This is a genomic window from Segatella bryantii (assembly GCF_022024215.1).
Taxonomy (GTDB): domain Bacteria; phylum Bacteroidota; class Bacteroidia; order Bacteroidales; family Bacteroidaceae; genus Prevotella; species Prevotella bryantii.
Genome location: NZ_CP091798.1, coordinates 1 through 115,343, shown reverse-complemented (window position 1 = coordinate 115,343; position 115,343 = coordinate 1). Strand labels below are relative to the sequence as shown.

96 protein-coding genes, 4 tRNA genes and 2 pseudogenes (1 of these 102 running past the window's edge) are annotated in these 115,343 nt (G+C 37.9%); 46 read left to right on the top strand and 56 right to left on the bottom strand.

The annotated features are described in order from the left end of the window. The 17 genes and pseudogenes from prmC to L6471_RS04665 form a co-directional block, all read left to right on the top strand. A protein-coding gene (gene prmC / locus L6471_RS04745) for a peptide chain release factor N(5)-glutamine methyltransferase (RefSeq protein WP_027453146.1) crosses the window boundary here: on the top strand, positions 1-427 show its 3' portion. The gene continues 401 nt to the left of window position 1, outside the view; only the last 427 of its 828 coding nucleotides appear in the window; the start codon falls outside the window, past its left edge; the stop codon is at positions 425-427. After that, positions 424-906: a regulatory protein RecX gene (locus L6471_RS04740; RefSeq protein ID WP_027453147.1), complete on the top strand. Its 483-nt coding sequence runs from the start codon at positions 424-426 to the stop codon at positions 904-906. Before prmC ends, L6471_RS04740 begins: the two co-directional genes overlap by 4 nt. Before the next feature lie 9 nt (positions 907-915). Next, complete coding sequence (locus L6471_RS04735) at positions 916-1,611, top strand: ComF family protein (RefSeq protein WP_006282690.1); 696 nt, start codon at positions 916-918, stop codon at positions 1,609-1,611. Positions 1,612-1,727: 116 nt separating this feature from the next. Further along, positions 1,728-2,360, top strand: a complete 633-nt coding sequence (gene pyrE / locus L6471_RS04730; protein WP_006282691.1) for an orotate phosphoribosyltransferase — start codon at positions 1,728-1,730, stop codon at positions 2,358-2,360. Between the two features lie 19 nt (positions 2,361-2,379). Continuing rightward, the gene (locus tag L6471_RS04725; protein WP_006282692.1) at positions 2,380-2,799 is read left to right on the top strand and encodes a hypothetical protein; all 420 of its coding nucleotides are present in this window, start codon (positions 2,380-2,382) and stop codon (positions 2,797-2,799) included. A 51-nt stretch (positions 2,800-2,850) separates the two neighbouring features. After that, on the top strand, positions 2,851-4,188 hold the full coding sequence (gene argH, locus L6471_RS04720; protein WP_006282693.1) for an argininosuccinate lyase: 1,338 nt from the start codon (positions 2,851-2,853) through the stop codon (positions 4,186-4,188). Positions 4,189-4,195: 7 nt separating this feature from the next. Next, positions 4,196-4,750 (top strand): hypothetical protein, encoded by a 555-nt coding sequence (locus L6471_RS04715; protein ID WP_074548103.1) that lies wholly within the window; start codon positions 4,196-4,198, stop codon positions 4,748-4,750. A 66-nt stretch (positions 4,751-4,816) separates the two neighbouring features. Beyond that, positions 4,817-4,889 (top strand) — tRNA-Gly (locus L6471_RS04710). Positions 4,890-4,909: 20 nt separating this feature from the next. After that, positions 4,910-4,995, top strand: a tRNA-Leu gene (locus L6471_RS04705). Between the two features lie 30 nt (positions 4,996-5,025). After that, positions 5,026-6,033, top strand: coding sequence for a DUF4369 domain-containing protein (locus L6471_RS04700; RefSeq protein WP_006282695.1), 1,008 nt, complete (start codon positions 5,026-5,028; stop codon positions 6,031-6,033). A gap of 66 nt (positions 6,034-6,099) precedes the next feature. Further along, complete coding sequence (locus L6471_RS04695) at positions 6,100-7,647, top strand: YifB family Mg chelatase-like AAA ATPase (protein WP_006282696.1); 1,548 nt, start codon at positions 6,100-6,102, stop codon at positions 7,645-7,647. 9 nt (positions 7,648-7,656) lie between these two features. Beyond that, the gene (locus L6471_RS04690; RefSeq protein ID WP_094448304.1) at positions 7,657-8,745 is read left to right on the top strand and encodes an acyltransferase; all 1,089 of its coding nucleotides are present in this window, start codon (positions 7,657-7,659) and stop codon (positions 8,743-8,745) included. Then, positions 8,745-9,485, top strand: a pseudogene (locus tag L6471_RS04685) (YifB family Mg chelatase-like AAA ATPase). Before L6471_RS04690 ends, L6471_RS04685 begins: the two are co-directional and overlap by 1 nt. Before the next feature lie 1,099 nt (positions 9,486-10,584). Beyond that, entirely contained in the window at positions 10,585-11,136 is a 552-nt protein-coding gene (locus L6471_RS04680) for a hypothetical protein (RefSeq protein WP_237797487.1), read from the top strand. Between the two features lie 96 nt (positions 11,137-11,232). Continuing rightward, positions 11,233-13,308: a methionine--tRNA ligase gene (gene metG / locus L6471_RS04675; RefSeq protein ID WP_237797486.1), complete on the top strand. Its 2,076-nt coding sequence runs from the start codon at positions 11,233-11,235 to the stop codon at positions 13,306-13,308. 72 nt (positions 13,309-13,380) lie between these two features. Further along, positions 13,381-14,337 carry an endonuclease/exonuclease/phosphatase family protein gene (locus tag L6471_RS04670; protein ID WP_027453273.1) on the top strand — a complete coding sequence of 319 codons (957 nt, stop codon included), beginning with the start codon at positions 13,381-13,383 and terminating at the stop codon, positions 14,335-14,337. Positions 14,338-14,428: 91 nt separating this feature from the next. After that, positions 14,429-14,500: transfer RNA gene (locus L6471_RS04665), tRNA-Arg, on the top strand. Between the two features lie 89 nt (positions 14,501-14,589). Here the strand turns inward: L6471_RS04665 and secDF are convergent. The 3 genes from secDF to L6471_RS04650 all read right to left on the bottom strand — a co-directional run bounded on the left by secDF (position 14,590) and on the right by L6471_RS04650 (position 19,805). Beyond that, positions 14,590-17,634 carry a protein translocase subunit SecDF gene (gene secDF, locus L6471_RS04660; RefSeq protein WP_074548099.1) on the bottom strand — a complete coding sequence of 1,015 codons (3,045 nt, stop codon included), beginning with the start codon at positions 17,632-17,634 and terminating at the stop codon, positions 14,590-14,592. A 116-nt stretch (positions 17,635-17,750) separates the two neighbouring features. Further along, complete coding sequence (locus tag L6471_RS04655; RefSeq protein WP_039869340.1) at positions 17,751-18,842, bottom strand: endonuclease/exonuclease/phosphatase family protein; 1,092 nt, start codon at positions 18,840-18,842, stop codon at positions 17,751-17,753. A gap of 15 nt (positions 18,843-18,857) precedes the next feature. Then, positions 18,858-19,805: a rhomboid family intramembrane serine protease gene (locus L6471_RS04650; protein ID WP_027453270.1), complete on the bottom strand. Its 948-nt coding sequence runs from the start codon at positions 19,803-19,805 to the stop codon at positions 18,858-18,860. 197 nt (positions 19,806-20,002) lie between these two features. Here L6471_RS04650 and L6471_RS04645 point away from each other — a divergent pair, with 197 nt between their 5' ends. Further along, on the top strand, positions 20,003-20,278 hold the full coding sequence (locus L6471_RS04645; RefSeq protein ID WP_237797485.1) for an HU family DNA-binding protein: 276 nt from the start codon (positions 20,003-20,005) through the stop codon (positions 20,276-20,278). A 71-nt stretch (positions 20,279-20,349) separates the two neighbouring features. On the opposite strand, the gene L6471_RS04640 is transcribed toward L6471_RS04645, so the two are convergent. From L6471_RS04640 to xerA, 10 genes are all read right to left on the bottom strand, one after another. Further along, entirely contained in the window at positions 20,350-21,156 is an 807-nt protein-coding gene (locus tag L6471_RS04640) for a gluconate 5-dehydrogenase (protein ID WP_006281181.1), read from the bottom strand. 30 nt (positions 21,157-21,186) lie between these two features. Continuing rightward, positions 21,187-22,032: a 5-dehydro-4-deoxy-D-glucuronate isomerase gene (kduI, locus tag L6471_RS04635; RefSeq protein WP_237797484.1), complete on the bottom strand. Its 846-nt coding sequence runs from the start codon at positions 22,030-22,032 to the stop codon at positions 21,187-21,189. A 111-nt stretch (positions 22,033-22,143) separates the two neighbouring features. Beyond that, positions 22,144-22,214: transfer RNA gene (locus L6471_RS04630), tRNA-Gln, on the bottom strand. A gap of 68 nt (positions 22,215-22,282) precedes the next feature. After that, positions 22,283-23,581 (bottom strand): tyrosine--tRNA ligase, encoded by a 1,299-nt coding sequence (gene tyrS / locus L6471_RS04625; protein WP_006281183.1) that lies wholly within the window; start codon positions 23,579-23,581, stop codon positions 22,283-22,285. Between the two features lie 70 nt (positions 23,582-23,651). Then, the gene (gene yidD / locus L6471_RS04620) at positions 23,652-23,903 is read right to left on the bottom strand and encodes a membrane protein insertion efficiency factor YidD (RefSeq protein ID WP_074548095.1); all 252 of its coding nucleotides are present in this window, start codon (positions 23,901-23,903) and stop codon (positions 23,652-23,654) included. Next, positions 23,900-24,301 carry a ribonuclease P protein component gene (locus L6471_RS04615; RefSeq protein WP_027453265.1) on the bottom strand — a complete coding sequence of 134 codons (402 nt, stop codon included), beginning with the start codon at positions 24,299-24,301 and terminating at the stop codon, positions 23,900-23,902. Before L6471_RS04615 ends, yidD begins: the two co-directional genes overlap by 4 nt. A 2-nt stretch (positions 24,302-24,303) precedes the next feature. Further along, complete coding sequence (locus tag L6471_RS04610) at positions 24,304-25,053, bottom strand: uroporphyrinogen-III synthase (protein WP_006281185.1); 750 nt, start codon at positions 25,051-25,053, stop codon at positions 24,304-24,306. Positions 25,054-25,062: 9 nt separating this feature from the next. Beyond that, positions 25,063-26,085 (bottom strand): DUF4271 domain-containing protein, encoded by a 1,023-nt coding sequence (locus L6471_RS04605; protein WP_006281186.1) that lies wholly within the window; start codon positions 26,083-26,085, stop codon positions 25,063-25,065. A 1-nt stretch (position 26,086) separates the two neighbouring features. Further along, entirely contained in the window at positions 26,087-27,343 is a 1,257-nt protein-coding gene (metK, locus tag L6471_RS04600) for a methionine adenosyltransferase (RefSeq protein ID WP_006281187.1), read from the bottom strand. A 92-nt stretch (positions 27,344-27,435) separates the two neighbouring features. Next, the gene (gene xerA / locus L6471_RS04595; RefSeq protein WP_006281188.1) at positions 27,436-28,350 is read right to left on the bottom strand and encodes a site-specific tyrosine recombinase/integron integrase; all 915 of its coding nucleotides are present in this window, start codon (positions 28,348-28,350) and stop codon (positions 27,436-27,438) included. A 52-nt stretch (positions 28,351-28,402) separates the two neighbouring features. Here xerA and aroQ point away from each other — a divergent pair, with 52 nt between their 5' ends. Together aroQ and L6471_RS04585 are read left to right on the top strand one after the other, a co-directional pair. Next, the gene (gene aroQ, locus L6471_RS04590; RefSeq protein ID WP_006281189.1) at positions 28,403-28,831 is read left to right on the top strand and encodes a type II 3-dehydroquinate dehydratase; all 429 of its coding nucleotides are present in this window, start codon (positions 28,403-28,405) and stop codon (positions 28,829-28,831) included. A gap of 1 nt (position 28,832) precedes the next feature. Further along, positions 28,833-29,471: an O-methyltransferase gene (locus L6471_RS04585; RefSeq protein WP_006281190.1), complete on the top strand. Its 639-nt coding sequence runs from the start codon at positions 28,833-28,835 to the stop codon at positions 29,469-29,471. Positions 29,472-29,782: 311 nt separating this feature from the next. Here the strand turns inward: L6471_RS04585 and L6471_RS04580 are convergent, their stop codons facing one another. The 11 genes from L6471_RS04580 to pckA form a co-directional block, all read right to left on the bottom strand. Next, positions 29,783-31,012: an FtsX-like permease family protein gene (locus L6471_RS04580; protein ID WP_237797483.1), complete on the bottom strand. Its 1,230-nt coding sequence runs from the start codon at positions 31,010-31,012 to the stop codon at positions 29,783-29,785. After that, positions 31,012-31,347, bottom strand: coding sequence for a 30S ribosome-binding factor RbfA (gene rbfA / locus L6471_RS04575; protein WP_006281192.1), 336 nt, complete (start codon positions 31,345-31,347; stop codon positions 31,012-31,014). Before rbfA ends, L6471_RS04580 begins: the two co-directional genes overlap by 1 nt. A gap of 8 nt (positions 31,348-31,355) precedes the next feature. Then, complete coding sequence (gene murI, locus L6471_RS04570) at positions 31,356-32,198, bottom strand: glutamate racemase (protein WP_237797482.1); 843 nt, start codon at positions 32,196-32,198, stop codon at positions 31,356-31,358. 30 nt (positions 32,199-32,228) lie between these two features. Further along, positions 32,229-32,732 (bottom strand): OmpH family outer membrane protein, encoded by a 504-nt coding sequence (locus L6471_RS04565; RefSeq protein ID WP_006281194.1) that lies wholly within the window; start codon positions 32,730-32,732, stop codon positions 32,229-32,231. Further along, positions 32,732-33,235, bottom strand: a complete 504-nt coding sequence (locus tag L6471_RS04560; protein ID WP_237797481.1) for an OmpH family outer membrane protein — start codon at positions 33,233-33,235, stop codon at positions 32,732-32,734. The genes L6471_RS04565 and L6471_RS04560 overlap by 1 nt, the downstream gene beginning before the upstream one ends. 58 nt (positions 33,236-33,293) lie before the next feature. Then, a complete protein-coding gene (locus tag L6471_RS04555) occupies positions 33,294-33,809 on the bottom strand; it encodes an OmpH family outer membrane protein (protein ID WP_006281196.1) in 516 nt (171 codons plus the stop codon). Between the two features lie 80 nt (positions 33,810-33,889). After that, positions 33,890-36,445, bottom strand: coding sequence for a BamA/OMP85 family outer membrane protein (locus L6471_RS04550; protein ID WP_371262722.1), 2,556 nt, complete (start codon positions 36,443-36,445; stop codon positions 33,890-33,892). A gap of 82 nt (positions 36,446-36,527) precedes the next feature. Beyond that, positions 36,528-37,298, bottom strand: coding sequence for an isoprenyl transferase (locus L6471_RS04545; RefSeq protein ID WP_006283516.1), 771 nt, complete (start codon positions 37,296-37,298; stop codon positions 36,528-36,530). 3 nt (positions 37,299-37,301) lie between these two features. Continuing rightward, on the bottom strand, positions 37,302-38,021 hold the full coding sequence (gene porG, locus L6471_RS04540) for a type IX secretion system protein PorG (protein WP_039871177.1): 720 nt from the start codon (positions 38,019-38,021) through the stop codon (positions 37,302-37,304). A 20-nt stretch (positions 38,022-38,041) separates the two neighbouring features. Next, positions 38,042-39,406: a DUF6242 domain-containing protein gene (locus tag L6471_RS04535; protein WP_027453259.1), complete on the bottom strand. Its 1,365-nt coding sequence runs from the start codon at positions 39,404-39,406 to the stop codon at positions 38,042-38,044. 495 nt (positions 39,407-39,901) lie between these two features. After that, positions 39,902-41,512: a phosphoenolpyruvate carboxykinase (ATP) gene (gene pckA / locus L6471_RS04530; protein WP_006283519.1), complete on the bottom strand. Its 1,611-nt coding sequence runs from the start codon at positions 41,510-41,512 to the stop codon at positions 39,902-39,904. Between the two features lie 239 nt (positions 41,513-41,751). On the opposite strand from pckA, the gene upp reads away from it, so the two are divergent. Then, positions 41,752-42,411 carry a uracil phosphoribosyltransferase gene (upp, locus tag L6471_RS04525; RefSeq protein ID WP_027453257.1) on the top strand — a complete coding sequence of 220 codons (660 nt, stop codon included), beginning with the start codon at positions 41,752-41,754 and terminating at the stop codon, positions 42,409-42,411. A 96-nt stretch (positions 42,412-42,507) separates the two neighbouring features. Here the strand turns inward: upp and L6471_RS04520 are convergent, their stop codons facing one another. Beyond that, complete coding sequence (locus L6471_RS04520; RefSeq protein WP_006283521.1) at positions 42,508-44,178, bottom strand: nucleoside kinase; 1,671 nt, start codon at positions 44,176-44,178, stop codon at positions 42,508-42,510. A gap of 84 nt (positions 44,179-44,262) precedes the next feature. Between L6471_RS04520 and L6471_RS04515 the strand changes: the two genes are divergently transcribed. Next, the gene (locus L6471_RS04515; protein WP_074548228.1) at positions 44,263-45,948 is read left to right on the top strand and encodes a Na/Pi cotransporter family protein; all 1,686 of its coding nucleotides are present in this window, start codon (positions 44,263-44,265) and stop codon (positions 45,946-45,948) included. A 260-nt stretch (positions 45,949-46,208) separates the two neighbouring features. After that, positions 46,209-47,060: pseudogene (locus L6471_RS04510) on the top strand (IS30 family transposase). An 84-nt stretch (positions 47,061-47,144) separates the two neighbouring features. On the opposite strand, the gene L6471_RS04505 reads toward L6471_RS04510, so the two are convergent. Both L6471_RS04505 and L6471_RS04500 read right to left on the bottom strand, forming a co-directional pair. Next, a complete protein-coding gene (locus L6471_RS04505; RefSeq protein ID WP_237797480.1) occupies positions 47,145-47,858 on the bottom strand; it encodes an outer membrane beta-barrel protein in 714 nt (237 codons plus the stop codon). Positions 47,859-47,949: 91 nt separating this feature from the next. Beyond that, complete coding sequence (locus L6471_RS04500; RefSeq protein WP_006283526.1) at positions 47,950-48,648, bottom strand: SIR2 family NAD-dependent protein deacylase; 699 nt, start codon at positions 48,646-48,648, stop codon at positions 47,950-47,952. 132 nt (positions 48,649-48,780) lie between these two features. Here L6471_RS04500 and L6471_RS04495 point away from each other — a divergent pair, with 132 nt between their 5' ends. The 6 genes from L6471_RS04495 (at position 48,781) to L6471_RS04470 (ending at position 54,815) form a co-directional block, all read left to right on the top strand. Continuing rightward, entirely contained in the window at positions 48,781-49,386 is a 606-nt protein-coding gene (locus L6471_RS04495) for an FKBP-type peptidyl-prolyl cis-trans isomerase (protein ID WP_094448295.1), read from the top strand. Between the two features lie 25 nt (positions 49,387-49,411). Beyond that, positions 49,412-50,290 (top strand): FKBP-type peptidyl-prolyl cis-trans isomerase, encoded by an 879-nt coding sequence (locus tag L6471_RS04490; RefSeq protein WP_006283528.1) that lies wholly within the window; start codon positions 49,412-49,414, stop codon positions 50,288-50,290. Between the two features lie 78 nt (positions 50,291-50,368). Next, positions 50,369-51,325: an FKBP-type peptidyl-prolyl cis-trans isomerase gene (locus L6471_RS04485; protein ID WP_027453252.1), complete on the top strand. Its 957-nt coding sequence runs from the start codon at positions 50,369-50,371 to the stop codon at positions 51,323-51,325. A gap of 150 nt (positions 51,326-51,475) precedes the next feature. Further along, positions 51,476-51,952, top strand: a complete 477-nt coding sequence (locus tag L6471_RS04480; protein WP_006283530.1) for an Lrp/AsnC family transcriptional regulator — start codon at positions 51,476-51,478, stop codon at positions 51,950-51,952. Continuing rightward, positions 51,949-53,760, top strand: a complete 1,812-nt coding sequence (locus L6471_RS04475) for a fused gamma-glutamyl-gamma-aminobutyrate hydrolase/peptidase (RefSeq protein WP_006283531.1) — start codon at positions 51,949-51,951, stop codon at positions 53,758-53,760. Before L6471_RS04480 ends, L6471_RS04475 begins: the two co-directional genes overlap by 4 nt. Next, the gene (locus L6471_RS04470; protein WP_006283532.1) at positions 53,760-54,815 is read left to right on the top strand and encodes a M28 family peptidase; all 1,056 of its coding nucleotides are present in this window, start codon (positions 53,760-53,762) and stop codon (positions 54,813-54,815) included. The genes L6471_RS04475 and L6471_RS04470 overlap by 1 nt, the downstream gene beginning before the upstream one ends. A 98-nt stretch (positions 54,816-54,913) precedes the next feature. Here L6471_RS04470 and L6471_RS04465 read toward each other — a convergent pair whose 3' ends face one another. Next, entirely contained in the window at positions 54,914-55,525 is a 612-nt protein-coding gene (locus tag L6471_RS04465) for a DUF4294 domain-containing protein (RefSeq protein ID WP_223918709.1), read from the bottom strand. Positions 55,526-55,711: 186 nt separating this feature from the next. Here L6471_RS04465 and L6471_RS04460 point away from each other — a divergent pair, with 186 nt between their 5' ends. Beyond that, positions 55,712-57,667: a helix-hairpin-helix domain-containing protein gene (locus tag L6471_RS04460; protein ID WP_231390724.1), complete on the top strand. Its 1,956-nt coding sequence runs from the start codon at positions 55,712-55,714 to the stop codon at positions 57,665-57,667. 6 nt (positions 57,668-57,673) lie between these two features. Here L6471_RS04460 and L6471_RS04455 read toward each other — a convergent pair whose 3' ends face one another. Then, positions 57,674-58,603 (bottom strand): glycosyltransferase, encoded by a 930-nt coding sequence (locus tag L6471_RS04455; RefSeq protein ID WP_006283535.1) that lies wholly within the window; start codon positions 58,601-58,603, stop codon positions 57,674-57,676. Between the two features lie 283 nt (positions 58,604-58,886). On the opposite strand from L6471_RS04455, the gene L6471_RS04450 reads away from it, so the two are divergent. Together L6471_RS04450 and L6471_RS04445 are read left to right on the top strand one after the other, a co-directional pair. After that, on the top strand, positions 58,887-60,728 hold the full coding sequence (locus L6471_RS04450) for an LTA synthase family protein (protein WP_177181300.1): 1,842 nt from the start codon (positions 58,887-58,889) through the stop codon (positions 60,726-60,728). A 100-nt stretch (positions 60,729-60,828) separates the two neighbouring features. Beyond that, positions 60,829-61,659, top strand: a complete 831-nt coding sequence (locus L6471_RS04445; protein ID WP_006283537.1) for a LicD family protein — start codon at positions 60,829-60,831, stop codon at positions 61,657-61,659. 12 nt (positions 61,660-61,671) lie between these two features. Here the strand turns inward: L6471_RS04445 and L6471_RS04440 are convergent, their stop codons facing one another. From L6471_RS04440 to L6471_RS04400, 9 genes are read right to left on the bottom strand one after another with little or no spacing between them, the layout of a single operon-like run. Next, entirely contained in the window at positions 61,672-62,394 is a 723-nt protein-coding gene (locus L6471_RS04440) for a glycosyltransferase family 25 protein (protein WP_173651932.1), read from the bottom strand. Continuing rightward, positions 62,391-63,530 (bottom strand): glycosyltransferase family 4 protein, encoded by a 1,140-nt coding sequence (locus L6471_RS04435; RefSeq protein WP_173651933.1) that lies wholly within the window; start codon positions 63,528-63,530, stop codon positions 62,391-62,393. Before L6471_RS04435 ends, L6471_RS04440 begins: the two co-directional genes overlap by 4 nt. Then, the gene (locus L6471_RS04430) at positions 63,531-64,475 is read right to left on the bottom strand and encodes a lysophospholipid acyltransferase family protein (protein WP_006283540.1); all 945 of its coding nucleotides are present in this window, start codon (positions 64,473-64,475) and stop codon (positions 63,531-63,533) included. Beyond that, the gene (locus L6471_RS04425; protein WP_094448292.1) at positions 64,472-65,464 is read right to left on the bottom strand and encodes a glycosyl transferase family 90; all 993 of its coding nucleotides are present in this window, start codon (positions 65,462-65,464) and stop codon (positions 64,472-64,474) included. The genes L6471_RS04430 and L6471_RS04425 overlap by 4 nt, the downstream gene beginning before the upstream one ends. A 6-nt stretch (positions 65,465-65,470) precedes the next feature. Next, the gene (locus L6471_RS04420) at positions 65,471-67,465 is read right to left on the bottom strand and encodes an LTA synthase family protein (RefSeq protein WP_006283542.1); all 1,995 of its coding nucleotides are present in this window, start codon (positions 67,463-67,465) and stop codon (positions 65,471-65,473) included. Positions 67,466-67,477: 12 nt separating this feature from the next. After that, positions 67,478-69,319 (bottom strand): ABC transporter ATP-binding protein, encoded by a 1,842-nt coding sequence (locus L6471_RS04415; protein WP_027453243.1) that lies wholly within the window; start codon positions 69,317-69,319, stop codon positions 67,478-67,480. Positions 69,320-69,371: 52 nt separating this feature from the next. Beyond that, the gene (gene miaB, locus L6471_RS04410) at positions 69,372-70,706 is read right to left on the bottom strand and encodes a tRNA (N6-isopentenyl adenosine(37)-C2)-methylthiotransferase MiaB (RefSeq protein WP_027453242.1); all 1,335 of its coding nucleotides are present in this window, start codon (positions 70,704-70,706) and stop codon (positions 69,372-69,374) included. A gap of 40 nt (positions 70,707-70,746) precedes the next feature. Continuing rightward, positions 70,747-71,706 (bottom strand): phosphatase PAP2 family protein, encoded by a 960-nt coding sequence (locus L6471_RS04405; RefSeq protein ID WP_006283409.1) that lies wholly within the window; start codon positions 71,704-71,706, stop codon positions 70,747-70,749. A 21-nt stretch (positions 71,707-71,727) separates the two neighbouring features. Further along, complete coding sequence (locus tag L6471_RS04400; RefSeq protein ID WP_237797479.1) at positions 71,728-72,723, bottom strand: NAD-dependent epimerase/dehydratase family protein; 996 nt, start codon at positions 72,721-72,723, stop codon at positions 71,728-71,730. A gap of 82 nt (positions 72,724-72,805) precedes the next feature. Here L6471_RS04400 and rnr point away from each other — a divergent pair, with 82 nt between their 5' ends. The 3 genes from rnr to trhA all read left to right on the top strand — a co-directional run bounded on the left by rnr (position 72,806) and on the right by trhA (position 78,792). Next, on the top strand, positions 72,806-75,022 hold the full coding sequence (rnr, locus tag L6471_RS04395; RefSeq protein ID WP_027453240.1) for a ribonuclease R: 2,217 nt from the start codon (positions 72,806-72,808) through the stop codon (positions 75,020-75,022). Positions 75,023-75,624: 602 nt separating this feature from the next. After that, the gene (locus L6471_RS04390) at positions 75,625-78,084 is read left to right on the top strand and encodes a glycoside hydrolase family 2 TIM barrel-domain containing protein (RefSeq protein WP_036858001.1); all 2,460 of its coding nucleotides are present in this window, start codon (positions 75,625-75,627) and stop codon (positions 78,082-78,084) included. A gap of 51 nt (positions 78,085-78,135) precedes the next feature. After that, positions 78,136-78,792 (top strand): PAQR family membrane homeostasis protein TrhA, encoded by a 657-nt coding sequence (trhA, locus tag L6471_RS04385; RefSeq protein WP_027453238.1) that lies wholly within the window; start codon positions 78,136-78,138, stop codon positions 78,790-78,792. 192 nt (positions 78,793-78,984) lie between these two features. Here the strand turns inward: trhA and cysS are convergent, their stop codons facing one another. Then, on the bottom strand, positions 78,985-80,475 hold the full coding sequence (gene cysS, locus L6471_RS04380) for a cysteine--tRNA ligase (protein ID WP_006282927.1): 1,491 nt from the start codon (positions 80,473-80,475) through the stop codon (positions 78,985-78,987). A 467-nt stretch (positions 80,476-80,942) separates the two neighbouring features. On the opposite strand from cysS, the gene L6471_RS04375 reads away from it, so the two are divergent. Then, positions 80,943-82,448: an acetyl-CoA hydrolase/transferase C-terminal domain-containing protein gene (locus L6471_RS04375; protein ID WP_074548072.1), complete on the top strand. Its 1,506-nt coding sequence runs from the start codon at positions 80,943-80,945 to the stop codon at positions 82,446-82,448. On the opposite strand, the gene L6471_RS04370 is transcribed toward L6471_RS04375, so the two are convergent. From L6471_RS04370 to L6471_RS04350, 5 genes are all read right to left on the bottom strand, one after another. Next, complete coding sequence (locus tag L6471_RS04370; RefSeq protein ID WP_094448290.1) at positions 82,436-83,614, bottom strand: MalY/PatB family protein; 1,179 nt, start codon at positions 83,612-83,614, stop codon at positions 82,436-82,438. The two genes, L6471_RS04375 and L6471_RS04370, sit on opposite strands and share 13 nt — an antisense overlap. A 34-nt stretch (positions 83,615-83,648) precedes the next feature. Then, entirely contained in the window at positions 83,649-84,881 is a 1,233-nt protein-coding gene (locus L6471_RS04365) for a trans-sulfuration enzyme family protein (protein WP_006282924.1), read from the bottom strand. Between the two features lie 163 nt (positions 84,882-85,044). Continuing rightward, entirely contained in the window at positions 85,045-85,596 is a 552-nt protein-coding gene (locus L6471_RS04360; protein WP_027453234.1) for an RNA methyltransferase, read from the bottom strand. Between the two features lie 8 nt (positions 85,597-85,604). After that, positions 85,605-86,027, bottom strand: a complete 423-nt coding sequence (locus tag L6471_RS04355; protein ID WP_006282922.1) for a SufE family protein — start codon at positions 86,025-86,027, stop codon at positions 85,605-85,607. Positions 86,028-86,029: 2 nt separating this feature from the next. Then, positions 86,030-87,295 (bottom strand): peptidase U32 family protein, encoded by a 1,266-nt coding sequence (locus L6471_RS04350; RefSeq protein WP_074802967.1) that lies wholly within the window; start codon positions 87,293-87,295, stop codon positions 86,030-86,032. Positions 87,296-87,368: 73 nt separating this feature from the next. On the opposite strand from L6471_RS04350, the gene L6471_RS04345 reads away from it, so the two are divergent. The 7 genes from L6471_RS04345 to L6471_RS04315 all read left to right on the top strand — a co-directional run bounded on the left by L6471_RS04345 (position 87,369) and on the right by L6471_RS04315 (position 95,125). Then, complete coding sequence (locus L6471_RS04345) at positions 87,369-88,391, top strand: C1 family peptidase (protein ID WP_027453232.1); 1,023 nt, start codon at positions 87,369-87,371, stop codon at positions 88,389-88,391. A gap of 534 nt (positions 88,392-88,925) precedes the next feature. Further along, positions 88,926-89,576, top strand: coding sequence for a hypothetical protein (locus L6471_RS04340; protein WP_027453231.1), 651 nt, complete (start codon positions 88,926-88,928; stop codon positions 89,574-89,576). A gap of 12 nt (positions 89,577-89,588) precedes the next feature. Then, positions 89,589-91,097 carry an RNA polymerase factor sigma-54 gene (gene rpoN, locus L6471_RS04335; protein WP_006282711.1) on the top strand — a complete coding sequence of 503 codons (1,509 nt, stop codon included), beginning with the start codon at positions 89,589-89,591 and terminating at the stop codon, positions 91,095-91,097. A gap of 3 nt (positions 91,098-91,100) precedes the next feature. Continuing rightward, complete coding sequence (locus L6471_RS04330) at positions 91,101-91,709, top strand: phosphatase PAP2 family protein (RefSeq protein ID WP_006282710.1); 609 nt, start codon at positions 91,101-91,103, stop codon at positions 91,707-91,709. 12 nt (positions 91,710-91,721) lie between these two features. Then, complete coding sequence (gene purE / locus L6471_RS04325; protein WP_006282709.1) at positions 91,722-92,231, top strand: 5-(carboxyamino)imidazole ribonucleotide mutase; 510 nt, start codon at positions 91,722-91,724, stop codon at positions 92,229-92,231. 20 nt (positions 92,232-92,251) lie between these two features. Further along, positions 92,252-94,129 carry a 4-hydroxy-3-methylbut-2-en-1-yl diphosphate synthase gene (locus L6471_RS04320; protein ID WP_006282708.1) on the top strand — a complete coding sequence of 626 codons (1,878 nt, stop codon included), beginning with the start codon at positions 92,252-92,254 and terminating at the stop codon, positions 94,127-94,129. 12 nt (positions 94,130-94,141) lie between these two features. Beyond that, positions 94,142-95,125 carry an aldo/keto reductase gene (locus L6471_RS04315; protein WP_006282707.1) on the top strand — a complete coding sequence of 328 codons (984 nt, stop codon included), beginning with the start codon at positions 94,142-94,144 and terminating at the stop codon, positions 95,123-95,125. 93 nt (positions 95,126-95,218) lie between these two features. Here the strand turns inward: L6471_RS04315 and L6471_RS04310 are convergent, their stop codons facing one another. From L6471_RS04310 to L6471_RS04285, 6 genes are all read right to left on the bottom strand, one after another. Continuing rightward, positions 95,219-96,034, bottom strand: a complete 816-nt coding sequence (locus tag L6471_RS04310; protein WP_237797478.1) for a DUF3108 domain-containing protein — start codon at positions 96,032-96,034, stop codon at positions 95,219-95,221. 5 nt (positions 96,035-96,039) lie between these two features. Next, the gene (locus L6471_RS04305; protein ID WP_074548064.1) at positions 96,040-97,971 is read right to left on the bottom strand and encodes an Ig-like domain-containing protein; all 1,932 of its coding nucleotides are present in this window, start codon (positions 97,969-97,971) and stop codon (positions 96,040-96,042) included. Positions 97,972-97,991: 20 nt separating this feature from the next. Beyond that, the gene (locus tag L6471_RS04300; RefSeq protein WP_094448288.1) at positions 97,992-99,503 is read right to left on the bottom strand and encodes a GH3 auxin-responsive promoter family protein; all 1,512 of its coding nucleotides are present in this window, start codon (positions 99,501-99,503) and stop codon (positions 97,992-97,994) included. Positions 99,504-99,681: 178 nt separating this feature from the next. Beyond that, complete coding sequence (rnc, locus tag L6471_RS04295) at positions 99,682-100,764, bottom strand: ribonuclease III (RefSeq protein ID WP_237797477.1); 1,083 nt, start codon at positions 100,762-100,764, stop codon at positions 99,682-99,684. Beyond that, positions 100,754-102,016, bottom strand: a complete 1,263-nt coding sequence (gene fabF, locus L6471_RS04290) for a beta-ketoacyl-ACP synthase II (protein WP_006282796.1) — start codon at positions 102,014-102,016, stop codon at positions 100,754-100,756. The genes rnc and fabF overlap by 11 nt, the downstream gene beginning before the upstream one ends. Before the next feature lie 20 nt (positions 102,017-102,036). Next, entirely contained in the window at positions 102,037-102,273 is a 237-nt protein-coding gene (locus L6471_RS04285) for an acyl carrier protein (protein ID WP_006282795.1), read from the bottom strand. A gap of 218 nt (positions 102,274-102,491) precedes the next feature. Here L6471_RS04285 and L6471_RS04280 point away from each other — a divergent pair, with 218 nt between their 5' ends. From L6471_RS04280 to nadA, 3 genes are all read left to right on the top strand, one after another. After that, entirely contained in the window at positions 102,492-103,097 is a 606-nt protein-coding gene (locus L6471_RS04280; protein WP_006282794.1) for a DUF4254 domain-containing protein, read from the top strand. A 14-nt stretch (positions 103,098-103,111) separates the two neighbouring features. After that, positions 103,112-104,167, top strand: coding sequence for a glycosyltransferase family 9 protein (locus tag L6471_RS04275; RefSeq protein WP_027453227.1), 1,056 nt, complete (start codon positions 103,112-103,114; stop codon positions 104,165-104,167). A gap of 572 nt (positions 104,168-104,739) precedes the next feature. After that, positions 104,740-105,729, top strand: a complete 990-nt coding sequence (gene nadA, locus L6471_RS04270; RefSeq protein ID WP_173651938.1) for a quinolinate synthase NadA — start codon at positions 104,740-104,742, stop codon at positions 105,727-105,729. 469 nt (positions 105,730-106,198) lie between these two features. Here nadA and L6471_RS04265 read toward each other — a convergent pair whose 3' ends face one another. The 6 genes from L6471_RS04265 to leuS form a co-directional block, all read right to left on the bottom strand. After that, positions 106,199-107,191, bottom strand: coding sequence for an acyltransferase family protein (locus L6471_RS04265; RefSeq protein WP_006282791.1), 993 nt, complete (start codon positions 107,189-107,191; stop codon positions 106,199-106,201). Positions 107,192-107,225: 34 nt separating this feature from the next. Then, on the bottom strand, positions 107,226-108,605 hold the full coding sequence (locus L6471_RS04260) for a CotH kinase family protein (protein ID WP_094448286.1): 1,380 nt from the start codon (positions 108,603-108,605) through the stop codon (positions 107,226-107,228). A gap of 14 nt (positions 108,606-108,619) precedes the next feature. Next, a complete protein-coding gene (gene porZ, locus L6471_RS04255; protein WP_006282789.1) occupies positions 108,620-110,638 on the bottom strand; it encodes a type IX secretion system anionic LPS delivery protein PorZ in 2,019 nt (672 codons plus the stop codon). Positions 110,639-110,733: 95 nt separating this feature from the next. Next, positions 110,734-111,333, bottom strand: a complete 600-nt coding sequence (locus L6471_RS04250) for a non-canonical purine NTP diphosphatase (RefSeq protein WP_094448285.1) — start codon at positions 111,331-111,333, stop codon at positions 110,734-110,736. 68 nt (positions 111,334-111,401) lie between these two features. Then, a complete protein-coding gene (locus tag L6471_RS04245) occupies positions 111,402-112,361 on the bottom strand; it encodes a YitT family protein (protein ID WP_027453223.1) in 960 nt (319 codons plus the stop codon). Between the two features lie 29 nt (positions 112,362-112,390). Next, on the bottom strand, positions 112,391-115,249 hold the full coding sequence (gene leuS / locus L6471_RS04240; protein ID WP_094448284.1) for a leucine--tRNA ligase: 2,859 nt from the start codon (positions 115,247-115,249) through the stop codon (positions 112,391-112,393). Between the last annotated feature and the right edge of the window lie 94 nt (positions 115,250-115,343).

Sequence of the window (115,343 nt, the reverse complement as noted above, 5' to 3'; positions counted from 1 at the left end):
AGCCTGGGATATATCCCCAAAAGCATTGCAAATCGCAAAAGACAATGCCCAACGCTTGAATGCCACCGTAGATTTTCATTTGCAAGATGCTCTCAATGCACCTGACCATCAATCCTGTTGGGATGTCATTCTGAGCAATCCACCATACATAATGGACAAAGAGCGACAAAATATGGAAAAGAATGTTCTGGATTACGAACCAGAATTAGCCCTATTTGTACCAGATCAAGATCCTCTGAAATTTTATACAGCCATAGCACGATACTCTGTACGTGCATTGAAGCCGAAAGGCATATTACTCTTTGAAATAAATCCCCTCTGCGCAGACGCCATGCTTCGTATGCTCCAGCAAGAAGGATTACAACAAAACGAATTGATTCAAGACCAATTTGGCAAATATCGTTTTACCAAGTCAATAAAAGAATGAAACCAATATCAGAACAACAAGCTCTATTCAAACTGACAAAACTTTGCTCACAATCAGAACACTGTTCTCAGGAAATGCTGGAAAAAATGAAGAAATGGGAGCTAGAAGAAGATGCTATCGCTAGAAATATGGAATATCTTATTCGGGAGAAATATGTAGATGATAGTCGCTTTGCTCGGTTTTTTATCAATGATAAAATAAAATATAACAAATGGGGACGAAAAAAGGTAGAACAAGCATTATACCTAAAACATATTTCCAAAGATATATCCGACCCCATCTTTGAAGAAATCGACAACAAGTTATATCTCGATGTTTTACGCCCTATACTACAGAGTAAACGTAAGTCTATCAAAGCCAAAAATGACTATGAATTAAATATGAAGCTCATCAAATTTGCTATGGGAAGAGGTTTTTCCATGGATCTTATCAAAAAATGCCTAAATCATATCGATGATATACCAGACAACGATTTTTAAAATTACAATATGGCAAGTATCTTAGAATGCATATTCGATCTTATCGCCCCACGCACTTGCTATATCTGTGGTCGAAGGCTACATACCAGTGAGCATGTCATCTGCACCAGCTGCAATATTCACCTTCCTCGGACCTATTATTGGCAAGACCCATATGAAAACGAAATGGCGAAACTATTTTGGGCAAAAATACCAATAGAACGTGCAGCAGCCTTATTCTACTACCAAGGACATGCACCTGCTAGTCAAATCATATACAATCTTAAATATGATAATCACCCCACTATCGGATATCATATGGGAATTATGACAGCACTCGAATTTAGCAAAAATCACTTCTTTGATGATATTGACTGTATTATACCTGTACCCTTATCCTGGAGCCGCAAACTGAAACGAGGATATAATCAGAGTAACGAAATAGCTAAAGGCATACAGGAAGTAACAGGCATTAGAGTGGAAGAACATATCGTAAAACGTACCAAATTTAAGAGTAGCCAGACACATAAAGGCAGATGGGGACGTGAAGAAAATGTACGAGGTCTGTTCAAACTGACGCATCCTGAAAAAGTACGAGGCAAACACATACTTCTTATCGATGACATCTGCACAACCGGAGCAACCATGGTATCATGTGGAAAAGAAATTGCCAAAGCAGGAAATGTAAAAATCAGTATACTTACCCTTGGATATTCCAAAGGCTAGGACCTTTTTATTAAAATGTTAATTACTTTTAACAATACAGCTACGATTAAGAAACAAAATCATTGTAACTTTGCACTAATAATAACATATTATCATATAAAAGGCCAATAAATATTATGGATAAGCTAAAAAAAGTTTTTGCATCTAAGTTATTAAAGATTAAAGCTATTAAGTTGCAGCCAAACAACCCTTTTACATGGGCCTCTGGCTGGAAATCTCCTTTCTACTGTGATAACCGTAAGACTTTGTCTTATCCTGATCTACGCAGCTATGTCAAGTTAGAACTTACTCACGCTGTTTTGGAGCACTTCCCAGAAGCTGATGCTGTAGCTGGTGTTGCAACAGGTGCTATCGCTCAAGGTCAGTTGGTTGCAGACGAGCTCTGCTTGCCTTTCGTTTATGTAAGAAGTAAACCAAAAGATCACGGATTGGAAAATCTGATTGAAGGCGAACTGAAACCTGGTAGCAAGGTTGTTGTCATTGAAGACTTAATCTCTACAGGTGGCTCTTCTTTGAAGGCTGTTGACGCTATCCGCAAGAATGGTTGTGAAGTTATAGGTATGGTAGCTTCATACACATACGGTTTCCCTGTAGCCAAAAAGGCTTTCGAGGATGCAAACGTTAAGCTCGTCACTTTGACAGACTATGAACATGTAGTAGAAGAAGCTGTAGAAACAGGCTATATCTCTAACGAAGATGTAGAAGTTCTTCACGAATGGCGCAAAGATCCAGCTAATTGGAGAAAATAATATACGCAAAAAGACAAACATGAGCAGTACATTTGAAAGTTCTATTAAACAGATTCCTCACAAACAGGAATCTGTTTATCGTACACTTAGCGATATGAATAATATCGGTAAAATAAAAGACAAGATCCCTGCAGATAAGATAGAAGATTTGACTTTTGACACAGACTCTATCTCGATCAAAGCTCCAATGGTGGGCGATATCAAACTGCGAATCATCAATCGTGAGGAACCAAAGATGGTTAAGTTTGAAACAGAAAACAGTCCTGTTCCTTTTAATTTCTGGATTCAGATTTTACCGGTAACAGAAACTTCATGCAAGCTGAAGTTGACCATCAAGGCCGACTTAAACCCATTCATTAAGGGTATGGTACAAAAGCCTTTACAAGAAAGCATCGAAAAGATAGCAGACGTTATGGCTATAATACCTTATGAAGATTAACAATACGGATTCAACGATAACTAGACGAGAAGACTCTAAATTTACAAAATTATGGCAAACAAACTTTGGGAGAAAAATTTTGAAGTCAACAAAGAGATCGAACGATTCACTGTCGGTCGAGATCGTGAAATGGACCTTTATTTAGCAAAATATGATGTCATGGGCTCTATGGCACATATTACCATGCTTGAAACCATAGGATTACTCAAAAAAGAGGAACTCAACGTCCTGTTAAAAGAGTTGAAAAATATTTATGCTATTTGCGAACGAGGCGAATTTGTAATCGAAGACGGTATTGAGGATGTACACTCACAAGTAGAGGTTATGCTTACTAATAAACTGGGTGATATCGGCAAAAAGATACACAGCGGAAGATCTCGCAACGATCAAGTACTTGTTGATCTGAAACTCTTTACTCGACAAGAATTGAAAGACATCGTTGAAGCTGTCAAAATTCTGTTTGACGAACTTATTCAGAAGAGCAATCAGTACAAAGATATACTGATGCCTGGTTATACCCATTTACAGATTGCAATGCCTAGCAGCTTTGGTCTTTGGTTCGGTGCTTATGCAGAAAGTCTAGCAGACGATGTAACCTTCCTTCAAGCAGCTTACAAGATTACTAACCGTAATCCTTTGGGAAGTGCAGCAGGTTATGGTAGCAGTTTTCCATTGAACCGTACACTTACCACCAAACTATTGGGCTTTGACTCTATGGACTACAACGTGGTATATGCGCAGATGGGCCGCGGTAAGATGGAACGTAATGTTGCATTTGCTTTAGCATCAGTAGCAGGAACATTAGCCAAAATGGCTTTTGACGCATGCATGTTCAACAGCCAAAATTTCAGTTTTGTTAAGCTGCCAAAAGAATGCACCACCGGTTCGAGCATCATGCCTCACAAAAAGAATCCTGATGTATTCGAACTAATCCGTGCCAAGAGCAATAAAATTCAGAGTTTACCACAACAGGTAATGCTTATCATGAATAATTTACCCGTTGGCTATTTTCGTGATCTTCAGATTATTAAAGAAGTATTCCTGCCAGCATTCGAAGAACTAAAAGATTGTCTTCAGATGGCCGCCTACATTATCAATAAGATAGAAGTAAATGAGCATATTCTTGACAATCCGATGTATGATCCTATGTTCTCAGTAGAGGAAGTGAATAACCTTGCTGCATCAGGAGTTCCATTTCGTGACGCTTACAAGAAAGTAGGCCTAGAAATAGAAGCAGGAACATTTAAGGCTAACAAAAACATTCATCATACTCACGAAGGCTCAATTGGCAACCTTTGCAATGAGCAGATACAAGCACTGATGGATGAAAACATTGCAGGTTTCCACTTTGACAAAGTAGAGAAAGCCGAAAAAGAACTGATTAAATAATCACGGAATGCACTTTTTACATGTCCATAAGATTTGCAAACTATTAATTGGAATAGGGGTTGTACTGTTGTCTGCCAGTTGTGCAGACAACCAGTATGACAACTCTTGTTATTTGATATTCGATAACAGTACAAACAATAATTCCAAAGTTGCAGCGGCTATGACTATCAGTTCAAATGTTTTTGTTACTTTCAGCAAGAAGAGCATTAATGGTAAACCTTACTTTCATATCGAAAGTAATCAAGGCGGTACAGATGATGTAGCTTTTACGTATCAAGATCAACAGAGAGGCTATATTTTTGGCAAAAACAATGGAGTCATTGTTGGTTTTGGTATTTTGGACAATCAATTTAAAGCCTATGACCTTCTTTGCCCTAACTGCTATAACGAGAGTAAATACAAAAATCTTACCGTAAATAGCAACGGACAAACCTATTGCAGCAACTGCAAACGCTATTACGATCTTAGCACGGGACTCGTCGCCAGTGGCGAAGGAGGCAAAGCTATGATACAATATAGAGCTAGCACATCAGGACCAAATGGTACACTTGTTATCAACTAAATATTAAAATTTGTAAATTCATTTGGTAGATTGAATAAATAATCATACCTTTGCAATCGCAAATTTGCGGAAATAGCTCAGTTGGTAGAGCACAACCTTGCCAAGGTTGGGGTCGCGAGTTCGAGTCTCGTTTTCCGCTCAAATTCCTTAAAAGATGGAGCCGCAATGGTGGAATTGGTAGACACGAGGGACTTAAAATCCCTTGGCCAGTAATGGCTGTGCGGGTTCGAGTCCCGCTCGCGGCACAATCTTTTTCCTAAAGAATATTTTATTTTATGAAAAAGATTACCTTTTTATTACTTACCTTTTTTTCTCTATTTCTTTGTTCTTGCGGGATAAAAAGTGACCGTTTTAAAATTAGTGGAAAATTTCTTCACATGAATCAGGCTGAATTTTATATTTACAGCCCAGATGGTGTTATTTCAGGCATTGATACCATTCAGATTTCTGGTGGAGAGATTGATTATGAAATACCTTGCCATAACGAAGGAACATTGGTTATCATATTCCCAAATTTCTCCCAACAACCTATTTTTGCAGAACCTGGTACAAGTGTAACTATCAAAGCTGATGCTTCACATTTAAAAGAATTAAAGGTTGAAGGTTCAGAAGCTAATGAACTAATGAACCACTTCAGAGAGATGATTCTCAATGTATCACCTCCTGAAATGATAAAAAAAGCAGAAATATTTATCAAGGATCATCCAGAATCAATTGTCAGCACTTATCTTGTGCGAACATACTTCCTTGACAAATCATATCCTGATTATACCAAGGCTGCCGAATTGCTTAAACAGATGGAAGCTGCTCAACCTAAAAATGGATATATAAAGAGAATGACCATAAGTCTTCAACAATTAAAGAATGCCAAGGAGCAAGCTAACCTTCCCCACTTTACAGCCTACGACACTGAGGGAAAAATGTTTGCTAGTAGTACCTTGAGCTCTGCACCTTATGCAGTCATCAATGTTTGGACATCTTCTGATTTCGAAAGTCAAAATCTTCAACGCTTCTTAAAGAGTATACAGCAAAAATCACAGGGAAAACTAAAATTAATGAGCATATGCGTGGATGCCAGCAAAAAAGATTGCCAGCAAACCATGAAAAGAGACTCTATTAATTGGCCTAATATTTGTGACCAAGATATGTTTGATGGCAAAACCATCAAAACATTAGGACTAACATCTTTACCAGGAAACCTCCTACTCAAAGATGGTAAAATCATAGCTCGTGATTTAAAGTCTCAAGACCTTAGAGATAGACTAAATAAGATTTTTCCATAATTTCTTACTACACTTAATAATCCACCCCTATACCATTATATTTACTTAAACAGAAAATTACCAAAAGTGTTAGTTAAAACATATTGTGCTGCAGTAAATGGTTTAAACGTTACTACAGTAACTGTAGAAGTTAGCCTCAACAGAGGTGTAATGTACCACCTAACCGGACTAGGCGATACTGCTGTAAGAGAAAGCAAAGATAGAATATCAGCAGCTATGCAATATAGTGGCTACCATTTCCCAATAGCTGATATAACCGTAAACATGGCACCAGCCGACCTCAAAAAAGAAGGTAGTGGATTTGATTTGCCATTAGCTATTGGAATATTGGCTGCAAATGAAAATATCCCTAGCAATCATCTTCATGAATTTATGCTTGTTGGTGAACTTAGTCTTGATGGTACCTTACAACCCGTTAAGGGTGCATTACCTATAGCCATAAGAGCTAGAGCAGAACATTTCAAGGGCCTAATTGTTCCTGAAGACAATGTAAGAGAAGCTGCAGTCGTTAACAAGTTGGAAGTATACGGCATGAAAAATCTGTTTGACGTAATACAGTTTTTGAGCGATAAACAGGATTTTAAGCCTACTATTGTAGATACTCGAAAAGAATTTTACAAAAATCAATCTAATTATGATTTCGACTACGCTGATGTTCGAGGACAAGAAAATGTAAAAAGAGCACTAGAAGTAGCTGCTGCAGGCGGACATAATCTTATCATGATTGGTCCTCCTGGAAGCGGAAAATCTATGATGGCGAAACGTCTACCATCTATCCTCCCTCCACTAACATTAGCAGAAAGCCTAGAAACCACGCAAATACACTCTATTGCCGGAAAATTAAACAAGGGAACGTCACTCATCGCGCAACGACCATTTCGCTCTCCACATCATACAATATCTGAAGTAGCATTAGTTGGAGGTGGTTCTAATCCAATGCCTGGAGAAATCAGCCTTGCACACAATGGAGTCCTCTTCTGCGATGAACTTCCAGAATTTAATAAACATACACTAGAGGTTCTTCGACAGCCATTAGAAGACCGCATCATCAATATCAGTCGTTCTAAATACTCAATAGAGTATCCATGTTCTTTTATGTTTATAGCCAGCATGAATCCATGTCCATGTGGTTACTACGGAGATCCTACACATCACTGTGTCTGTACACCTGGGCAGATACAGAAGTATATGAATAAGATTAGTGGTCCTCTACTTGACCGTATCGATATACAGTGTGAAATTCAGGCTATACCATTTAAAGACCTATCAAAAGCCGAGCCAGGAGAATCAAGTGCACAAATACGAGAACGCGTCATGAAAGCAAGGGCCATTCAGACTGAACGTTTCAAAGATTCTAAACTGATACACTGCAATGCACAGATGACAGACCGAATGATTCACCAGTACTGTGAGCTCGATGCTGAAACCTTGAATATCCTACAGACTGCTATGGAACGGCTTAATCTTTCTGCACGTGCCTATAGTCGCATTCTGAAAGTGGCCCGCACCATCGCCGACCTTGCCGGCTCGGAGAAAGTACAGTCCATGCACATCGCCGAGGCCATCGGATATCGTAATCTTGACCGAGGCGATTGGGCTGAGAGAGGATTATAATAGAAAAACATGAAGAACGAATCAATTTCACTCGAAAAGACTACAAAAGAAGAAAAACGCTTGGTGCAGTATGAACTGCTTCGTGTGATAGCCATGTTTGGCGTATTGATGAACCATGTGTTCAACTATGGTTTACATATCTACGATGATTTTACCCTGGATGTATCATCTGTAGATGGCTTTACATTGTGGAGTATTCTAGAGTTGATGAAACTCGCTGCCCTGCCTAGTGTTAATTGCTACATTCTCATAACTGGTTATTTCCTTGTAAATAGTACGCATTGGCGACTGAAAGGAATCTTGAAAGTTTGGAGCATAACATGGTTTTATTCTGTTTCCATTTATCTGCTGGCTGTCGCCATAGGCCTATGTCACTTCCAATGGGAAGAAATGTTCAGGCATGCCACACCTCTTTATTCTAATTCCTATTGGTTTGTCACCTCCTACATCGCCCTGATGTTTCTTGCACCTTTGTTGTCATGGGGACTCCAACGGCTTTCTCAACGCCAATACCTACTGGTGTTGATATTGGGATTTTTCATCTGTTTTCAATTCTTTCTTGGCAAATATGTCATGGACAATCAGCAAATCGTGCTTTTTGTCTATCTGTTTATGATAGGAGGATACATTCAGCGGTTTCATGCTGATTCAAGACGTCGCCCAGCGTTCTATGCTATCCTTTCTGTGCTCATTCTCATGCTGATGTATTGCATTACCGTTGCCAAGAACTATTATTTCAATAGGCATGATTTTTATATATACGCTATGGCCTATCACGGCTTGGTGCTTCCTTTTTCGGTGACGATATTTCTCTTCTTTAAACAACTGAACATCCAAGGACGAAATTTTCAAAAAAGCATATATGCCATTGCGTCGCTATGCTTTTCGGTCTATATCATTCACACGCAATCCGTTGTCGATGAAATCTTATGGAAATACGCAGCCAAGATGTTTGAAAACTGCCTGTTATTCATGATTCCATTGTTATCCGTTTTGTTATGCATTACTGTTTACTTAATTTGCTGCGCCATAGATTATTTCCGCGTGCGGATTGTTAGAGTTCTAACAGAACACTTATCCACCTTTGACAACATATGATTTATCCCTCACCAAAATCGTATATTTGTGTTGTGGCATTAGTTGGAGGTGGTTCTAATCCAATGCCCGGAGAAATCAGCCTTGCACACAATGGTGTTCTCTTCTGCGATAAACTTCCCGAATTTAACAAACATACACTAGAGGTTCTTCGACAGCCATTAGAAGACCGCATCATCAATATCAGTCGTTCTTAATACTCAATAGAGTATCCATGTTCTTTTATGTTTATAGCCAGCATGAATCCATGTCCATGTGGTTACTACGGAGATCCTACACATCACTGTGTCTGTACACCTGGGCAGATACAGAAGTATATGAATAAGATTAGTGGTCCTCTACTTGACCGTATCGATATACAGTGTGAAATTCAGGCTATACCATTTAAAGACCTATCAAAAGCCGAGCCAGGAGAATCAAGTGCACAAATACGAGAACGCGTCATGAAAGCAAGGGCCATTCAGACTGAACGTTTCAAAGATTCTAAACTGATACACTGCAATGCACAGATGACAGACCGAATGATTCACCAGTACTGTGAGCTCGATGCTGAAACCTTGAATATCCTACAGACTGCTATGGAACGGCTTAATCTTTCTGCACGTGCCTATAGTCGCATTCTGAAAGTTGCACGCACCATTGCCGACCTTTCCAGTTCAGAGAAAATACAATCTATGCATATCGCTGAAGCCATCGGGTATCGCAATTTGGATAGAAGCGACTGGGCGGAGAGAGGATTATAATAGTATGCCACCATATACTACAGTCATACTCATGCCGAAAGTTACTTTTTATCCATTTACTCATCAAATTCTTTGCAAAAAACATTCACGGTACAGAAGATTTCGATGTTTTTGACAAATTCGGGAGCGTTTATACCCAAGTAAACGACTCTATAATAACATATTGCACAAAGAAAAGAAAAAACATGAAGTAAAATTAAAACAGATTACATTTACAGATGGGAAAAATGTATTGGTGGACTATTTAAAGAAAGAGTATTATAAGCCTGGACCAAGTGATGATGATTACCCTTATAGGGTGTTTTTCTTCATTTTTTTGACTCTAGGTTAAAAAACAAAGAAGATAGAGGCTGTGTGTTACCACTGAATCAATATACAGAATCCAAGAAGAAACGTGTTAAACAATATATTACAGGACTACAAAAGACTAAAAACAGATGGAAGAAAAAATCAAGCCAAAAGTGGTATGAATATTTTTTTAGTTTTGTTACAGATGAATACAATTAATATGTGAAGAAAGCATTAAAGAATACCGAATTTTATTGACATAAACTATTTTGTAGCTCGCATATTTGTAGGGAGTATGCTAGTACACATCAAATATGCAAATTTTGCAGTATATCATATCTAGCTGAATATCAGCATGTTATTCAGATGCAACTTAATTGATTTGAAAGAAGCTTGGCAATAACATAGGTTTTGCATGTTAAAAAACATAGTGTTTAGGCAATAATAACATAGTGTTTATTGGCACAAATATATGCTTTTACCCATTAATAGCTATATTTTTTCCGAAAGTGAGGGTAGAACATAGTAGCAAGATACAAAATAGTCAGACCAAAGTTGAAGATTTCGAGCTAGATGACGATTTCTGGCGGCCATGTTTTTTTGATATTTTATTTAACAGTTTACCTATTATAGATTGTAGAAAGCAGATCGACTATTATCGTTGTGACAGAATACGGTGTATCTATATCATCTTTTACACACTATTTTAAGTGCTCATATAATTCATAAGTAAGCTGCATTATCTTACCATAAAATAAGATTATCTCAATTATTTGTTGTAACTTTACCATCAAAATTAAACTTATAGACAATGAAGAAGATATTTAACCTTGTTGCTGCAGCTATAATGGTTTTCACCATGAGCAACTGTAGCACAAAACAAATGGCCACAACAACTACAGCACCTGCTGTTGACACAACAGCTATCATTCAAGTAGAAGCCAACCGCGAATTTCTTTCTATTGCAGAAGCTCTTCAGATGATGCAAGACCCGAGTGCAGCCGAAAAGATTCTGCCCAAATATGGCTATCAATTCAAAAAGAATTATGAAATCTATCGTGTCAATAAATATAAGGCCATGTTCTATAAAAACTGTACACTTCCTAAACAAACTAGTACAGGTGCATATCTCGACTTGCCAAAAGCCCAGAAGAAAGGTACATCTAGCTATGTAGCAATCAGCGAAAATGTAGAAATCGGTGTATATAATAATAAGGCCTACGAGAATCTGGTAAATCAAATTTTAGGAACACCAGGTTTCACATTAGCTCACGATGGTTACGAACAGGAATATAGCAATGGAACTTACAGTATCTATACCTATAATCCAATGCGAAGAATTAGAATTGAAAAAACACTGTAAAAGAGTCTCTAGACCTCACAAAATGAGAGCATTTTTTGGTCATGTCTCTGATTTATAGTACTTTTGCAATCAAAAAGCAATATATCAAAAACATTAATGGAACAGAAGAATTACAAGCGTACAACCGTTACAGCAGCTTTACCATATGCTAATGGTGGTGTACATATTGGTCATCTTGCAGGTGTATACGTTCCTGCAGATATCTACGTCCGTTACCTTCGCCTCAAGAAGAAGGATGTTATCTTCATCGGTGGTTCTGACGAGCACGGTGTGCCTATTACAATTCGTGCCAAAAAGGAAGGCATAACTCCACAGGATGTATGTGACCGCTATCACAAGATTATCAAGGAAAGTTTCGAGGAGTTTGGTATCAGTTTCGATATTTATAGCCGCACTACTTCTGAAACTCACAACAAATTGGCTTCAGACTTCTTTAAGAAGCTTTATGACGAGGGTAAACTCATTGAGAAAGATTCTGATCAGTACTATGATGAAGAAGCACATCAATTCCTCGCTGACCGTTATATCATGGGCGAATGTCCTCATTGTCATAATCCTAAGGCATACGGTGACCAATGTGAGAAATGTGGTAGTGATTTGAGTCCTATGGAACTGATTAACCCATATTCTACCATCTCTGGTTCTAAGCCTGTTATCAAGACTACCAAGAACTGGTATTTACCTTTGAACGAATATCAGGAATGGTTGAAACAGTGGATTCTAGAAGGCCACAAAGAATGGCGTCCTAATGTTTACGGACAATGCAAGAGCTGGCTCGACATGGACTTGCAGCCACGTGCCATGACCCGCGACTTAGACTGGGGTATCCCTGTACCTGTTGAAGGTGCTGATGGCAAAGTCTTGTATGTTTGGTTTGATGCACCTATCGGCTACATCTCTAACACCAAGGAACTTTGCGACAAAGAGCCTGAAAAATTTGGCAATTGGGAGCAATGGTGGAAAGATCCAGAAACTCGTCTAGTTCACTTCATCGGCAAAGATAACATTGTATTCCATTGCGTTATCTTCCCTACTATGTTGAAGGCTCATGGCGACTATATCTTACCAGATAACGTTCCTGCTAACGAGTTCTTGAATTTGGAAAATGACAAGATTTCAACTTCTAGAAACTGGGCTGTATGGTTGGATGAGTACTTGAAAGACTTCCCTGGCAAACAGGATGTGCTTCGATATGTTCTTACAGCCAATGCTCCTGAAACAAAAGATAATAACTTCACATGGAAAGATTTCCAAGAGCGCAATAACTCTGAATTGGTTGCAATCTATGGCAACTTCGTAAACCGTGCTCTTCAACTTACCAAGAAATACTGGAATGGTATAGTACCAGCTTGCGGCGAATTACAGGAAGTTGATAAGAATGCTATCCAGGAATTCAAGGATGTTAAAGAGAAAATGGAAGCATTCCTCGATATCTTTAAATTCCGTGAAGCTCAGAAAGAGGCAATGAATCTCGCTCGTATCGGCAATAAGTATATTACAGAATGCGAGCCTTGGAAGGTGTGGAAAACAGACCCTAAACGTGTTGAGACTATTCTCTACATCTCACTACAATTGGTTGCTAACCTAGCTATCGCCTTCGAACCATTCTTGCCTTTCAGCAGTAAAGATCTTCGTCAACTTATCAATCTTAACAGTTTTGACTGGTCAGAACTTGGTAGCACCGAGTTACTCAAACCAGGCCACCAGTTGGCAGAACCGCATTTACTTTTCGAGAAGATTGAGGACGAGACTATCGATGCTCAGCTACAGAAACTCGAAGATACCAAGAAGGCTAATGAGGCTGCAGCTGCAGCTGCAAATTATAAAGCACTACCTGTCAAGGAGAATATCCCATTCGAAGACTTCGAGAAACTTGATATCCGTGTAGGCCATATTAAGGATTGCCAGAAAGTGAAAAAGAGCAATAAACTGCTTCAATTCACTATTGACGATGGCAGTGGTCAAGATAGAACGATCCTTTCTGGAATCGCAAAATTCTATAATCCAGAGGATCTCATAGGCAAAGATGTTCTCTTCGTAGCTAACTTTGCTCCACGTAAGATGATGGGTATCGAAAGTCAGGGCATGATTCTTAGCGCTGTCAATTTCGATGGCAGTCTTACAGTTACCTCAACCTTAGGTTCTGTTAAGCCAGGCAGTCAAGTAGGATAAACATATCACTCATAAATATAGTTCAGGCCGAATTCCATCATGGATTTCGGCCTATTTTACATCTAATAATTCATGTTTCTCACTTTAGTCATCAGTTTCTTCACATTTATAGAACTCAATTGCGAAAACCTCTTCGACACCCAGCATGATTCCTTAAAAAACGACATAGAATTTACGCCAGAAGGAAGTTATCACTGGACTAAGACGCGATACTGGCACAAACTTAACCACATTAGCCAAGAACTTATTGCCCTAGGAGAAGACTCCATACAAGGTTGGCAATTGCCCGATATGGTAGCATTATGCGAAGTAGAAAACGATAGTGTACTCCGAGATTTGACCAAACGCTCATTACTTCGAAAAGCACGATACGAGTATTTTATCACCCAATCACCTGACACTAGAGGTATCGATGTTGCTCTTATGTATCAACCTATTAGCTTCAGACCAATACGACATTACTCCATTCGTATAAAACCACTTCCAGACATGCGACCTACACGAGACATTCTATATGTCTGTGGTCAAAATCTAACAGATGATACCTTACATATTTTTGTGGTACACGCCCCTAGTCGATTAGGTGGAGAAAAAAAATCACGTCACCACCGCCTACTAGTTGCCCATTACCTTACCAACGCAATAGATTCCATCAAAGCCTTATCAACTCAAGCCAAAATCATAGTCGCTGGAGATTTTAACGATTACTCTCATTCTCTTTCGCTAGACAGCATTAACAGTCATGGTATGATAGAAATATCAGAAAATGCTCATGGAGCCCATAGAGCGAAAGGAACATATCGCTATCACGGTCTCTGGGGAAGTCTTGATCATATTATATGCAGCAATAACATGGCTCCATTAGCAGATACATGCTATATAGGAGACTTACCATTTCTACTCGAAGAAGATACAACGTATGGATCTGTGCATCCCAAAAGATGCTATTTAGGTCCTAGATATCAAAATGGATACAGTGACCATTTACCACTAGTTGCAAGATTTAGATACGAAGAAAAGCATAGGTAATATCTAAGAATATCAGTATGGGATTATGAAAAAAGAGAATTTTATTTGTAAAAGCGATTGATTTATTGTATCTTTGCATTTATAAAATTAGGGTTCCATAGTTTAATGGATAGAACGGAGGTTTCCTAAACCTTTGATCCGAGTTCGATTCTCGGTGGAATCACTTTTAATCAAAAGAGGTCGTGTCTTCATAGCAGACACGACCTCTTTTGATATTAAAAACCTCCCTCCAAAGAAGAGGGAGGATAACGATTAAGCTTTTACTTCTTCAACTGTCACAGATGCCTTATCTTGTTCTGCTTCAATTTTCTTACCCAATACCAAGTAAGCAACAGGAGAAGCTATGAAGATAGAAGACAAAGTACCAATAATAACACCAATAATCATAGCAAAAGCGAAGCTACGAATACTGTCACCACCAAGAATAAAGATAGATACCAATACTATCAAAGTAGATATAGAAGTATTAATGGTACGTGAAAGTGTCTCATTAATAGAGTTGTTAAACAATGCTTGGATGTCTACACGAGACATACGATTTTTGTTATTATTCAAATTCTCACGGATACGGTCGAATACAACCACAGAGTCATTGATATCATAACCGATAACTGTCAGAATAGCACCAATAAACGTTTGATCTATTTCAAGTGAGAAACCTATCCAACCATAGCACAAAGAGAAGAAACCGATTACGATAGTTGTATCAAGAATCAAACCTGCTGTTGCACCTGCAGAGAAACCAATGTTACGGAAACGTAACAAAATATACAAGAAGATGAATATGATAGCCAATACAACGCTAACAATAGCACCATAAGTAATATCTTTAGCAACAGATGGACCAACTTTAGCACTGCTAATGATAGAACCACCCTCACGAATATCAGGGTTCTTGAATGACTCAACATTTGCTTGGCTTACAAAATTACCCTTTTTCAATGCATTGAAGAGGATTGTTTCAGCCTTATCATCTTCTAATGGATCAGTACTGTCAATGTTATAATTAGTAGATACACGAATAGTCTTGCCATCTGTACCCAAAGCAATAACACTAGTAGTAGCTGTCTTACCCGCATCTGGTCCTACAGTATTAACAAAAGCATCACCTAAAACCTCACGAACGTCCTCAACTTCTACTGTCTTATCAAGAGCTACAACGTAGTTACGACCACCTGTAAAATCAATACTCTGGCTCAAACCACGAACTGCAAAACTAATAACACAAATAAAGATTGCGACACCCCACACAGTGAAACTCTTCTTGTACATACCCATGAAGTTGTAACTAGAGCCCTGCATCATGCTCTTACTGAAACCTGTATAGAACTTCAGATTAAGCCATTTTCCACTCTTCACACGATTTTCATAAACCAAACGAGTCAAGAATACTGCAGTGAAGAAAGATACTACAATACCAATAATCCAAGTAGTAGCAAAGCCACGAATTGGACCAGTACCTGTAGTCAACAGGATAATACCTGTAATCAAAGATGTCAAGTTGGAGTCGAAGATTGCAGAGAAAGCATTCTTGTAACCTGCTTCAAGAGCCTCACGAAGGCCCTTACCCTTACGCATCTCTTCCTTGATACGCTCATAGATTAACACATTAGCATCTACTGCTGTACCCAAAGTTAACACCATACCAGCGATACCAGGCATAGTCAAGGCACTTTGGAAAGAAGCAAGAACACCAAGTGTGAAGAAAAGATTAGCAATCAAAGCACCATTAGCAACCATACCTGGGATGAAGTCATACATAAGAACCATGTAGACCATCAAAAGTACGAAAGCAACAGCGAATGAAATAAGTCCCTGCTGAATAGACTGAGCACCCAATGTAGGACCAACAACATCTTCCTGAACAATATGAGCAGGAGCTGGCATACGACCAGACTTCAATGTATTAGACAAGTCCTTGGTCTCCTCAATAGTGAAGTTACCACTAATCTGAGAGTTACCTCCATCAATTTCCTGATTTACTCGAGGAGCTGAGTAAACAACACCATCAAGCACAATAGCCACAGCCTTACCTACGTTAGCCTTAGTCAACTGAGCCCATTTGCGAGCGCCCTCTGTATTCATCTGCATGCTAACAACAGGATTAGAGAACTGGTCGAACTCATCTTTAGCATCTGTGATAACATCGCCCTCTAACGGTGCTCGACCGGTAGAAGTAGTTACCTTCAAAGCATACAACTCATAGATATTCTTTACATTCTGCAAGTTTGCTGGTTTAGCACTCCACAGCAAACGAACATCTGAAGGAAGAATCTGTTTAGCAATCTGAGAATTAATAATCTTATTAATAGCAGCTGTATCACGAACGTTAGCATAACCTACAAGAGCTAAACTATTCTGACCTGTTGTCTGAAGAACAGCCAACAAAGGATGTTGCTTCTTTGCTGCCTCAATCTGAGCTGTTTCACTCTTAGGAGCGACGTCTTTCTTAGCAGCACCAGCTAGTTTGAACTTAGGTTCGGCTTTTTTTGTAACTGGAGCAGTACTCTTAGCTGAGTCCTTGGCTGTAGTATCAGTAGCAGTTTCACCACCATTAGCAAAGCGCTGGTCAACCTGATTCAAATAAGGAATAATTTCTTCAGCATTATAAGTCTCCCAAAACTCCAAGTTAGCACTACCTTGAAGAAGTTTACGCATACGTTCAGGCTCACGGATACCAGGCATTTCTACCATAATACGACCTTGCTGGCCCTCAAGCTTTTGGATATTAGGCTGAACTACACCGAACTTATCAATACGAGTACGAACAACATTGAAAGAGTTATCAATTGCAGCTTGAACTTCCGAACGAATAGCATTTTCTACCTCAACATCAGAACTCTGAGGAGAAACCTTACCCTGCATCTGCTGCGTAGCAAAAACCTCTGCCAACTTATGACCAGGAGCAACACGATGATAAGCATCAATAAATAACTTAATGAAATCGCCCTGGCTGTTCATATGCTCAGCTTTAGCGTCTTTCATAGCTTTTGTGAACGCAGCGTCTGTCTTGTGATCAGCCAGTGTTTCAATAACATCTGGTACAGAAATCTCAAGAATGACGTTCATACCACCCTTCAAGTCAAGACCAAGACCAATCTGTGTCTCCAAGCAATTCTTGTATGAATATACTCCAAGATACTTAACAGAATCCTTGTAGTCCTGCTGTGCGATAGGATCTTTAATCTTAGCAGCTTCACTGTCGAAATAGCTTGTTGCAACAGAGAATGAAAGATAAAAGATACTGGCAAGTGTCAAAAGGACGGCAGTAACAATTACAATTCCTTTGTTTTGCATTTTCTTGTTATGATTTTATTGTTTATTTGTTTTTCGCGACATTACTCAATGTAGACGTGCAAAAATACCATTTTTTTCTCATAATGAAAAATTTATAGCGTCTTATTATTTATTTTTTATGGTTTTGGGCGCTTTTTCAACCAACATGATATCGGATAATGGTCTGAAAGTTTAATTTTGTTATCTACGTTACATTGAAATGGCTCCCAGTCTGAAGTGCACATGATATTATCTATGCGCACAAAAAATCCTCCTTTGTGGTAGCTTATACCTGGACCAAATCCACTTTCTATGTAGCAGTCTATCAACTTTTTCACAATTGTATGATGCGTATAGGATATCGGTCCATCATTGAAATCCCCACACAGTATAATACTCTCATGCTGATGATGTTCTATAAATTCAGATACAGCATCAGCTTCTACAGCACGTTTAGCACTAGACTCTCCAAGCCTAGTTATAATAAGTTTTGATGTTGACTTCGCTACATGATGATCCATTTCTCCTTTCATCATCAACTTAAATCCCTTACGCTCATCTTGACTTAAGCCGGTTGTTTCCAAATGATTATTGATTATCCACACCGAATCTTCATCAATTGTTACGCGATAAGCTACTGAAAAGTTTCCTTTTGAAGGATAATTAATACGTACAGAATCGACTATCGGAAACTTACTATACAAGGCTATCGTCTCACTATTGCTTGAACTATGATGTGAATATTGCTTATAAGGATAAATTTTATCAAGCACAGAATCGATATTGGCCTGACCAATTTCCTGACATCCTGCTTCCTGCAGACACAAAATATCAGGATGCTGTTTTTTAATATACTGCAAAATACCGTTACTAGTGCCTGGACTATTCCAACCAGCAAACAGAAACACATTATACGACATCACACGGATGGCCCCTTTGGGAACTTCATGCTTGATATTCAAAGGAGCATATTCTCTTACAGGAACATAGCAAATCAAAAAACCAACTATAGGAATCCATACCTTTCGCCTTTGGAATAAAAGCCAAAAAAAGAGAAAGGTTAAATTAATTAAGATAAAAACAGGAAAAGAAAGTCCAATATTGGATAGTACAGGAAAGCTTACAGGATTGACACGATCAGAGAATCCAATCAAAAACATCAACAAAATGGTGGCAATATTTGCACCTGCCACCATCTGAATTGTTACTTTTTTTAATTTCCCAAACATATTGAGGAATACGTATTATTTACGATTACTCTGATTAAAAAGTTTCTGTTTTTCTTCTGTTGTCAGACTATCATATCCACTCTTACGTATTTTATCAAGAATACGATCGACCTCATCTTGTTCCTTCGCTTGACGAGCATTATACTCCCAATCACTTTCATGCGTACTTGTTTGAGTTGAAGTCTGACTGTCACGATAATTTTCTGTTTTCCTATTCTGATGTTGCTCCCACCTACTGCGTAGATTGCTAAAAAGATGTTCACCACTTGAACGACCATACATTTGTGAAGAATCGACAGATGGATGACGATACCAGTAACGTATCAATAAGAAGCCGAACAACATACCTCCCAAATGTGCAAAATGAGCAACACTATCACCAGGAGTAGACAAAGCAGAGAATAATTCTATAACGACATATCCCACAACAAACCACTTGGCTTTAATAGGGATAGGCAAAGGGAAAATAAAGATTCTCTCTTCAGGGAAAATCATACCAAAAGCAAGCAAGATAGCATAAACAGCACCAGAAGCACCTACAGTAGTCCACTGATTCAGCACCTCACTGCTATTATGTGCAACTTCAAATATATCCGAAAAAGAAAAAGCAGGTAATTGTTCACTAGCCATATAATAAAGCTGCGCAAATTGTACGATTTCTTGCAAGATGCCTGCACCAACACCAGTGAAGATATAATAAAACAGAAATTTTTTAGGTCCCCATACACGCTCAACGACACAGCCAAACATCCATAAAGCAAACATATTAAAGATAATATGCTGCCACCCTGCATGCATAAACATATAGGTAACCAATTGATATACTTGAAAATCTGGCGCCAAGAAGAAATGTAATCCACAAATATCATTTAAATTTATTCCAAATCTCTGAAGCACCATCATTGCTAAGAACGCTAAGACATTAATAATTAGCAGATTCTTTGTAATTGTTGGAATGCGCATATATTATTTTATACTTTTATCTTATTAATAAGCGCAAAAATACGAAAATAAATCGTGAATAAGTAGAAAACAAAGACCAATAGAGTTTTTTTTCGTCTTTTTTTTCAATTTTCCAACAAATTTGTTTGATTTATCAAAGGAATATTCTATATTTGTCAACAAAATCAACAAATTTAAACCAATTAAAATTGAAAATTATGAATAAGACAGAATTGATTGACAAAATTGCAGAAAAGGCAGGTTTGTCCAAAGCTGATTCTAAGAAAGCATTTGAGTCTACAGTAGCAGCTATAAAGGAAGCTCTTACAGAGAATGATAAGGTTCAGCTCATCGGTTTCGGTACATTCAGTGTAACTTCACGTCCTGCTCGTGAAGGTATTAATCCTTCTACTAAGGCAAAGATTCAGATTCCTGCTAAGAACGTTATTAAGTTCAAGGCTGGTGCTGAACTTTCTGATGCAGTAAATAAGTAATTTATCAAAAATTATACATAAAAAAGGCAACCCTAAATAGAGTTGCCTTTTTCATTTTTGTATATTGTTAATTATTTAGGCTGTTTGCCAATATAAGCCAAAATACCTCCATCTACATAGAGTACATGACCGTTTACGAAGTCAGAAGCATCTGATGCCAAGAAAACAGCAGGTCCCATCAAGTCTTCTGGTGTACCCCAACGTGCTGCTGGTGTCTTACTTATAATAAAGTTATCAAATGGGTGACGGCTTCCATCTGCCTGTGGTTCTCGAAGAGGAGCGGTCTGAGGAGTAGCAATATAACCAGGGCCAATACCATTACACTGGATATTATATTCACCAAATTCTGAGCAAATGTTACGGGTTAACATTTTCAGACCACCTTTAGCTGCAGCATATGCACTCACTGTCTCACGACCAAGTTCACTCATCATAGAACAAACATTGATAATTTTACCATGACCTTTCTTCTTCATACCAGGAATAACAGCCTTTGATACGATAAAAGGTGCATTCAAGTCGATATCAATCACCTGACGGAACTCTTCTACAGTCATTTCATCCATAGGAATTCTCTTGATGATACCAGCATTGTTGACGAGAATATCTATAATACCAAGTTCCTTCTCGATGTCAGCAACCATTTTCTGTACATCAGCCTCGTTAGTTACATCACAGATATACCCCTTAGCCTCAATACCTTTAGCCTTATAATCAGCAAGAGCCTGATCCATATGCTTCTGACTACGACAATTGAATGCGATTTTAGCACCAGCCTTTGCATAAGCTTCTGCAATTGCGAATCCAATACCATAAGCTGCACCTGTTACGAGAGCAACCTTACCTTCAAGGGAGAAATTCTTTGAGAATGTATCCATTTTGATTTTGTTTTAAAGTTGTATAATTGATTATTTTAAGTCTATAATTTCAAAAAAATCCTGATCATTATAATCTAGATTTTCTCCGCCCATACCCCAAATAAAAGTATAATTATGAGTTGCTGCAGCACTGTGTATACTCCACTCAGGTGAGAACACAGCTTGATTACCTTTCATCCATATATGACGTGTTTCTTGTGGTTCGCCCATTATGTGACAGACAGCTTGATCATTAGGTAGTTCAAAATAGAAATAGGCTTCCATTCTTCGACTATGCACATGAGCAGGCATCGTGTTCCATACACTTCCTGGCTCCAGTTCTGTCATACCCATTTGCAACTGGCAGGTAGGCAATACTTGGTTCACAATCATCTTATTAATGGTACGCTCGTTACTGGTTTCCAAATTACCTACATGTACACTTATAGCATCAGCCTTAGTTACCTTTCGACAAGGATAGGCGCAATGAGCTGTAGTACTATTAAAATAGAACAGAGCCGGATGGGTTTTATCTTTACTTTCAAACGTTACATCACGATCGCCACGCCCTATATAGAGAGCTTCTTTGCTGGCAAGTTCAAATATTTCATCACCTACTCGCACAATGCCATCACCATCACCTACATTAAAGATTCCAAGTTCTCGACGGGTAGTAAAATATGGTGCCTTCAGTGGACTAATAGCCTCTAATACTAAGATCTCGTTTACAGGCTTTACACCACCCACTATCATACGGTCGTACATAGAATACACCATATTGACTTCATCATCTACAAAAAGGGTTTCTACCAGGAATTCCTGCCGCAATCTTTCTGTATCATAGGCTTTAGCATCAGCAGGATTAGCAGCATATCTTAACTCATAGTTTGTTTGCATAAATATCTGATTTGTTTATGCAAAGATAATAAAATTAATGATGAATGTAAAAAAAGAGTGGGAGAAAAAAAGAAAAAAGTCGAATAGTAAATTCTATTCGACTTTTCCAGGTTGTCCCAGGCGGATTCGAACCACCACTGACAGAACCAAAAACTGTAGTGCTACCATTACACCATAGGACAATCTTTGTTAATTGCAGCGCAAAGGTAGTGTTTTTTTTCTCCACCACCAAATTTTTACGCAACTTTCTTTATTTTACTGTAATCAAATAGTAATTTTTCTTACCTCGCTGCACAAGCAAGTACTTACCATCTATCAAATCTTCAGCTGTTACAGCCTGATCAAAAGCTGTTAATTTCTCCTTATTAAGAGATACACCACCTCCTTTAACAAGCTTTCTCATTTCGCTCTTACTTGGGAAAATATCCATTCCCTCCTGATTAAAGAGATCTACAGCTGTACCACCAAGTTGTGATTTATCGATAGTATAGTGTGGCACATCCTTAAACACATCGTTTAGGGTTGCCTCATCAAGCTGAGCCAAAGAATCTTTAGTAGCTTTACCGAAAAGAATATTACTTGCAGCAATAGCCATATCAAGATCTTCCTTAGAATGAACCATAGTAGTAACCTCTTCTGCAAGACGGCGCTGAAGCGTACGGCGACCTGGATCTTGCTTATGCTCTTCTACAAGGGCATTAATCGTATCTTGATCAAGATCGGTAAAAATTTTGATATAACGTTCAGCATCATCATCAGTTACATTCAACCAGAACTGGTAGAAAGCATATGGTGTAGTACGGTTACGATCCAACCACACATTACCACTTTCTGTCTTACCAAACTTCTTACCATCAGCTTTAGTAATAAGTGGACATGTAAGACAAAATGCCTGAGCCTCACTACCCAAAGTACGGCGAATAAGCTCTGTACCAGTAGTCATATTACCCCACTGATCGTTACCACCCAATTGTAGGCGTACACCATAGTTTTGATATTGATACAAGAAATCGTAACCCTGAAGTAACTGATAAGTAAACTCTGTGAAGCTTAGACCATCGCGTGCAGTACCATTAAGACGCTGCTGTACACTATCCTTAGCCATCATATAGTTGACCGTGATGTGCTTACCTACCTCACGAGCAAAGTCAAGGAAAGTAAAATCTTTCATCCAGTCATAGTTGTTTACCATTTCAGCCTTATTAGGAGCAGTTCCATCGAAATCAAGGAACTTTGAAACCTGTTTTTTAATAGCTTCCTGGTTGTGATACAAAGTTTCAGTATCTAGAAGATTACGTTCTTGACTTTTACCAGAAGGGTCACCTATCATACCCGTAGCACCACCTACCAAGAGGTAAGGCTTATGGCCACAACGCTGCAAATGACGAAGCATCATAATACCACAAAGGTGACCGATATGAAGAGAATCAGCAGTAGGGTCTGTACCCAGATAAGCTGATGTCATATTCTCCATCAAATACTCTTCAGTACCAGGCATGATCTGAGCCAGCATACCACGCCATTTCAGTTCTTCTACAAAGTTTTTCATTTAAACTAATTTTTGAAGCCCGTTAAGGCTATATTATCTATCAATTGTCGGGGCGCCTGTAGAGGACAACTTACGGCACTGGATCATAACCACTGCCACCCCATGGATTACATCTTAAGATTCGCCAAATAGCAAGCACCAACCCTTTAATTGGACCATGCTTCAGCAAAGCCTGCCTTGCATATTCCGAACATGTTGGTGTAAACCGACACGAAGGTGGTGTATATGGAGTTATGAATTTTTGATAAAATAGAATTGGCAACAACAAAAGTCTCACCAGCCCTAATGATATATAGTGTACTATCTTTTTCAAGATATTCATAAACTTTCACCTATACGATGCAATAGATTTTTCATTTTATACTCCACCAATGATGAAGGTGCCAATTCATCAGAAAGCCAAATAAAAGCCATTGCCAACTTTTTATCAGTCTTTTTCTCCATTTCTTTCCAGACGATATCCTTATTCTTTCGATAAGCTTCTCGTACTTGTCGCTTCACGCGATTACGCTTTACAGCTCGCTTAAAGCATTTCTTGGGTACACTAATCAGGAAATTTACCTGCATGTCGCCCTCTGCTCTATCAAATTGTCGGTATACAACTCTTAAGGGGTAAGCAGACATCGATTTGCTTTCCCCATGTACAAAGAGTTGTTCCAACAGTTTCAAACTGCATATCCGCTCTTCTTTACACAATGTAAATGCTTCGGATTCTGCCATAATTATTTACCTTCCTTCAAAAATGCCTTCAACGCACTACTCATAGATGGGTGTTCTTTAGTAGGAGCCTGCATATCCAAACGAAGACCTTCGTCGCCTACAGTCTGTGCAGTAGTGGTACCAAATGTTCCTATCTTGATATCACCCTGTTCAAAATCAGGAAAATTCTTCTTAAGAGCCTTTACTCCTGTAGGACTGAAAAATAGCAGCATATCATAATCGAAAGCTTTCTTTTCTTCTTCAGTAAAGTCATTACTTACGGTACGGTACATGATGCACTCCTTATGATTCAACCCCTTACTATCAAGCAATGTCTTAACATCATCATTCTGGTGAGCACTACTCATAGGAATTAGGTATTTTTCATCCTTATGCTTCATCATCAATGGTACCAAATCAGCCAGTTTACCTGTATTACCAAAGAATACTTTGCGCTTGCGATACTGTACATACTTTTGGATGTAAAATGCGATATTCTCAATAACACAGAAATATTTCATATCCTCAGGAATTGTAACTCGCAAATCCTTAGCCAACTTGAAGAAGTTATCAATAGCATGACGAGATGTAAAGACTACCGCAGTATAATCTAAAATATTAATCTTCTGCTGACGGAATTCTTTAGAAGTTAGTCCTTCCACTTTAAAAAATGGGTGGAAATCACACTTAACATTGAATTCTTTTTCAATATCAAAGTATGGTGACTTTTCACTCGTAGGCTTAGGCTGTGATATTAAAATTTTCTTTATCATCGTAGTGTCCTAAAAATTTATTTTCAAATAATTACTGATCATGATTAGTGCTCCCCATAGTGCTGCTAAAGGCATGATTTCGAGGGCACAAAAGTACAAAATAAATTGCAAAATAGCACCGATTCTTTTAAAAAAGATACTATAGCTCTTATAAAATGATAATATTTTTACCAATATGATAACAAATGCCGTATAAATGAACGTACTTTGAATAGGTAAATCAAAATATACCAATAGTAAAACTACAGGAAATAAGAGAACTCCTTCTGTAGATACTAAGAAGATAAAAGACTTGAGCCATTGTTCAGTCTTTTTACTATCAAAAAAGACCCATCCTGTAAACCAATAGGCAACAAATTTGAAGACGTAATAAGCTACTACCACCCCTAGGTTAACACCCATAATCTTAAACTGATCTATCGTGAAAGTATCACTAACAAATGTTCGTGTAAAGAAGAAGAAGTTGATAGTTAAAAGTAAACACGTCTGTAAGACAAAAAACATCTGATATCTTACTTCAGTTGAAGTTTCTGTAATTGTCGTTGTTCCAATTCTTGGCGCAAAGAAAAAATCTTTCACTTGTCGGTAAATGAAACGCTGAGATTTAGAAAAAGCCAATGTAGCTAATACAAAGCAACCTAACAGCACTCCTGTAATCAGATTGTCTGATGCAAGGGTATAAGGTACAGGATCTCCTGCCACGCCAAGACGTCCACCTGGTAATTCCGGATGAAATAGGGGACTCTTAGAGAAAAATGACTCTTTGTAGTAGGTAGGCAAGCTAACAGTCATCAAGCTCTTACCTGGCTTGTGCCCAGGAAGATGCAGTGTATCAGGCCGAGAACTGTAATGTATCTTTCCTGGCTTGATATGAGCCTGAATGGCAGAATCCTGCTGGGCAGGGGTTGCATTCGCAGGCAGCCAACTCAAAATTTCTTTTGGAGTTAGCTGTCCTGAATGTGTTTTATAAGTCGAGACCGACTGTACCGTTTCTTCGCTGACAACTGATGAATCAGCTAATTGAGTCGTCATTTTATAATCCGAACTCCTTTTTAATATCATTTACCTTATCCAGTTTTTCCCAAGTGAACAATTCCACAGACATGGTCTTGGTTTCATGATAGAAACTGGTGAAAGTCTTATTGACAATTTCATTCTTTCGTCCCATATGGCCATATGCTGCGGTTTCTAGATACATAGGCTGTCTTAGTTTCAACGTACGCTCTATAGCCTTTGGACGAAGATCAAACATTGTAGCAATCTTAGCAGCAATCTCCCCATCTGTCATATTTACATGACTTTTGCCATATGTATTAACATATACACTTACAGGTTGAGCTACACCAATAGCATAAGCTAACTGTACCAAGATCTCGTCTGATACACCAGCTGCTACCATATTTTTAGCGATATAACGAGCCGCATACGCAGCACTACGGTCTACCTTACTTGGATCTTTACCAGAGAAAGCGCCACCACCATGAGCACCTTTTCCACCATAAGTATCAACGATAATCTTACGACCTGTAAGACCTGTATCACCATGAGGACCACCAATAACAAATTTACCAGTAGGATTAATAAAATACTTAATATCATCATTAAACAAAGCAAGCACTTTCTTATCACAGCACTCTTTTACGCGAGGCATCAGAATATTGAGTACATCCTCCTTAATCTTAGCCAACATACGCTCATCGTCTTCATCAAACTGGTCATGCTGAGTAGAAACTACGATAGTGTCAATGCGCTGAGGAACATTATCATCGCTATATTCTATGGTAACCTGACTCTTTGAGTCTGGACGAAGATAAGTCATCACTTTGCCCTCCTTACGGATGTCTGCAAGAACACGCATAATAAGATGAGCTAAATCGAGAGTAGCAGGCATATAGTTTTCTGTTTCGTTACATGCGTAGCCAAACATCATACCCTGATCACCAGCACCTTGGTTATCTTCTTCTTCTCGAGAAACTCCTCGATTAATATCATCACTCTGTTCGTGAATGGCAGTCAAAATACCACAACTATTACCATCAAACTGATATTCAGCCTTGGTATATCCGATGTTGTTAATCGTCTTACGTGCGATAGTCTGCAAATCAATATACTCACTAGAGCGAACCTCACCCATAATAACGACCTGCCCAGTTGTATCAAAAGTTTCTATAGCACAGTGAGCATCAGGATCATAAGCAAGAAACTGATCTAACAATGCATCAGAAATCTGGTCAGCCACTTTATCTGGGTGTCCTTCAGACACCGACTCAGATGAAAACAAATATGCCATAATTATCTATCTTTTAATTCTTTATCTTTTTTCGATTGCAAAGTTACTCTAAATCTAGCGAATAACAAAACAAAACCACAAAAAAGGGGTATTTAATGCTTGAGGTTTCGTGGATGATGCTCTAAGATCTCCCTTTTTAAGTCGGAAGTTTCCATATGAGTATAAATTTCGGTAGTACCAATATCCTCGTGCCCTAACATTACTTGAATAGCTCTAAGATCTGCTCCACCTTTGAGCAAGGCTGTGGCAAAAGAATGACGCAAAGTATGGGGCGATATAATCTTTGTGATACCTGCCGCTACGGCTTGACGCTTAATCATAATTAAAATCATCGTACGAGTAAGATGAGATCCTCGTCTATTTAAAAAGAGGTAATCTTCTTCACCAGGCTTAATAACCATCAGATTACGGTCCATCAGCCAGTAATTTACTTCTCTAATAGCATTTTCAGATATCGGTACTAGTCTTTCCTTACTGCCTTTACCCAAGACTCTCACAAACTTTTCATCCATAAAGCAGTTACTGATTTTCAAATTTACTAGCTCTGACACACGAAGTCCGCAACTAAAGAGCACTTCTATAATAGCCTTATTACGTTGTCCCTCCCATTTTGACAAGTCAATTGATGCTTCCAACCTATCCACTTCTTCCGTTGTAAGATAAGTTGGCAAATGCTCACCAAGATGAGGAGATTCTAAAAGTTCTGTTGGATCATCTTTAATATAACCTTCGAGTTGTAGAAAACGATAAAATGATCTTACTCCACTAAGAATACGAGCCTGTGAACGGGCACCTATCCCCTTCTCATGAATCGAAGTCGCAAATAATTCCAAATCTTCGAGTTTTGCGTCTATCGGATTCTGTTGATGCTCCTCAAAAAATTCAAGCAAATACCTGATATCGTGCCTGTAAGCCTCCAGCGTATTCGCTGAATAGTTACACTCTAACTTCAGGTAACGATCGAATTGCTTCACGATATTCAATCCTGATTTTTTGTCTTTCTCCATTAATTTTCTTACTTTTGCCACAAAGTTAACAAAAAGTAAAAAAATTATTGTCATGAAGATACAAATAATTAATGGTCCTAATCTCAATCTTCTTGGTATAAGAGAACCAGGAATCTATGGAAAGAGTTCATTCGAAACTTATTTACCACAATTACAAAGCAAATATCCTGATATACAAATAGATTATTATCAAAGCAATATTGAAGGTGAGCTCATCAATAAAATGCAAGAAGTAGGATTTGATTACGATGGCATCATACTCAATGCAGGAGCATATACACATACAAGTATTGCTCTTCAAGATTGCATCCGTTCACTCAAATGCCCTACAGTAGAAGTACACATTTCAAATGTGCACAAGCGCGAAGAATTCCGCCATCATTCATACCTATCACCCGCCTGTTTAGGTGTTATTTGTGGTTTTGGCTTAGCCGGTTATGACATGGCTATCGCTGGCATCTTAGCTCAACAGGAGAAGTAATATGGTTGAGACACAAGGAATCGACGAGTACATTCTCGACCATATCGACGAGCAAGGTGATTATCTCTATCGCTTGTATCGAGCTACTAATATCCATACTGTACATGGCCGTATGGCCAGCGGACATCTTCAAGGCCGATTACTCAAGATGTTAGTTCACATGATTCGTCCAAAAAACATTCTAGAAATTGGCACTTTTAGTGGATATAGCGCCATCTGCATGGCCGAAGGACTGGAAGAAGGAGGCAAGGTTTACACTTTCGAAATAAACGATGAAATGGAAGATTTCACTCGTCCTTGGATTGAAGGCAGTAGTGTGGCCGACAAAATAGACTTTCGGATAGGAGATGCATATGAGGAAGCACCAAAACTAGGCATCATCTTCGATATGGCTTTTCTGGATGGCAACAAGCGCAACTATATAGAGGATTACGAAATGACACTCTCTATACTCCATCCTGGTGGATTCATCTTAGCAGACAACACACTTTGGGATGGTCATGTAATTGATCCCAACTACACCAAAGACCAGCAAACCATTGGCATTGATCATTTTAACACTTTTGTCGCCAAAGATGAGCGAGTGGAAAAAGTCATTCTCCCACTTCGAGATGGTTTAACATTGATAAGAAAGAAATAAAAGAATTGAGGTCGTGTCTGTTACTTTTGACACAACCTCTCTTTACCTTCTATCACTTTTTAGGCATTATATTAAAATGACACAACAATCGAAGCATGGCATATTAAGGTAATGTATTGACACGAACTTCTGCTCTTGCCTGAGAATTATCAGTATTCATACTACTATTGGCAGAGTAATCATCGCTACTAAGACTCACTCGAGACTTACCCCCATTAGACAATGCTCAATACCGAGCATACTAAAAAACGCTCCCTATTTCGATTATCTTCGAAATAGGGAGCGCTAAGAAACTATCATCATAAGAATACTTAGTTGAGCAATCTCTTGCTTAAATATCTTACAGGATACCATACAGCCAACCAACCAATAAGAATTACTGTTAGGAAGATAACCAGCACATCTACATAATGCACACTTACCGGATAAGCATTGACAATAAATGAGCCCTCAGAATCACCTAAAGCAACAATACCAAATTCTTGCTGTATTAAGCAGAGTAAAAGACCAAGAAGCACACCTATAATGGCTCCAATGGCAGATATCATCCTTCCTTCAAAAAGAAAGACACGAGTTATTTGTTTATCGGTAGCACCAAGATTACGCAGGGTAACCACATCTTCTTTCTTATCAATAATAAGCATAGAAAGTGAACCGACAATATTAAAACAGGCTACAATAAGAATAAAACTGAGGAAGATATAAGCGATAAACTTCTCGATACTCATAATTTTGAAAGTATCTTCCTGTTGCTCAAACCGGTCCATAACGCGATACTTATCACCAGTCAACTGCTGTATCTTCATCTTAACAGCGTCTAAATCACTTCCAGGTTTAAGACGTAATTCCAAAGCAGAGAGCATTCCTTGCTGACCAAAAAGATTACGGGCGAATTCGATAGAGGTAAGGATATAGCCAGCATCATATTTACTCTGTTTTACTGAGAAAACTACTCCTGGCGATATTAAAGAATCAACCACGAAACCACCATCAAGATTAGACATATCAAGCTGTCCTTCACGCTGAGGAGCATAGATTTTTAGATAACCGTTCCATTTTGCACCAGTGCCAAGATCTTGTGCAAGACGGATACCAATTACTCCATATTGAAGGTTGGCAGCATGGAGTTCATACTCGCCATCACCATAAAGAATTTCCTTGATGTGAGTAAGATCAGAAAAATTATCTTCTACACCCTTAACTGTTACCATGGCCTGCTTATTATTGTAAACAGCAAGAGCCTGGTCTTCTATGGTCTCTGAAGCAATATCTATCTGTGGCAGTGCCTTAATTTGAGTAAGAATCGGATCATCGTTCGGCACAGTTTTTCCTGTTACCGGAACCACTGTAAGTTGAGGATCAAAACTGGTGAAGAGGGAAGCCACCAAATCGTGAAAGCCATTAAACACACTCAGTACAATAACCAGTGCCATAGTTGCTACCGCAACGCCGACTACTGATATTGCACTGATGATATTAATAGCATGCGTACTCTTCTTAGAAAAAAGATATCTACGAGCTATAAAAAAAGGAAAGTTCATTATTTTTTCAACAGTTCGTCAATTCGTTCAATATAATCTAGACTGTCGTCGATAAAAAATCTGAGTTCAGGTACTATACGGAGCTGCTTACCTACACGTTTTCCAAGTTCATAGCGAATACTTTTCTCATTGCTATTAATATTAGCCATCAACTCTTCACCCTTTTCTGAAGGAAAGATACTCAAATAAGCAGTACAGATACCCAAATCAGGACTTACCTTAACACGCGTTACACTTACCATGACACCACGCATCTTACGGGTTTCTGTTTCAAATATAAGACTCAACTCCTTCTGTAGAAGTCTTGAAATACGATTTTGTCTTGTTTCTTGCATAATTCCAATTATTTGTCGAGATCAATATGACTCACATTTACCTTTTCGTGAAGGAAAATGGAAGCACTATCTTTAAATTTGTCAGCATTCTCAGTAGTGTAATAATGACAACTACTACCCTTGGTACACTTATGCTCCATCTCAGGATGACGCTCTAGATAAGCTTTCAGACTATCTGCCACATATTCTCCTTGTGAAATAATTCTGATTGAAGGGCTTACATACTTTATTATCTTCGGCATTAGCAGTGGAAAATGGGTACATCCCAATATAATGGCATCAATATCCTTATCCTTGAGCATGAGTTCGTCAACACGCTTCTTTACAAAGTAATCTGCACCAGGGCTATCCATCTCATTATACTCTACCAAAGGGACCCAAAACGGACAGGCAACACCCGACACCTGAATATCAGGAAAGAGTTTCTTGATTTCGATATCATAACTCTGACTCTTGATGGTACCTTCTGTAGCCAAGAGCCCAACATGACGGGAAGATGTAAGGTTTCCGATTATTTCTGCTGTAGGACGAATTACTCCCAATACACGACGACTTGGATCTAATTCTGGCAAATCTCGTTGCTGAATACTTCTCAGAGCTTTAGCCGATGCCGTATTACAACCAAGAATAACCAACTGACATCCCATTTGAAACATTTTGAGCACAGCCTGTCGAGTAAACTGATATACAACATCAAACGAACGTATGCCATACGGAGCTCTAGCATTATCACCTAAATAAAGATAATCATACTGAGGCAATAATTGACGAATACCATGTAAGATGGTTAAGCCGCCATATCCGGAATCAAATACGCCAATCGGTCCAGGGCGCTGTGGTAATGTTATCATAATGGAAACCTTTTTAAAAACGGCACACACCTATTTCAAGGCAGTCTGCACCAAAGTATTGATATCTTCACCAAAATAAGTATCGATATAAGGTACACTTTGCGCATCTGTATTAAGGATAAAAATATATCCCTTCTCTTTTCCGATACGCTGCAATACCTGATTCAATTTTGTTTTCAATGGTGCGTATGCATCATTTTCTGCTTGCTTGAGAAGCCGAATCGATTCTTCCTTAAACGCAATGTTTTTCTCCATCAATTCACGCAATTCATTTTGACGCTTTTTGAGAATGGATGGAGCAAAATCTTTCTGCCCGTCGAGGAATTCTTCATAATCTTTATTAAATTCTTCTTCTACACGCTTGGTCTCTGCATCATATTTAGAGCGAAGAATTTCCAAATTTTTCTGGGCTACAGCATATTCTGGCATGCTCTGAAAAGCCTCCTTGAAGCTAAAGTAGCCAAAACGCAACTGCTGCGCACTCGCAAAGAGTGGCAGCAGTGCTATCATTAGTACTAAGAAATATCTCTTCATTATTTTGTTTTAGCGAGCTGAGCTTTTACTTCTGCAGTTACATCCTTACTCTGTGTTTGACTGATGTAAGGAATACCTGATGCTACATCCATGATGTATACATATTTACCTTGGTCACCTACAGCTTTGATAGCGTTAACAAGTTTTGTCGTGATAGGTTGCATCTTATCCTGCTGCAACTTAGACAAAGCTTGCTGATTGTCTTGATAAGCCTGCTGAATCTTCTGGTAAAGAGTCTGGAGTTCTGTCTCCTTCTGTTTTTGAGCAGTAGCATTCATTGTACTCTTACCCTTTTCGTATTCATCATTTTTACGAGTCAACTCTTCCTGCATAGATTTCAAGTCATTCTCATAAGTCTTTGCCTGAGCTTCAATCTCACCACGAGCTTTAATAAACTCTGGCATCTGAGACATAATTTCCTGAGAATTCAAGTGACCAAACTTCTGCTGAGCAAAAGTGCTGAGTGGTGCACAAAGCGCCAACATCAAAATAAGCTTTTTCATTTTCTTATGTTTTATTATTTGTTTTGTCTTTTATTAAAAAGTAAATGCAAATATAGTACTATTTATTGGAATATCCTAATTTATCCAAAACTTCATTACTGATATCTATCTTTGGAGAACCAAAAATAATTCCAGCATTGCTAGCTCTGTCTATTACTAGAGAGTAGCCTCTAAAATCTGAGATATCTTTTACTGCATTGTATATTTCTTCCTGAATAGGAGTTAACAGAGCTTCACGCTTCTTGAAGAGTTCACCTTCTGGACCAAAATATTTCTTTTTTAGATCGCTTGCCTCTTTTTCTTTGCTCATAATAGCTGTTTGCTTAGCTTTCTTCTGTTCCTGCGACAAAAAAACGACTTCATTCTGATAATTTTTATACATTGTACTTGCCTCTGTATTGAGCGCCTCTACCTCTGCTTGCCATTTACGACTCACTTGGTTTAGCTGTTCGTTAGCTCTTTCGTATGCAGGAATGTTCTTCAGAATATACTGCATATCTACCAAAGCAAACTTCTGTGCATTTACTGTCAACACCAAACAGGCAAAAAGACATAAGGTTAATAATTTTTTCATCTTACAAACTTTCTTTTTTAGTTAAGATTTCATTCTGCTGACTTTCTTCTCATTAAGAGGAAAAGAGTCAGCAGAATGCTTTAGAATTCCTGACCTAGAATAAAGTGGAACTGACTACCACCCTTTGTTAGGTTTATATTATCTTTATCGAAACCATAGGCCCAATCGATTCCCATCAAACCTACCATTGGCAGATAGATACGTACACCGACACCAGCAGAACGTTTCATATCAAATGGATTAAATTTCTTTGTATCAGTCCATGCATTACCACCTTCGAGGAAAGTAAGACCGTAAATTGTTGTATTACCCAATAGGAATGGATAGCGCAATTCTAATGTAAACCGGTCATAAGCATAACCTCTATAAGCAAGTGAACCATTTTCATAACCACGAAGACCAACTGTCTCTTCAGCATAACCTGTAGAATATCCACTCATACCATCACCACCAACATAGAATGTTTCGAATGGTGATTTTTTATTCTTATTGTAAGAACCTAAAAGTCCCATTTCAACACGTGTCATGAGCACGAAACACTTCTGACCTCCTGAAAGAGCTGTAAAAGTTCTTGACTTGAACTTCCACTTGTGATACTCTACCCAACGGTATTTCTCCTGCATCTCGTCATCATAAGTAGATGAATATGGATTATTAGCCAAGCTAGCATAATCTTTGTTATCAAACAAACTCCAAGGCGGAGTAAGGGTTACACTAGCAGAGAACTCGGAACCACGACGTGGGAACAGTTGGTTATCTGTAGAAGTACGGTTCAAAGACAAGGTTAGGTTCAAGTTGTTAGCTGTACCATTGGTCATCAGGAAGTAGCTCCAATTTTTCAACATATAACGCTGATAAGACAATTGTGCAGACAAAGTGAAATAATCATCTGGCCAACGAAGACGTTTACCCCATCCCAGCGAGAAACCGATCATTTGTACATACTTATCTGGATCATAGTAGCTCGAATAACTGCTACTGTAGCTAGAACCATAACCAGACAGATAATTAAAATAGTTATTATAGTATGCATTATTATAATAGTTGCTCGAAACGTCGGTCTGTTTACTATAATAAGCACTTACACTAAACTGATTAGGGCGCTTACCACCAAACCAGTTGGTTGAGTAGCTTACATTATATGACTGATAGTAAGAACCATTAGTCTGAGCACCTATACTTAGCACTTCACCATCACCCACAGGCATGATGCCACGATGTTCTTTATTCTTATTGAAAAGGTTACGCATAGAGAAGTTATTCAACTTCAAACCTACACGACCAATGACACCAGTCTGTCCCCAACCTAGTGAAAACTCAATTTGGTCATTACTTTTCTGAGCCAAATTCCAGTTGATATCTACTGTACCATCTTCATAGTTTGGTTTAACATCTGGATTAACCTTTTCTGGATCGAAATGCCCCATAGAAGCTAACTCACGAACAGAGCGCTGGAGTGCATCCTTAGAAAAGAGGTCACCTGGCTTTGTACGAAGTTCACGACGAACCACGTTTTCATAAAGACGATCATTACCGTTAATACGAACACGATTAATATGAGCCTGCTGTCCTTCTGTAATACGCATTTCGAGGTCGATGCTGTCACCTACGATATTAATCTCGGTAGGTTGCAAATTATAAAACAGATAACCATTATTCCAATACAGGTTGCCCACAGCATCCTCATCCTCAGAAAGGCGCTTGTTGAGTAATTTTTGATTATACACATCGCCCTTTTTCATGCCGAGCACCCTAGACAGCTGATCTGTAGTATAAACAGTATTACCTACCCAAGTGATATTTCGTATATAATATTTTTTTCCTTCCTCTACTTGAACATAAACATCCACATGTTTTACATCGTAATTAGACACACTGTCTTTCAGGATATTAGCATCACGAAATCCATGTTCGTTATACTTATCTATAAGATTCTGTTTATCAGTTTTCCAACGCTCTGGAGTAAACTTTTTAGACTTAAAGATATTACCTATCTTACCAGCTTCATGAGTTTTCGAGAAAGCACCCTTGGTAAATAAGGAACCCTTAATCTGTTTATCTGTAAGCTGTTCATTGCCATCGATAGTAATCTTGTGAACTTTCATCTTCTCTTTTTTGTCCACAATAACATCGAGTATCACCTCATTTTTTGCACTTACATCCTCACGCTGACGTATATCAATTTCTGCATTTTTATAACCTTTGTCGTCGAAATACTTCTGAGCAAGAATTTTCGCTCGGTCAATCATATTAGGAGTTAACTGACTACCCTTCAACAAACCAAGTTTCTGCTCCATATCCTCTCTTTCGCTCTTCTTAAGACCTTCATAATTGATGGTAGAGACGCGAGGACGAACAGCAAGACTAATATGCAGGTACAACTTATCACCCACAATAGAGTCTGCCGCCATCGTAACCTTTGAAAAAAGTCCATGACGCCAATAGCGCTTCACAGCATCAGAGATATCTGTACCAGGAACTGTAATATTCTGCCCTACTGTCAAACCAGAGATACCTGTCAAGACATAATCTTCGTAACCCTCTACACCTGTCACATTGATACCCCCAAGAATAAACGTACGAGGAGTACCCGCATAACTGATATCAGGATTAATGATTTTATCCTGTGCCTGCATCTGTGTACTTGCCAGCAAGCCTGCAGTCAAAACTACTATATTATGTAAAGTATTCATTCTATTTAAAAGAAGTCAATTTATCTTATTTTTTTTGCTCTTTCTGATTAATTTCTTTTTCTATTTGAGCTTCTGTCTTACCGAAACGACGTTGGCGGCTCTGATAGCTGATTATAGCCCGATGCAAATCATCTTCACTAAAATCTGGCCAATATGTGTCACAGAAGTATAATTCTGTATATGCAATCTGCCAAAGTAGATAATTAGATATTCTCAACTCACCACCTGTGCGTATCAGTAATTCTGGATCTGGCATAAACTTAGTCTCCATATGCTCAGTGAGCGTATCCTCAGTTATCAAACTGTTGATATCTTCGATACTCTTACCTTGCTTTACCATTTCTATAGCGATTTCACGACAGGCTTTGGTTATTTCCCAACGTGAACTATAACTTAATGCTACTACCATAGTCATAGTTGTATTATTAGCAGTATGCGCCATGGTTTCCTTGAGCTTTTCCTGCACTTTCTCTGGAAGTCTTTCCATATCACCTATCACCAGGAAGCGTACATTATTCTTCATGAATATTTCATCTTCAAGAGAAGTCAGCACTAATCCCATAAGCGCAGCAATCTCTGTTTCCGGACGATTCCAATTCTCTGTAGAGAATGTATACAAAGTAAGATATTTCACTCCTAAACGAGTACATTCAGAAGTTATGCGACGTACTGCATCTACACCAGCTTGATGTCCGTAACTGCGATCTTTACCACGTTCGGCGGCCCACCGACCATTGCCATCCATTATAATAGCAATGTGCTCAGGTATACGATTCATATCTAATTCCTTTGTCATATATTAAATATCTTTATTACAGGTTCTACATTTAGCACTAAAACTATACGTTATAAATGCTTGTAAGACAGAATAACAATCTGTATTCTTAAAGAGGCCACTACTCTTTATACCGTATGGGTCGACCGCTCCATCTAGTTTATCACTAGCCGAGAAGTGCATGGCCCATTGCACCCCCAAATTAACACGTTCTGCCAATTTATATTTTACACCGACTCCCAATGGAAAGTTCATTGTAAATGCGCTTGATTTTTCTCCATCAATATCTTCAGAACACTTAGCATAGGTAGTTCCCAAACCAACAAACACAAATGGGGTAAAACGTTTGGCTCCACGATAGTCACGACCTGTTCCATAAGGCCAAAAATTATACTCATATACTAGACTAACGTCAACAAGTGTACTCTTAAACAAATAACCGACCTTCTGAGATACATCATTATTGAAATCAGGATAAAAGGTTTGCTCATTTGCGGCATCCCCCTTAATAGTACCATAGCTGACAGAAAAACAAAATCCTGAATATGGATTAAACACATATTTTCCTATAACGGATGCCATTGGTCTACTACCGCCAAACAGGTTACTGTTAAAATCACCTTGATAGCTCAATAATCCTATACCTGCACCTATCTCCATTCTGTACTCAGGGTCATCCTGAGCCCACATTGAGGAACCCAATACCCCAAAAAGACCAATTATCAAGATAAGGAGTCTACGCATAGTCCTCTATATTTTCATACTTACTTAAAAGAAGTTTGATAAGTTTTCCAACCTAACTCACAATGTCTACCTCTCCACACTTGTCCTGAAGCTCCCATAATCATCCACAAATAGTTATTATCGTCTTTCACGAAAGCAAAATTAGTAGTATTAGCAGAGAAGGTATCTGGAATATAAATTGTGCGATCGCTTTCTATCGGCCAGGTAATACCATTGTCTTCTGAATAGTAGAACTGTTTACCATCAAAGGCTATAATACCATTATAATAATTCAGAGCGACCAGCTTGGTTGCTGTTGGTAACTTATAAGTTATATCCTTTACTGGCGGATAATACATCCAAGGATCAGAATCGGCACTAGAAGAATATTCTGCCAATTTGCCCCAAACTACTGCAGTTGTTTCATTATTGGCAATACGATTTCCAACTAAAACAAGTCGATCTGCATTGTCTACAGATTCATCAGTCCGCGCCATAAAACTAATATTTGACGTAGGCAAATATGAAGCATCAGTATCTAACAAATCTTCAGACCAACTTACACCATTATCTGTGGAACTCATGATTGCATTACCATTCATGCCATACATTGTGGAAGAACTGTAACCCAGCAATTGTGTTAGATTAGTCTTTGCCAACTCCGTCCAGTTCTGAGCATCTGTTGATGTAAGGATAGTACCTTGATTAAGAATATATATAGTACCATCGTGTGCCATAACATGGTTATAAGCCTCAGCTGGTAAATTTGCAGAATTTGAAATTTCTTGCCAACTATTACCATCCGTCATCGAGGTCATATAAATCTTAAGAGCATTACCATCTGTACCAAAAACGTAAATCTTGCCCGCATTGCATACAGCTTTCATGCCTTCTAAAGAAGCGAGCACTTGATTATCAGCTTTACGACTCCACATAAAGCTGTCAGCCTCTTCTTGATGCACATTCACATTCACGGTATAAGCTGCATAATCACCATTAGCATTATAAACACGAAGTTCACGAGGTACTGAAAAATCTAAGGAGTCAGTACTTGAATAATAAGTCAGCGTATCGCTGTTTATATTTTTAAGCACAATAGTACCACTATTCTTACTAGAAATAGATACTACCGCCATAGAAGCATCTATACCATAAGGGAGGGAATCTGTATTATAGATTTCGTGTGTTAACTGATCAATATAGAAGTTATAACCACTACAATCTGTCTTGACGATAGAATCCTCACCTGAAGCGGTAGTAACATGACGCTTCAATGTACCTACACTGAAAGAAGTAATCGCTGTATCATAGTACACTGTACTACTTGAATCATCATTACTTAAACAAGAAGACAGTAAACATACTGTCAAAGTCAACAAGAGGAAAGGTGTGTATTTCCTTTTCATTTACATTTAATTATTAGTTTTCATCGGCAGAATAACAGCATTCTGCGAATTTTTGTGTGCAAATTTAATCAGAAATATTCAAATAGCCACCTATTTTAATACTTTATTAGGTAAATAATTCATAATGTTATCTGTTTTTAAGTTTGTTTAGTGATTAATTAAAAAAGGTAATACAAAATATATCGTATTACCTTTTATATTATAGTCTACTGCGAACATTCGAGTGAACGAGTGCTATCACACTACAAATAGTTACTAGTGTAAATCCAACTACCATGACTATACTTTCTAAATCATACAACATGAATTTTATTATCTTTTAAGTTTGTATTCTTTCACATTTAAAACTCGTGCAAAGGTAAGCACTGTGTTCGAGCACAGAAAATGAAAAGGCTAATTTTATACTACACCTAGTAATTATTTGACTTACATCAAAAAAGGCTTGTTCCAAAGAAGAACAAGCCTATATAAAATAATCTAAAATAGAATTTCAGATTAAAGCTGTGGACCAGCTGCAACAAGAGCCTTACCGGCATCGTTTGATGTATACTTACCGAAGTTCTTGATAAAGCGCTCAGCAAGATCCTTTGCCTTTGCTTCCCACTCAGAAGGATCAGCATATGTATCACGTGGATCAAGGATGTTTGTATCAACTCCTGGCAACTCTGTAGGAACCTTGAAGTCGAACATAGGAATCTGCTTTGTAGGAGCCTTATCAATGTCACCAGAAAGGATAGCATCGATAATACCACGAGTATCACGGATAGAGATACGCTTACCAGTACCATTCCAACCTGTGTTAACCAAATAAGCCTTAGCGCCATTAGCATTCATCTTCTTAACGAGCTCCTGAGCATACTTAGTTGGGTGAAGCTCCAAGAAAGCCTGACCGAAACAAGCTGAGAATGTAGGAGTTGGTTCAGTGATACCACGCTCTGTACCAGCCAACTTAGCTGTGAAACCAGAAAGGAAGTAGTATTGAGTCTGCTCTGGAGTAAGAATAGATACAGGAGGAAGTACACCGAATGCATCAGCAGAAAGGAAGATAACTTGCTTAGCTGCTGGAGCAGATGAACCTGGCTGAATATTTTTAATATGCTCAATAGGATAAGATACACGAGTATTCTCTGTAACGGTCTTATCTGCAAAATCAATCTTACCATTAGCATCTACTGTTACATTCTCGAGAAGAGCGTTACGCTTGATAGCACCGTAGATATCTGGCTCAGATTCCTTATCAAGGTTGATAACCTTAGCATAGCAACCACCTTCGAGATTGAAAACGCCTTCATCATCCCATCCGTGCTCATCGTCACCAATCAGCTTACGCTTAGGATCTGTAGACAATGTTGTCTTACCTGTACCAGAAAGACCAAAGAAGATAGCTGTATTTTCACCATTCATATCACAGTTAGCAGAACAGTGCATAGAAGCAATGCCCTTTAATGGCAAGTAGTAGTTCTGCATAGAGAACATACCCTTCTTCATTTCACCACCATACCATGTATTGATGATAACTTGCTCACGAGATGTTGTATTGAAAGCAACACATGTCTCAGAGTTCAAACCAAGCTCTTTGTAATTTTCTACTTTAGCCTTAGAAGCATTGTAGATAATGAAATTAGGTTCGAAATTTGCAAGTTCTTCTTCTGTAGGAAGGATGAACATATTAGAAACGAAATGAGCCTGCCATGCAACCTCTACAATAAAGCGAACTGCCAAACGAGTAGCCTTGTTAGCGCCACAGAAAGCGTCTACTACAAAAAGTTTCTTGTTAGAAAGTTCCTTCTTCGCGATTTCCTTAACTTCGCCCCATACCTTCTCTGACATAGGATGGTTATCGTTCTTATATTCATCAGATGTCCACCATACGTTATCGTGGCTCTGTGCATCATCTACGATATATTTATCCTTAGGAGAACGACCGGTGAAGATACCTGTCATTACGTTTACTGCGCCAAGTTCAGTAACCTGACCCTTTTCGAAACCTTCGAGACCAGCTTTAGTCTCTTCTTCGAACAACACTTCATAAGATGGATTGTGTAGAACTTCTGTAGTTCCAGTAATACCGTACTTCTCCAGTACGCTCTTGTCAAAACTTGCCATTTGAAAATGTATTTAAGTTGTGAAATAATTTTTTACTGTCAGTTTACCTCAAATAAACGTTGCAAAGATAAACAAAATGTATTGATTAACAAATTATAAAGTGACAAAAATACATATTTTGACTTTTTTATAGGTTAAAGAAGTTAAAAACCTATTTTATAAAAAGATATTTGTAATTTAGACTTTGCAAAAATTGAGACCTTTTTCATATCTTTGCACAAAAATCAATAAAAAGCGAGATGAAAGTTATTAATTTCAGTGAAAGCAACTCTATTATTAACCAGTATATGGCCGAAATTAGGGATGCTGAATATCAGAAGAATCGTTTATTATTTCGTAACAACATTCAACGTGTTGGGGAGTTTGAAGCTTTTGAAATTTCAAAGACATTAAACTATGAGAATAAAGATATCAAGACCCCATTAGGCATTGCCCAGGTCAACATTCCTACCGACAAGATTGTTTTAGCTACCATTTTCCGTGCGGGACTTCCTTTCCACAATGGTTTTCTTAATGTATTCGACCACGCAGGTAATGCTTTTGTCAGTGCTTATCGTGAATATGTCGACGAGGCACATCACGAAGTTGGTGTCCATGTAGAATATTTGGCTACACCAAGCATCGATGAAAAGACTCTAGTTATTGCAGACCCTATGCTCGCAACAGGTAGCAGTATGGAATTAGGATACAAGGCTTTTCTTACTAAGGGTACTCCAAAACGCATCCATGTTGCTTGCGTTATTGCTACACCTGAAGGTATCGAGCATATCAAGAAAACTTTCCCTGAAGAGAAGACTACCATTTGGTGTGCTGCTATTGACCCAGGTATGAACGAGCACAAGTATATTGTACCAGGATTTGGAGACGCAGGAGACCTTTGTTACGGCGATAAAATCTAAAGGTAAATATAATATAAACAAGAAGTGTCAATATGAAGTAACCACCAAACGTCATTTTAATTTTCTAAGTTCACTTCATTTTGACACTTCTACTTTTTAATAATGGAAAGAACTTCCACCTAAGAACTCTCTTAAGAGAGAGGTTGGAGGCAAGTTATTGTAAGGTATCGTTCGGAAATAGCGCAAGAATTTACGCAGACGATACGCCTCAGAATACTCATCACAATTTTCAGGAACCTGTGACAACAGCGAATCTGCCTGTATTTTAAGAACAGGAAGCTCATAAAGCATTGCCGTATTAAACATGACATCAGCATTTTCCTGAAATGGAAATATCCACTTGTTTTCACCTTTACGAACAGAAGGCCATCTATGAATAGTTTCAGCAGCTCCTACTCCCCTATATTTGTAGTCTCTGATAATTCTGCGCAATAGACGATTATCTGTATTTGGAATATAGTTATGATCATCAAGGAGAACTGTTGTTAGTGCCGATGCATAAACCCGATACTTTAAAGCATTAGGAATCTGACTCGTCAATTCAGGATTAAGAGCATGAATACCTTCAACAACCAAGACATTATCTGGTTCCATCTTCAGTTTTCTACCACTCTTCTGACTTTTGCCCTGTTGAAAATTATATTTTGGCAATTCCACTTCTTCACCTTTAAACAACGCATTAAACTGCTTGTTAATCAAATCTAAATCGAGGGAATAAATACTCTCATAATCATATTCTCCATTTTCATCCTTAGGCGTTTTAACACGATCCACAAAGTAATCATCAAGAGATATCATTAATGGTTTTATACCATTAGCCATAAGCTGCACTGCCAATCGTTTACATGTAGTAGTTTTACCCGAAGAAGAAGGGCCAGCCAACAATACTAGTTTTATATTTTTATTATCAGCTATCTGATCCGCAATCTGTACAATTTTCTTTTCCTGAAGTGCTTCAGAAACATTAATCATCTGCGTTTCCTCACCATTTTTTATCACTTCATTAAGATCACCCACAGTTCTTACACCTATTATCTTTTGCCAGCGATGATGCTCTTTAAAAATTTCAAACATCTTATCCTGACGAGTTATCTCAGGCAACTCTCCCGGTTTTTTTAACGAAGGAATACGAAGGAGCATTCCATCATAATAAGGTTCTAGACCAAAAAGATATAAATCTTTAGTATTTGGCAACAATGAGCCATAATAATAGTCTACATAATCATCAATAGAATAATAAGTGGTATAAAGACGCCCTACACTTGATAGTAATTTAGCCTTGGCCTTATCGCCCTTATCACGAAACATACGATAAGCCTCTTCTGTAAGGACCTCATGATGCTTTACCGGAATACCAGCATCGATAATTTCTTGCATACGTTGTCGAATACGTGCTACTACCTCAGGAGTTATCGGCTGTTCCATTTCAACATCTACATAATACCCATTGCTAACTGGAATATCAATGATGACAAGACTGATAGGATAAAGGTCATGAACAGCTTTGCACAATACAAAAAAGAGAGTACGCGCATAACTTCTCGATCCTGAAGCGGAATACATATCCTGAAATTCGATATCCTTAGAATGATAAAGTTGGAAATCAAGACCTTCTACTTTGTTATTTACTTTTGCACTAATCGGACCATAGTCCATTTTTAAATTAAATTGACGAAAAACCTCAGAAAGTGAACTGCCGATTGCGACATTCTGAGTTTTTTTATTATTTTTGCAACGAATTTGAATTGTTTGTTTCTCTTCGGTCATAGCTTTTATATAGTTAAAATCGGAGTCAAAGATAACAAATTCCACAAAAAGTTACAAAGATATCGCATTAAAAAAATACAATATATGACGATTCTCTTTTTAAAGATTGTAGGAGCAATAGCTCTCCTCATTTATGGTATGAAGGTTATGAGTGAAGCCCTACAGAAGTTGGCTGGTCCACAACTACGCCACGTACTAGGCGCCATGACAACCAACCGTGTATCGAGCGTTATTACAGGTATGTTTACTACTGTTGCGGTCCAATCTTCTACAGCAACAACAGTAATGACAGTATCCTTTGTAAACGCAGGTTTGCTTACCTTAGTTCAGGCTATAGCAGTCATTATGGGTGCCAATATTGGCACAACATTGACAGCATGGATTATGTCTGCTGGTTTTTCTTTTAAAATAAGCAATTTTGTATGGCCAGTATTTCTGATAGGCCTCCTGCTCATTTATTCTAAGAAACGTCGATATATTGGCGACTTCCTTTTTGGTATGTCCTTTTTATTTCTTGCACTTTCTACATTGGGCGAGACACGTATTCCACCAGAACAACTGAGTATACTCAAAGATTTTTTTGCAAGTTGCGACCCTAATAGTTTCGGAACTATTCTACTTTTCCTATTCTGTGGATCCATATTAACCTTCACTTTGCAAAGTTCTGCAGCCCTTATGGCAATTACAATGATGCTGTGTACTCAGGGTGGACTACCAATCTATTTGGGTATTGCATTAGTGTTGGGCGAAAATATCGGTACAACCATCACCGCCAATCTTGTTGCATTAACTGCTAATACAGAAGCACGTAGAGCTGCTTTTGGACACTTATTTTTTAATTTGTTTGGTGTAGTCTGGGTACTCTGTGTATTCAAACTCTTTGTCAACTTTGCTTGCAGTTTTGTCGGATTTAACCCAACTACCAATATAGCACCTGTTGCAACCCAGCTAACATTTGCACTAGCCGCATTCCACACTTGTTTCAATGTTACAAACACAATTATCCTGTTGCCATTTGTTAAACAGGTATCCGATATTTGTTGCTGGGTATGGAAGCCAAAACCAAACAAGGATGATGACGATTTTCGTTTGCGTTTCATCCAAGCAGGTATCATGAAGACACCTGAGCTTAGTATTTTAGAGGCACAGAAAGAAATCCACAGTTTCTCTGAGCGTATCCAACGTATGTTTGGTATGCTCAGTCAGTTGATTGGAGAGAAAAACGAAAATAAATTCAATAAAATTTTTACTCGTATAGAAAAGTATGAAAGCATCGCTGACAATATGGAACTTGAAATCGCAAATTACCTTGATCATGTGAGCGATGCTCACTTAAGTGATGACACGAAAGGTAAAATTCGAGCTATGCTCCGTGAAATCAGTGAAATTGAAAGTATTGGTGATGCTTGCTATAACATTGCACGTACTTTAAATAGAAAATTCTCTGGAAAAGAGGACTTTACAGATAAACAATACGAACACATCCATCAGATGTTTGCACTGACGGACGATGCCCTGAGCGAAATGAATAGTATGCTGAATGGCCATCGCGAAGACTTTGATCCTAACCGTTCATTCAACATAGAAAACGAGATAAACAATTATCGTAACCAGCTGAAAAATCAAAATATCAACGATGTAAATAGCCACGTATACACATATACTGTAGGAACCATGTACATGGACATCATTCAGGAATGCGAAAAACTTGGAGACTATGTAGTTAACGTTGTTGAAGCAAGAATGGGTACAAGAAAGCCGGAAGCTTAAATAGAAACACAACAATATAACATATTTAAACAGGCTTGAGCATAGTAATGCTCAAGCCTGTTACCTTTATCTGTAAGTTCATAATAGAAGTGCAATTTTCTAAGGTGTAGTGGTATGAAAACTTAATACCAGAAAACACTGTGGGGTTTGGGGGCGAGCAGCCCCCATGATAGCATGAACTTGGAATTTCAACAAGCAATGCATAAAAAAGAAAAAAGGGAGACCGAAATCTCCCCAAGAATAACTAATTTTGCATTGCTATGTACAAACAGTTAAACTCGAAGCAAAGATTCACAATTTTTATCTTACTACAAAACGGAATGAATAAAAAGCAGATTGCAACTGCAATAAAAGTTACTCAAGTTAGATATAACTATGAAACAGCTCAAAAGAATGCAGAATACCACAAACGGCGTACCCCTGGCAATCGCGCAATCAAAGCCGAAATAAAGACTGAAGCCATCAGACTCCTCAAAGAAGAGCTATGGTCTTCCGAGCAGATTTCAGGACATCTTGCTAAATATGAGATATTTATCTCTCATGAAAGCATTTACCGTATCATTCGGAATGACAAACGGAATGGTGGAAGATTGTACAAGAATTGCCGTCATAGGCTGAAGCATCGAACTAGACCAGTTGGAGGTAAGAGACAAACTATTCCAAATAGAGTAAGCATTAGTGAAAGGCCTGTAGAAACTGACGGGAAATGCTTCGGAGACTTTGAAATGGATACTATTGTGGGAAAAGGTAATCATGGAGCGATTGTTACTCTTACAGAACGCAGTACCAATCTGCTGCTTATGCGAAAATAGAAGCATGGCAAGAACGCTGATAAACTGGCTGAAGCTGTCATACATTTACTTTAGCCATATAAGGATGTAATCAAAACTATCACTACCGACAATGGTTTGGAATTTGCTTCACATGAGAAGCTAACCAAGAGTATTGGAGCGCCTGTCTATTTTGCTGATCCATACTCTTCATGGCAGAAGGGAGCTATTGAGAATATAAATGGATTAATCAGACAGTACATACCAAAATCAACAACGTTTGAACACATAAGCCAACAGCAAATTACAAAGATTATGGAGAAAATTAACAATAGACCATGAGCAAAACTCAATTTTTCAACACCAAAAGAGTGCTTTATGAAGAAAATAAGCTAAATTTGCACTTGCTTGTTGAATTCGCGTTCACTAAAAATTAACACCTAAAGTTAAATTAAAGCAACCATTACGTGTGTTATCAAAATCATCTTTACCTATATTGGCCAAACCTATATCATAACCAGCCTCCACATACATGACATCGTAACTAAAGCCACATCCAAGACGAATTCCTCCATCAAACCGGTTAAAGGCAGCATTTGCATTTTTACTATTAAAACTATTATATGCTTCACGATTATTAAAATCCTTAATCTTACCTCCAACTCCACAAGCTAAATAACCTCCTAAGAAGGGCTCAACAGCAATTTTGTCAGCAATAGGAATTTTATACTTTACGATCAAAGGTAGTTCTAGATAATTTAAACTATACGAGAAATCTGTACTGTTATAAGTACTCTTTCCTCCCTTTTCGGTATAGTACAAACCTGTTTCAAAAAAGACAGGAGCCTGACTAGACAACTGTGTTCCCACAACTGCACCAACATTCAGTCCAGTCCTAGTCTTATTGGTATTCAACAATTTAGAATCTGAATTAACAGTTGAAATACCAAATCCCAGACGCAAACCAAAATATGTATTATTTGAATTATAAAAATTATGATGACGAGGAGACTGATTAGCATAATATGCTGAACGTTTACCTGGAGGAATCGGCTTTCCATTAGAATAATACTGTGCGTCAGCAGAAACAGCTGCCATGAGCAGAGTCATTATCAGTAAAAATAAATTGAGTCTTTTCATAAATAGTCTGATTAAAATGTTTCTGCAACAAATATAGAAACATTTTGATCAGACATAATGGATAAAATTCCTATTTGAAATAGGAAAATCCCTATTCTGAAAGTATCGAGACTAAATCGCGCATACCTTCAGAAGCCCCTTTCAGAATCTGCTTGATACAGAGTCGATCTTCTGTAATAACAGGATTAGGATCTATCAAATAGATAGGTGTACCACGGTGTGTATACTGCACCAATCCTGCTGCTGGATAAACATTAAGAGAGGTACCAATAACCACAAATATATCAGCTTTCTGAGCCTCTTCAATAGCAGGTTCTATCATCGGAACAGATTCTCCAAAGAAAACTATAAAAGGGCGTAATAGCGAACCATCAGCTGCTCTAGTCCCCGGTTCAACATCCGAGTGTTCTTCTGTCATAGTCTGTATATATTCTGGATTATAAGGATCATCACTAGAACAGACCTTGGTCAATTCTCCATGTAGATGAATCACATGACTTGAACCTGCTTTTTCATGCAAATTATCCACATTCTGGGTTATCACAGATACTTCATAGTCCTTCTCCAATTGCTGTATTAACTTATGTCCCTCATTCGGGAGAGCAGACCAAAGTTTTTTACGCAACATATTATAAAAATTTGTCACAAGAGTTGGATTGGCCTCCCAACCTTCGTGAGAAGCCACTTGTTCTACAGGATAGTTTTCCCACAAGCCATCATTACCACGAAATGTCTTGAAACCACTTTCTACAGACATTCCTGCACCAGTTAAAAAAACAATTTTTTTCATATCTATTGTGGCTAAGATTGAATAAGAATAAATAGTTTTACACAAATTTAGTAAAAAATCGTCAAATGAACACCTTTTGCGGAAGAAAAATAGTATCTTTGCCGAAATTAAACCAAAAAGGAAATATTTAGAATGGACAATTTAAGTTATGCTCTCGGCATCGGTATTGGCCGTCAGCTTGCACAGATGGGTGCAGAAAGTTTGAATATTGATGATTTTGCTCAAGCTATCAAGGATATTATCTCAAACCAGGAATTAAAAGTTTCAGAGCAAGAAGCTCAGACTTTAGTTCAAAATTTCTTTGAAGAACAGGAAAAGAAAGCTCAAGCAGCAGCCGCTGAAAAAGGAAAAGCTGCCAAAGAGGAAGGTGAGAAATTTCTCGCTGAAAACAGCAAAAAGGATGGTATCATAACACTACCTTCAGGTTTGCAGTATCAAGTAATCCGTGAAGGAAATGGTAAAAAGCCAAAGGCTACTGACCAGGTAGAATGCCATTATGAAGGAACTTTAATTGATGGTACTAAGTTCGACAGTTCATACGATCGTGGCCAAACTGCAACATTCCCTTTAAATCAAGTTATCGCAGGTTGGACAGAGGGTCTTCAATTAATGCAGGAAGGCGCCAAGTATCGTTTCTTTATTCCTTACACGCTGGGTTACGGCGAGCGCGGTGCAGGTGCTTCCATCCCACCATTTGCAGCTTTGATCTTTGATGTAGAACTTGTGGCTGTTAAATAAGAAAAATTAATAATCAAATAAGGAAATGAAAAAAGTATTTATTGGAGCTTTCATAGCTCTTTATGCTGCAACATTCGTAGGTTGTGGCAATTCTACTCCTAAGGCAGACCTTAAGAATGATGTAGATACCTTAAGTTATGCCATGGGACTCGCTCAGACTCAAGGTCTGAAAGATTTTTTGGTACAGCGTATGGGGGTTGATACCACTTATATGGACGAATTTATCAAGGGGCTTAACGATGGTGCCAACGCTGGTGACGATAAGAAGAAAGCCGCTTATTACGCTGGTATCCAGATTGGTCAGCAGATTAGCCAGCAGATGGTTAAGGGTATTAATCACGAAGTATTCGGTGATGACTCTACCAAGACTATCTCTATGAAAAACTTCCTCGCAGGTTTTATTACAGGTACAACTGGTAAAAAAGGTTTGATGACTGTAGAGGAGGCTGGTAAAACTGCTCAGATGAAGGCTATGGCTATCAAGGCCAAAAATATGGAAAAACAGTATGGTTCCAATAAGGCAGCTGGCGAAAAATTCCTCGCTGCTAACAAGAAGAAAGCTGGCGTAGTTACTTTACCTTCAGGCGTACAGTATAAAGTAATCAAAGAGGGTAATGGACCTATGCCAAAAGATACCTCTATGGTAACTGTAAATTATGAAGGACGTACTATTGAAGGAAAGGTATTCGACAGCTCATACAAGCGTGGTGAGCCTGTTCAACTTCGTGCCAATCAGGTAATCAAGGGTTGGACTGAAGCGCTTATTCACATGCCTGTTGGCTCTGTTTGGGAAGTTTATATTCCCCAGAATCTTGCTTATGGCGACCGCGAGCAGGGTAACGATATCAAACCATTCTCTGCACTTATCTTCAAGATTGAATTGGTATCTCTTGGTGGTAAATAATTTACATCAAGTAAAATAGAATAAAAGGGACATAGTTCATTGGGCTATGTCCCTCATACGTTATAATAACTGACTAAAATGAATAAGACTTTATTATTAGCACTAATACTACTGACAAGTAGTACAACAACCTTTGCAGGTAACAAAAAGGACAAAAAAAATAATAAACAAGAAGTCATTGCTCCTTTAGCACTAACCAATCAGAGTGACTCTGCCAGCTATGCTGTTGGTATGCAGGCCACAGAAGGTCTGGTTGAATTTCTAAAGCAAAGTTACAAGGTAGATACTGCATATATGGCTGATTTTATCCGTGGTATGCATGATGCACAAACTCACCTAAACACCCCCCAAGGAAATGCTTATGAAGCAGGTTGTGAAATTGCGAGAATGGCTCAAAGTAGAATCATTCCTAGCATTCAGGAAAGAGAACTGAAAGGTACAAATATCACTTTAAATGAAAAAGCTTTCACTAACGGTTTTATCGCAGCATTAGCAAAAGACACAACTATCTTTACTAATACGAAAGCAGCAGCAGACTACAAACAAAATATCCTGGCAGGTGAAGGTATTAAATGGCTGACAGAAAATGCCAAGAAGCCAGGTGTCAAGGTTACTCCTAGCGGATTACAGTATAAAGTACTTGTACAGGGTACAGGAGAGACACCTAAAGCTGATGAAGAGTGTGTTGTCAAGTATGAAGGCAAATTGATTAATGGTACCATATTTGACAGTTCTTACAAGCGCGATCCACAGACAAGCGAATTCCGTCCTAATCAGGTGATCAAAGGTTGGCAAGAAGCACTATGCATGATGCCTGTAGGTAGTAAATGGGAACTTTATATTCCACAAGAATTAGCATATGGCTCTCGAGCTATGGGTAATGATATCCCAGCATATTCAACTTTGATTTTCACCGTAGAGCTGGTTGATATTCGCCATAACGAAGAAAAAAAGGTTGAACCTGCGAAAACAAAAAACGAAAACAAAACGAAAAGCTCCCCAAAAAGCACACTAAAAGTCTCAAAAAAGAAGTAATTCTTAATAAAGACGGTATAAAATAACAAAATGTACGAAGATGAGCAACATTTTCGTACATTTTATTGCTTATATCAATTAAAATACCTACATTTGCTGAAACATCGAAACCTTTTGATAATTTTGAAGAAATATTAATCATCAGTAAATATGGATAAAATTGATAATCTCGACAAGAAAATTTTAAATATTTTGTCGAAGAATGCACGCATCCCTTTCAAGGACGTAGCCGCAGAATGCGGAGTATCTCGTGCTGCTATCCATCAACGAGTACAGCACTTGATTGACAATGGTACCATCACAGGCAGTGGATTTGACGTAAACCCAAAAAGTCTGGGATATTCTACTTGTACTTATGTAGGATTAAACCTGGAAAGAGGAAGTATGTACAAAAAGGTGGTTGAAAAGCTGATCAACATTCCTGAAATTATCGAATGTCACTTCACAACAGGTCCTTACACTATGCTACTTAAACTTTATGCACAGGATAATGAGCAATTAATGGATCTTCTGAACAATAAACTTCAGACCATTCCTGGTGTTGTAAGTACCGAAACATTGATTTCTCTCGAACAAAGTATTAAGAGAGAAATTCCAGTTCACATTGAGGACGAGGTTAAAAAATGAGAAACTTTAATTTGGAATCATATCTAGACAAGATTTATTCCACTTTCCCAGAGACCAACCATCAACCGATGATTGGTCTCACTGCTGATTATAGCGATATAGACACAACTATACGTAGTGTATATTACCGACAAGTTGTGGCAGCTGGAGGAACTCCTATTCTTATTCCCCCTATAACGGATAAGAACACTATCATCAATACACTAGAACATCTTGATGGTCTCATCCTTACAGGTGGAGGGGATCATAATCCATTGTGGTATGGCGAAGAACCATCTCCACAACTTCACCACATTAATCAAGAACGAGATTTAGCCGAACTCTTGATTACACGCTTGGCTTATAACAGACAAATACCAATATTAGGTATATGCCGAGGCATACAAACCATTGCTATTGCTTTAGGTGGAAAAGTAGTACAAGATATCAATAATACGATAAAACATGACCAGAACGCAAATCGCTCAGAAGCAACACATAGTGTAGCTATCGAAAAGAATTCTACACTCTATAATATCTATCATAGCGATATCCTATACGTCAATTCTTTCCACCATCAAGCTGTAGAAAAAACGGGCAGCAAGCTCAAAGTTGCAGCCAAGTCTAGTGACCATATTATTGAAGCGGTAGAAAGTAATGAATTTAAACCTATCTTAGGCGTACAATGGCATCCAGAATGGCTTGGAGAAGATGGTCTACCGATATTTAAGTGGCTCATCGAACAGGCCAATCATTTCATCAAAGCTAAAGATTTACATAACCGTATTCTTACCCTCGACTCACATTGCGATACGCCAATGTTTTTCCCACAGGGAGTGCAATTTGGCCATCGTGATCCACGTATACTCTATGATCTTCACAAGATGACAGAGGGACGTACTGACGCTGTAACTATGGTAGCTTATTTACCACAGCCAAAACTAGGTGAAACCTTCTCATCAAAGATTGACCTAGCAGGCATTGCCAAACATAATCCAGCTCTCGTTACACGTTATCCAGGATTACAATTACCCAATCCATCACTTTCACCTACAGAATATGCCGATCTTATCTTTGACAAGATAGAGGAAATAGCAAATATGAAAAGCGATTATATCAGCATCGCACGTACTCCACAAGATCTCTATGCTGATAAGCGTAATAATCGCAAGAGTATTATGTTGGGTATAGAGAATGGTCTAGCTCTAAATCACGACCTGGCTAATGTGAAGCATTTTGCACAAAGAGGTATCGTATATATCACTTTATGTCATAATGGCGACAATGATATTTGCGACAGTGCACGAGGATGCAATACTCACAATGGTGTCAGTCAATTTGGAGCACAGGTTATTCAGGAAATGAATCGACAAGGAATTATGATTGATTTGAGTCATGCTGGAGAAAAGAGCTTTTACGATGCTCTAGAAATTAGCAGAACTCCAATTGTATGTAGCCATAGCAATTGTAGGATGCTATGCGATGTTCCACGTAACCTTACCGATGAACAGCTTCGTGCTTTAGCATCGAAAGGTGGTGTTGCCCAAATTACTCTCTATCACGGTTTCCTCAAAAAGGAAGGTGAAGCTAGTATTTTAGATGCCATTCAGCATCTAGAACATGCCATTTCTATCATGGGCATAGACCATGTAGGCCTTGGTACAGACTTCGATGGTGATGGTGGTGTTAAAGGAATCGCTGATGCAAGTGAACTCATCAACTTTACCTTGCAACTATTACAACGCCGATATAGCGAAAGAGATATCGAGAAGATTTGGGGTGGTAACTGGCTACGCATTATGACTAAAGTTCAAAGTTTGAAACAATAATGAAAAAGAAAAAAGTTATATTAGTGACAATACTTATCCTTATAATAGCTGCCGTCTACGGCTGGTTTTATACTAGTAAGGACAATAATGCAGCAGACGTAACAGAAGTTGAAGAAGTTGAAAAAGTAAATCCTATCGGTCCTACATTCAATGCCGACTCTGCTTTTGCCTATTGCGCTACACAATGCAATTTTGGGCCACGAATAATGAATAGTGAAGCACACGATAAATGTGCCGATTGGATTGTTGCAAAGTTTAAACAGTACGGTTGTACAGTAGAAGAGCAAAAAGCCGATCTAAAAGGCTATGACGGCACACTACTGAAAAGCAACAACATTATAGCAAGCTATAATCCACGGGCTACAAGTCGTATCTTAATATGTGCCCACTGGGATAGTCGTCCATGGGCCGACAATGATCCTGACAGTACAAACTGGCACAAACCTGTTATGGCTGCTAATGATGGCGCTAGCGGTGTAGGTGTCATGCTCGAACTCGCTCGAACTTTACAGGCTAATGCCAAAAATCCTCAATTGGCATCTAAAGTAAAAAACCTAGGCATCGATTTTGTTTGCTTTGATGCAGAGGACTGGGGTACACCTTCATGGTCTGGTCTGCAGGACGATGAATCAACCTGGGCTTTAGGCGCACAATATTGGAGTACACATCTTCCACAAGGCTATGCTCCACGCTATGGTATTTTACTCGATATGGTTGGTGGACAAGGGGCTCAGTTCTATCGCGAACGTATGTCTCTGCAATACGCAGAACAATTTGTACATAAGATATGGAAAGCATCACGCAACGCTGGATATGGTCAATACTTTCCAAACAAAGATGGTGGTTATATTACAGACGATCACATCCCTGTTAACAAGAATGCTAACATTCCAACCATCGACATCATTCCATATTATCCAGATTGTCAACAAAGTTCTTTCGGACCTACCTGGCATACCATTAGTGATGATATGGATCACCTTGACAAAAATGTCTTGAAAGCTGTAGGACAAACTCTAATTCAAGTCATATATACGGAAATGAACCAAAAATAAGCGAAAAGATAAGGACTACATATTAACTTGGCCAACTTGCAGGTAACAAAATAGTTATCATTACAAGTTGGCCAAGTCTTTTCTTTAATCAGTATCATTTACAATTGTCCAGCCTCAACCTGTCTTACAACACGTTCAGTAAGACGATCCACACCATTTGCATCATATTTTTTAGTAAGGCTTGCACCGAACAATGAAGCAAAGGCTTGATAAAAACCTGCGCGAATAGGACCTAAGAAAGCTTGAATAAGGCTGTACGAAGACGAATTACATTCACGATAAACCAATTTAATCAACAGTTTGCCTTGAGAATACGTTAATTTTTTCATACGTGGCGTATACTCCTTTTTAATGCTTTTCTCGACAAGCTTCATATGCTCATCTTTCGCCTTTTTATTTGGCAGAGTCTGCAGATATTCATAAGTTTCTATAATAATCTGATTCACCTCTTTTGCAATCGGAAGAACCTTCTTCACATTAGCAACCAAACGATTGTAAGCTATACGCTCTTTAGCATTTTTAAATTCTATTGGAGGATATACCCAGATCTTGTTTAATTCTACATATTGTATACTATCACTCCCCATCAATACCTTGCCTACCTTTACCATAGGCTCAAAGGTTGGATTGTCCATATCCACCTCCCGATCTTCTGGCGCTATTTGCTGGTTTACTTGAGCATAAGCTGGGATTACACTCAAGAAAGCCATTGTTACTAATATGTAAATTCTATTTTTCAACATCAAAAGCAAAAGTACTATATTTTCTGCATTCAAAGAAAACAATTGCTAAAAATTTGCATTTGTCTAATATTCTCTGTACCTTTGTTAATAATTGCGAATGAACTAATAGTTATCGTGAAGAGATTATTTTTTATAATTACCATACTTTCATGTATGATAACCACTATTGATGCTCAACGGTCTAGCTCTTGGGAGAGCTACTTGGAACAAATACAAGACATGGATGACTTTGAATCCATCTCCTGGGACGATTATACTGATATTCTGACGAATCTATCTGAGCATCCTATCAATATTAACACCGCAACCCGAGAAGATTTAGAGCAATTTCCCTTTCTCACGGCCCAGCAAATTGAAGATATACAGGCTTACATCTATCAATATGGACCGATGAAGAGTTTGGGAGAAATAGCTATGATTGAATCTATAGGATATTATCAACGACAGCTATTGAGTTATTTTGTTTATCCCGGAGAAATCACAAGCAAAACTACCCTCACTTTAAAAAATATCTTAAAATATGGAAAACACGAGATTGTAGGAAGTATGAAAATTCCCTTCTATGAACGGAAAGGTGACAAAAATGGATATTTGGGCTATAAGTATAAACATTGGTTTCGCTACAATTTCACCTATGGACAGAATGTTAAATTTGGGATTCTTGGCTCACAAGACGCAGGCGAACCTTTTATGAGTCAAGGCAACTATCCTTATGACTTTTATTCTTTTTATTTCCAACTTCGAAATTTTGGAAAAATCAAGAATATTACTCTAGGTCGTTATCGCGTACATTTCGGATTAGGCCTAACTATCAACAATGATTTTGGCTTAGGCAAGACTATCACATTAACTACACTAGGCCGTAACAGCAATGCCATTCGTACACATTCCTCCCGATCATCAGCCAACTACTTACAAGGAGCAGCTACCACCATATCCCTACTCCATGGTCTTGATGTAAGTGCGTTTATATCTTATCGAAATATAGATGCAACTCTCAATACAGACAATCACACTATTGCTACTATTGTAAAAACAGGATATCATCGCACACAAAATGAGATAAATAAAAAAGATAATGCATCCACGTTCCTTTGTGGAACCAACATTCGATATTTCAAGAATGGATATCATATCGGAGCAACAGCCTTATATACATCATTTAACAAGCCACTAGCTCCAAAGACGAACCAAATTTACCGTCGATGGTATCCTCAAGGAGCATCATTTTACAATATGAGTATAGACTATGGATACACTAGTAACAAATTAACTTTTTCTGGAGAAACGGCTATCAATAATCTGAATGCTTTAGCCACACTAAATTTGGTCAGTTATGCCTTTAACAGCAATTTATCACTAATCACCATTCAGCGCTTTTACTCATACAAATATTATTCCTTATACAGTCAGAGTTTTAATGATGGAGGGGCTGTTCAAAATGAAAGTGGCATATATCTTGGTATAAATTGGCAACCTTGGCGAAAACTCACCATGATGGCATACACAGATTACGCCTATTTCCCATGGGCTCGTTATCGTACCTCAATGTCCTCTACGAGTTGGGATACTATGCTTTCAGGAACACTCCTACTACGAAAACCGTGGAATATCAACTTCAGATACCGATACCGAGTACGACAAATAAACAATTCATCAAAAACGGCTCTTATCAACCAAACAGAACAACATGCCAAGCTTGCCGTTAATAGCTCATTTAAGACTTGGAACAACACCTTAGAAGGCAATTTTAGCTATTCTAAAGACAACCACAAAAGCTTTGGATGGATGATCGCAGAACGCTCAAGCGTCGATATACACTTTTTACGCTTATATGCAGGTATCAGCTATTTCCATACACAAGATTTCAATAGTCGAGTATATGCCTATGAGCAAGGGCCACTTTATACTCTCAGTTTCCCTTCTTTTTATGGTGAAGGCATTCATTATATGCTCATGACCAAAGCCAATATCAACAGTCATCTCATGGTGTTAGCCAAAGTAGGTACCACTAACTATTTCGATCGAAATCACATATCAAGCAGTTATCAACAAATTAATCAATCCGCCATAACTGATTTAGATATACAGGTAAAGTGGAAATTTTAATATCAACTACAATAATGTTTCCCCATTAAGTACACGTTCAAATTTATCTAAATAGGCCATCGCCATCACCTTTGCATTAAATTGATCTGCAGCATATTCATGGCAGAGTTTTGAAGAATAACTAGGTAGGTTCTGAAGGTGACTTATTATTGCTTGTTCATCACCTAAAAATCCGACTTCAGATGGTATTAACTCTGACAAAGCCCCTCTTGGTGTACCAAAGACCGGAGAACCATAGTAAAGAGACTCTATCAAGCAAAGGCCAAATGGCTCATCCCACAATATCGGGAAAATCAGGCCCTTTGACTGTTGAATAATCTGTTGCTTTTCTACATTATCAACCATACCATGAAAATGAATACGCGGACTTAAAGTAAAGCGAAACCCCATCTTAAGATTCAGACGATATCCACCCAATACATCAAGATGAGCATGAGGAATATTTTTTGCAATGCGTATAGCACCCTTCACATTTTTAACTTTCCATGCAGCTTTGCCTAAAAAATGGAAATGATTACGTGTAAGAGATAAATTAACAGCTCCATACTCATCCCAATCTAAGCCATTGTATACATAAGAGCTGCTACCATAACGCTTGGCATGATCAGCCGATACAAATATCGAGTAAGGAGAAATTGTTGTTCCTTGAGGTAAATTACCATTTATCGTAACAACATAAGGTTGTTTAAGGTTTTCTTCATAAACGGTATCACTAAAATGCACAATATCTGTATCCCCAGGAATCTGCTTACCAATACTCATATTGGGATTAATAGCTACTACTCTAGCAAAAGGACATGATGATCCGGAATGTACCAAAAACGTTACTTGATGCCCCATGGCAGAAAGCTCCTTACCTAAAGCCCAAATTACACGTTCGGTACCACCATAATGTTTTACTGGGAGAATCGTATCTTTAACTATTGTAATATTCATCTATTTACTAAAATTATTCTATCGTTCAACTTCCAAATACAATATCATATTCATGCAGTCATTAAAACCTTAGCAAAAGTACAAAAAAAATATATCTTTGCCAAAACTATCAGCATTACTTAATAATATCATTAAGTATCCGTTACTATCACTAAAGCACATGTAACATCATTATTTCAAGTTTAATTAACATCTATAAATATTTAGAAATCATCATCTCTTCCAAGCCGATTCATTTTATTTTTGTAATTTTGCATACATAAATCAAAAGGAATAGAAATCAATGGAAAATCTTCAAGAGCAATCAACACAACATTATTATAGAAAACAAATGCTCAGATTCATTCTGACTTATTTTTCCCTAGTGATACCGAGCATTCTACAAAAACCAATATTTACAGCATTATACTGTAATGACACTGAGTATTTTACAGATTGTACCAAAGTTATTTATCACGGACTTTCGCTTGATTTTACAATTGCTGGATATTTAATGATTATTCCTGCATTGCTGCTAGTAGTATCTATATGGTCTGATTCTAAGTATCTCAAAAAGGCTTTCACTATATACAATGGCATTACAGCAAGCCTACTGATTACCATATTTTGTCTGAATATCATACTTTATAAATTTTGGCGATTCCCATTAGATTCAACCCCTCTTTTCTATTTTCTTTCATCGCCTAAGGATGCGATTTCTAGTGTCAGTCTCGGCTTTGTAGCCATTGGCCTTTTAGTCACTTTCGTGTTCATTTACATGACCTATTTGTTTTTGAATAAATGCCATTCTCTTATAGCTATCACTCCCACATATAACAATAAAAAGAAGATAATATCTACCGTCATACTTATCATATTCACAGGATTGCTAATCATTCCTATAAGAGGTGGAATAACAGTATCTACACAAAATACGGGTACTGCTTATTTCAGTGAGAAAATGGAGCTTAATCATGCTGCTGTCAATCCAGCATTCAGTCTCTTCGAAAGTATAATAAAAGAAAATGATTTTGCTGGGCAATATCGTTTCATGGACAATCAGGAAGCCAACCGTATCATGAACGGTCTAATTAACACAAGCGATAAAGGGATGAAAACCATTCTCTCTACCAAACGTCCGGATATATACATTGTCATTTTAGAAAGCTTTTCTGATTCCGTCATGAAAACAGGAGCAACACCCCAATTGGCTAAATTAGCAAAAGAAGGCATTTATTTTGAGAATATGCACGCCAATAGTTTCAGAACTGACCGAGGTACCTTGGCGATTCTTAGTGGCTATCCTGCTCAGCCAACTATGAGTCTTATGAAATATCCTAAAAAGACCAATACCCTTCCTTCTATCGGTAAAAAATTAGCTCAAGCAGGATACGGATTGAAATATTTTTATGGTGGCGATGCTGATTTCACGAACATGAGATCTTATCTTGTTAGCATGGATTTCACGGATATTACTAGCGATATTAATTTTCCTGTAAAAGACAGACTAAGTAAATGGGGGGTACCAGATCATCTCGTTTTTCAACGCATGGAGGAGGAACTCACCGAACAAGACAAAAAGCCTAGACTGTGGGTATTGCAAACTAGCAGTTCTCACGAGCCTTTTGATGTTCCATATCATAAATTAAACAACAAAGTGCTGAATGCCTTCAACTATACCGATGACTGCATTGGCAAATTTGTTACAGCACTTAAAAAAAGTCAAAAGTGGGATAATGCTCTCGTCATATTTATCCCAGATCACTTAGGATGCTATCCTGAAACTATCGATAATTTCCATATCTATCGATATGAAATACCGATGATTTGGACAGGTGGCGCCATCACTGGTCATCAAAAAATAGAAACATACGGATCACAGCAAGACATCGCAGCTACCTTATTAGGGCAACTATCTATAGATCATAGTGATATGAAATTTAGTAAGAATATGCTAGCGACATCTATACCTCATTTTGCATTCTTTACTGTTCCTGATGCATGGGGAATGGCCAAGAAGGACAAATACGTAATTTTCAATAACAAGAATGAAAAAGTTGTTACTAAGAGTGGTAACTACAAATCACTTGTTCCACAAGGAAAAGCCTATTTACAAAAACTATACGATGACATTGCTGCAAGATAAATGAATGCGCATAAAATACTTACCCAGTAGAGCATATTTCGTTAAATATTTCTACCTTTGCAAAATATATTTCAAATATGGGTGAAATTAAACTATAAAAATGGCCGATTATAATATACAAACTGTACATGATAAGATTTTAGGCATTTGTAAAGCACTTGATGAAACTTGTAAAAGTCATGGACTAACTTATTATCTATGGGCTGGTACCATGATAGGTGCCGTACGGCATCAAGGTTTTATTCCATGGGATGATGATATGGATATCGCCATGCCAAGAGCTGATTATGACAAATTGATTGCCCACTGCAAAGAATGGCTACCACAACAATATGAAATGATTTGCAGCGAAAATGATGCTAACTATCCTTTGCCTTTTGCTAAAATTCAAGATGCAAATACTACATTAATAGAACGGGCTCACATGCATTATACTGGTGGTATATATCTTGATGTCTTTCCTATTGATGGTGTACCAACTGAATGGATAGCCCGCCATTGGCAATTCACACAATATCAATATTGGAAAAAGGTGCTTTATCTGCTTTATCGTGATCCTTATAAACACGGTCATGGAGTTAGTTCATGGATTCCTCTTTTATGCAGAAAATTCTATACTTTAAAGGGTGTACAGGATAAAATTCGTACCCTACTTCATAAATACAGCTATGATAACAACATACTTGTTGCTGATTATGATGACGGAATGAAAGGAGTAATGAATAAAAACATTTTAGGACATCCTACAGCCTTTACTTTCGAAAATACTACATTATTAGGTGTAGAACACTACGAGGCTTATCTGAGCAATAAATATGGCGATTATATGACGCTTCCAGATGAAAAACATCAGCGTCAACATAATTTTCACTACTTAGACTTAGAAAATTCATATAAAGACTATTATAAAAAAAATAAGAACTCTCTTTGAGTTCTTATTTTTTTATCTCAAATAATACAATAATTTCTTATAGGCTAGTTTCAAATTCCAGGTTAAACGGCGATACGTTTTCTTTTTTGCACTTTTTTCATTAATTGAAGATGCAAACAGACCCGTATGAGAGCCTTGAGTTGCTATACATGGATGACACCAGTAATAGTTTAATCCTGCTCGTTGTATCAACGAGGTATGATATAAATCTATCGGCATATCGCATCGATTTTCACGTACATGCTGAAGTATAAGTTCGGCAGCTTCTCTTGTGCAATACAAAGCACCTGTAAATCGATCTTTTTTGGCTATATACAAATGCTGGCCCTTTTTACGCTGAGAACCTGGCACAAAATGTAGACTACTGTCCTCAAAAGAAATAAGGGCCGTTGTAAGATGACGATTTTGTATTTCAGATAGACACTGATTAAATACTTTTTCAAAGTTAGGATACAAAAGCATATCATCTTCCAAAATCAAGGCGCCATCTAATTGATGATCTACAATATATCTTGCAGCTTTAAGATGTTTAGTTGCAACGGAAGTAGCAGGTGATATGCAATCCATCTCACCTGTAAAATATTGATGAACAAACTCTTGATTGAGATCATCCATATCACCATCGAGAATATACTCAAAAGAATATCCCCAGCTTTTCATCATTTTTTCAATATGCTTCTGTCGGTCTTCATATCCTTTTTTCACATGAAGAACCAATATTTTTGAGTTTATCATAGACTTATGTATACATTACTAATTTGAGTTGCTACATCACTATTTTCAAACCTACGCACATATTCACGACTTGCACGATTCAACGCCTCCCGATGTTCAATACAATACAATATAGCATTTTTCATCCCCTCTACATCATCAGGATCTACATATAGACAAGCCTCTCCACCAGCTTCTTCCAAACAACTGCCCGATGCTGCTACAACTGGTAATCCACTTTGAATCGCCTCAATAATAGGTATGCCAAAACCTTCATAACGAGAAGGATATACAAAGCATTGAGCCTGTTGATAGATAGCATAAAGATCATTATTAGGCACCCCTGAAAGGAAATGGACACGAGAGGCATACGATTTACCTTGTATACGTTTCATGATGTCACGATAATACTTGGTTTTTCGCCCAACAATGACAATATGAAAATCTTTAGGAAGTTTCTCTAAGGATTGAATAGCTAGATATACATTTTTACGTTCCTCTATTGTACCCACATTCAAGATATAGGTATCAGGAAGGTTATATTTTTTTTTGACCTCTTGAATTTGTTCTTCTGAAACCGTAACTTTAAAACGGGTACCACAACTCTGATAGATGACATCAATCTTATCTGCAGGAAAATTACTATAATGAAGTATATCACGTTTAGTACATTCACTGATAGCTATGATACGATCGGCCTCTTTCACGGATTGATAAAACTTACGTTTGTAGAGTTGCACATCTATCCAATGATAATATTCTGGATGACGAAGAAAAATAAGATCATGTATAGTCAGCACACTCTTTATACCTGTTTTTTTTAGTCCTATAGGCAATTCACCAGATAATCCATGATATATCTCTACCCCATCCCGTTTAAGATCTTTCACAACACCTCTACTACGCCACAAGCTAGCTTTGATTTTCGAGAAAATAGAAGAACTACATTTACCATTAGTTCCATTTGGATATTTAAAAATCACATTTTCATGGAATTCTATCTGATTGCGCAATTCATCTTTCCCCTGATCAGGCGCATAGAGGAAAAATTCATCATTATGATCGATGGCCGCTAAAGAATTAATTAGTGTACGACTATAACTGCCCAACCCTGTTCCATTTCTGACTATTCGTTTTGCATCGTATCCTATTTTCATTTATTTCTTCTTTTTAGGAACAACTTTACCATTAACAACTTCAAATCTTTCATTAAACTCTTCACGTGTACGTTTCCACCGATTATGACTCCAAAGATATAATTCAGGTTGTCTACGAATTGTTTTTTCGAGTTCTTGAAAATAAATATCTGTTATCTCAAAATCACGTATAACCTTGGTGTCACGGTGAATAACTTTCATCTCACAATTGTAATGACCTCGACAAACACGAGTTACATCACCATACACAAAGGCTTGTTTAGTATGTTTTACTATGCGCTCTGCACCAGTCAATACTGGTGTATCATGATTCAAGAAGTTGAGCCAATGATGCATATTCCACCACATGGGTACCTGATCAGCTATATATCCTACGACCAAAGGTTTCCCTTCACGCTCAAACTGAATAATCTTACGTAAAGACTCTTGCATCGGAATACACAAAGCTCCTTGACGCTCCCTGACGTATTTAAACAATTTGTCAAAATATTCATTTTCCAAAGGATGATAAAGCTGACAGCACAAGGCTCCAGGCGCCCAATAAGGCATTGCGGTAATCCATTCCCAATTCCCTAGATGACCTAAGTAGACTGCCATTGACTGGCCCTCTGATATCGCTTGGTTGAATTCTTCCAAACCTGTAAATGTCATACGTTTGCAGAGTTCTTCCTTACTCATCGTCATGAGTTTGATTGTCTCTACAAGATAATCGCAGAAATAATGATAAAATCCCCGCTCTATCTTCTTTAATTCTTCATCGCTTTTTTCAGGAAAAGAAGATTTCAAGTTTTTCCATATTACTTGATGACGGTATCTTATAACGTCGGCTATCAGCAAGCACAGTAAATCTGAAAAGATATACAATACCTTCAATGGTAATAGCGACATTACAAACCAAAAGCCATAGGCTAACAGGTATCCGATATAGGATAATTTTTTTTTCATGCGTTCGTAATATCAAAATACTTTTGTAATACCAAGTAAGAAATCAAATCTTCACGTTTCCGGTCCCTAAACTGGTTGATATATTCGTGTGCATGACAAACTATCGCTTCAGCCTCTTTAGGATGTTCTAGATAATAAGCGATACGTTCTTTAAGATCAGAGAAATCTGGCTTTATTTCTATATAATGATAATTTGGAATGAGCTTTCCTTCCATAAACCAAGTCTCACAAGTAGGCCTTGGCATCACTGCTATCGAATTGGAAGACATAATCCACTTCAGGTTACTCGCCACATCATTTCCTTCAAGTGCCATGATAAACTTGTAATCCAAATGTTCACCTATCGTTAACTTTTCAGTATACCATTCTGGATATTGCTTATCTATCACTCCAAGATTACACAATGCATCCCCATAATACATTTTCATAAAGTCATACCTATTCTTTTTGAAAATACTATGACTATGCTCCTGTATCATACCTCTAAAGATGACCATATCTTTCTTTTCTGCCCATTTTTTTTTATCATGAACAAATAAGAAATGACGAACCTTGTCTAGATTCAAAAGCACTGAATTTTCCTGATTCTGCTGTAAAGGTCGACTTTTAACAATAGAAGGTACTTCTGGTATATAAGTTATATCACCTGGCAATAGACACCAACGATTCTCTAAAGGGAAACTCTTGGCGTAGCTATATGAATCAAGATAGTAAACTTTTTGGCCTGTCATAAGCTGATCTTTCAACATAAGCGATTTCTCTTGAAACTTTTCCGGCTGAAAATCGGCACTGGTCAGTTGATTATAATAATTTACTCGATCCAAAATATACGCTTTATCCTCTCGCTTATCCAATGATTTCAAAATACGACGACGATTCCATACTTTCAGCCAATGGGGTGTGTAGATTGACAGATAGGATAGGATATAATACTTTAATTTGGAATTCTTTCCACTATGAAGTGTGTAATAAATTTTTCGTTTATTCATATTTCTTTATTTTTGTGCTGGCAAAAGTTTATCATTCACCATACGATACATGTATTGATAGATCATTGCTTTCAGCTCTGTTTCCATCTTATTTTGTTCTGGAACTTTACCTATCAAATTATGCTTCATGAATAAATCTGTTAATTTATACATAGCCTTGGTCGTCTTACCATCAAACTGCATTACATAACCATACTTCACATACTGATAAATACCATTAAGATAGTTAACAGCCCAAGTTTCTTGAGCAGGTGTACGAAGTAAGTCTACGCCAAAAGCCATATAAGTATTGGGATAACCAATATAGTTAAGTATCGTTGGCATAATATCAATTTGCTGAGCTATACCATCTATACGCTGAGCTTTGATTTCACCTGAAGGGTCATATATAATAATCGGTGAGCAAAAACCGCCAATATCGGTCTTATACTGCTCATGGTCACTCTGATTGGTATGATCACTTGTAATCACAAAAATCGTATTTTTAAACCAACTCTGTTTGCTGGCCGATGCAAAAAATTTGCCAATAGCCATATCAGTGTAACGTATACATTTGTGGATAGGAAGATGTTCTTCTTGATAGACATTCTTATATTTTTCTGGCACTACAAACGGATCGTGGCTAGATACAGTAAAGATTGCTGTCATAAAAGGCTGTTTCATTTCACCCATCTTTGCACAGTAGTATTGCATAAATGGTTCATCCCATATACCCCAGTTACCATCAAAATCAGCCTCCCCACCAAAACGGCTATCACTATCATAATCTTCACGCCCATAATAATTTTGAAAACCAATTTTCTTGGCAAAGGCCAAAAATCCCATAGAACCGCGTTTGGCTCCATGGAAGAAGGCTGTTTGATATCCCCACTTGCTCAATAATCCTGGTATTCCTGTATAGATATTCATTGACGCAGGTGTCAAAATAAACGGTTCACCAAAACGAGGTATACTACTCAATACAGAAGGCATACCATCTATGCTTTTACGACCATTGCAGAAGGAATAGCGGTACACTAGACTTTTCTCGATAATCTTGTCAACATTTGGCGTATAGCCTTTGTATTTCCCTTCAAAGAAATCATGATTAAAGCCACCAATATATTCACGCCCGAAACTTTCGACGATAAGAATTACAATATTCTTTTTCTGCACTTTCGAAGGAATATCATATAGCATTGAGGAAAGATACTCCTGACGGTGAATCGGTTCATATATTTTAGACGATTCTTCAAGTGAATGATAATAATCTGGCACCACAAAGTCTGCCTTTCCCAAGGTGCGGATAAAAGCAAAAGGAGTATTGAGAACTATGGCACAATCTGTAGGTCGGTCTACATACTCGTTTGCATTGCTAATCGTAATTGGACGAACATCACCCTTTAAGCCACCTCGACCTCCGCCTATAGTTGCCACAACAGCAATAATTAGACAAGCCAACTGAATAACAGAATAAATACATCTATACTTGGCCGTCATATAATGCTTAGCATCAGTACGTGGCATAACGTAAAGCTTACATACCAAATACATAACTACCGCAAAAACGACCACCAGATACCAATGCGTAAGTGTATTATTCAGAACTATACTTGCTATGTTATTCTCATTGTCGAATTCTCTAAACACAGAGGCCGTTGTACGACGAAGTGTAAAAGGAAAATAGACAGAATCAGCTAGATTAATGACCAGTGTAAAGCCATTAACGACAAGAAAAATCCCCTTACATACCTGATGATATACTCGATTTTCCTTTAGCCAAAGCGGAAATAGCATCAGTAATGTATAGAGACCGTTAGTATAAAGAATAGCAGAAGTATCAAACACCAATCCACCCTTCAACCAATGACTGATTGGGGTGGATGCTAAGCCATCTGCAAAATAGCTATAATTAACTAAAAAAAAGGTAACTCTAGCTAAGAAATAAATAAGATAAGCTAGAGCTATATTCAAAATCAAAGCAATAGGCGAACCAAAAGTTGATTTAAGTACTCGTTTCATACTAAAACTCGTTTAAACTTGTTGCATATCATGCAACTTCTTATAATAACCATCTTTGGTTATCAATTCTTCATGTGTGCCACGTTCCACGATGATACCCTCATGAAGCACACAGATTTCATCGGCATTTTTTATGGTAGAAAGGCGATGGGCTACAGCCACTGTCGTTCTGGTCTTCATCAAATGGGTAAGTGCATCTTGTACCAATCGCTCACTCTCTGTATCTAAGGCTGATGTTGCCTCATCAAGAATCAAGATAGGTGGATTCTTCAAAATAGCTCGGGCGATACTCACGCGCTGACGCTGACCACCAGAAAGTCGACCTCCACGGTCACCAATATTGGTATCAAAGCCATTTTCTGATTCTTGAATAAATTCGTATGCATTAGCTATCTTAGCTGCATTAGCGACCTCTTCATCTGTAGCGTTATCTTTACCAAATTTAATATTATTCTTGAAAGTATCATTAAAGAGTATAGCTTCCTGATTTACATTACCAATAAGTGAACGTAAATCTTGCACACCTAAATCTTTTACATTGATACCATCGATAAGCACTTCTCCCTCTTGCACATCATAGTAACGAGGTATCAAGTCTACTAAAGTAGATTTACCACTACCGCTCTGTCCTACCAATGCCACAGTATGTCCCTTTGGAATTATCAAATTAATATCCTTCAGCACATATTTCAGTTCTTGGGTCTGTCGATCTGTATACGCAAAAGAGACATGTCTAAACTCTATCTGATGTTCTAATGTTTTAATATGCTTAGGATTAGGACTATCTTTTATTTCGATTTCAGCATTTAAAATCTGATCAATACGCTCCATGCTGGCCAATCCTTTTGGGATATTGTATCCCGCTCTTGAAAATTCTTTCAATGGAGCTATAATACTATAAAGAATTACCAAATAGTAAATAAAAGTAGGACCATCAAGTACAGCCTTGTTTAATACCAAAATTCCGCCAAACCAGAGCACTATCATAATCATAACAGTACCTAAAAATTCGCTCATAGGGTGAGCCATCTGCTGTCGCACGTTTACACGAAGAATATGATCACGATAAGAAGAATTCGTTCTATCGAATCTCTTGTTCATTTTCTCCTCTGCATTGAACGCTTTAATAATACGAAGTCCACCCAGCGTTTCCTCTACTTGACTCATGGTATCACTCCATAAAGTTTGTGCATAGGCACTACGAGCTTTTAGCTTTCTACCAACAACACCCATAAACCAGCCGAAAACCGGTACAAAAATAATAGTAAACAGAGTTAATTGCCAGCTGATGGCCATCAATGTACCAAAATAAATTACGATTAAGACTGGATTTTTAAATAGCATATCCAGACTCGACATAATACTATTCTCTACTTCTTGCACATCACCACTCATACGAGCAATAATATCACCCTTACGTTCCTCACTGAAAAAACTCAGAGAGAGTGAGGTAATCTTCTGATATAATTGATTTCGTATATCTCGAACTACACCTGTACGTATAGGCATCATTGTAGCAGAAGAAAGGAAATAGGCTGCAGTTTTCAAAAAAGTCATAAAAGCTAGGAAAAAGCCAATCACCAGCAGAGCTGTGGTTGCACTAGTTTCCAGTATCATATCCTGCACATAATAAGACAAGTTATTCAGCAAGACTTCCTTATCAAAGGCCCATGGCATCAAATCATTGGCACGAATTCCACCATCCACCTGGAAAAGAATTTGCAGTATTGGTATTAAAGCTGCAAATGAAAAGATATTCAATATTGCTGATAAAATATTGAATATCACAGAAAAAGCGAGATAACGCTTATATGGTGGGACAAATCTTTTCAGTACTTGTAAAAATTCTTTCATATCTTGCAAATATACACCAAATGTGCAAAACTGCAAAGCGTTTTACAGTTTTTTACTTTACTTCTTCTCCAAAGAGAGTTGCAGAAGTAGAACCTGTAATCTTCACTTTGACAAATTCTCCAATATGATGATTACCTTTAGCCATAATAACGGCTTTGTTTTGTGGAGTACGGCCCATAAGTTGATTACGGTCGCGCTTACCAAATCGCTCGATAAGAATTTCAAATACCTTGCCTTCATCCTTCTTGTTCTGCTCTGCACTGATTTGGGTTTGCAAGCTAATCAATTCGTTCAAACGACGAATCTTTTCTTCTTCTGATATATTATCAGGCAGGTGTTCTGCAGCATAAGTACCAGGGCGTTCGCTGTATTTAAACATGAATGCACTGTCGAAACCTACTTCTTTCATCAGTGACAATGTCTGCTGGAAATCTTCTTCTGTTTCATCATGATAACCTACAAAAACATCGGTAGTAATGCCACAATCAGGGATAATACGATGAATAGCATCAATAGTTTTCATATATTTCTCGCGGGTATACTTGCGATTCATCAGTTTCAGAACTTTGTCGCTTCCGCTCTGAGCAGGGAAGTGGATATGATGACACAAATTTGGCTCATCAGCAATAGCCTGTAAAATATCTTCTGTCATATCCTCAGGATTAGATGTGGTGAAACGTACACGCATATCTGGCACAGACTCAGCGACCTTGCGAAGTAATTCTGCAAAAGAAGTACCATTCTCAGGACGCTTACCATTAGGTAACAGACCGTAACTGTTTACATTCTGACCTAAAAGGGTTACTTCCTTGAACCCCTTATCATGCAAATCTTTTACCTCACGCAGAATGCTTTCTACATCACGACTACGCTCACGCCCTCTTGTGAAAGGAACGATACAGTAATGACAGAAATTATTGCAACCACGCATAATACTAACAAAACCACTTACATGGTTACCACCAATACGCTGTGGAATAACATCACGATAAGTCTCTGTCTTAGAGAGTTCAACATCTATTGCAGGCTGACCCAATTCGCAACTGGCTATCATCTCTGGTAGATTAAGATAAGAATCTGGTCCACATACTAAATTAGCATAATGGTTCTGCACCAAATCTTCCTTTACACGCTCTGCCATACAACCCAGCACACCAAGAATAACCTTACGACCCTTCTTCTGCTCTGCATGGAGGGTTTCTAAACGGTTAAAAATTTTGTTTTCTGCATTTTCTCGCACACTACATGTATTGAGGAAAATGGCATCTGCCTCATCCTCATTATCAGTTGTCTCATAACCGGCCATCTTCATAACTGATGCAACGACTTCACTATCGGCCACATTCATCTGACAACCGTATGTTTCTATAAAAAGTTTTTTATCCATTTCTTACCTTAAATTGGGATGCAAAGTTACTGAAAATAAATTAATTACGCAAATTCTTCGTTGCAAAAAGCAAGACGAAGTAAATGACTACAGCAGATACCATACCTGCTATAGCATCGATGAGATAATGTGCCTGAATATATACTGTTGCCATACACAGGAACAAATAGATTGGAAGGATACTATACACTAACCATTTCTTACGCGTATGTATTGCAAGCAGCATGCATACTGTACTGATGCCCACATGGCTGCTTGGAAATGCAGCAGTAGGTCGTTCACCTGCATCTTTGGCATCCTCTACAAGACGATAAAACAGACCATCAGGATCACCTGGACTTGGCAAACAATCTGTATGTGTATTGAAATAATCACCTAATGCGGGGAACACCCCATTAGCGATATCATGAAGGCCTACTGCTTCATAATAGAAGGTTGGACCTGCTACGGGTACAAAAATAAAGATGACATAATAAATCAGAAATGCTGCCATCAAAATGAAAGTACAACGTTCAAATTCCTGATATTTCAGAAAGAAATAATATAGAGCTACATAAGCAATAATCGGATAATACATAAAATAGCCCATATCCATCAATTCACTAATAATGTGCGATGGAAAATTTTTAGCAAATACCAATGCAGGCTGAAAACCAAAGAGACTCTGCTCCCAGCCGGCAAAAATATAATCCATATTCATGAAAATACGGTTCAACTCATAAGTATCAGGATACCACCAGGCTAAAAGACCTAACTGTGGTACAATACGCATAAGCTTAGTCATACGACAAGGAACCATACGATATACGGCCCAAAGTAACAGGGTCATTACCAATATCTGCACTCGCCCCCAAATCATAGATTGTGGATTATGAAGACGAGTATAGGTAAAGAAAATCATCAACAGGGTAAAAGCCATATAGGCCAACACAGCCCATTCTAAAGCCAAAAGCCCCCTTTTAGGATTCTTCTCTATTTTAAAGTATTCTAAAAACATCATTTCACCATAAAGGATGGCCTATTAAAGCCAACCGTTTTCTTGATACCATTTTACTGTTAGCTTCACACCACGCTTCAACTGATAATGTGGGTGAAAACCAAGTTCATCTACAGCGGGTTCGATATCACATCGCCAATTGCGCTGCTTCAGAATGTTAAACTTATCGTTATTGAGTACTGTCATTTTTCCCGTCAGCCGGCCATAGTATTCACCGAAAAAAGTAATTACACGAAGCACCCAGATAGGAGCTTTAATACGCAACCACCATGGTTTACCCATTTCTGCATGGAGCAGATCACTAAACTCTGTAGACTGATATACTTTACCATCACTCAGGAAGTATTTCCTACCGCTCTTGCCTCTATCCAAAGCCTGGAACACAGCCTGAACAACATCGAGTACATATATGAAAGTAATATCCTGACACTTAAAGCCTACAGAGAAATCGATATGCTGCTTAATACTCTTAGCCATCATGAAATAATCTTTTTCTTTCGGACCATACACACCGGTAGGACGAAGAATGATATAAGATAACTGTCCATTCACAGATTCCAAGAACTTTTCAGCTTCGAGTTTACTTTTACCATATGCTGTATTCGGATGAGGTACATCATTTTCCTCGATTTCATGATAAGGTTGTTCTTCACGGACAGCTCCAAACACACTAAGTGAACTCAGGTATACCAATCGTTTCAAAGGCATTTTCAGCTCCAAGATAGCCTTTACGAGATTAATGGTACCCTCTGTATTCACTTTGTAAAAATCCTCCTGATGCAGACATTTTGTTGCACCTGCAGCATGAACAATATAATCAAAATTTGTATCAGCTAACTGCTGTTTCAGTTTTTCTTTATCTGAGAGATCAAGTTCTATGAAGTGGATACGCTCGTCTTGTAAATATCGACGACTACTCGATTTACGAACGCCAGCCCAAGTTTCCAAGCCCCTATTAAGGGCTTCTTCAACTATAAAACTACCAATAAAACCAGATGCTCCGGTTACAAGAATTTTCATTTATTTTTTTTATGTTTCGCTTGCAAAGATACGAATTATTTTGTAAGTTTGCATATAATAATGATTAAAAGACATTTTAGCTATGGGAAAGGGTAAAAAAGGAGGCAAGCGCCTCACGAAGAAACAATTGACAGAGAAATTGCTCAATCTTTTCCAATCGCATCCTGACGAGGTACTTTCTTTCAAAGATATTTTCCACATGCTTCACTTGGACACCCATCCGTTGAAGATGCTGGCTATCGACGTGATGGAAGAAATGGCTTGGGATGATTATTTGATGAAGATTGCGGATAACAAATACCAGCTCAATACCAAGGGACAGTTACTTGAAGGTACTTTCATTCGTAAAACAAATGGAAAGAACGCTGTAAAGCCAGATAATGACGAGACTCCAATTTTCGTATCAGAACGAAATTCGATGTTCGCCCTTAATGGCGACCGTGTACGTGTAGCTTTATTGGCTCGCCGCAAAAATCATATTCGAGAAGCACAAGTACTCGAAATTCTCGAGCACAGTAAGAATACTATTGTAGGACGTCTTCATGTGGGCAAGGATTTGGCATATTTGGTTACACCGAATAATATCTATTCACACGATATCATTATCCCTAAACGTAAATTGAAAGGAGGTAAAACCGATGATAAGGCTATAGTAAAGATTACACAGTGGCCTAGCGCCGAACATAAAGATATGTTGGGCGAAGTCGTTGATATATTAGGTGCTACAGGTGACAATGATGTCGAAATGAATACTATTCTAGCTCAATATGGCCTACCATACATTTATCCAAAGAATGTAGAGGAAGCAGCTAATCAGATTACTGGTGAGATTACCGAGAAAGATTTGGCTGAGCGTGAAGACTTTCGAGATGTTTTCACTTGTACCATCGACCCCAAGGATGCTAAGGACTTCGACGACGCTTTGTCGTTCAAGGAGTTGGATAAAGGTCTCTATCAGGTGGGGGTTCACATTGCCGATGTATCACACTACGTCAAAGAGGGTTCGGTTATCGATAAGGAAGCTTATAAGCGTGCTACCAGTGTATACTTGGTAGATCGTACTATTCCGATGTTGCCCGAACGTCTTTGCAATTTTATCTGTTCACTTCGTCCAGACGAAGAAAAACTGGCTTATAGTGTCATCTTTAATCTCGATGACGAAGCAAATATCAAGGCATATCGTATAGTTCATACTGTTATCAAGAGTAATCGTCGCTATGCTTACGAAGAGGTTCAACAAATTCTCGAATACAATGGAGTGATAGATGGTACTGGCGAACCTGCTCCAAAAGCTCCGAAAGATGGTTACAAAGGCGAGAATGCTACCATTCTTATCATGCTCGACCGTTTGGCTAAGAAACTTCGCGCCAACCGATTCAAGAATGGTAGTGTAAAATTCGATCGCGAGGAACTCCACTTTGATGTAGACGAAAAGGGCAAACCTACTCGTTGTTATTTTAAACGTAGCCACGATGCCAATAAACTGATTGAGGAGTTCATGCTTCTAGCCAATAAGACTGTTGCTGAGAGTATTGGCAAGGTCGCTCGTGCCAAAAAAGCAAAGGTACTTCCTTATCGTGTACACGACAATCCAGATCCTACTAAATTAGAAACCTTACGCGAATTCGTGGTCAAATTTGGCTACAAACTCAAAAGCACCAGTACCAAGGGAGCTACAGCTCGCAGTTTAAATAAATTGATGGAGGAAGTGAGCAAGAAGCCTGAGTCTAACATGATTCAGATGGTAGCCCTTCGTGCTATGATGAAGGCGAAGTATAGCGTACATAATATCGGTCACTTCGGTTTGGCATTTGATTACTATACCCACTTCACTTCGCCAATTCGACGTTATCCTGATACTTTGGTACACCGTCTGCTCACTCGTTATGCCGAAGGCGGAAGAAGTGTTAACGAGAAGCGTTACGAGGAACTTTGCGAGCACTGTTCTGAAATGGAGCTAGTAGCTCAAAGTGCAGAGCGCGATTCTATCAAATACAAGATGGTTGAATTTATGGGCGACAAATTGGGAGAGGTTTACGATGCTCATATCAGTGGTATCACCAGCTTCGGTATTTATGCAGAAATCGATGAAAACCATTGCGAAGGTATGGTACCTATGCGCGATTTACAAGATGACTATTATGACTTCGATGAGCGCAACTTCTGTCTCATTGGACGTCGCCGTCATCACAAATATCAGTTAGGAGATGCTATCAAGATTCAGGTAGCCCGTACTGATTTAGAGAAAAAGCAGCTCGACTTTACCATCTACGATGAAAACAAGAAGAATAAGAGATAACCTCTTCAAGAATAAAAGCCTGACAGGATCTATTCTGCCAGGCTTTATTGTTGTGTGTTTCACATACCTTTACTGAAGCACTTTTTTCTGTGCCTTAACTGTACCGTTCTTATATGTTGTACGAACGATTTTCACACCATGTTGAAGATTTGGAGTTTCTGCTCCGATAATTGTATATAATTTTTTTTAACTCTCTTGATATAATTTCATCTACATCAAGACTTCAATATCTGTTACCTTACTATTTACACTATAGTAAAGTTAACAGGCGTATATAAAAAGTAGTTTATTCATTAGGTCTGTAAATTGTCAAATTATTGATTTACTAAACGTTATTTATCCATATGAATCACTTAAAGGATTGCGTCTCTTTATATATTTATTGAGTATTCGCTTGGATAGGTTTTACTAGAGCAAAGGTGCAAAAAATGATGTAATTCAGCCTATGATTTTTTACCAAAAACCCATAAAAAATTGTTCAAAAGCCTTAAAACGCTAATTTGATACCGATATTTTGCGAATTTTTGCTTATTTTGCACTTCCAATCATTCACCGTAAAAAAGAAATGATAATCTAGTAAAAACCAAATAATATCTAAAAATATGTATCTTAAAAGGACATCTATCCTATGGTCAGCAGTTTTGTATACCTGTTTGATTTTTGCCCAAGGCCGACAGGAAATCAATCTGCAAAATAACTGGCAGTTTTCACACGAAGGCCAAACATGGGTAAACGTAACCATTCCTCACGATTGGGCCATCAGTGGACCATTTAATAAGAAGTGGGACTTACAGTATGTGGCCATCACACAAAATGGCGAAACAGAAAAGAGTGAAAAATCTGGTCGTTCTGGCGCTCTGCCTTGGATTGGCAAAGGCCAGTATAAAACCACCTTTACTGTTCCCACTAAATATAATAAGGCCCTGCTTCACTTTGACGGTGCCATGGCCGAACCAACTGTATATATTAATGGTCAAGAAGCAGGCTATTGGCCATACGGCTATAATGCTTTCGAGATAGATGCTACCCCGTTTATTCATCACAATGGATCTGTGAACACGCTCGAGGTAAAGCTCCAGAATGTTGAAGAAAGCAGCCGATGGTATCCGGGTGCAGGAATCTATCGCCCAGTGACATTGATTCTTACAGGCAACACAGCTATCAACCGATGGGGCACATACATTCGTACCATTAAAGCCAATACACAAGAGGCCATCGTTAGTATAGATACACAAATTGACGGCGCAAACTACCAGAAGAATCTCTCAGCAGAAGTTACCATCTATAATGCAAAAGGTAGTTTCATTGCAGCCAACCATGCTGATGTTACAAGAGAAGGTAAGATACACGCCGATTTAGATTTCAAGAAGCCTGAACTTTGGAGTCCAGAGTCACCTTACCTTTATAAGGTTGTCACCCGACTCTATCAGAATAATCAACTTATCGATGAGACCATTGACAAATTAGGTGTACGTACCCTCTCCTTCGATAAAGAAAACGGCTTTATGCTTAATGGACAAAAACGAAAGTTTAAGGGTGTATGCTTACACCACGATTTAGGTCCACTAGGAACAGCTGTCAATAAAGCAGCTCTTATCCGTCAAGTTCGTATTCTCAAAGATATGGGATGCGATGCCATTCGAACCTCTCATAACATGCCTTCTACCATGCAGATGGAAGTATATGACTCTTTAGGTATGATGGTTATGGCTGAAAGTTTCGATATGTGGGTCTATCCTAAATGCAAGAATGGCTACTCTAGATTTTTCAAAGAATGGGCCGATAAAGATATTACCAACCTCGCCTTGAATCATCGCAATCATCCTTCACTCGTAATGTGGAGCATCGGCAATGAGATTCCAGAGCAGTGGAGCGAAGAAGGACGCAAGCTCTCCGTACATTTACAGAATATTCTGCATCAGTTAGACCCTAGTCGCCCTGTTACCCAGGGTATGGACAAAGCTGAGAATGCACTAAAATCTGGTTTTGCTCAGGCGATGGATATTCCTGGTTTCAACTACCGCGTATATAAATATGGCCGTAATATCAAACAGCTGCCAAAAGGATTTATTCTAGGTACTGAGACAGCTTCTACCATCAGTTCACGTGGTGTATATAAGTTTCCTGTAGAATGGACAGCCCATAAAACTTATCCAGACGGACAAGTAAATAGTTACGATACCCAATGGTGCTCATGGAGCAATCTGCCAGAAGAAGATTTTATCGCTGATGAGGATGTAAATTATACTATCGGTCAATTTGTGTGGACTGGATTTGATTATTTAGGCGAACCATCTCCATACGATACTTATTGGCCTTCACGAAGCAGTTATTTCGGTATTTGTGACTTAGCCGGACTTCCTAAAGACCGTTACTACCTCTATCGCTCCGTTTGGAACAAGAAAGACCATACTATTCACCTCCTGCCCCACTGGACATGGCCCGAACGCAAAGGAAAAATTACCCCAATATTCTGCTATACAGACTATCCTACTGCAGAACTCTTTATCAATGGTAAAAGCCAAGGAAAAATCAGCAAAGCTATAGGCGTACAAGGCGAAATACATACCGGCAGAGCTGCAAACAGTATAGACGCTCAAGCTAGAGCTAAGCGCTATCGTCTAATGTGGGATAACGTAGTATACGAACCAGGAGAAGTAAAAGTAGTAGTTTACGACAAAAATGGGCATAAGGCTGACGAAAAGACCATGAAGACTGCTGGCAAACCTGCTAAACTTTTACTCGAAGCAGACCGTAAAACAATTGCAGCCGATGGCAACGATTTGAGCTATATCACCGTTTCGCTTACTGATAAAGACGGTACCCTTATCCCTTACGCTACTGATCAACTTACATTCGAAGTTACAGGCGACGGACAGTTCAAGGGAGTTTGCAATGGTGATGCTACTTCGCTTGAAGTATTTACCAAGCCTACCATGAAACTCTTTGCTGGTCAATTGGTACTTGTTGTACAGAGCAATAAAAACAAGGGCAACATCAACGTAAAGGTTGTCGATGCCAAGCGAAAACTTTCTCAAACACTACAAATTAGCACAAGATAAACCTATTAATAGATTAATTCATTCTTAGGAAAGTATAGGAGTATAACTACAATGAAAATCAAGATACATTTTAACCATAAAGAGGAGTTATGGAATAGCTGGTCGCATGCAGGAGGCATTCTCTTAGGCATTGTATTTGGCATCATTTTTCTCTATTGGTGTTTCTCACGCCACAATGGTTGGGCTACAGCAGGGGTCATTTTGTATCTTTTCGGCATGTTATGCTCCTATGCAGCTTCAACCATTTACCACAGTCTTTCGGCCTGGAGCAAATGGAAAGAAAGGCTACGCAAATGGGATCACGCTGCCATCTATTGGCATATTGCCGGCAGTTATTCGCCTATCACATTGATAGCTATGCGCGATCAGGGTTATTGGGGATGGAGCATTTTTATCTTTATTTGGCTCTGTGCCATTATCGGCACCATTATGAGTTTCGTCAACCTAAAAGACCACAGTAATCTCGAAACTATTGCTTTTGTAGGTATGGGGCTTTTGGTCCTTATCGCATTCAAGCCACTTATCAACGCACTTTCCACAGCAGCTTTCGTTTGGATAGTTGCAGAAGGAGTTAGCTATATCACTGGAGCCATCTTCTACAGTTTAAACAAAAAGAAATACATGCATACCGTATTTCACTTCTTCGTACTCATGGGTAGTATTTGTCATATTATTGCTGTATGGGATATTCTCATGCAGTATATCTAAAAAGCATCACTGCTGGTATCCATCCCAAATAATAACCAATAACACCAACCATTATGCACTTACCTTGTATTAACATAGTATTTGACAAAGAGAATAACCGAATTCTCTGAATAATCACAAAAAAATCCCCAGAAAAAACACGTATTCCTGGGGATTTTACTATGTAAGTTATCTAATAAAAAGAAGTTTCTCTTATTTATTGAGCTTCCATGCTACACCATCCTTGGTATCCTTTATCTCGAAACCTGCATCGGCTAGCATATCGCGAATCTGATCACTTGTAGCCCAATCCTTAGATGCCTTAGCTTTAGCACGAAGGTCGAGCACCATATCAACAACCTTGCCGTATGCCTCCTCACGGGCATCGTTATTAGCACCTTTCTCGTTCTTCAAACCTAAAAGATCAAAAGTAAAGAGGTGCATAGTATCTGTAAGTTCCTTTAAATCATCAGCACTGATATTTGCTTTATGATCAAGGATTGAATTAATTAGGTGACATGCCTCAAAAAGATAGCTGATAACAAGTGGAGTCATAAAATCATCATTCATTGCATCATAACAGCGTTGACGTAACTCCTTCACAAACTTAGCTGTAGGCTCATCGCTAGTAGCTACAACCTGAACTCGACTCAAATCATCGATAGCATTCATCAATCGCTCATAACCTTTTTGAGCTGCAAGTAAAGCTTCATTAGAGAAATCAACAGTGCCACGATAGTGAGCAGAGAGAATAAAGAAGCGGATGGTCATTGGAGAATAAGCCTGATCTAATGAAGCATGATTACCTGTGAAAAACTGATCTAAAGTTATAAAGTTACCAAGACTCTTACCCATCTTCTGACCATTGATGGTAATCATATTGTTATGCATCCAGTAATGTACCATCTGGTCACCCTGACTAGCTACTGCCTGAGCGATTTCGCACTCATGATGAGGAAATACAAGATCCATACCACCACCATGAATATCGAAATGATTACCTAAATACTTTCTACCCATCGCAGTACACTCACAGTGCCAACCTGGGAAACCATCACCCCAAGGACTTGGCCAACGCATGATATGTTCCGGCGTAGCCTTTTTCCAAAGAGCAAAGTCTACTTGATTTTTCTTCTCACCCACACCATTCAACTCACGGCTATTATTAATCATATCCGTAAGGTTACGGTGAGAAAGAATACCATATTTATGGTCCTTATCGTACTTCTCGATATCGAAATAAACAGAACCATTGCTCTCATAAGCATAACCATTATCAAGAATTTGCTGAACTAACTGCTCCTGCTCGATAATATGACCTGTAGCATGTGGCTCGATTGATGGAGGCAATACATTGAGCGCATCCATGGCCTGATGATAGCGGTTAGTATAATACTGTGCTATCTCCATTGGCTCCAACTGCTCCAAACGAGCCTTTTTCTCGATTTTATCATCTCCTTCATCTGCATCGTGCTCCAAGTGACCGACATCAGTAATGTTACGTACGTAGCGTACCTTGTAGCCCAGGTGCTTCAAATAACGGAAAAGAATATCGAAAGTAATAGCGGGACGAGCATGGCCCAAGTGAGCATCACCATAAACGGTAGGTCCACATACATACATACCCACATTAGGTGCATGCAACGGTTTGAACAACTCTTTCGTTCTAGTGAGCGTATTATAGATTAATAAATGCTGTTCCATGAGTTTATCTTATTTTTTCTTTATTTTCTTACAATAAAACTTGGCTACAAAGTTAACAAAATAACTTTATATAAAGAAGTATCAAAGCAATTTTCTATTTGCATATTCGTTTCACTTAAAAATACAGACGATTGGCTGAAAGTTTTTGCATATGTATAGTCCACTTTTTATCTTTGCAACGTCAAGATACAATATATAGGAAATAAAATTAAAACTAGACTTAACAAAAGGACACAAATCCCTCAACCACACAAGGAAAGCTTCATGTAATATGGTGATATTATATGAAGCTTCTTTCTTTTATTATACACTACACGAAAAAGTATATAAATACACTATATTAGCATAATAGTACTAATATTTAGCCAATTTTATGCAAAAAAGCAGCGAAAATTTACATATTAATAAAAAAATATGTATCTTTGCAACATCGTTTTTATAAGAGCATATAATATTATAAGAGAGAAATGTCGTATACCAGAATAACAGCTGCAGAAGGTGCAGCTATGATAAAAAATAACGAAACAATAGGATTAAGTGGATTTACCCCTAATGGTGTTCCCAAGGCTATTTTCCGCGAACTCTCAAAAAAAGCAATAGGAGAACATGAGGCAGGACATCCATTTCAGGTAGGCATCATCACTGGTGCCTCTACTTCGCAAAGTATTGAGGGCGATATGGCTGCAGCCAACGCTATCAAGTTTCGTACTCCCTTCTCTACCAACAGAGACTTCCGCAATCACACCAACATGGGTGAAATCGATTACGAAGATATGCACTTAGGACATATGGGCGAACGTCTTCGTCGTGGATTTTATGCTGACATCGATGTGGCTATCATTGAGGTTAGCGACATAGAAGAGGGTGCTAACATCTGTAAAGCTTATCTTACCAGTGCCGGTGGAATCGTTCCTACTATCGTCCGTTTGGCCAAGCGCATTATTCTGGAGAAAAATACATTCCATAGTCCTAACTCACGTTTCCTTCACGATGTATACGAAATCGAAGAATGTCCATTCCGTCAGCCTATTCCTATTATGAATGTAGGTGATCGTATCGGTAAGGAGTATGTAGAAATTGATGCAAGTAAGATTGTAGGTGTAGTAGAGTGCTGCATCCCAGAAGAGGCGCGCGCATTCAAACCATTAGACCCAGTAACCGAGCAGATGGGACATAACGTTGCAGACTTCTTAGTAAAGGATTTGAAAGCAGGACGAATTCCATCTACTTTTCTGCCCCTACAAAGTGGTGTGGGGACCACGAGTAATGCCGTACTCGAGGCCTTAGGTCAAAATCCTCATGTTCCGGTATTTAGTGTCTATACCGAAGTAGTACAAGATGCTGTTATAAAATATATGCAAGAAGGAAGAATTAAGGATGCCTCATGCTCTTCGCTGACAGTTACTAACGAAACGCTACAGGAAGTATACAATAATATCGACTACTTCAAAAATCATATTACTATACGTCCAAGTGAAATCAGTAACTCGCCCGAGGTAATTCGCCGATTGGGTGTCATCGCTATGAATACAGCCATCGAGTGTGATATCTATGGTAATGAGAATTCAAGTCATATCTGTGGTAGTAAATTGATGAATGGTATAGGGGGTAGTTGTGATTACGAGCGTAATGGCTATCTCAGCATTTTTACCACACAGAGTACAACTAAGGGTGGTAAGATATCTGCTATCGTACCGATGTGTAGCCATGTGGACTCTACTGAACATGATGTAGATGTAATCGTAACTGAACAAGGGGTAGCAGATCTAAGAGGAAAAGGTCCGTTGAAGAGAGCACAGGAAATCATAGAGAACTGTGCACATCCAGACTATCGTCCGATATTACGTGAATATCTGAAGATTGCAGGAGTAGGCCATGAGCCACAGAGTATGCGAGCAGCTCTGGCCTTCCATGATACTTTCTTGACAAAAGGTGATATGAGACTGACAGATTTCAGCGATTATCTTAAATGAGATATTGCTTCTGCCAACTGTGATAATGCTTGAGCTATCAATGGTCTTGGGCATCCCACATTTAAACGCATAAAACCTTCGCCTCCCGGCCCAAACATCTCACCATCATTGAGGGCCAAATGGGCTTTATCTATGAAGAGGTCGAGCAACTGATCATGTGAAAGGTGAAGGTCACGACAATTTAACCAAACAAGGAAAGATGCCTGAGGTCGTAACGGACGAATCTGAGGCATTTTTTCTTTGCAATAATCTTCTACAAACTTAATATTATCTTCGACGTAAGCTAACATCTGCTTACGCCATTCTTCTCCCTTTCGGAAAGCAGCTATCGTAGCTATATGAGCAAAGATATGAGCTTCATCGAGCTCATTAGCCGTAAGCCAGTGATAGAATACTTTTCTAATTTTCTCATTCGGAACAATAGCATAGCTGGAAATAATACCGGCTATATTGAAGGTCTTCGTAGGGGCTTGAAAAGTAATACTAATTTGAGCAGCCTTATCGCTCACTGTAGCAAAAGGAATATGTTTATGACCAAATATGGCTAAATCTGCATGAATTTCATCGCTCACCACTAAAATATGATGTTCATAACAAAATTCGGCCAGTTTAATCAGCGTTTCTTTATCCCAGCAGATGCCTCCTGGATTATGAGGATTACAAAGTATCAATACCTTACATTTCTCATCGTATACTTGTGCCAAGTTATCAAAATCCATCTCGTAATAACCATCCTCCTTACGCTTCAACGGATTCCATACGACCTCACGATGATTTCCCTGAGGTGTAAGGAAAAACGGATGATATACTGGTGGCATAACGATAACCTTTTCATCAGGCTTGAGAAAGAGATTACATACGATTCCAATACCCTTGACGATACCTGGGATAAATTTAAGCCAACGACGATGGATACTCCATTGATGATGGTTGAGTATCCAATCGTGAATAGCTGGATAATAATCCTCTGGTTCTACTGTATAGCCTAATATCGGGTGCTCAAGACGTTGCTTCATTGCATCTATGATATCAGGACATACGGCAAAGCCCATATCAGCTACCCACATAGGAAGTAGGTCGTCACGATGCCAGCGAGGTAAGAGAGCTCCATGCATCAAATCGCCAGAGCCCGTTCTATCTATAATGGTATTGAAATCGTACTTCATCTACAATCTTTTTAGTTAATCGTAATGTGAATGATTAAGCTTCCAGAGCCTGACGAATATCGTTGAACAGGTCGTGGTAATCTTCCAAACCGATACTGAGACGCACTGTGGTATCAAGAACATCCATCTTACGCTTCTGCTCTGGTCTAAAAAGTCCAAAAATGGTACTATAAGGATGAATAGCCAAGGTGCGATTATCAAATAGATTGGTTGCACGATGGATAAGCTGAAGGTGATTGATAAAATGGAAACAAGCATCCTGATCAGCCAAATCGATACAAATCATAGCCCCGGCAGTAGCACCAAACTGACGCTGAGCTAATTCGTGATAAGGATTATCCTCAAGACCAACATAGTTTACGCGCTTAATCTGTGGAAGGGTCTGAAGCAACTTCGCAAGCTGCAAGGCATTATCAGACTGTACACGATAGCGAGCTGCAAGCGTCTCCAAACCCAAGGTCTGCAGATAAGCTACATGAGGAGTCATGTAAGCACCAAAATTGAAAAGTAATTCGTTCTTGATAAACTGGCCAATACCAAAGACTGAACCATAATCGATTACAAGACCACCTAAAGATGTAGCACCACCACTAATATACTTAGTGCTTGAAACGACTTCGACATCGACACCAAGACTATGACTATTAAACTGAGTAAAAGGAATTGTAGTAGTATCAGCTACCAACACTGTACCCTTTTCATGCGCCACCTTAGCTAAGGTTGGAATATCAGCAACTTCCATCTGAGGATTGGTGATTATTTCAAAAAATACACAAGCTGTATTCTCATCGATAGCAGCTGCAACCTCTTCAGGATTAGTTAAATCAACCAATCGAGTTTCTACACCGAAACGTTTCATCGAAACGGTCAATAGAGAGAACGTATTGCCAAAGAGATGCTTAGAAGTTACGACATTCTTACCCTGTCCTGTCAAAGCTAAAAGTAAATTACTGATAGCAGCCATACCACTATTAAAAGCAATAACATGCTTAGCGCCTGTAAGGGCAATGACACGATCTTCGAGATTGGTAACTGTAGGATTAGCTGTACGTGAATAATCTGGCATACCTGAGCGCCCCGTAAAAGCATCGGTCATATCTTGCGCATTATCAAATTCGTAAGCTACTGCATTATATACTGGTACACTCAGCGCACCATAGGCATCGCGCTTGCGATAAGGTACATGGATAGCACAAGTCTCTTTAGACAAATTCTTACTTGATCCACAACACGCAGGATCTTTTTCATTCTGTTCGTTCTCTTTCATACTCTTAAATAATTAATATCTTGAAAATTTGTTGATTTTATATTTAACTTGCAAATATACCTAGTTTTAGTGTATACCACAATACTATCATTGTGGTATTTTTTAATAAAAAAGGATATCTTGTATAAAGATATCCTTGAATATAATCAAAATAGCATTCTTGTTAATCTCTTAATGCTAAATTTTTGGCAAATTCCCAAATCACTATTCCTGCTGTAGTACTAACATTGAGACTATGCTTGGTTCCAAACTGAGGTATCTCTAAACAACCATCGCTCATGTCGACCACTTGTTGCTTCACACCTTTCACTTCATTACCCATAATCATAGCATAATGCTGATCAGTATTATGCTGGCGAATATCCACTTCAAGATTTTGAAGTTTGGTACTGCCTTCCACCTGCTCTATACTATATACATAATAGCCCTTCTTGTGGAGTTCATTAACAGCATCCTCTGTATTCTTGAAGTATTTCCACTCCACACTGTCTTCACCACCCAAAGCTGTCTTATGAATTTCAGGATGAGGAGGACAAGCTGTGATGCCACACAGATAAACAGCTTCGATACGAAAAGCATCACCACTACGGAACACACTACCAACATTATACAAAGAGCGAACATCATCCAAGACAACAATTAAAGGAAGCTTTTCAGCCTCCTTAAATTGTTCTACGGAAAGACGATTCATCTCTATCGCACGCAATTTTCTCATAATACAATTTATGCTTCTTTAGCTTGATAAGCTAGAGCATAAGCCTTTATCTGCTTTACCATAGCTAACAATCCATTAGAACGAGTAGGACTCAGATGCTCACGCAAGCCAATTTGCTCGATAAAATAAAGATCAGCATCTAAAATTTCCTTAGGAGTATGACCGCTCAATACCTGAATAAGCAAAGCTATGATACCTTTTACAATTAACGCATCACTATCTGCTGTAAAAACAAGCTTGCCTTCTTCATAATCACACTGTACCCATACACGGCTCTGACAGCCATCTATAAGATTACTCTCTGTCTTATACTTTTCGTCGAGTACTTCCAGATCATTACCTAAATCGATAAGCATCTGATATTTGTCCATCCAGTCAGTGAAGTCTGCAAACTCCTCGATGACTTCATCCTGTGCTTCGTTGATTGTCATAGTTATTTAATCTCTTTAATTTCTTGAACAGTTACCAGTTTATACAACTTATCTGAAGGACGAACTTTTCCATCTACAGGGATTGATACTCTCTGCCCCTGAAGAGCTCTATCAACAGGCTTTAAGTCATAACGTATCTCACTGGCATTCAAATACATAACACCTGTTGTAGGACCAGTTACCAACAGTTTATCACCTTGGTTAAAACTAGAGGCTTCAACAGCAACTTCAGCTACATTTAACTTGCTGAAATACTTCATAACCTTACCTACAAGAACCTTCTTCTCTGTAGCCACAGAGCCATAGTGCTTATTCCATTCACCCAATGTCTGACCCTGGTAATAGCCATCCCAAAAACCACGATTGAATACTGTGGCTAAACGCTCATCCCAAGCATCCTTTTTCTCTTCTGTAAAAGTACCATCGAGAACAGATTGAATGGCCTCCTTATAGCATTTTACAACAGTATAAACATATTCTGGTCCACGAGCACGTCCCTCTATCTTGAAGACACGAACACCTGCATCCATCATTCGATCGATAAAGCGAACGGTCTTCAAGTCCTTAGGACTCATGATATATTTATTGTCAATTTCAAGCTGATTACCCGTTTCGTTATCGGTTACAGTATATGAACGACGACAAATCTGTACACATTCACCACGGTTAGCCGAACGATTCATATTATGTAAACTCATATAGCACTTACCACTGACAGCCATACAGAGTGCTCCATGGCAAAACATCTCTATACGAATCTGACGACCCATCGGGCCACAGATATTCTGCTCTACGATTTGTTCGTGTATATGCTTAACCTGATCCATATTCAACTCACGAGCCAATACCGATACATCAGCAAAACGACTATAGAACTTTAATGCTTCGAGATTAGAAATATTAAGCTGTGTAGAGAGGTGTACCTCTTCACCTACCTCATTGCAGTAAGCCATTACAGCTACATCACTGGCAATGACAGCACTGATGCCTGCTTCCTTAGCTGCATCAATAATCTCCTTCATTGTCTCGATATCATTATCATAAATTACAGTATTTACTGTAAGATATGTCTTAATACCATGCTCATTACAAGTTGCTGCGATATCTCGCAAGTCATCAATGTTGAAATGATTGGCAGAATGAGAACGCATGTTCAACTGACCAATACCAAAATAAACGGAATCGGCACCTGCCTGAATGGCTGCAGCCAATGATTCACGAGAACCAACGGGCGCCATAACTTCGAATTCTTCTATCTTCTCTTTCATTTGGCTGCAAAGTTACAATTAATTTTCTAGATATGAAGACCCTATCTATATTTTTAGTACTTTTGCAAGTAATATGAAACAAACTGTTATTCTATTATTGTTATCTATACTCCTGCTTTCAAGCTGTGAGCAGAAGTCTACTACTTCACATGATGCATTGAAAACGATAGTGCGCTTGAAAACTACACCTGTAAAAAATCAGGGAAACAGTGAAACTTGCTGGATTTATGCCATGCTGGCCACCATCGAAACAGAACATCTCATGAGAGGTGACTCAGTAAACCTTTCACCAGCCTATATCGTAAGGATGCTTATTAATGATCAAGCCACAAACTGCTATCTCTCTGCTGGAGAAAAGCCCGTAAACATGAGAGGTATGGGACCTATGCTTATACATACCCTGCAAAAGTATGGAGCGGAACCCTATGATTCTTATCAGGATCCTGATATAATCAATTATAATATCCTAAAAAGAAAAGTAGAAAAACTTGCTATGATTTCAGCACGACAAGGCATAGGAATTGCACAATTCCAAGACAAAATTAACCAAATGCTGGATAATGAAATCGGTTATATGCCAGCCCAATTTGTCTTTATGCTTGGAGCTCAATATACTCCTAAGGAATTTGCACATAGTGTATGTGCTCCTGGCGAATATCTGTTTATGACTAGTTTTACCCACCATCCTTTCTATCAAAATATAGAACTGGAGATGCCTGATAATTTTACCCATGATACTTATTACAATGTACCTCTTGACAAAATGATGAAAACAATAGAAAACAAAATATGTCAAGGACATCCTGTATTTTGGGAAGGCGATACCAGCGAATCTTCCTGCCGATTACAAGCGGGTATTGCTACTCTTGAGGAAAAGAATATTACACAAAAGAAAAGACAGCAAGCCTTTGAACGATTACGGACAACTGATGACCATGCCATGGAACTTATCGGCATAGCCATTAATAAAAAAGGAGAAAAATATTTCATCGCAAAAAACTCATATGGACCTAAACAAGGTGTACAGGGATATGTATACCTGTCATATGACTATATCGCCATGAAGACAATTGCTATCGGTTTTTCTAAACGATAAAAAATAATAGAAGAATATATTAATGCCTTTTTCGTGTTGTATAACATATTGTGCGCGAACACAAACTTTTTGATTTATATCAAGAAAAGAAATATAAATCAACAAAATTACAAATCTTTTATGGCAAATGAAAGAAAAGAATATAACTTTGCAGTATCAAAAAGATAAATGAAAATTTTAGGTAAAGATTGTTAGGATACAAAGACAGGTTTAGCAAAAGGTAAAAAAAAGATTGTTTAGGTAACGATAGGTAAAAGATTAATAGGATAATTACTCAATAGGATTGATTAGAGAAAGGTAGAAAGATGGGAATAACAATGATGATTGCCTGGATTGCAGCTTTTACTGCATCAGGCTATGTGGTGAAAAGGTTTGAATAAATCGAAGGCATCACATCGGTTATGAGAAATTTGAGAAGAAAAATAATAAACGCATAGTTCTTTTAGAACCATGCGTTTTTTTATTGTTGAGATATTTGGTGTACCAAATCATTTTTACTATATTTGCATTATCTTAAATTATTGTGATAAGTATATGGCTAATCATCCACAATGGTCAGACGAATATTGGTTGCTCCTGATGCAACTCTACATGAAAAAGCCTATCGGCATCAAACCGCTGTACTCCCGTGCCATGGTAGACTTGGCATTAATGTTACACATTGAGCCAAAGTTTCTCTATGACCAGATGTTTTTTTTGCAGAAATCTGAACAGCCTTCATTAAAATTATTATGGGATAAATATAGTAAACACCCTAAGAAATTAGAACAGAAAGCTAAACTTATTCAGGAACAATTTGGATTTCAACACGCTGATACTTTTTTTCAGGATGTAGATATTCATGAAACTTGGGAAAAAGATTTTCGTCCTCTTGAAGCAGACAAAGAATTATCACCTATAAAGCTCATCATGATTCTAAATCTCTATTTTCAGCTCACTCCTGTCACCATGGTGCCAGAAACTCCTGAAATAGAAGATTTGGCCAAACTCATTCACCTCAATCCTGAAAAGATTACAAATATAATGGACATCTACCAAATTTGTGATCCTTATCTTACACGTGACTCTTTTATGGCTATCACTCCACTGCTTAAACCATGTGAGGAAATTTGGAAACGTTTCGGAAATGAAGATCCACAAAATCTTTATACACTGGCATCACAGCTAAAAGAGTACTTTTTATAAAAAGAATATGGTATGGCTCAAAAACTCATTCAAACACAGATACAGAAACAACAACAATTACAACGACTTAGCCAACAGCAAATGCTTCAGGTTAAGCTGCTGGAAATGCCGTTGACTGAACTGGAAGAAAATATCAATGCTGAACTGGACGATAATCCGGCACTGGAAAGATCGTCTGACGAAGAGTTTGCCGACAACACTATGGACAGCAACGGTGATGATTATGAAAATGAGGAAGAAGACTCTTATGAAAAAAAAACCGAAAAAGAAGAACGAGAAGACGCTTTAGACTCTGCCCTAGAAAGCTTAGGACAAGACGACCAGATGCCTGAATATAATACTTCGAGAAGTAATATCCAAAATGCTGATTATGAAGAGATGGTATATGGAGATACTACTTCATTCTATGACAAACTTAACGAACAGATGGATATGTTGGAGCTTACCGATCTGCAACATGATATTATGGAGTATCTTATCGGTTCACTGGATGACGATGGCATTTTACGAAAAGACTTAGAATCGATTAGCGATGAACTCGCAATCTACCACAATATTGATGCTGATGTTAACGATATAGAACATATTCTACATCTGCTACAAAACTTCGACCCTGCAGGAATAGGAGCTCGAAGCTTGCAAGAATGTTTGCTGCTACAAATAGACCGAATGCCTAGAGGCAGACTAAAAGAAGCAATGCAGACCGTTATCAAAGATTATTTCGAAGAATTCACAAAAAAACACTGGGAAAAGATACAGACAGGAATGGGGCTGAACGATATTCAGATACAAACTCTGCAGGAAGAAATAAAAAGACTGAACCCTAAACCTGGTGCATCCTTAGGTGAAACACAAGGCAGAAATATCAATCAGATTACACCAGACTTTATTGTCGATATTACTGATGATGGTAGCATCAGTTTTACCATTAATCATGGTCGAATACCAGAACTGACAGTATCACCATCGTTTACAGAAATGGTGGAGACCTATCGCAACAATAAAGAAGGCATGAATCGACAGACCAAAGAAGCTCTGCTCTATGCTAAAGAAAAAGTAGAAAAAGCACAAGGTTATATCGAGGCTATCAAACAACGACAGCATACTCTCTACGTAACCATGAAAACAATTATTGACTTACAGCGAAAATTTTTCTTGGATGGAGACGAGGCTGATCTAAAACCGATGATTCTGAAAGACATCGCAGAAAAGACCGGCTTGGATATCTCAACTATTTCTCGCGTTAGCAATGTAAAATATGTACAAACCAAATGGGGAACATTCCCACTTCGCTTTTTCTTCAGTGACGGTTACACCACAGACAATGGGGAAGAACTCTCAACAAGAAAAATTAAACTGGCACTGAAAGAAATAATAGAAAAAGAGGACAAGAAGAAGCCATTGAGTGATGAAACATTAGCTGCAGAAATGAAAAAAATAGGATATCCTATCGCTAGAAGGACTATAGCAAAATATAGAGAACAACTAAATATACCTGTGGCAAGACTACGTCGCAGTTAAGCAATGAACGAAAAAAATATAATAATGACCGCTCGGGTGTTAAGTATGATCTTCACCCCTTTCTATCTCCCTATCGTGGGATTTTTCATGCTGTTTATTTTCAGCTATATGAGTTTTTTGCCTTTGAGCTACAAGGCACTCGTACTAGTAATTGTCTATCTTTTTACTATATTACTGCCTTCACTTCTGATACATGCATATCGTAAATATCAGGGATGGACTTTATTTGAACTAGGACAAAAAGAAAAACGTATGGTTCCTTATGTGATTTCCATACTGTGTTATTTTCTTTGTTTTTGGCTCATGTCTCGAGCTCATATACCTCACTTCATGAATATTATCTTAGTAGCTGCTCTTGTTATTCAAATGATATGTGCTCTCATTAATGTATGGTGGAAAATATCTACTCATACAGCCGCCATCGGAGGTGTAGCAGGAGCTTTACTGGCTTATTCTCTTATTTTTTCTTTTAATCCTATCTGGTGGTTCTGTTTAATCATGATTATTGCCGGAATGGTAGGAACCAGTAGAATGATACTCCGTCAACACTCATTACAACAAGTTGTTACTGGATTTCTAATTGGATTTATTTGCTCGTTAATCATTATTTAAAAATTACAATATATGAAACCATTGATTAGTATTATCATGGGCAGCACAAGTGACCTGCCTGTTATGGAAAAAGCATGTAAGTGGTTAGAAGACCAAGAAATACCTTTCGAGGTTAACGCTTTGTCTGCTCATCGCACTCCTGATGCTGTAGAAGCATTTGCAAAAGGTGCCAAAGATCGTGGCATCAAGGTTATTATTGCTGCTGCAGGTATGGCTGCTGCTCTACCTGGAGTTATTGCAGCTTCTACTCCACTCCCTGTCATTGGTGTACCTATAAAAGGTATGCTCGATGGACTCGATGCCATGTTGAGCATTATCCAGATGCCTCCTGGCATTCCTGTAGCTACTGTTGGTGTAAATGCAGCTCAGAATGCAGCTGTTCTTGCTGCTGAGATGATAGCACTAGGTGATGAAGATATGGCTAAAAAGGTAGATGCTTGGAAAGCTGGTCTTGGAGCTAAAATAGAAAAAGCAAACAAGGATTTAGCCGAAATCAAAGACTATAAGTTCAAATGTAATTAATATTAATAAATCTAAATTGCATGATAGATTTATTTCAATATCAGCGTAGACAAACTTCTAATGTACATGTTGGAGCTGTCGATATTGGTGGAAATAATCCAGTAAGAATACAGTCTATGACTACCACAAATACCAATGATACAGAAGCTTGTGTAAAACAGGCTGAGGATATTATCAAGGCTGGTGGTGAGTTGGTACGACTGACAACACAGGGCTCACGAGAAGCTGAAAATCTCAAAAATATTAATGCAGGACTACGCAATGATGGCCATCAGACACCACTTGTAGCGGATGTACATTTTAATCCACATGTGGCTGATGTTGCTGCTCTTTATGCTGAAGGTGTTCGAATAAATCCTGGTAACTATGTTGATCCTGCACGTAAATTCATTCAGGTAGAATATACAGATGAAGAATACGAACAGGAGCTGAAAAAAATAGAGGAACGCTTTGTGCCTTTTCTTAATATCTGTAAAGAACATCATACAGCTATCAGAATAGGTGTAAATCATGGGTCGCTGAGTGACCGTATACGAAATCGATATGGTGATACCCCTGCTGGTATTGTTGAAAGTTGTATGGAATTCCTTCGTATCTGCAAAAAAGAAAATTTCAGCAATGTTGTTATATCTATAAAGTCGTCTAACACAGTTGTTATGGTGCAGTCTGTTCGTTTACTTGTAGACACCATGGAGAAAGAAGGGATGAACTATCCACTGCATCTAGGTGTAACAGAAGCTGGTGAGGGAGAAGATGGTCGCATTAAGAGTGCTGTTGGCATAGGTGCACTTTTGGCTGATGGTATCGGTGATACCATTCGCGTAAGCCTCAGTGAGGAACCTGCTGCTGAAATACCTGTAGCCAAACATCTAGTTGACTATATCGGCAAGAAATCAGGACATATCATTGTTCCTGGAGAAGCTAATAAAGACTTCAATTGGATTAGTCCTACAAGAAGAAATACACAGCCTGTCATCAATATTGGTGGAAATCATGTACCTGTTGTTATTAGTTCGTGCAATGCTATAAAAGGTGCAAATGCTGTAAGCAATGCAGAGCTGACACCTGATTATATATATATTGGCAGTAAACTGCCTAAGCAGATCAAAATGGGACAATGCTATATTGTAGATTATAATGCCTACCAAGATCTTAACGTTAAACCAGAGACGACAGGAGCTAAACTCTATCCTATCTTCCCTGTATCGGCTATGCCTTTCATAGGCATGATTCAGGCTGAACTAAAATTCCTCGTACTTGAATTTGGCACACCTGCAGCTGAATATCTTGCTTGTTTGAAAGCACATCCTGAGATTGTAGTTATTTGCGTCAGCAACCAACAGAATCGACTGGCTTGTCAGCGTGCACTCGTCCATGAGATGATGAACCATGGATTACATAATCCTGTCATTTTCGCTCAGATGTACGAACATACACAGGCCCAAAAGAGCGATTTCCAACTTGAAGCTGCCGCTGATATGGGTGCACTAATGATGGATGGACTAGTAGACGGAATCTGGCTCATGAACAATGGTAACTTAGCTCAACAGGATGTTGATGACACCGCCTTTAATATACTACAAGCTGGCAGATTAAGAACAACCAAAACTGAATATATCAGTTGTCCTGGATGTGGTCGTACACTTTATGATTTACGCGAAACTATCGCCAAAATACGTGAGGCTACAAAAGAAATGAAGGGCCTTAAAATAGGAATTATGGGATGTATCGTAAATGGTCCTGGTGAAATGGCAGATGCTGACTATGGTTATGTAGGTGCAGGAGTAAATCGAGTCTCGCTCTATCGTAAACAAGAGTGTATCGAAAAAAATATTCCAGAAGAATTTGCCGTAGAGCACCTTCTAAAATTAATAGAATCTGATAAAAATAAAAACTAAAATATAAACGATATGGAACTTAAAGGTAGATATGTCGCAGATAGTCATCGTTATGATGATAGCGATGCTCTGTATCGCAGATGTGGTAATTCAGGTATTCTATTGCCAAAAATCAGTTTAGGATTTTGGCATAACTTTGGAGGTGTAGACCCTTACGAAAGAAGTAGAGCCATTACGCATTATGCTTTCGACCATGGTATCACCCATTTTGATCTAGCCAACAATTACGGTCCTCCGTATGGCAGTGCTGAAGAAACTATGGGTAGACTGATGACTGACGATTTTATGCCTTACCGCGATGAGCTTTTTATCTCAACCAAGGCTGGTTATGATATGTGGGAAGGTCCTTATGGCAATTGGGGGTCAAGAAAATATCTCATGGCTAGTCTCAATCAGAGTTTGAAACGCATGAATCTAGATTATGTCGACCTGTTCTATAGTCATCGTTATGATCCTGTAACACCTCTAGATGAAACTTTACAGGCTCTTGTAGATATTGTAAAGTCTGGTAAGGCGCTATATGTAGGTATCAGCCGATGGCCACTCGAAGCGTTGAAATATGCAAATGAATATCTTCGCCAACACGATGTTCCTCTTTTAATATATCAAGGCAGGCTGAATTTATTGGACAAAGAGCCACAAGAAGAAGGTATACTCGACTATTGTTCAGAACAAGGCATTGGTTTTATCAGCTTCTCACCACTAGCTCAAGGTTTACTTACTGATCGCTATCTTAAAGGTATACCTGAAGACAGCAGAATGAATAAAGGTAAGTTTTTGAAAAAAGAAAAACTTACACCAGAACTACTTGACTATCTTAAGAGTCTGAACAGCATAGCAGAAGGCAGAAATGAAACGCTTGCAGAAATGGCTTTGGCTTGGATATTGCATCAAAAAGGCATTACTAGCGTTCTCGTAGGTGCAAGCAACGTGGAACAATTGGACAAAAATATGAAATGTGTCCATGCTGAACCGTTTAGAAATCAAGATATATAATTTTTATCAGAAACATAAAAGAAGTCCCCAGAAAGCCTTTATTTCGCTTTCTGGGGACTTTTACATTATCAATTATATATATGTACTATAATATCAATTAATTACAGAAGTAATAGGATTTTTATTACCCTTAATACCTGTCAAAAAGGCCTTAGCTGTACCAAATCGTAGATACATATCAAGACGTACTGGAATATGATTGCTATCATCAGTAACATAAAAATCGACTATACGTTTATACTTACCATCTTCAAGTTCCATGTAAGCTAAACGAAGACAACGATACTTATGACCATTGTCTGCCTTAATATTTAGTTTACCATCAAATCTTATTTGAGCTGGAGTATTGTTACGTCCATCCACAATAGGGAATTTGACCACATTACCCTTTTTCCATTTATCCGGTACAAAGCTACGTGCACGCAAGAAGATACTCATCATATCGAACACACACTCTTGATAAGTATGCTTTTCCTTATCCACATGTCCGTCGTCTCCCCAATAACGTTGTTGATTAACGTGACAGTTACCACCACTATAGCTATAGAAGACTTCATCTACTGTATATCGCTTGCCTTCACGAGCCCCTTTACGAAAATATAATGGAGCTAGTTCTAGCGTATTATAGCATAAGAGTGTATCACGAAGGACAAAAAAGTCATCCACCTTACTATTACCACGAGTAATTAAGCTACATCGATAAGCAGGATGGCCTTTATATTTACTTTGCACAGTAGACATACTTGCTGTACCAGCCTTCACCCATACAAATTTCCAATTATAATAAAGATTGTAGGCTAGAAATTCACCACTTTTAAAGGCCGTATTATGGAAAGTACACTGAGCCTTAGCATTTCCTACAGAAAGAAAAAGTAGGAAAGCAACGAATAACAATTTTAGTTCTTTCATAATCATCATACGTGAGGAATATACTGAAGACCTAACTGCTTAGCACGTTCAGCATTTTGATTTTTAATTTTTTTATCTTTATCAGGCTTTTGTTTAGTTATTACACCTGGTTTCTGTCTATATAATGGCTTACCTTTAGGATTCCAACTTTCTGTAATATCCCATTTTGCTTTGCATTCTATTTTTTCTGGATAATAGTATACTTCTTCAGCCTGTCTGCCTTCATCATAGTTACCTGTATCCCAAATTCCGTTTTTATTACTGTCTACAAACAGTCGAAGATAATAAGAACCTGGAGTGACATAGTAGAATTCAACTTGCCCATTTGAAGTAGTAACTTCTTTGACAACTTTGTCAGAACCATCAAGCAACTGAACCACAACAGTAGTATCCGACATGTCATTAAGTGTAAGAAGCAACGAACTGTATTCATCCAGTTTTTTTATTTTAAAACCTTGCTTATATTTATCAGAAACTGCACCGTAAATATCCTCAAAAGCTAGAGAATCTATTTCAAGACTATACTGTATATCTGGACGCCATTCACCTTTGAACACGTATTCTCTATCAGTACGCTTTTCTATCTCAAAAGGCGAACGATACCATAGACTATCATGTTCTGAGTATAGATGAATAGCAGAAGTATCCATACGCGCTAACGGCGTTGGGAATGATATGAGAATATTTTTATCAGGATCCATTTCACCTGATACCTGAATATCAGGTTTCAAAAATTCTTTTGGCTTAACAGAGTCATAAGGTAGTCCCTTTTCTTTTTTCTTCGCTTCAGCCTTTTCCCATTTTTCATACTCTTTCTGCTCCTTTTTCAGTCGTTTTTCATAAGAAGTCTTAGCTAAGATTTCCAAGGTATCAGTCTGATTCTGCAATATCCCCATACTATCTGTATGCATATAACTTATCTGCAAACGAAGAGTATCCTGATTAACTAAAGCTGTATCACGAAGCCAATATGTCAAAGTATCTTTCTTGGCAGAAGACTCTATAACAAAAGCATTATCAGCATTAAAATTTAGACCTTTTATTTGAGGTAAGTTATCGTCTCCGTAACTGAAAAATAGTGTAAAATGATTAGCATCTTTACGCTCGCTCTTAATAAAATAACGATCTGTCATTTGCTCAGTAAAAGCTCTGAGCACAATATCATCTGGGTAATAATGCGTATAGCGTATAGGAGTTATAGTATTGATATGTAAGCTATCTTTCCAAAGTGTATCCTGACGTGTATCTGGCTTACAACTAGGAACTATAATATCATGACTAAAAGCTATCTTTTCGCTTTTCTGATTGAAAACAAAGTTTCCATCAACATCCTGCAGAGCATAGATACGATACTTGCCTGGTGCCACACCTTTAATAACAAAATGTCCGCGACTATCACTACGCGAAACACGAAGCATTTCTGATTTTTTAAATATTGTATCTGTTAGATTACTATAAAGACCTACAAGAATACCCTTAATAGGCTCCAGATTTTCTGATTCCAATACGTATCCAGAAACCTCCATTGTATCAATCTCTGAACCTGTAGAAAAGGTATAAGTGAAATTTCCCAATGGATTACCTTCATTATTATCCGATATAGCATCAGAAAAGTCGACCGTATAAGTTGTATTCTCTTTCAGACTATCTTTAAGTTCTATTTTAATGCGCTTACCAGTACTAGTAATTTCAGCAGCTTCTAGCTGTGGAGGTGAAACAACAACCTTTTCACTAGCATTCTCCATTTTAATGAATTCACTAAAATAGATATACATAGTTTTCGCTTTCACTCCCGTAGATTTTTCTGCAGGTGAAGCTCCAACTACCCTTGGGGGAGTTTCATCATACCATCCACCATCGGGCTTACCCATCTTAGCACAAGAAGCTAGGAACAGCAAAACTGTTAAAATTAGTATTGTAAATTTACTTTCTTTCATTGCAGATATATTCTACAGAATTATTCTCGATTCATAGCCAACATTTCGTCAATATTCTTTCGACTATTACTCAGACGAGGTATCTTATGCTGTCCACCCAACTTGCCTTTACTCTTCAACCAATCATTAAAAACATTCGGACGAGCCTTAATAACCTCAAGATGCTGGAGTGTAACATCATGATAGCGTTTAGCCTCGTAATCACTATTAATCTCCTGAAGTTTCTTATCAAGCAGTGTAGAAAACTCATCTAAATTATCAGGTTCTTTTGAGAATTCTATCAGCCACTGATGACGACACTTAGCATTACTATCCATATAAACAGGAGCAGCAGTATAGTCTAATATTTGTGCACCTGTCTTTGCACAAGCATAAGCCAATCCCTGCTCTGCATTATCCATAATTAACTCCTCACCAAAGGCATTAATAAAATACTTTGTTCTACCTGTGATTATAAACTTATATGGATCTCTACTTGTGAACTGTACTGTATCGCCTATCATATAGCGCCATAATCCACAAGAAGTAGAAATAAGCATTGCATAATTTTTACCTAATTCTACTCCCCATAACGGAACTACCGTAGGATGGTCTGAACCAAATTCGTCCATAGGGATAAACTCATAGAAGACATCATAATCTATCATCAAGAGCATAGACTTATCACTTGGATTACTCTGCAAACCAAAGAAACCTTCACTAGCATTATAAGTCTCCATATAGTTCATCTTAGAAGATGTGATGAGTTGCTCATACTGCTGACGATAAGGCGTAAAAGCAATACCTCCATGCCAGAACACCTCAAGATTAGGCCATACTTCTTCCAAATGTTTTTTTTCCGATAGCTCCATGACACGAACCAAAACACTCAGCATCCAACTTGGTACACCAGAGATAGTAGTTACGTTTTTATTCATAGTTTCCCTGGCTATACGATCACGTTTTATTTCGAAATCACTCAAAAGAGCTGTTTCTTTTTTCGGCACTCGAACCCAATTAGCTAATGGATTGATATTCTCAATAAGAATAGCACTTAAATCGCCTACCAAACTACCAGGCAGATTATAGTTAGGAGAATGACTTCCACCTAAAATAAGACTTTTTCCATCAAAAATACGACTATGAGGATGATTAGCCAAATATAAAGCTACAGCATCAAATCCACCCTTGTAGTGAATGCGATGAAGACCATCTGCTGATACAGGAATAAATTTACTTTTATCGTTAGTTGTACCCGATGATTTGGCATACCATTTTACACCACCTGGCCATAGTACATTTTGCTCACCATGGCGCATACGATCTATATAGCCTTTCATCTCCTCGTATGTATTTACAGGAATATTTTGGGCAAACTGCTCATAATTATGAGTATTCTTGAGCAAATGATTACGACCATATTCAGTTTCTCTACCACTTTCAATTAGGCTAGAGAGCACCTTCTGCTGCAGCTCCTCTGCAGCAGTATTATATTTTTCAAGCTCTTTTTGGCGAGGTTTAAATATAAAACTTGCTAAACTCGTTAAACTCATTATTTTAGAATATCTTTAAGTATGCAAATTTACCCTAAACTTTTGACATACAATAATAATTTACTAATTTTAATAGTTAAAATCGTTGACATTCCTCATTTCAGGAAAACCAAAAAAGTATCCTCATATCTGATATCAGATACAAGAATACTTTTTACTTCATTCAGCCAAAATATGTTTAGTTACCAAAAGCTGCATTTTCAGCTTCTGTAATAATCTCTTCTTTGGTTTTTTCTTTCGGATTAACCGAAATATCACTCAGACTAAATTCATCATTATCATCCGAGACACTATTCTGAACCTGTTCTTCACTAAGAGTATACATTGGAACTCTACGCTTGCGATTAGGTATATCGTCGTATACTTTCTCACGAAAAACGTTAATATGTTTCTCTTCTATAACAGGTTCTTCTGACTCATTAGTAATAATAAAATCGTCTTTTATATCAGTACTTGGGACATTCTCTACAGGTTCCTCTTCCATCTTTGTACGATTAGCCTTAGCAGTAAAAACAGCATCAATATACTGAGGTTCTTTGCGAAGTTTATCCAGAGTTCCTTTAGAAGCAATCTGCTGGCTTTCTTTTTTAGAATAACCTTTCCCCTCTGCACCATCTATATTCTCAATAACAACCTTATATGAGAAAATAGGACTGCCATTCTTATCTTTATCCTGACCTGTCATTTCGAAAGACAGTTTAACTCGATTTTTCTGGCTCCATTCAATCAGTTTGCTTTTAAAGTTTACCTCCTTATAAGCCACCTTATCGATGTTTATCATTTTTGCCAGAATACGATTCTGCATGAAATTCATACAAGCATTATAACCACGATCGAGATATACGGCACCAACCAAAGCTTCGAAAGCATTTCCTCCCACATAGCTATTATGAGAGGAACTGTGTCCATTAGAAAGAATTAACTGGGTGATACCCATCTCCTGAGCTAACTTATTAAGCGTATCACGCTGTACAAGTTTACTTCGGGTATTGGTAAGAAAGCCTTCTCTTTTACCAGGGAAATGCTGATAAACAATGTCACCGACAATAGCATCTAGAATAGCATCGCCTAAGAATTCTAGACGTTCGTTATTCACAGGCTTACCTTTAGAATTGCGATGCATGATACTTTTATGCATCAAAGCCTGTTTATAGAGCTTAATGTCGTGAGGATAAAAACCGAGAATATCATATAAAGAAGAACAAAGCTCCTTATCCTTGCGGAAAGGGAGCTTTATTCTATCTATAAAATTATTCAGCATATTTCTTGAATACTACACAACAGTTGTGACCACCGAAACCGAATGTATTACTCAAGGCTGCACGTACGGTACGTTTCTGAGCCTTGTTGAACGTAAAGTTCATATTATAATCCAATTCAGGATCCTCATCACCATCAACGTGGTTGATAGTAGGTGGAACAATGTCATTCTTCACACTTAGTATACATGCCATTGCCTCTACAGCACCAGCAGCACCAAGTAAGTGACCAGTCATTGATTTGGTAGAACTGATGTTAAGCTTGTAAGCCTGCTCACCAAAGACATCCTTAATAGCCTTAGCCTCAGAGATATCTCCTACATGAGTAGATGTACCGTGAACATTGATATAGTCAATGTCTTCAGGCTTTAAGTTGGCATCCTCAAGTGCAGCTTGCATAACAAGTTTAGCACCAAGGCCCTCTGGATGAGAAGCTGTGATATGATAAGCATCTGCACTCATGCCTTCGCCAACCATCTCAGCATAAATCTTCGCTCCACGAGCTTTAGCATGCTCCAATTCTTCAAGAATTAAGCAACCAGCACCTTCACCCATGATAAAACCATCACGACTTCCACTGAATGGACGAGACGCATGCTCTGGATCATCATTACGTGTAGACAATGCTTTCATTGCATTAAAGCCACCAACACCTGTCTCACAAATGGCAGCTTCTGCACCACCTGTTACGATAGCATCAGCCTTACCCAAACGAATCAAGTTAAATGCATCAGCAACAGCATTGCTAGAAGAAGCACATGCACTTGTTGTGGTATAGTTAGGTCCATGGAATCCAAAATGGATTGAAATCTGACCAGAAGCAATATCCGCAATCATCTTAGGAATGAAGAATGGATTAAATTTAGGACCATTCTCTTTATGAGTAGCATAATAACCTACTTCTTCCTGGAATGTTTGAATACCACCGATACCTACACCAAAGACAACACCAACACGACTCTTGTCTATTGATTCCGCATCAAGACCACTATCCTTTACACCCTGCATTGCAGCAATCATAGCAAACTGAGTATAACGGTCCATCTTGCGAGCTTCCTTACGATCGATGTAATCGTTTACATTAAGATTTTTTACTTCGCAAGCGAACTGAGTCTTGAAAAGGGATGCATCAAAATTTGTAATAGGAGCAGCACCGCTTTTGCCGGCAACCATAGATTCCCATGTCTCCTCAGGAGTGTTTCCTAATGGAGTTACGGCACCAAGTCCTGTTACTACTACTCTTTTTAATTCCATTATATATTTTTAAGTGCTAATTACTTAGCGTTTGCTTCAATGTAAGAGATAGCATCACCTACAGTTGCAATCTTTTCAGCTTGATCGTCTGGGATAGAAATGTTGAATTCTTTCTCAAATTCCATAATCAATTCTACTGTATCCAATGAGTCAGCACCCAGGTCATTTGTGAAGCTTGCTTCTGCCTTTACTTCAGACTCATCAACACCGAGTTTATCAACGATAATAGCCTTTACTTTTGATTCAATTTCTGACATAATTGTAACTTTTAAAATGTTTATAAATGATTTCTAATTAAAAAATTCGGGTGCAAAGAAACAAAATTAAATCCAATATAGCAAATAAATTTGAAAAAAAAGCGACTTTCATTGCACAGGGGTACCCTAAATGTGCATTTTTTTGCTTTTTTCTCCAATTATTTGCTTATTTACAAATAAATAACTACTTTTGTGAACAAATCAATTTATACTTAAATATGTCATTTTCAGAACATTGTAACGTTATATTTAACGAAGCTATTCAAGATTATCATGTAAAGGATAATATTGACACTCCCATCCAAAATCGTTATGCCGAGAATACTATCGATTACATTTTATATCTCAAAAATTGGATTGACACTGTACAGTGGCATTTCGAAGATATTATCAGAGATCCCGAAATCGACCCTGTTGAAGCTCTTACTTTGAAGCGTCGCATCGATAAGAGTAATCAGGACCGTACCGACTTAGTTGAGCAGATTGATTCTTATTTCCGTGATAAATATAAGGAGATTAAAATACAAGATGATGCACGCATCAACACAGAAAGTCCTGCATGGGCAATTGATCGTCTCAGCATTCTAGCACTAAAAATTTATCACATGAAGGAACAGACTGAACGTAATGATGCTTCTGCTGATCATATTGCTAAATGTCAGGCTAAACTCAATGTCCTACTCGAACAGCAAAAAGATTTATCTATAGCTATTGATCAACTGCTCGATGATATTGAAGCTGGTAGAAAGTATATGAAGGTATACCGCCAGATGAAAATGTATAATGATACAGATACAAATCCTGTATTATACGCTAAAAAATAAACTATTATCCGTTTATGAAAACAGAGCATATCCTAGTTATAAGATTCTCTGCCATAGGCGATGTAGCTATGACTGTGCCAGTGATTTACTCACTGGCTAAACAGTATCCAAATGTAAGGATTACTATGCTCAGTCGACCTTTTGCACGACCTTTCTATGAAAATCTAGCCCCTAATGTAAGTTTTATGGAGGCAGACGTAAAACAGGAATATCATGGTATTAAGGGCCTAAATACACTGTATCGCCGACTTACGGCTAAGCACTTTACAGCGATTGCCGACCTACATAATGTATTACGTTCCAATTTTCTACGCTTACGATTTAATCTAGATAATTTTAAAGTAGCCCATATCGACAAGCATCGCAAGGGTAAACATATGCTATGTTCCTTTAATAATAAAAAGTTGATACAGCAGCCTACAGCCTTTCAGAATTATGCTGATGTCTTTGCCGAACTTGGCTATCCTATCCAAATGAACTTTACTTCTATTTTTCCTCCTGGAGGCGGAAATCTTCGACTTTTGCCAGAGCATATCATCGGTAAGAAGCAAGCCTTCTCTCAATGGATAGGCATCGCACCTTTTGCAGCCCATGAGGGTAAAATCTATCCACCTAGACTAATGGAACAGGTTATCGCTACACTGATTAACCATCATCCATCAGCTAGAATATTCCTCTTTGGCGGAGGGAAAAAAGAAACTCAACAATTTGAAGAGTGGACTCAAAAATATAAAAATTGCATAAATGCATCTGGAGCTTTATCTGGAATCATGCAAGAACTTATTCTTATGAGTCATCTTGATGTCATGATTAGTATGGACAGTGCAAATATGCACTTGGCATCACTCACCAATATCCCTGTAGTAAGTGTTTGGGGTGCAACACATCCGTATGCCGGTTTTTTAGGCTGGAAGCAGAGTCCTGATAATGCAGTACAAATAGATTTACCTTGTCGACCTTGTAGCATCTACGGCAATAAACCATGTTTACGAGGAGATTTCTCATGCATGAAAAACATTAGTCCAGATCTTATCGTCAATCGTGTAGAACATATTTTGATACAAAAATAACATATCTATCTTATACTTATTATGTATTATATCAAACACATCAAGTAAGTATATATGATACTACCTTTTATATTCTAAAAAAGAGAGGTGTTACTTCTGGATGGAGTAACACCTCTCTTTTTTTAGAATACCAAATAGCCCAATAACAGGAACTACAAAAATTACCTTATTTTAGACTACTCATAACTATGTGGATAACCCTATGGAAAAACTCCTCATAAATAACTTATAACTTTTGAGTTAATAACACACTCAGTTTGGACAGACAAAAAATGTGGATATCAACACATTTATGAGAAACTTTTATATCACTTTTCCACGCTTTTTTATGGATAAAAGATATAAACTTATTACCTTTGCACCAAAAGGGGATAATGTGGAAAACTTATCTAAGTACTCATAAATCAGAGCTATATGCTTATAATATCATAGGGATAACCCATCATAAGACGTGGATAACGAAATATCCAAATTTTGAGGCTAAAAGATATAAACAAATCCACAGCGTATCATAATATCCCATTTTATTTTTCTTTTAAATAAATAATATAGAATATAATAATATTGATGTGATGAAAACAGAATGGATGGAGAAAGGTTATATAGATGAACCTGTAGACAAATCAATTGATCTGAAGAAAGAAATCAGGCGTCTGTGCGAGGAAAAAAATGCCATTATTCTGGCCCATTACTATACTATTGGTGATATTCAAGATATTGCTGATTTTGTAGGCGACTCTTTAGCACTTGCACGTAAGGCTACCGAAACTAATGCAGATATCATGGTGATGTGTGGTGTACATTTTATGGCAGAAACCTGTAAACTTCTTAGTCCAGATAAAATTGTGCTTACTCCTGATCTTAATGCAGGATGTAGTCTAGCTGACAGTTGTAAGGCTGAAGATTTGAGAAAATATAAGGAAGAGCATCCAGGATATAAAGTGGTAAGTTATGTCAATACCACAGCAGCAGTCAAGGCACTTACCGATTGTGTTGTAACTTCTGGCAATGCAGAAAAGGTAATTAATGCTTTCCCTAAGGATGAAAAGATTATCTTTGGTCCTGATTACAACCTTGGTAACTATATTAACAGCGTTACAGGCCGAAATATGCTTCTCTGGAATGGTGGATGCCATGTACATGAGAAATTCTCTGTAGAAGAGATTATTAAGCTTAAAAAGGCTAATCCTGAAGCATTGGTTATGGCTCATTTGGAATGTAAAGCACCTGTATTAGCTGTAGCTGATATTAAGGGTAGTACTGCTACTATGCTCAATTATGCAAAGGCTCATCCTGAGCAAAAGCAGTACATTGTAGCTACAGAGGCTGGTATTTTGCATGAGATGCAGCGTTCTTGTCCTGAAGTTGAGTTTATACCTGTACCGCCAGAAGTTAGCGAGGGTAGCTTAGGATGCAGCTGTAATGAGTGTGAATTTATGAAGATGAATACGCTTCAGAAGATTTATAATACTTTGAAGTACGGTTGGCCATCTGTAGAGGTTGATCCTGTTATAGCCAAAGACGCAGTTAAGCCTATCGAGAAGATGTTGAGTCTTTGCTAAGATTTATCTCGATAGTTATATGTCTTTAAATTGTTGAAAATCGGATAATTACGAGATCTATTAAATAGTTATCCCTAAAGTTATCAACATAGCTTTAGGGATTTTTTCTGTTTTTACTTATATTTTTTATTGGTATCTGCTAAATCTTTATAGTGCTTATAAAACAGCCTTCAATTGCTGATTATATGTGGCTGTGAGTTTTATAAGATGTTTTTTCAAGTAATATGGAATATTCAAAAATATATCAAAAAAACATAGTCGCCCAATATCGTCATCTGGCTCAAAATCTTCAACTTTCAATCTGCCTGTTTGGTGTTTTCAATAACCTTCAATCTTCATGAAGGGAAAAGCTAACACTTGAGCTGGCAAAACACTATACTTTTGCAGTATAAACATCATGTTTTTAACCCATAAACATTATAGTTTTGCCATGCATTTCTATCATATGCAAACCTCAGGAAGGATTATGTCAATAAAATTCAAATAAATATTTTAAATTAATCTTCTTTTTTATAGCTGAATAAATATAGGTATAAATAGTCCAAGTAAGTAGTGTTGTTATCATATAGACGATAATAAAGGCTAAGAGTATGACCCAGTATCTTCCTCCATAAGTCAGTCCAGTATGTCTCCAATATTTGCTTACAAGTAGAGGAACACCTCCACACAAAAAATAATATACGAGTGAGTGGCTGCCTGTCCATTCTATTATTTTACTTGTTTTTGCTTTACAAATATTGACCATAACAATGATACATATTGTTATGTCCAATAAAAAAAGAGGATATAGATCTATTTGTAATGGTGAAATCATCATATTTACATGATGTATATATTCATATCTTTTTATTATTATTAAGATAATAAGTAATAAAATATTGTATAATGGTTTGTTGATATCTTTGATTTTTTTCTCGTAGTGATGATATACATAGCCTGTAATAAGGAAGAATACTGCTTGCAGAGCATTGTTTATCTGCCAAGGAAAATCAATATTTCTTTCAGAGAAAGCTATTGATAATATTAGACAGATTAATGCTACACAGAATATCCATGATAATTTTCCACGAGTTATCCACAACGTTATGCATAATAATAACTCAGCTATGATGAGTGCGGCAATAAACCATGAGGCTTGTCCCAATGCAATATTTTCTCCTATTTGAAGTAAATCAATCTGTTGTCCTTTTACATAAGGTTTAACAATGCCTATTATACTTGTAAATAATAAGTATGGTATTAGCATTGTTCGACCAATGGATTTCAATTTATGTATGAATTTAAATTCATTTTTTTTATATATCAGATAACCTGAAATAAAATAAAAAATAATGAGCGCATTGGTCACGTACATAGTATAGGGTATAATTGCTTTGCCTACCATATACATTTCTGTATGAAATAAAAGTATAGCTATCATACAGATGCCTCTCAGTAAATCTATCCAATGTATTCTTGGCATATTTTTGTGATGAGTTTTCTATATTATTTTGCCTTTAGTGTTGATAATATTTTATGCCATTCGTAATTATTATACCTTTCGTGTTATAGTTTATTTTTTTTCCATTAATAGAAAATATGTTATGGCGATTTCTTTTTTTGTATTCTATAGAGTTTATATTATTGCTAATATTGATATGGTTATCTAACCATTTTTTTCTATTGTTGAGCCAATTAACAGCTACTTGTATATCATATTGTATAGATTCTGAAGTAAAATTCCATCTCTCACAATTAATTGGTCTTAATTTTTGTAGATTTATAGCTTCTTGAGATTGAGAGTATTCTTTTAGATATTCTATGGTATTATCAATAGCCTTAATGGCCTCACTATTCCATAATTCTTGATATGTATCTATAAATTTTTGATTGGAGCTAGCTATCAATTGTGGATAGTAAAATAATGGGTTTGTATGTATAGCTGACCAGTTATCAGCTATTTTGAATGAGCCACCCAAGTCCCATATGTTTCCCATCATTATTTTTGTGTTATTGGTATTATCATATTTTGTTATATATATATTAGATCCTGCTGCATCACTGTCTCCTAATATATCATGGCAAAGAAGCCATTTTGCGAATGAATTAATATCTATATAGTCTTCATAGTTACCTGATATAAGTGAATATTCTAAGTTGTCTACAGATAATTTTATACAGTTGCTTATGCTATCAGTAACATCATCACTATCGGGATATTTAAAAGTGTATTTTCTGTTTGTGTTTGTTGTAAGATATTTGTCTTCATTCCACCAATAAGCGTCTTTTTCTATAATATAGCCAGTTTCAGTTACATTCAATCTGGCGGATGTATTTCTTTTGACTGATTCAGTAAGCATATATATACCTCTGTAATCATCGTTTATAAACAGATTTATGTAGCAATGTTGAGGTGTCCATTGCATTCCTATTTCTTCGCTTAGTTTAAATGCTGTTTCAGCTATCATACCATCTCCGCCTTCATCTATTAAAACCCATTCTTTATCTGCATAATTTTTGTTATTTCTATTTAATAGGTCGGCCTTTTTTTCTAGTTTTATTTTAAATGATTTTTTTGGATTCCAATAAGCACTAGTATTTCCTCTTATTTTGATTTTCATACCTCCTTTATTGTTTTCATATTCGCCGCTGTCATAGTATGGTATACCGAGTCTAGATAATATTATTCTGCCTGGTATTTTTGTCGTATTAGTTATACTTATTCCATCTTCTCCTTCTGGTGCAAAAATATAATCGCATGACGGCTCTTCTTTATTCTCTGTATATATTTCCATTACTGGAATATCTATTTTTTTTATACTATCTTTATCATACTTGTTAGCAAAGCTATTAAGAAAAGCTAATAAGCATAGTGTAATAATTATTTTTTTTTTCATCTTTTATCTTAGTATTAATTAATTATAGCTATTTTGCAGACGAATCCTTTTTCGCCATTTTCTTTTGCAATTTCTACCATGTAGATGCCACTTGCTACTCTTTTACCATTTAAGTCTTTTCCATCCCATACAAATGAACCTCCTGTGCTTGTTCCTTCTGTAACTAGTGTTCCGTTGGTTGTAACAATTTTAATATTTGAGTTATAACTAAGTCCTGTAATTGTGATAGGGCCTGTATATCCTGGTTTAACGGGATTAGGATAAGCATAAGTTTCATTGTCATTCATATCATCTACAGTTTTAGTTACTCTACTCATGTAAGAGCAGAGTCCTTTATCTGTACTTATAAATACCTCTCCAGTACTAGAATTAATGGCGATACTCTCTATGTTATTAGATAATAGTAAACTATTGTCTGTGGTAAAGTGTTCTTCTTGTGTGTAATTATCTTCGCTGATAAGATATACTCCCTTATTATTTGTTCCAAACCATTTTCTGCCTCCTTCATCTACAGCTATACATGTAATATCTATGCCACTTAATAAATAGTCAGCTAAGTTGGTACCATCATTTCTTGGAACTTTAATCTGATTAAAAATAGGATTGGAAGAAGTGATTTGATTAGGTTTAAGTACTATTGGACCGACATTTGTTCCTATCCATATATTTTTACTTTTATCTTCTGCTATGCATCTTACTTCTATTATACTAACAGTTGTACCATCTTCGTTAATAAACTCTTTGTATGTATTTAATCCCTGGGTTGAAGGTTGATAGCAGAATAAATAAGGATGATTCCAATGATTGTTACCTATCCATAGTAGCCCTCTACTATCAAACATCATAGATGACATATTTTGTAGAGAATTGTTGCTATTATACATAAACTCAGCATTGTATAGTGATGTCCATTCTTTATTATGGGTTAGTTTGAATAGGTTTGAACTTTTTGCTCTAGAATTAAATCCATATAAATTTCCATTAGTGTCAAATTCTAAACTGCTAACGATAACATAATTTTTATTTGTGGACTCTACACTACTTGCTGGTTGTAGTATATTATTCGTATTGTCATAGGAATAAGCTTGAATATATTTGCCATTGTCAAATTCATATAAACCAGTTCTTCCTCCTGCGAATACATGATTATTATCAAGAGGATCAACCGCTAAGGTTGTTATGTCTACGTATGAGTAACCAGTTTTCTTTTCTAACTGATCTTCATATATAGTCCAATTATTATCATTTAATACCTGAATACATCCGTTTCTATTGAGTTCTGTTGTACCATACCCTCCTCCACAGGTATATAATTTACCATTATAAAACTTCATGAATCCGAAATAGTTATACTTAGGTCCACCTGGGTTAAGTGTTTTAGCAAAGGCTATGAGAGAGTCCTTATCTTCTTCTGTAGGAGCTACATACTCTCCTACTCTTATCCAGTTACTCTTATCCTGAAGATTACTGGTGGTAAGTGCTCTAAATTGTCCCTGTTGACTACTGTAAGCATAGATATAATTACCGCTAACTTGGGTCCAGTTTACATTAAATCCAAGATTGTAGGTTTCTGAAATTTCAGCATTGGCTACATTAATTTTCATAACACCAAATGCAGTGCTTAAGTAAGCATATTTGCCATAATTATCTATATGGTTTACTGTTTTTCCAGTGGTAAGAGTAGCTTTGTGGTAGGCGGCAATATTGGTAATATCACCATTTGTGTCTAACAAATCGATATTATAGTTTGTATACAATATGATGAGTCTTTTAGCTGATTTATTATAGCTTATAGTTTGTATTTCGGTGTCGCTTAGACCATTAGTTTTATCATAGGTCTGTATACTTTGGTCATTCTCGTTATAGACATATAAATCGTTAGAAGCTAATACATAGAGCTGTTTACCTGCTTGCTGTACATCCTGTACATCGTAATAAGCCATATAATTTTTCCAAGTGCCAATGGTAGATGCTTGCAGTGCAATGGTGATGATCAATCCCATGATAGTGAGTATAGTACTTTTCTTGATCATATATCTATTTGTTTAGTTTATAAAAAAAAATCGTTTGAAGAAGGGGAATAATCCCCTATTCTATCAAACGAAATTGTTGGTCGAATATTTTGTTGTTATTCGTCTTTCAGATGTTCTGCAAGTTTTGCTACAGCTCTTGCACGATGGCTAATCTTATTTTTGATTTCTTCACCAAGTTCAGCAAAACTTTTATCGTACCCTTCAGGTACGAAGATTGGATCGTATCCGAAACCTCCTTTCCCACTCTTCTCTGTAGCGATTTCTCCCTTTACTTCGCCTTCAAAGCTATATTCTCTACTACAGATAGTACTGTCACCTTCTTTTTGGATAAGGGCGATGACTGTACGAAAACGAGCTTTACGATTAATTTTACCCTCTAATTCTTTAAGTAGTTTAGCCATGTTAGCTTCGCTGTCATGGTCTGTACCCTCTGCATAGCGTGCAGAATGTACACCTGGGGCACCATCTAAGGCTTCTACCTCTAGACCGGTATCATCTGCAAAACAGTCTAGACCATAGTTTTCGTATATATAACTGGCTTTCTGGTGGGCATTCGCTTCGAGAGTAGTTCCTGTTTCAGGAATATCTACATCACAGCCAATATCTTTTAAACTTACTACTTCGAAATCAGAGCCTAAAATTTCTCTGATTTCCTGTAGTTTATGCTGATTATTTGTTGCAAATACGATTTTCATATTTCATAGTTTTTATGTGTTGCTAATCACAGATGTATTAGTAAATGCATCTGTTAATTCTTGCAAGTTTATGCCTCTGTATTTTCCTTTTTTCGACATTTAGGTAGCTTTACTTTAATATGGTCGAACCCTTCGCCATAAACACCGATAACGCTACTCTGTGAAACAAAAGCATTTGGATCGATAAGTTTTATAAGTCTGAAGATACTTGTGCTTTCGCGCTTCTTGGCCAAAAGACAGAGTACCTTCATTTCTTTTCCTGTATACCATCCATGTCCGTCGAGTATAGTTAGAGTATGATCTGTTTCCATCATGATAGCATTGGCAATCTCTTGATATTTCTTAGAGAAAATAAGAAATTGTACAGATTCTCTTCGGGCATTCATCACATAGTCGAGCATAAAGTTCTCCACTACCATAGTACAAAGACCAAAAACTACTTTATGAATGCGGTCTAGTGGTCCACCGAAAGAAGGTATGAAAATACAACTTCCTATGATACAGATATCTACAGCAATTAAAACTTGGCCAAGCGACAAATTATAGAATTTGTTTACGCTGGCTGCAATGATATCAGTACCACCAGTACTACCATTGTTCATGAAAACGATAGCTAATGCTGAACCAGTAAGTGTACAGCCGATAAGCAAAGACATAAAATCTTGTCCCTCGCCTAATATCTTAACATAGTGTCCTGCAGCATCTTTCGGCATATAGTCGCCTGTTATCATCAAGAGAAATGACAACATGAAGATGGCATAGATAGTCTTCATCAGAAATTTCCATCCCAATATCTTTAGTGCCACTACGAGCAAGGCTATATTGATGAGAAAATAAGTGTATTGTATTGGTATATTCGACGCATATAGTACAATCGCTGAAATACCAGTCACTCCTCCTGCAACAATCTGGTATGGAAGCAGAAATGCTGTAAATGAAAATGCATAAAGCATGAGGCCAAGGGTTATAAAAATATAATCCTTAACCTCATTGAGTATCATTCTATGATCGATTTGATCTATTGTCATATATTCTTAGCGATAATTTAACCCTCTTATTATTTTTTGAGGACGATATTGACAATCTTCTTAGGTACTACGATAACTTTTACTATCTGCATGCCATCCAAGTACTTTTGGCTGCGCTCATCTTCGAGAGTTGCTTTTTCGATAGCATCTTTCTGTGCATCAGCTGGGAATGTTTTCTGATAACGTGCCTTACCGTTGAAACTGATAGTAAGTTGCATTTCGCTTTCTGCGAGATAGCTTTCGTCATAAGTAGGCCATGCAGCATCGCATACGCTAGTAGTTTCTCCCAAAACGTGCCAGAGTTCTTCTGCAATATGTGGTGCAAATGGTGCAATAAGGATAACCATATCCTTGAGTAATGTCTTGTTGTGACATTTCTGTTGCCCTAATTCATTAACGGCAATCATGAAGGCTGATATTGCTGTGTTATAACTGAATTTCTCGATATCTTCTGATACCTTCTTGATGAGCTTGTGTACAGATTTTAAATTTTCCTTCGTAGGTTCATCATCGTTGATAATGAGTTTATCTGTATTGTGCTCGAAGAAGAGATTCCAGAATTTTTTAAGGAATCGGAAACAACCGTCAATACCATTAGTATCCCATGGCTTGCTGGCTTCTACAGGACCTAGGAACATTTCGTAAAGACGAAGAGTATCTGCACCATATTCCTCAACGATATCGTCAGGGTTAACGACATTAAACATACTTTTACTCATCTTCTCGATAGCCCAACCACAGTTGTATTTACCATCTTCAAGGATAAACTCAGCATTGGCATATTCAGGACGCCATTGTTTAAAGGCTTCTGTATCGAGTATATCGTTTTTAACAAGATTTACCCATACGTGAATAGGTGTTGTCTCATACTGATCTTTCAAACCCTTAGAAACGAATACCGGTGCCTTACTATGGTCATCGCTATTTATGCGATATACGAAGTTAGACCGCCCCTGGATCATACCTTGGTTAACCAATTTCTGGAATGGTTCTTCCTGGCAGCTTACACCATTATCAAAGAGGAACTTATTCCAGAAGCGTGAATAGATAAGATGACCTGTAGCGTGCTCTGTACCACCTACGTAGAGATCTACATTCTGCCAATACTTATCAGCCTTCTCTCCTACTAGTCCTTCGTTGTTATTAGGATCCATATAGCGTAAATAATAGGCAGAGCTACCTGCAAAACCTGGCATGGTTGAGAGTTCCAGTGGGAATACTTTTTCATTATCGATAAGACTTTTATCTACTATCTGCTTGTTAGCTTCATCCCAAGCCCATTTCTTAGCACGGCCTAATGGTGGTTCACCTGTTTCTGTAGGTTCATATTTATCGATTTCAGGTAATTCCAAAGGTAGGCATTCTGCAGGTATCATTTGTGGCATACCGTCCTTGTAGTATACAGGGAATGGCTCACCCCAGTAGCGTTGGCGAGAGAAGATAGCGTCACGCAGACGATAGTTTACCTTGATGCGGCCAATACCCTTTTCGGTTACAAACTTCTTGGTTGCAGCAATAGCCTCTTTTACTGTAAGGCCATTCAGACTAAAACCATCAAGACTATTTTTTCCTGCTACAGGAGAGTTACTTACGATTCCCTCTTTAGCATCAAAACTCTCTTCGCTAACATCAGCATCTTCAATCAATGGAATGATAGGCAGATTAAAATGCTTAGCAAAAGCGTAATCGCGACTGTCGTGTGCAGGTACTGCCATGATAGCACCAGTACCATATCCTGCTAATACGTACTCACCAATCCAGATTGGAATAGCTTCTTGGGTAAATGGATTGATAGCATAGCTACCCGTGAATACACCTGTAACTTTACGGTCTGACATACGGTCAAGCTCGGTACGCTTCTTTACATATTCTAGGTATTCTTCTACTGCAGCCTTTTGCTCGGTTGTCGTAACTTGCTGTACATATTCGCTCTCAGGAGCAAGTACCATGAAAGTTACACCAAACATAGTATCCGCACGAGTGGTAAAGATTGTAAATTTCACATCGCTGTCTTTTACAGTGAATTCTACCTCTGTACCCTCAGAGCGACCTATCCAGTTACGCTGTGTTTCCTTAATAGAGTCTGTCCAGTCTACAGTATCAAGACCATCAAGCAGACGCTGAGCGTAAGCAGAGGTACGTAGACACCACTGCATCATCTTTTTCTGAATAACAGGATAGCCACCGCGTTCGCTTACACCATCTACGACTTCATCGTTAGCCAATACGGTACCAAGTCCTGGACACCAGTTTACCATAGTTTCGCCTAGATAAGCGATACGATAGTTCATCAGTACCTGTTGTTTTTTCTTATCATCGTAGTTATTCCATTCTCCTGCTGTAAATTCCAGTTCTTCACTTTGTGCTACATCGAGTCCCTCTGTACCCTTCTGTTCAAAACGCTCAACAAGTTTTTCGATAGGCTGAGCACTCTTACAAGTGTTGCAGTAGAAACTGCCAAACATCTTCTCGAAAGCCCACTGTGTCCAGTGATAGTATTTTGGATCACAAGTACGTACTTCCCTATCCCAGTCAAAACTGAAACCTATTTTATCGAGCTGCTCGCGATAATGACTGATATTCTGTTCTGTAGTAATAGCAGGATGTTGTCCTGTCTGGATGGCATATTGCTCTGCAGGAAGACCATAGGCATCATAACCCATTGGGTTGAGTACATTGAAGCCTTTAAGACGCTTATAACGTGCAAATATGTCACTTGCAATATATCCTAAAGGGTGGCCTACGTGAAGACCAGCTCCTGATGGATAAGGGAACATATTTAGCACATAAAACTTTTTTTTGTTTTCGTCTTCGGTAACATGATAGGTCTTATTTTCAGCCCAGTTCTGTTGCCACTTCTTCTCGATCTCTCTGAAGTTGTAATCCATTTCTATAATGATATTTTATGATTTTCGAAATCTTGGTTTATAATTCTTAAGAATTAGATGCAAAATTACTGTTTTTTTGTGATATATCCAAATT

Excerpts from the sequence above, each read along its gene's own strand:
- rbfA (WP_006281192.1), bottom strand. The coding sequence starts at position 31,347 with ATGCAAGAAACAAGACAAAATCGTATTTCAAGACTTCTACAGAAGGAG.
- L6471_RS04360 (WP_027453234.1), bottom strand. The coding sequence starts at position 85,596 with ATGAGAAAATTGCGTGCGATAGAGATGAATCGTCTTTCCGTAGAACAA.
- L6471_RS04450 (WP_177181300.1), top strand. The coding sequence starts at position 58,887 with ATGGAAAATCTTCAAGAGCAATCAACACAACATTATTATAGAAAACAA.
- L6471_RS04735 (WP_006282690.1), top strand. The coding sequence starts at position 916 with ATGGCAAGTATCTTAGAATGCATATTCGATCTTATCGCCCCACGCACT.
- porZ (WP_006282789.1), bottom strand. The coding sequence starts at position 110,638 with ATGATCAAGAAAAGTACTATACTCACTATCATGGGATTGATCATCACC.
- leuS (WP_094448284.1), bottom strand. The coding sequence starts at position 115,249 with ATGGATTACAACTTCAGAGAGATCGAGAAGAAGTGGCAACAGAACTGG.
- L6471_RS04605 (WP_006281186.1), bottom strand. The coding sequence starts at position 26,085 with ATGACGACTCAATTAGCTGATTCATCAGTTGTCAGCGAAGAAACGGTA.
- L6471_RS04390 (WP_036858001.1), top strand. The coding sequence starts at position 75,625 with ATGTATCTTAAAAGGACATCTATCCTATGGTCAGCAGTTTTGTATACC.
- kduI (WP_237797484.1), bottom strand. The coding sequence starts at position 22,032 with ATGCAAACAAACTATGAGTTAAGATATGCTGCTAATCCTGCTGATGCT.
- L6471_RS04520 (WP_006283521.1), bottom strand. The coding sequence starts at position 44,178 with ATGACCGAAGAGAAACAAACAATTCAAATTCGTTGCAAAAATAATAAA.
- L6471_RS04350 (WP_074802967.1), bottom strand. The coding sequence starts at position 87,295 with ATGAAAGAGAAGATAGAAGAATTCGAAGTTATGGCGCCCGTTGGTTCT.
- tyrS (WP_006281183.1), bottom strand. The coding sequence starts at position 23,581 with ATGAAAAACTTTGTAGAAGAACTGAAATGGCGTGGTATGCTGGCTCAG.
- L6471_RS04280 (WP_006282794.1), top strand. The coding sequence starts at position 102,492 with ATGTCATTTTCAGAACATTGTAACGTTATATTTAACGAAGCTATTCAA.
- L6471_RS04615 (WP_027453265.1), bottom strand. The coding sequence starts at position 24,301 with ATGGCAGAATCCGAAGCATTTACATTGTGTAAAGAAGAGCGGATATGC.
- cysS (WP_006282927.1), bottom strand. The coding sequence starts at position 80,475 with ATGGAACAGCATTTATTAATCTATAATACGCTCACTAGAACGAAAGAG.
- L6471_RS04340 (WP_027453231.1), top strand. The coding sequence starts at position 88,926 with ATGGCTAATCATCCACAATGGTCAGACGAATATTGGTTGCTCCTGATG.
- L6471_RS04465 (WP_223918709.1), bottom strand. The coding sequence starts at position 55,525 with ATGGCTTTCTTGAGTGTAATCCCAGCTTATGCTCAAGTAAACCAGCAA.
- L6471_RS04250 (WP_094448285.1), bottom strand. The coding sequence starts at position 111,333 with ATGAAAATCGTATTTGCAACAAATAATCAGCATAAACTACAGGAAATC.
- L6471_RS04700 (WP_006282695.1), top strand. The coding sequence starts at position 5,026 with ATGAAAAAGATTACCTTTTTATTACTTACCTTTTTTTCTCTATTTCTT.
- L6471_RS04355 (WP_006282922.1), bottom strand. The coding sequence starts at position 86,027 with ATGACAATCAACGAAGCACAGGATGAAGTCATCGAGGAGTTTGCAGAC.
- L6471_RS04305 (WP_074548064.1), bottom strand. The coding sequence starts at position 97,971 with ATGAAAGAAAGTAAATTTACAATACTAATTTTAACAGTTTTGCTGTTC.
- L6471_RS04495 (WP_094448295.1), top strand. The coding sequence starts at position 48,781 with ATGGACAATTTAAGTTATGCTCTCGGCATCGGTATTGGCCGTCAGCTT.
- L6471_RS04345 (WP_027453232.1), top strand. The coding sequence starts at position 87,369 with ATGAAACAAACTGTTATTCTATTATTGTTATCTATACTCCTGCTTTCA.
- yidD (WP_074548095.1), bottom strand. The coding sequence starts at position 23,903 with ATGAATATCTTGAAAAAGATAGTACACTATATATCATTAGGGCTGGTG.
- miaB (WP_027453242.1), bottom strand. The coding sequence starts at position 70,706 with ATGGATAAAAAACTTTTTATAGAAACATACGGTTGTCAGATGAATGTG.
- L6471_RS04690 (WP_094448304.1), top strand. The coding sequence starts at position 7,657 with ATGAAGAACGAATCAATTTCACTCGAAAAGACTACAAAAGAAGAAAAA.
- murI (WP_237797482.1), bottom strand. The coding sequence starts at position 32,198 with ATGATAACATTACCACAGCGCCCTGGACCGATTGGCGTATTTGATTCC.
- L6471_RS04440 (WP_173651932.1), bottom strand. The coding sequence starts at position 62,394 with ATGATAAACTCAAAAATATTGGTTCTTCATGTGAAAAAAGGATATGAA.
- L6471_RS04480 (WP_006283530.1), top strand. The coding sequence starts at position 51,476 with ATGGATAAAATTGATAATCTCGACAAGAAAATTTTAAATATTTTGTCG.
- L6471_RS04670 (WP_027453273.1), top strand. The coding sequence starts at position 13,381 with ATGTTTCTCACTTTAGTCATCAGTTTCTTCACATTTATAGAACTCAAT.
- aroQ (WP_006281189.1), top strand. The coding sequence starts at position 28,403 with ATGAAGATACAAATAATTAATGGTCCTAATCTCAATCTTCTTGGTATA.
- L6471_RS04555 (WP_006281196.1), bottom strand. The coding sequence starts at position 33,809 with ATGAAAAAATTATTAACCTTATGTCTTTTTGCCTGTTTGGTGTTGACA.
- L6471_RS04375 (WP_074548072.1), top strand. The coding sequence starts at position 80,943 with ATGTCGTATACCAGAATAACAGCTGCAGAAGGTGCAGCTATGATAAAA.
- porG (WP_039871177.1), bottom strand. The coding sequence starts at position 38,021 with ATGCGTAGACTCCTTATCTTGATAATTGGTCTTTTTGGGGTATTGGGT.
- rnc (WP_237797477.1), bottom strand. The coding sequence starts at position 100,764 with ATGCTGAATAATTTTATAGATAGAATAAAGCTCCCTTTCCGCAAGGAT.
- L6471_RS04580 (WP_237797483.1), bottom strand. The coding sequence starts at position 31,012 with ATGAACTTTCCTTTTTTTATAGCTCGTAGATATCTTTTTTCTAAGAAG.
- L6471_RS04680 (WP_237797487.1), top strand. The coding sequence starts at position 10,585 with ATGAAGAAGATATTTAACCTTGTTGCTGCAGCTATAATGGTTTTCACC.
- L6471_RS04445 (WP_006283537.1), top strand. The coding sequence starts at position 60,829 with ATGGCCGATTATAATATACAAACTGTACATGATAAGATTTTAGGCATT.
- L6471_RS04505 (WP_237797480.1), bottom strand. The coding sequence starts at position 47,858 with ATGAAAAGACTCAATTTATTTTTACTGATAATGACTCTGCTCATGGCA.
- L6471_RS04430 (WP_006283540.1), bottom strand. The coding sequence starts at position 64,475 with ATGAAAAAAAAATTATCCTATATCGGATACCTGTTAGCCTATGGCTTT.
- L6471_RS04245 (WP_027453223.1), bottom strand. The coding sequence starts at position 112,361 with ATGACAATAGATCAAATCGATCATAGAATGATACTCAATGAGGTTAAG.
- L6471_RS04300 (WP_094448288.1), bottom strand. The coding sequence starts at position 99,503 with ATGAGTTTAACGAGTTTAGCAAGTTTTATATTTAAACCTCGCCAAAAA.
- metK (WP_006281187.1), bottom strand. The coding sequence starts at position 27,343 with ATGGCATATTTGTTTTCATCTGAGTCGGTGTCTGAAGGACACCCAGAT.
- fabF (WP_006282796.1), bottom strand. The coding sequence starts at position 102,016 with ATGGAATTAAAAAGAGTAGTAGTAACAGGACTTGGTGCCGTAACTCCA.
- L6471_RS04490 (WP_006283528.1), top strand. The coding sequence starts at position 49,412 with ATGAAAAAAGTATTTATTGGAGCTTTCATAGCTCTTTATGCTGCAACA.
- upp (WP_027453257.1), top strand. The coding sequence starts at position 41,752 with ATGAAAGTTATTAATTTCAGTGAAAGCAACTCTATTATTAACCAGTAT.
- L6471_RS04655 (WP_039869340.1), bottom strand. The coding sequence starts at position 18,842 with ATGTTTGGGAAATTAAAAAAAGTAACAATTCAGATGGTGGCAGGTGCA.
- nadA (WP_173651938.1), top strand. The coding sequence starts at position 104,740 with ATGAAAACAGAATGGATGGAGAAAGGTTATATAGATGAACCTGTAGAC.
- L6471_RS04320 (WP_006282708.1), top strand. The coding sequence starts at position 92,252 with ATGATAGATTTATTTCAATATCAGCGTAGACAAACTTCTAATGTACAT.
- secDF (WP_074548099.1), bottom strand. The coding sequence starts at position 17,634 with ATGCAAAACAAAGGAATTGTAATTGTTACTGCCGTCCTTTTGACACTT.
- L6471_RS04715 (WP_074548103.1), top strand. The coding sequence starts at position 4,196 with ATGCACTTTTTACATGTCCATAAGATTTGCAAACTATTAATTGGAATA.
- L6471_RS04645 (WP_237797485.1), top strand. The coding sequence starts at position 20,003 with ATGAATAAGACAGAATTGATTGACAAAATTGCAGAAAAGGCAGGTTTG.
- L6471_RS04500 (WP_006283526.1), bottom strand. The coding sequence starts at position 48,648 with ATGAAAAAAATTGTTTTTTTAACTGGTGCAGGAATGTCTGTAGAAAGT.
- L6471_RS04315 (WP_006282707.1), top strand. The coding sequence starts at position 94,142 with ATGGAACTTAAAGGTAGATATGTCGCAGATAGTCATCGTTATGATGAT.
- L6471_RS04415 (WP_027453243.1), bottom strand. The coding sequence starts at position 69,319 with ATGAAAGAATTTTTACAAGTACTGAAAAGATTTGTCCCACCATATAAG.
- L6471_RS04330 (WP_006282710.1), top strand. The coding sequence starts at position 91,101 with ATGAACGAAAAAAATATAATAATGACCGCTCGGGTGTTAAGTATGATC.
- trhA (WP_027453238.1), top strand. The coding sequence starts at position 78,136 with ATGAAAATCAAGATACATTTTAACCATAAAGAGGAGTTATGGAATAGC.
- L6471_RS04460 (WP_231390724.1), top strand. The coding sequence starts at position 55,712 with ATGATAACCACTATTGATGCTCAACGGTCTAGCTCTTGGGAGAGCTAC.
- L6471_RS04725 (WP_006282692.1), top strand. The coding sequence starts at position 2,380 with ATGAGCAGTACATTTGAAAGTTCTATTAAACAGATTCCTCACAAACAG.
- L6471_RS04405 (WP_006283409.1), bottom strand. The coding sequence starts at position 71,706 with ATGATGTTTTTAGAATACTTTAAAATAGAGAAGAATCCTAAAAGGGGG.
- L6471_RS04310 (WP_237797478.1), bottom strand. The coding sequence starts at position 96,034 with ATGAAAGAACTAAAATTGTTATTCGTTGCTTTCCTACTTTTTCTTTCT.
- pyrE (WP_006282691.1), top strand. The coding sequence starts at position 1,728 with ATGGATAAGCTAAAAAAAGTTTTTGCATCTAAGTTATTAAAGATTAAA.
- L6471_RS04515 (WP_074548228.1), top strand. The coding sequence starts at position 44,263 with ATGACGATTCTCTTTTTAAAGATTGTAGGAGCAATAGCTCTCCTCATT.
- xerA (WP_006281188.1), bottom strand. The coding sequence starts at position 28,350 with ATGGAGAAAGACAAAAAATCAGGATTGAATATCGTGAAGCAATTCGAT.
- rnr (WP_027453240.1), top strand. The coding sequence starts at position 72,806 with ATGGGAAAGGGTAAAAAAGGAGGCAAGCGCCTCACGAAGAAACAATTG.
- L6471_RS04265 (WP_006282791.1), bottom strand. The coding sequence starts at position 107,191 with ATGCCAAGAATACATTGGATAGATTTACTGAGAGGCATCTGTATGATA.
- L6471_RS04285 (WP_006282795.1), bottom strand. The coding sequence starts at position 102,273 with ATGTCAGAAATTGAATCAAAAGTAAAGGCTATTATCGTTGATAAACTC.
- L6471_RS04470 (WP_006283532.1), top strand. The coding sequence starts at position 53,760 with ATGAAAAAGAAAAAAGTTATATTAGTGACAATACTTATCCTTATAATA.
- L6471_RS04550 (WP_371262722.1), bottom strand. The coding sequence starts at position 36,445 with ATGCAGGCACAGGATAAAATCATTAATCCTGATATCAGTTATGCGGGT.
- L6471_RS04420 (WP_006283542.1), bottom strand. The coding sequence starts at position 67,465 with ATGAAACGAGTACTTAAATCAACTTTTGGTTCGCCTATTGCTTTGATT.
- L6471_RS04535 (WP_027453259.1), bottom strand. The coding sequence starts at position 39,406 with ATGAAAAGGAAATACACACCTTTCCTCTTGTTGACTTTGACAGTATGT.
- L6471_RS04740 (WP_027453147.1), top strand. The coding sequence starts at position 424 with ATGAAACCAATATCAGAACAACAAGCTCTATTCAAACTGACAAAACTT.
- rpoN (WP_006282711.1), top strand. The coding sequence starts at position 89,589 with ATGGCTCAAAAACTCATTCAAACACAGATACAGAAACAACAACAATTA.
- L6471_RS04640 (WP_006281181.1), bottom strand. The coding sequence starts at position 21,156 with ATGGATACATTCTCAAAGAATTTCTCCCTTGAAGGTAAGGTTGCTCTC.
- L6471_RS04565 (WP_006281194.1), bottom strand. The coding sequence starts at position 32,732 with ATGAAGAGATATTTCTTAGTACTAATGATAGCACTGCTGCCACTCTTT.
- L6471_RS04275 (WP_027453227.1), top strand. The coding sequence starts at position 103,112 with ATGAAAACAGAGCATATCCTAGTTATAAGATTCTCTGCCATAGGCGAT.
- metG (WP_237797486.1), top strand. The coding sequence starts at position 11,233 with ATGGAACAGAAGAATTACAAGCGTACAACCGTTACAGCAGCTTTACCA.
- L6471_RS04585 (WP_006281190.1), top strand. The coding sequence starts at position 28,833 with ATGGTTGAGACACAAGGAATCGACGAGTACATTCTCGACCATATCGAC.
- L6471_RS04400 (WP_237797479.1), bottom strand. The coding sequence starts at position 72,723 with ATGAAAATTCTTGTAACCGGAGCATCTGGTTTTATTGGTAGTTTTATA.
- purE (WP_006282709.1), top strand. The coding sequence starts at position 91,722 with ATGAAACCATTGATTAGTATTATCATGGGCAGCACAAGTGACCTGCCT.
- pckA (WP_006283519.1), bottom strand. The coding sequence starts at position 41,512 with ATGGCAAGTTTTGACAAGAGCGTACTGGAGAAGTACGGTATTACTGGA.
- L6471_RS04650 (WP_027453270.1), bottom strand. The coding sequence starts at position 19,805 with ATGCGCATTCCAACAATTACAAAGAATCTGCTAATTATTAATGTCTTA.
- argH (WP_006282693.1), top strand. The coding sequence starts at position 2,851 with ATGGCAAACAAACTTTGGGAGAAAAATTTTGAAGTCAACAAAGAGATC.
- L6471_RS04610 (WP_006281185.1), bottom strand. The coding sequence starts at position 25,053 with ATGATAAAGAAAATTTTAATATCACAGCCTAAGCCTACGAGTGAAAAG.
- L6471_RS04455 (WP_006283535.1), bottom strand. The coding sequence starts at position 58,603 with ATGAATATTACAATAGTTAAAGATACGATTCTCCCAGTAAAACATTAT.
- L6471_RS04475 (WP_006283531.1), top strand. The coding sequence starts at position 51,949 with ATGAGAAACTTTAATTTGGAATCATATCTAGACAAGATTTATTCCACT.
- L6471_RS04365 (WP_006282924.1), bottom strand. The coding sequence starts at position 84,881 with ATGAAAGAGAACGAACAGAATGAAAAAGATCCTGCGTGTTGTGGATCA.
- L6471_RS04545 (WP_006283516.1), bottom strand. The coding sequence starts at position 37,298 with ATGACAAAGGAATTAGATATGAATCGTATACCTGAGCACATTGCTATT.
- L6471_RS04370 (WP_094448290.1), bottom strand. The coding sequence starts at position 83,614 with ATGAAGTACGATTTCAATACCATTATAGATAGAACGGGCTCTGGCGAT.
- L6471_RS04425 (WP_094448292.1), bottom strand. The coding sequence starts at position 65,464 with ATGAATAAACGAAAAATTTATTACACACTTCATAGTGGAAAGAATTCC.
- L6471_RS04485 (WP_027453252.1), top strand. The coding sequence starts at position 50,369 with ATGAATAAGACTTTATTATTAGCACTAATACTACTGACAAGTAGTACA.
- L6471_RS04260 (WP_094448286.1), bottom strand. The coding sequence starts at position 108,605 with ATGAAAAAAAAAATAATTATTACACTATGCTTATTAGCTTTTCTTAAT.
- L6471_RS04560 (WP_237797481.1), bottom strand. The coding sequence starts at position 33,235 with ATGAAAAAGCTTATTTTGATGTTGGCGCTTTGTGCACCACTCAGCACT.
- L6471_RS04435 (WP_173651933.1), bottom strand. The coding sequence starts at position 63,530 with ATGAAAATAGGATACGATGCAAAACGAATAGTCAGAAATGGAACAGGG.